The 113,690-nt window shown below is 65.6% G+C and carries 103 protein-coding genes, 1 tRNA gene and 1 pseudogene (1 of these 105 running past the window's edge); 53 read left to right on the forward strand and 52 right to left on the reverse strand.

What is annotated here, in order from left to right; genetic code table 11:
- Both QX135_RS13175 and QX135_RS13180 read right to left on the reverse strand, forming a co-directional pair.
- Window positions 1–488, reverse strand: the 5' portion of a protein-coding gene (locus QX135_RS13175) for a hypothetical protein (RefSeq protein ID WP_316234113.1). 97 nt of this gene lie to the left of the window's left edge; the window shows 488 of its 585 coding nt (coding positions 1–488); its start codon is at window positions 486–488; the stop codon falls past the left edge of the window.
- Between the two features lie 20 nt (window positions 489–508).
- On the reverse strand, window positions 509–1,417 hold the full coding sequence (locus QX135_RS13180; RefSeq protein ID WP_316181823.1) for a LysR family transcriptional regulator: 909 nt from the start codon (window positions 1,415–1,417) through the stop codon (window positions 509–511).
- A gap of 128 nt (window positions 1,418–1,545) precedes the next feature.
- Between QX135_RS13180 and QX135_RS13185 the strand changes: the two genes are divergently transcribed.
- The 3 genes from QX135_RS13185 (at window position 1,546) to QX135_RS13195 (ending at window position 3,146) form a co-directional block, all read left to right on the forward strand.
- Complete coding sequence (locus QX135_RS13185) at window positions 1,546–2,244, forward strand: pirin family protein (RefSeq protein ID WP_316181825.1); 699 nt, start codon at window positions 1,546–1,548, stop codon at window positions 2,242–2,244.
- A 75-nt stretch (window positions 2,245–2,319) separates the two neighbouring features.
- A complete protein-coding gene (gene wrbA / locus QX135_RS13190; protein ID WP_316181827.1) occupies window positions 2,320–2,919 on the forward strand; it encodes an NAD(P)H:quinone oxidoreductase in 600 nt (199 codons plus the stop codon).
- A 77-nt stretch (window positions 2,920–2,996) separates the two neighbouring features.
- Complete coding sequence (locus QX135_RS13195; RefSeq protein ID WP_315736529.1) at window positions 2,997–3,146, forward strand: hypothetical protein; 150 nt, start codon at window positions 2,997–2,999, stop codon at window positions 3,144–3,146.
- Here QX135_RS13195 and QX135_RS13200 read toward each other — a convergent pair.
- The 10 genes from QX135_RS13200 to QX135_RS13245 form a co-directional block, all read right to left on the reverse strand.
- Complete coding sequence (locus tag QX135_RS13200) at window positions 3,133–3,726, reverse strand: DUF1080 domain-containing protein (RefSeq protein WP_316181828.1); 594 nt, start codon at window positions 3,724–3,726, stop codon at window positions 3,133–3,135. The genes QX135_RS13195 and QX135_RS13200 overlap by 14 nt on opposite strands.
- 103 nt (window positions 3,727–3,829) lie before the next feature.
- Window positions 3,830–4,690, reverse strand: a complete 861-nt coding sequence (locus QX135_RS13205; RefSeq protein WP_315736527.1) for a D-amino-acid transaminase — start codon at window positions 4,688–4,690, stop codon at window positions 3,830–3,832.
- 67 nt (window positions 4,691–4,757) lie between these two features.
- On the reverse strand, window positions 4,758–5,489 hold the full coding sequence (locus QX135_RS13210) for an amino acid ABC transporter ATP-binding protein (RefSeq protein ID WP_315736526.1): 732 nt from the start codon (window positions 5,487–5,489) through the stop codon (window positions 4,758–4,760).
- 9 nt (window positions 5,490–5,498) lie between these two features.
- Window positions 5,499–6,191 carry an amino acid ABC transporter permease gene (locus QX135_RS13215; RefSeq protein WP_316181831.1) on the reverse strand — a complete coding sequence of 231 codons (693 nt, stop codon included), beginning with the start codon at window positions 6,189–6,191 and terminating at the stop codon, window positions 5,499–5,501.
- A gap of 1 nt (window position 6,192) precedes the next feature.
- Entirely contained in the window at window positions 6,193–6,924 is a 732-nt protein-coding gene (locus tag QX135_RS13220) for an amino acid ABC transporter permease (RefSeq protein ID WP_315754611.1), read from the reverse strand.
- A gap of 203 nt (window positions 6,925–7,127) precedes the next feature.
- Window positions 7,128–8,042: an amino acid ABC transporter substrate-binding protein gene (locus tag QX135_RS13225; protein WP_315777932.1), complete on the reverse strand. Its 915-nt coding sequence runs from the start codon at window positions 8,040–8,042 to the stop codon at window positions 7,128–7,130.
- Window positions 8,043–8,463: 421 nt separating this feature from the next.
- Window positions 8,464–9,846, reverse strand: a complete 1,383-nt coding sequence (locus tag QX135_RS13230; RefSeq protein WP_316181834.1) for a M20 family metallopeptidase — start codon at window positions 9,844–9,846, stop codon at window positions 8,464–8,466.
- A 247-nt stretch (window positions 9,847–10,093) separates the two neighbouring features.
- Window positions 10,094–11,758, reverse strand: coding sequence for a thiamine pyrophosphate-binding protein (locus QX135_RS13235; RefSeq protein ID WP_316181836.1), 1,665 nt, complete (start codon window positions 11,756–11,758; stop codon window positions 10,094–10,096).
- A gap of 260 nt (window positions 11,759–12,018) precedes the next feature.
- Entirely contained in the window at window positions 12,019–12,498 is a 480-nt protein-coding gene (locus tag QX135_RS13240) for a GFA family protein (RefSeq protein ID WP_315810731.1), read from the reverse strand.
- A gap of 102 nt (window positions 12,499–12,600) precedes the next feature.
- Window positions 12,601–13,725: an alkene reductase gene (locus tag QX135_RS13245; RefSeq protein WP_316181837.1), complete on the reverse strand. Its 1,125-nt coding sequence runs from the start codon at window positions 13,723–13,725 to the stop codon at window positions 12,601–12,603.
- A gap of 100 nt (window positions 13,726–13,825) precedes the next feature.
- Here QX135_RS13245 and QX135_RS13250 point away from each other — a divergent pair, with 100 nt between their 5' ends.
- From QX135_RS13250 to QX135_RS13260, 3 genes are all read left to right on the forward strand, one after another.
- On the forward strand, window positions 13,826–14,215 hold the full coding sequence (locus QX135_RS13250) for a winged helix-turn-helix domain-containing protein (protein ID WP_316181839.1): 390 nt from the start codon (window positions 13,826–13,828) through the stop codon (window positions 14,213–14,215).
- A gap of 151 nt (window positions 14,216–14,366) precedes the next feature.
- Entirely contained in the window at window positions 14,367–15,218 is an 852-nt protein-coding gene (locus QX135_RS13255; RefSeq protein WP_316181841.1) for an SDR family NAD(P)-dependent oxidoreductase, read from the forward strand.
- A gap of 410 nt (window positions 15,219–15,628) precedes the next feature.
- Entirely contained in the window at window positions 15,629–17,227 is a 1,599-nt protein-coding gene (locus QX135_RS13260) for a hypothetical protein (protein ID WP_316234114.1), read from the forward strand.
- Here the strand turns inward: QX135_RS13260 and QX135_RS13265 are convergent.
- The 4 genes from QX135_RS13265 to QX135_RS13280 form a co-directional block, all read right to left on the reverse strand.
- Window positions 17,154–18,428, reverse strand: a complete 1,275-nt coding sequence (locus QX135_RS13265) for a hypothetical protein (protein WP_316181845.1) — start codon at window positions 18,426–18,428, stop codon at window positions 17,154–17,156. The genes QX135_RS13260 and QX135_RS13265 overlap by 74 nt on opposite strands.
- Window positions 18,425–19,429 carry a hypothetical protein gene (locus tag QX135_RS13270; protein WP_316181846.1) on the reverse strand — a complete coding sequence of 335 codons (1,005 nt, stop codon included), beginning with the start codon at window positions 19,427–19,429 and terminating at the stop codon, window positions 18,425–18,427. Before QX135_RS13270 ends, QX135_RS13265 begins: the two co-directional genes overlap by 4 nt.
- Window positions 19,430–19,691: 262 nt before the next feature.
- On the reverse strand, window positions 19,692–19,967 hold the full coding sequence (locus QX135_RS13275; protein WP_315716622.1) for a YiaA/YiaB family inner membrane protein: 276 nt from the start codon (window positions 19,965–19,967) through the stop codon (window positions 19,692–19,694).
- A 60-nt stretch (window positions 19,968–20,027) separates the two neighbouring features.
- On the reverse strand, window positions 20,028–20,726 hold the full coding sequence (locus QX135_RS13280) for a PspA/IM30 family protein (RefSeq protein ID WP_315754589.1): 699 nt from the start codon (window positions 20,724–20,726) through the stop codon (window positions 20,028–20,030).
- 103 nt (window positions 20,727–20,829) lie between these two features.
- Here QX135_RS13280 and QX135_RS13285 point away from each other — a divergent pair, with 103 nt between their 5' ends.
- The 4 genes from QX135_RS13285 to QX135_RS13300 all read left to right on the forward strand — a co-directional run bounded on the left by QX135_RS13285 (window position 20,830) and on the right by QX135_RS13300 (window position 25,704).
- Window positions 20,830–21,447 (forward strand): TetR/AcrR family transcriptional regulator, encoded by a 618-nt coding sequence (locus QX135_RS13285; RefSeq protein WP_315813627.1) that lies wholly within the window; start codon window positions 20,830–20,832, stop codon window positions 21,445–21,447.
- A gap of 856 nt (window positions 21,448–22,303) precedes the next feature.
- Complete coding sequence (locus QX135_RS13290) at window positions 22,304–23,467, forward strand: ABC transporter substrate-binding protein (protein WP_315813628.1); 1,164 nt, start codon at window positions 22,304–22,306, stop codon at window positions 23,465–23,467.
- A gap of 256 nt (window positions 23,468–23,723) precedes the next feature.
- Complete coding sequence (gene trpS, locus QX135_RS13295) at window positions 23,724–24,743, forward strand: tryptophan--tRNA ligase (protein WP_315736511.1); 1,020 nt, start codon at window positions 23,724–23,726, stop codon at window positions 24,741–24,743.
- A gap of 211 nt (window positions 24,744–24,954) precedes the next feature.
- Window positions 24,955–25,704, forward strand: a complete 750-nt coding sequence (locus QX135_RS13300; RefSeq protein WP_315736510.1) for a Crp/Fnr family transcriptional regulator — start codon at window positions 24,955–24,957, stop codon at window positions 25,702–25,704.
- Window positions 25,705–25,772: 68 nt separating this feature from the next.
- On the opposite strand, the gene QX135_RS13305 is transcribed toward QX135_RS13300, so the two are convergent.
- On the reverse strand, window positions 25,773–26,036 hold the full coding sequence (locus QX135_RS13305) for a helix-turn-helix domain-containing protein (RefSeq protein ID WP_315813629.1): 264 nt from the start codon (window positions 26,034–26,036) through the stop codon (window positions 25,773–25,775).
- A gap of 487 nt (window positions 26,037–26,523) precedes the next feature.
- Here QX135_RS13305 and QX135_RS13310 point away from each other — a divergent pair, with 487 nt between their 5' ends.
- Together QX135_RS13310 and QX135_RS13315 are read left to right on the forward strand one after the other, a co-directional pair.
- A complete protein-coding gene (locus tag QX135_RS13310; protein ID WP_316181850.1) occupies window positions 26,524–27,798 on the forward strand; it encodes a sensor histidine kinase in 1,275 nt (424 codons plus the stop codon).
- 214 nt (window positions 27,799–28,012) lie between these two features.
- Window positions 28,013–28,306: a hypothetical protein gene (locus QX135_RS13315; protein WP_315736507.1), complete on the forward strand. Its 294-nt coding sequence runs from the start codon at window positions 28,013–28,015 to the stop codon at window positions 28,304–28,306.
- Window positions 28,307–28,389: 83 nt separating this feature from the next.
- Here the strand turns inward: QX135_RS13315 and QX135_RS13320 are convergent.
- Window positions 28,390–28,670, reverse strand: a pseudogene (locus QX135_RS13320) (NAD-dependent epimerase/dehydratase family protein); the annotation flags it as partial.
- A gap of 584 nt (window positions 28,671–29,254) precedes the next feature.
- Between QX135_RS13320 and QX135_RS13325 the strand changes: the two are divergent.
- Entirely contained in the window at window positions 29,255–30,388 is a 1,134-nt protein-coding gene (locus tag QX135_RS13325) for an HlyD family secretion protein (RefSeq protein WP_316181852.1), read from the forward strand.
- The gene (locus tag QX135_RS13330; protein WP_316181854.1) at window positions 30,375–32,000 is read left to right on the forward strand and encodes an MFS transporter; all 1,626 of its coding nucleotides are present in this window, start codon (window positions 30,375–30,377) and stop codon (window positions 31,998–32,000) included. Before QX135_RS13325 ends, QX135_RS13330 begins: the two co-directional genes overlap by 14 nt.
- A 258-nt stretch (window positions 32,001–32,258) precedes the next feature.
- On the opposite strand, the gene QX135_RS13335 is transcribed toward QX135_RS13330, so the two are convergent.
- Window positions 32,259–33,734, reverse strand: coding sequence for a M81 family metallopeptidase (locus QX135_RS13335; protein WP_316181856.1), 1,476 nt, complete (start codon window positions 33,732–33,734; stop codon window positions 32,259–32,261).
- Window positions 33,735–33,852: 118 nt separating this feature from the next.
- Window positions 33,853–34,467, reverse strand: a complete 615-nt coding sequence (locus QX135_RS13340) for a TetR/AcrR family transcriptional regulator (protein WP_316181858.1) — start codon at window positions 34,465–34,467, stop codon at window positions 33,853–33,855.
- Between the two features lie 190 nt (window positions 34,468–34,657).
- Between QX135_RS13340 and QX135_RS13345 the strand changes: the two genes are divergently transcribed.
- From QX135_RS13345 to QX135_RS13375, 7 genes are all read left to right on the forward strand, one after another.
- Complete coding sequence (locus tag QX135_RS13345; protein ID WP_316181860.1) at window positions 34,658–35,896, forward strand: efflux RND transporter periplasmic adaptor subunit; 1,239 nt, start codon at window positions 34,658–34,660, stop codon at window positions 35,894–35,896.
- 245 nt (window positions 35,897–36,141) lie between these two features.
- Complete coding sequence (locus QX135_RS13350) at window positions 36,142–39,324, forward strand: multidrug efflux RND transporter permease subunit (protein WP_316181863.1); 3,183 nt, start codon at window positions 36,142–36,144, stop codon at window positions 39,322–39,324.
- Between the two features lie 250 nt (window positions 39,325–39,574).
- Complete coding sequence (locus QX135_RS13355; RefSeq protein ID WP_315736500.1) at window positions 39,575–39,796, forward strand: hypothetical protein; 222 nt, start codon at window positions 39,575–39,577, stop codon at window positions 39,794–39,796.
- A 212-nt stretch (window positions 39,797–40,008) separates the two neighbouring features.
- A complete protein-coding gene (locus tag QX135_RS13360; protein WP_315795983.1) occupies window positions 40,009–41,124 on the forward strand; it encodes an ABC transporter substrate-binding protein in 1,116 nt (371 codons plus the stop codon).
- 105 nt (window positions 41,125–41,229) lie between these two features.
- On the forward strand, window positions 41,230–42,327 hold the full coding sequence (locus QX135_RS13365) for an ABC transporter ATP-binding protein (protein WP_316181866.1): 1,098 nt from the start codon (window positions 41,230–41,232) through the stop codon (window positions 42,325–42,327).
- Window positions 42,328–42,362: 35 nt separating this feature from the next.
- Window positions 42,363–43,475, forward strand: coding sequence for an ABC transporter permease (locus tag QX135_RS13370; protein ID WP_315737055.1), 1,113 nt, complete (start codon window positions 42,363–42,365; stop codon window positions 43,473–43,475).
- Window positions 43,472–44,251 carry an ABC transporter permease gene (locus QX135_RS13375; protein WP_315736497.1) on the forward strand — a complete coding sequence of 260 codons (780 nt, stop codon included), beginning with the start codon at window positions 43,472–43,474 and terminating at the stop codon, window positions 44,249–44,251. Before QX135_RS13370 ends, QX135_RS13375 begins: the two co-directional genes overlap by 4 nt.
- Window positions 44,252–44,418: 167 nt before the next feature.
- On the opposite strand, the gene QX135_RS13380 is transcribed toward QX135_RS13375, so the two are convergent.
- The gene (locus QX135_RS13380) at window positions 44,419–45,318 is read right to left on the reverse strand and encodes an NAD(P)-dependent oxidoreductase (RefSeq protein WP_315777910.1); all 900 of its coding nucleotides are present in this window, start codon (window positions 45,316–45,318) and stop codon (window positions 44,419–44,421) included.
- Between the two features lie 393 nt (window positions 45,319–45,711).
- Window positions 45,712–46,203 carry a hypothetical protein gene (locus QX135_RS13385; protein ID WP_410052093.1) on the reverse strand — a complete coding sequence of 164 codons (492 nt, stop codon included), beginning with the start codon at window positions 46,201–46,203 and terminating at the stop codon, window positions 45,712–45,714.
- Between the two features lie 153 nt (window positions 46,204–46,356).
- Here QX135_RS13385 and QX135_RS13390 point away from each other — a divergent pair, with 153 nt between their 5' ends.
- The 4 genes from QX135_RS13390 to QX135_RS13405 all read left to right on the forward strand — a co-directional run bounded on the left by QX135_RS13390 (window position 46,357) and on the right by QX135_RS13405 (window position 48,665).
- On the forward strand, window positions 46,357–46,749 hold the full coding sequence (locus QX135_RS13390; RefSeq protein WP_316181869.1) for a BA14K family protein: 393 nt from the start codon (window positions 46,357–46,359) through the stop codon (window positions 46,747–46,749).
- Window positions 46,750–47,420: 671 nt separating this feature from the next.
- Entirely contained in the window at window positions 47,421–47,939 is a 519-nt protein-coding gene (locus QX135_RS13395) for an Hsp20/alpha crystallin family protein (protein WP_315795972.1), read from the forward strand.
- A 168-nt stretch (window positions 47,940–48,107) separates the two neighbouring features.
- Window positions 48,108–48,341: a hypothetical protein gene (locus tag QX135_RS13400; RefSeq protein WP_315771217.1), complete on the forward strand. Its 234-nt coding sequence runs from the start codon at window positions 48,108–48,110 to the stop codon at window positions 48,339–48,341.
- Window positions 48,342–48,371: 30 nt separating this feature from the next.
- Window positions 48,372–48,665, forward strand: a complete 294-nt coding sequence (locus QX135_RS13405; RefSeq protein WP_315736492.1) for a hypothetical protein — start codon at window positions 48,372–48,374, stop codon at window positions 48,663–48,665.
- Between the two features lie 92 nt (window positions 48,666–48,757).
- On the opposite strand, the gene QX135_RS13410 is transcribed toward QX135_RS13405, so the two are convergent.
- Entirely contained in the window at window positions 48,758–48,982 is a 225-nt protein-coding gene (locus QX135_RS13410) for a hypothetical protein (RefSeq protein ID WP_315795969.1), read from the reverse strand.
- 65 nt (window positions 48,983–49,047) lie between these two features.
- Here QX135_RS13410 and QX135_RS13415 point away from each other — a divergent pair, with 65 nt between their 5' ends.
- The 3 genes from QX135_RS13415 to QX135_RS13425 all read left to right on the forward strand — a co-directional run bounded on the left by QX135_RS13415 (window position 49,048) and on the right by QX135_RS13425 (window position 53,219).
- The gene (locus tag QX135_RS13415) at window positions 49,048–50,319 is read left to right on the forward strand and encodes an efflux RND transporter periplasmic adaptor subunit (protein WP_315771215.1); all 1,272 of its coding nucleotides are present in this window, start codon (window positions 49,048–49,050) and stop codon (window positions 50,317–50,319) included.
- A gap of 28 nt (window positions 50,320–50,347) precedes the next feature.
- Window positions 50,348–52,450 (forward strand): ABC transporter permease, encoded by a 2,103-nt coding sequence (locus QX135_RS13420; RefSeq protein ID WP_315779135.1) that lies wholly within the window; start codon window positions 50,348–50,350, stop codon window positions 52,448–52,450.
- Between the two features lie 559 nt (window positions 52,451–53,009).
- Window positions 53,010–53,219: a hypothetical protein gene (locus QX135_RS13425; protein ID WP_315795967.1), complete on the forward strand. Its 210-nt coding sequence runs from the start codon at window positions 53,010–53,012 to the stop codon at window positions 53,217–53,219.
- An 89-nt stretch (window positions 53,220–53,308) separates the two neighbouring features.
- On the opposite strand, the gene QX135_RS13430 is transcribed toward QX135_RS13425, so the two are convergent.
- Complete coding sequence (locus QX135_RS13430; RefSeq protein ID WP_315795965.1) at window positions 53,309–54,166, reverse strand: LysR family transcriptional regulator; 858 nt, start codon at window positions 54,164–54,166, stop codon at window positions 53,309–53,311.
- A 165-nt stretch (window positions 54,167–54,331) separates the two neighbouring features.
- On the opposite strand from QX135_RS13430, the gene QX135_RS13435 reads away from it, so the two are divergent.
- Both QX135_RS13435 and QX135_RS13440 read left to right on the forward strand, forming a co-directional pair.
- The gene (locus QX135_RS13435; protein ID WP_315795963.1) at window positions 54,332–55,849 is read left to right on the forward strand and encodes an MFS transporter; all 1,518 of its coding nucleotides are present in this window, start codon (window positions 54,332–54,334) and stop codon (window positions 55,847–55,849) included.
- A 14-nt stretch (window positions 55,850–55,863) separates the two neighbouring features.
- Entirely contained in the window at window positions 55,864–56,250 is a 387-nt protein-coding gene (locus QX135_RS13440; protein WP_315795961.1) for a hypothetical protein, read from the forward strand.
- A gap of 527 nt (window positions 56,251–56,777) precedes the next feature.
- Here the strand turns inward: QX135_RS13440 and QX135_RS13445 are convergent.
- Window positions 56,778–56,852: transfer RNA gene (locus tag QX135_RS13445), tRNA-Val, on the reverse strand.
- 118 nt (window positions 56,853–56,970) lie between these two features.
- The gene (gene cpdR / locus QX135_RS13450) at window positions 56,971–57,330 is read right to left on the reverse strand and encodes a cell cycle two-component system response regulator CpdR (protein WP_006610087.1); all 360 of its coding nucleotides are present in this window, start codon (window positions 57,328–57,330) and stop codon (window positions 56,971–56,973) included.
- A 344-nt stretch (window positions 57,331–57,674) separates the two neighbouring features.
- On the opposite strand from cpdR, the gene QX135_RS13455 reads away from it, so the two are divergent.
- On the forward strand, window positions 57,675–58,559 hold the full coding sequence (locus tag QX135_RS13455) for an N-formylglutamate amidohydrolase (RefSeq protein ID WP_315736485.1): 885 nt from the start codon (window positions 57,675–57,677) through the stop codon (window positions 58,557–58,559).
- Between the two features lie 484 nt (window positions 58,560–59,043).
- Complete coding sequence (gene hisN, locus QX135_RS13460) at window positions 59,044–59,829, forward strand: histidinol-phosphatase (protein ID WP_315736484.1); 786 nt, start codon at window positions 59,044–59,046, stop codon at window positions 59,827–59,829.
- Window positions 59,830–59,895: 66 nt separating this feature from the next.
- Here hisN and QX135_RS13465 read toward each other — a convergent pair whose 3' ends face one another.
- The gene (locus QX135_RS13465; protein WP_315737053.1) at window positions 59,896–60,786 is read right to left on the reverse strand and encodes a LysR substrate-binding domain-containing protein; all 891 of its coding nucleotides are present in this window, start codon (window positions 60,784–60,786) and stop codon (window positions 59,896–59,898) included.
- Between the two features lie 85 nt (window positions 60,787–60,871).
- Here QX135_RS13465 and QX135_RS13470 point away from each other — a divergent pair, with 85 nt between their 5' ends.
- Window positions 60,872–61,624, forward strand: coding sequence for a sulfite exporter TauE/SafE family protein (locus QX135_RS13470; RefSeq protein ID WP_316182454.1), 753 nt, complete (start codon window positions 60,872–60,874; stop codon window positions 61,622–61,624).
- A gap of 1 nt (window position 61,625) precedes the next feature.
- Here QX135_RS13470 and QX135_RS13475 read toward each other — a convergent pair whose 3' ends face one another.
- Entirely contained in the window at window positions 61,626–62,267 is a 642-nt protein-coding gene (locus tag QX135_RS13475; RefSeq protein ID WP_316182456.1) for a LysE family translocator, read from the reverse strand.
- A 174-nt stretch (window positions 62,268–62,441) separates the two neighbouring features.
- Here QX135_RS13475 and QX135_RS13480 point away from each other — a divergent pair, with 174 nt between their 5' ends.
- The 3 genes from QX135_RS13480 (at window position 62,442) to QX135_RS13490 (ending at window position 69,073) form a co-directional block, all read left to right on the forward strand.
- Window positions 62,442–64,187 (forward strand): adenylate/guanylate cyclase domain-containing protein, encoded by a 1,746-nt coding sequence (locus tag QX135_RS13480; RefSeq protein WP_315777898.1) that lies wholly within the window; start codon window positions 62,442–62,444, stop codon window positions 64,185–64,187.
- 114 nt (window positions 64,188–64,301) lie between these two features.
- Entirely contained in the window at window positions 64,302–66,095 is a 1,794-nt protein-coding gene (locus tag QX135_RS13485) for an adenylate/guanylate cyclase domain-containing protein (RefSeq protein WP_315777897.1), read from the forward strand.
- Window positions 66,096–66,268: 173 nt separating this feature from the next.
- Window positions 66,269–69,073, forward strand: a complete 2,805-nt coding sequence (locus QX135_RS13490; protein ID WP_316182459.1) for a di-heme-cytochrome C peroxidase — start codon at window positions 66,269–66,271, stop codon at window positions 69,071–69,073.
- 273 nt (window positions 69,074–69,346) lie between these two features.
- Here QX135_RS13490 and QX135_RS13495 read toward each other — a convergent pair whose 3' ends face one another.
- Both QX135_RS13495 and QX135_RS13500 read right to left on the reverse strand, forming a co-directional pair.
- The gene (locus QX135_RS13495; RefSeq protein WP_315759439.1) at window positions 69,347–69,496 is read right to left on the reverse strand and encodes a hypothetical protein; all 150 of its coding nucleotides are present in this window, start codon (window positions 69,494–69,496) and stop codon (window positions 69,347–69,349) included.
- Window positions 69,497–69,964: 468 nt separating this feature from the next.
- Window positions 69,965–70,639 carry a GntR family transcriptional regulator gene (locus QX135_RS13500; protein ID WP_315777895.1) on the reverse strand — a complete coding sequence of 225 codons (675 nt, stop codon included), beginning with the start codon at window positions 70,637–70,639 and terminating at the stop codon, window positions 69,965–69,967.
- 151 nt (window positions 70,640–70,790) lie between these two features.
- Between QX135_RS13500 and QX135_RS13505 the strand changes: the two genes are divergently transcribed.
- Both QX135_RS13505 and QX135_RS13510 read left to right on the forward strand, forming a co-directional pair.
- On the forward strand, window positions 70,791–71,993 hold the full coding sequence (locus QX135_RS13505; protein ID WP_316182461.1) for an ABC transporter substrate-binding protein: 1,203 nt from the start codon (window positions 70,791–70,793) through the stop codon (window positions 71,991–71,993).
- 76 nt (window positions 71,994–72,069) lie between these two features.
- Window positions 72,070–72,780, forward strand: coding sequence for a hypothetical protein (locus QX135_RS13510; protein WP_315777893.1), 711 nt, complete (start codon window positions 72,070–72,072; stop codon window positions 72,778–72,780).
- Here the strand turns inward: QX135_RS13510 and QX135_RS13515 are convergent.
- Entirely contained in the window at window positions 72,770–73,618 is an 849-nt protein-coding gene (locus QX135_RS13515; RefSeq protein WP_316182463.1) for a tetratricopeptide repeat protein, read from the reverse strand. The genes QX135_RS13510 and QX135_RS13515 overlap by 11 nt on opposite strands.
- 73 nt (window positions 73,619–73,691) lie before the next feature.
- Window positions 73,692–74,639, reverse strand: a complete 948-nt coding sequence (locus QX135_RS13520) for an alpha/beta hydrolase (protein WP_315736473.1) — start codon at window positions 74,637–74,639, stop codon at window positions 73,692–73,694.
- Window positions 74,640–74,832: 193 nt separating this feature from the next.
- On the opposite strand from QX135_RS13520, the gene QX135_RS13525 reads away from it, so the two are divergent.
- Window positions 74,833–75,309 carry an Hsp20 family protein gene (locus QX135_RS13525; protein ID WP_315759446.1) on the forward strand — a complete coding sequence of 159 codons (477 nt, stop codon included), beginning with the start codon at window positions 74,833–74,835 and terminating at the stop codon, window positions 75,307–75,309.
- 164 nt (window positions 75,310–75,473) lie between these two features.
- On the forward strand, window positions 75,474–76,238 hold the full coding sequence (locus QX135_RS13530) for an alpha/beta hydrolase (protein ID WP_316182466.1): 765 nt from the start codon (window positions 75,474–75,476) through the stop codon (window positions 76,236–76,238).
- A gap of 185 nt (window positions 76,239–76,423) precedes the next feature.
- On the opposite strand, the gene QX135_RS13535 is transcribed toward QX135_RS13530, so the two are convergent.
- The gene (locus tag QX135_RS13535; protein WP_316182468.1) at window positions 76,424–77,401 is read right to left on the reverse strand and encodes a hypothetical protein; all 978 of its coding nucleotides are present in this window, start codon (window positions 77,399–77,401) and stop codon (window positions 76,424–76,426) included.
- A 550-nt stretch (window positions 77,402–77,951) separates the two neighbouring features.
- On the opposite strand from QX135_RS13535, the gene gltB reads away from it, so the two are divergent.
- Together gltB and QX135_RS13545 are read left to right on the forward strand one after the other, a co-directional pair.
- Window positions 77,952–82,688, forward strand: coding sequence for a glutamate synthase large subunit (gltB, locus tag QX135_RS13540; protein ID WP_315779163.1), 4,737 nt, complete (start codon window positions 77,952–77,954; stop codon window positions 82,686–82,688).
- A 316-nt stretch (window positions 82,689–83,004) separates the two neighbouring features.
- Window positions 83,005–84,453, forward strand: a complete 1,449-nt coding sequence (locus QX135_RS13545) for a glutamate synthase subunit beta (protein ID WP_316182470.1) — start codon at window positions 83,005–83,007, stop codon at window positions 84,451–84,453.
- A gap of 912 nt (window positions 84,454–85,365) precedes the next feature.
- On the opposite strand, the gene QX135_RS13550 is transcribed toward QX135_RS13545, so the two are convergent.
- The 3 genes from QX135_RS13550 to QX135_RS13560 form a co-directional block, all read right to left on the reverse strand.
- Window positions 85,366–86,181 carry an arylamine N-acetyltransferase family protein gene (locus QX135_RS13550; protein WP_315779165.1) on the reverse strand — a complete coding sequence of 272 codons (816 nt, stop codon included), beginning with the start codon at window positions 86,179–86,181 and terminating at the stop codon, window positions 85,366–85,368.
- A gap of 14 nt (window positions 86,182–86,195) precedes the next feature.
- Window positions 86,196–87,011: an arylamine N-acetyltransferase gene (locus tag QX135_RS13555; protein WP_315779167.1), complete on the reverse strand. Its 816-nt coding sequence runs from the start codon at window positions 87,009–87,011 to the stop codon at window positions 86,196–86,198.
- Between the two features lie 87 nt (window positions 87,012–87,098).
- Entirely contained in the window at window positions 87,099–87,368 is a 270-nt protein-coding gene (locus QX135_RS13560) for a winged helix-turn-helix transcriptional regulator (protein ID WP_315716709.1), read from the reverse strand.
- A 142-nt stretch (window positions 87,369–87,510) separates the two neighbouring features.
- Here QX135_RS13560 and QX135_RS13565 point away from each other — a divergent pair, with 142 nt between their 5' ends.
- A complete protein-coding gene (locus QX135_RS13565) occupies window positions 87,511–88,053 on the forward strand; it encodes a carboxymuconolactone decarboxylase family protein (protein ID WP_315736465.1) in 543 nt (180 codons plus the stop codon).
- Between the two features lie 51 nt (window positions 88,054–88,104).
- Here the strand turns inward: QX135_RS13565 and QX135_RS13570 are convergent, their stop codons facing one another.
- Complete coding sequence (locus tag QX135_RS13570; RefSeq protein WP_315736464.1) at window positions 88,105–89,106, reverse strand: KpsF/GutQ family sugar-phosphate isomerase; 1,002 nt, start codon at window positions 89,104–89,106, stop codon at window positions 88,105–88,107.
- Window positions 89,107–89,276: 170 nt separating this feature from the next.
- Between QX135_RS13570 and QX135_RS13575 the strand changes: the two genes are divergently transcribed.
- On the forward strand, window positions 89,277–90,995 hold the full coding sequence (locus QX135_RS13575; protein ID WP_410052056.1) for an outer membrane beta-barrel protein: 1,719 nt from the start codon (window positions 89,277–89,279) through the stop codon (window positions 90,993–90,995).
- A 138-nt stretch (window positions 90,996–91,133) separates the two neighbouring features.
- Here QX135_RS13575 and QX135_RS13580 read toward each other — a convergent pair whose 3' ends face one another.
- From QX135_RS13580 to hemH, 3 genes are all read right to left on the reverse strand, one after another.
- A complete protein-coding gene (locus QX135_RS13580; RefSeq protein ID WP_316160609.1) occupies window positions 91,134–91,580 on the reverse strand; it encodes an NfeD family protein in 447 nt (148 codons plus the stop codon).
- Window positions 91,581–91,596: 16 nt separating this feature from the next.
- Window positions 91,597–92,601, reverse strand: a complete 1,005-nt coding sequence (locus QX135_RS13585; protein ID WP_315716547.1) for an SPFH domain-containing protein — start codon at window positions 92,599–92,601, stop codon at window positions 91,597–91,599.
- Window positions 92,602–92,804: 203 nt separating this feature from the next.
- The gene (hemH, locus tag QX135_RS13590; protein WP_316234115.1) at window positions 92,805–93,857 is read right to left on the reverse strand and encodes a ferrochelatase; all 1,053 of its coding nucleotides are present in this window, start codon (window positions 93,855–93,857) and stop codon (window positions 92,805–92,807) included.
- A gap of 95 nt (window positions 93,858–93,952) precedes the next feature.
- Here hemH and QX135_RS13595 point away from each other — a divergent pair, with 95 nt between their 5' ends.
- Window positions 93,953–94,360 carry an MAPEG family protein gene (locus QX135_RS13595; RefSeq protein ID WP_315736460.1) on the forward strand — a complete coding sequence of 136 codons (408 nt, stop codon included), beginning with the start codon at window positions 93,953–93,955 and terminating at the stop codon, window positions 94,358–94,360.
- Between the two features lie 213 nt (window positions 94,361–94,573).
- Window positions 94,574–96,667 carry a squalene--hopene cyclase gene (gene shc / locus QX135_RS13600; protein ID WP_316234116.1) on the forward strand — a complete coding sequence of 698 codons (2,094 nt, stop codon included), beginning with the start codon at window positions 94,574–94,576 and terminating at the stop codon, window positions 96,665–96,667.
- Here the strand turns inward: shc and QX135_RS13605 are convergent.
- Window positions 96,636–97,010, reverse strand: a complete 375-nt coding sequence (locus tag QX135_RS13605) for an MBL fold metallo-hydrolase (protein ID WP_316234117.1) — start codon at window positions 97,008–97,010, stop codon at window positions 96,636–96,638. The genes shc and QX135_RS13605 overlap by 32 nt on opposite strands.
- Window positions 97,007–98,080, reverse strand: coding sequence for an NAD-dependent epimerase/dehydratase family protein (locus QX135_RS13610; protein ID WP_316234118.1), 1,074 nt, complete (start codon window positions 98,078–98,080; stop codon window positions 97,007–97,009). Before QX135_RS13610 ends, QX135_RS13605 begins: the two co-directional genes overlap by 4 nt.
- Before the next feature lie 138 nt (window positions 98,081–98,218).
- On the opposite strand from QX135_RS13610, the gene QX135_RS13615 reads away from it, so the two are divergent.
- Window positions 98,219–98,839, forward strand: coding sequence for a TetR/AcrR family transcriptional regulator (locus QX135_RS13615; RefSeq protein WP_315736456.1), 621 nt, complete (start codon window positions 98,219–98,221; stop codon window positions 98,837–98,839).
- Window positions 98,840–99,138: 299 nt separating this feature from the next.
- Here QX135_RS13615 and QX135_RS13620 read toward each other — a convergent pair whose 3' ends face one another.
- The 3 genes from QX135_RS13620 to QX135_RS13630 are packed head-to-tail and all read right to left on the reverse strand — an operon-like array spanning window position 99,139 to window position 103,038.
- The gene (locus QX135_RS13620; protein WP_316234119.1) at window positions 99,139–100,314 is read right to left on the reverse strand and encodes a nickel/cobalt transporter; all 1,176 of its coding nucleotides are present in this window, start codon (window positions 100,312–100,314) and stop codon (window positions 99,139–99,141) included.
- The gene (locus QX135_RS13625) at window positions 100,311–100,946 is read right to left on the reverse strand and encodes a DUF1007 family protein (protein ID WP_315779180.1); all 636 of its coding nucleotides are present in this window, start codon (window positions 100,944–100,946) and stop codon (window positions 100,311–100,313) included. Before QX135_RS13625 ends, QX135_RS13620 begins: the two co-directional genes overlap by 4 nt.
- A 10-nt stretch (window positions 100,947–100,956) precedes the next feature.
- The gene (locus QX135_RS13630) at window positions 100,957–103,038 is read right to left on the reverse strand and encodes a M3 family metallopeptidase (RefSeq protein ID WP_316234120.1); all 2,082 of its coding nucleotides are present in this window, start codon (window positions 103,036–103,038) and stop codon (window positions 100,957–100,959) included.
- A gap of 132 nt (window positions 103,039–103,170) precedes the next feature.
- On the opposite strand from QX135_RS13630, the gene QX135_RS13635 reads away from it, so the two are divergent.
- From QX135_RS13635 to QX135_RS13660, 6 genes are all read left to right on the forward strand, one after another.
- Complete coding sequence (locus QX135_RS13635) at window positions 103,171–103,431, forward strand: hypothetical protein (protein WP_315716541.1); 261 nt, start codon at window positions 103,171–103,173, stop codon at window positions 103,429–103,431.
- Between the two features lie 674 nt (window positions 103,432–104,105).
- A complete protein-coding gene (locus tag QX135_RS13640) occupies window positions 104,106–105,248 on the forward strand; it encodes a type III PLP-dependent enzyme (protein ID WP_315777663.1) in 1,143 nt (380 codons plus the stop codon).
- Window positions 105,249–105,427: 179 nt separating this feature from the next.
- Window positions 105,428–106,021 (forward strand): N-acetyltransferase, encoded by a 594-nt coding sequence (locus tag QX135_RS13645; protein ID WP_316234121.1) that lies wholly within the window; start codon window positions 105,428–105,430, stop codon window positions 106,019–106,021.
- Window positions 106,009–106,170 carry a hypothetical protein gene (locus QX135_RS13650; protein WP_316234122.1) on the forward strand — a complete coding sequence of 54 codons (162 nt, stop codon included), beginning with the start codon at window positions 106,009–106,011 and terminating at the stop codon, window positions 106,168–106,170. Before QX135_RS13645 ends, QX135_RS13650 begins: the two co-directional genes overlap by 13 nt.
- A 99-nt stretch (window positions 106,171–106,269) precedes the next feature.
- The gene (locus tag QX135_RS13655) at window positions 106,270–106,662 is read left to right on the forward strand and encodes a RidA family protein (protein WP_316234128.1); all 393 of its coding nucleotides are present in this window, start codon (window positions 106,270–106,272) and stop codon (window positions 106,660–106,662) included.
- Window positions 106,663–106,730: 68 nt separating this feature from the next.
- Window positions 106,731–108,155 (forward strand): homospermidine synthase, encoded by a 1,425-nt coding sequence (locus QX135_RS13660; RefSeq protein ID WP_316234123.1) that lies wholly within the window; start codon window positions 106,731–106,733, stop codon window positions 108,153–108,155.
- A 191-nt stretch (window positions 108,156–108,346) separates the two neighbouring features.
- Here QX135_RS13660 and QX135_RS13665 read toward each other — a convergent pair whose 3' ends face one another.
- The 7 genes from QX135_RS13665 to QX135_RS13695 all read right to left on the reverse strand — a co-directional run bounded on the left by QX135_RS13665 (window position 108,347) and on the right by QX135_RS13695 (window position 113,591).
- Complete coding sequence (locus tag QX135_RS13665) at window positions 108,347–108,667, reverse strand: hypothetical protein (protein WP_315795915.1); 321 nt, start codon at window positions 108,665–108,667, stop codon at window positions 108,347–108,349.
- An 84-nt stretch (window positions 108,668–108,751) separates the two neighbouring features.
- A complete protein-coding gene (locus tag QX135_RS13670; protein ID WP_316234124.1) occupies window positions 108,752–109,771 on the reverse strand; it encodes a WD40 repeat domain-containing protein in 1,020 nt (339 codons plus the stop codon).
- Entirely contained in the window at window positions 109,771–110,808 is a 1,038-nt protein-coding gene (locus QX135_RS13675) for a CobW family GTP-binding protein (RefSeq protein WP_410053223.1), read from the reverse strand. The genes QX135_RS13670 and QX135_RS13675 overlap by 1 nt, the downstream gene beginning before the upstream one ends.
- A 71-nt stretch (window positions 110,809–110,879) precedes the next feature.
- Complete coding sequence (locus tag QX135_RS13680) at window positions 110,880–111,755, reverse strand: metal ABC transporter substrate-binding protein (protein ID WP_316181198.1); 876 nt, start codon at window positions 111,753–111,755, stop codon at window positions 110,880–110,882.
- An 11-nt stretch (window positions 111,756–111,766) separates the two neighbouring features.
- A complete protein-coding gene (locus QX135_RS13685; RefSeq protein ID WP_410052055.1) occupies window positions 111,767–112,639 on the reverse strand; it encodes a metal ABC transporter permease in 873 nt (290 codons plus the stop codon).
- Window positions 112,636–113,397 carry an ABC transporter ATP-binding protein gene (locus QX135_RS13690; RefSeq protein ID WP_315777668.1) on the reverse strand — a complete coding sequence of 254 codons (762 nt, stop codon included), beginning with the start codon at window positions 113,395–113,397 and terminating at the stop codon, window positions 112,636–112,638. Before QX135_RS13690 ends, QX135_RS13685 begins: the two co-directional genes overlap by 4 nt.
- Window positions 113,397–113,591, reverse strand: a complete 195-nt coding sequence (locus QX135_RS13695; RefSeq protein ID WP_315736441.1) for a hypothetical protein — start codon at window positions 113,589–113,591, stop codon at window positions 113,397–113,399. Before QX135_RS13695 ends, QX135_RS13690 begins: the two co-directional genes overlap by 1 nt.
- Window positions 113,592–113,690: the final 99 nt, after the last annotated feature.

The raw sequence follows: 113,690 nt of genomic DNA on the forward strand, positions 1-113,690 counted from the left end.
GGATGCCAGAGCGGCACCGCCAGCAGTCCGAACCATCCGAAAGCGATTTCCGGCACTCGAGCGTTGCGCTCATAGCTCCGGGACGCGGGCATGAGTCCACCATTTGCGTCGTTGAAGGTGCAGGGTCCACGCCGGGCGGTCTCGACGCCGTCTTGTGTGTAGACGATCAACGCACGTGCACGCACGGAGCAGATCAGCACATCTCCCGCGTCACTGACACCGATATCGAAGGCGCCGCCTTGCGAACCGACGTAAAAACCTCGCTCGAAGCCCTGGGGACCATAGCGCTGCACTCTCCCCAACGGCTCGCTCGCAACAAACACGCGTCCATTTGGAGCTGCAACCCGGGCCGAGCCAAGCGCGTTTGGAAGCTCGATCGCATTCAGCCAATCGTCCGGAAACACCCCCAATCCGAGCGGTAGCAAAAACCCAATGATTCCGAGAGCGACGGCGCACCTTGCAACGGCGCTCGGCAGCTGCTTCCACATGGAAACCACTCCCCCGAACGTCACTTGCGCTTCCCTTTCGCCAGCTCCTTGACCAGGAACTCCGCCAGCACCTCGACCCGGGCGGGGCGCGGGCCGCCGGGCGGCATCACCAGATGCATCGCCCCTTCGGGCTGGCTCCAGCCCTTCAGGATCACCTCGACCTCGCCCGAGGCGATCGCGTCGGCAACGATGAAGTCCGGCAGGTCGGCGATGCCGAGGCCGGCGATGACCGCCGGCAGCACCGCCTCGCCATTGTTGACGCGCAGCTGTCCGGCTGGCCGCACGCTGGCCTGCTCGCCGGCTGCATTGGTGTAGTGCCAGACGCCAGCGGTGGAGAGATAAGCGTAACCGAAGCATTTGTGCTCGGCAAGATGCATCGGATGCGTCGGCCGTCCGTGCCGCTTCAGATAGGACGGCGCCGCCACCGTGTAGCGCGGCATCGCGCAGAGGCGGCGCGCCACCAGTGATGAGTCCGGCAGCCGCGCGATGCGCAGCGCGAGATCGAACCCCTCGCCGATGAGATCGACGGTCGCATCGCTCATGTGCAGATCGATCGACACTTCCGGATATTGTTCGAGAAAGACCGGCAGCAGCGGTGCGATCTTCTTCACACCGAAGGTCATCGGCACCGCGAAGCGCACCAGCCCGCGCGGCGTCAGCGATTGCGCCAACGCCTCGGTCTCCGCCGCCTCGCCATCCGTGAGCAGTTGCGCGGCCCTCTCTGACAGCCGCTGCCCGGCATCGGTCAGCGCCAGACGGCGCGAGGTGCGGTTGAACAGCCGCGTGCCCAGGCGTTCTTCCAGCCGGCTCACGGCCTTCGACACTGACGCCTTGGACAGGCTCAGCTCCTGCGCCGCGCCGGCGAAGGAGCGCAGCTCGACGACCTTGGCGAAGATCGCCATCGCCTCGAAATCCGGAAGTCGCGCCATTGGCGGCAATCTCACTTTTGGAAACAATGGGTTTCAATAGTTTCTATTTCTATACTCGGATCGTCAGCCTATTCCAGTGCCCAACGGCACGGCGGCTCGCGGCCGACGTGCAACAACGGAGCAAACCCATGATCGAATTGAAGCCTTTTGCGGCGCTGGGCGGCGCCGACCACGGCTGGCTGAAGGCCAAGCACCATTTCTCGTTCGCGAACTATTACGACCCCAGCAACATGGGCCACGGCGCCCTGCGGGTCTGGAACGACGACGAGATCGCCCCGAACACTGGCTTCCCTGCACATCCGCACCGGAACATGGAGATCATCACCTATGTCCGCGAAGGCGCGATCACGCATCAGGACAGCCTCGGCAACAAGGGCCGCACTGAGGCCGGCGACGTCCAGGTGATGAGCGCGGGCAGCGGCATCCGCCACTCCGAGTACAATCTGGAGCCGACCACGACGCGGATCTTCCAGATCTGGATCGAGCCGACCACCGATGGCGGCCAGCCGACCTGGGGCGCCAAGCCGTTCCCGAAGTCCGACCGCTCCGGCAAGCTGGTCACACTGGCGAGCGGCTTCGCAGATGACGGCGACGCGTTGCCGATCCGCGCCAAGGCGCGCGTACTCGGCACCACGCTGAAGGCAGGCGAGACCGCCGAGTACAGCGCCGACAATTCCCGGCACATCTATCTGGTGCCCGCGGCCGGCAGCGTCGAAGTGAACGGCGTCCGAGTCAACGCCCGCGACGGCGCCGCCATCCGCGACGAGGCCCCGCTGAAGATCATCGCGCTCGAAGATTCCGAGCTGGTGCTCGTCGACGCCGCCTAACCGTCTCACGCGATCCCGGCCGGGCATCCGGCCGGGACGCTCTTCCCGATCATCCTCGTCCCCACGGAGACTGCCATGACCAAGGTTCTCGTTCTCTACTACTCCGCCTACGGCCACATCGAAGCGATGGCCAACGCGGTGGCCGAAGGCGCCCGCGAGGCCGGCGCCACCGTCGACGTCAAGCGCGTGCCCGAGCTGGTGCCGGCCGACGTTGCCAAGGCCTCCTACTACAAGCTCGACCAGGCTGCCCCGATCGCCAAGGTCGAGGAGCTCGCCGATTACGACGCGATCATCGTCGGCACCGGCACCCGCTTCGGCCGCATGGCCTCGCAGATGGCCAACTTCCTCGATCAGGCCGGCGGCCTGTGGGCCAAGGGCGTGCTCCACGGCAAGGTCGGCGGCGCCTTCACCTCGACCGCGACCCAGCACGGCGGCCAGGAAACCACCCTGTTCTCGATCATCACCAACCTGCTGCACTTCGGCATGACCATCGTCGGCCTCAACTACGGCTTCGCCGGCCAGATGAAGCTCGACGAGGTCACCGGCGGCTCGCCCTATGGCGCCACCACCATCACCGGCGGTGACGGCAGCCGGCAGCCGAGCGCGAACGAGCTGGCGGGGGCGCGCTATCAGGGCCGCGTCATCGCCGAGACCGCAAAGAAGCTGCATGGCTGATGCGACTGGGGCGGCACTTCCGCAAACGAAGTGCCGCCCCATTTCACAAGAGTTGGAAAGTAGGAGAGGAGTCCGCAATGCCCGCCATGCTCGAACTGGTGACGCTGGCCCGGTTGGCCCGCCATCCCCTGCAGATGATGGCGCGCCGCTGGTACTGCAAGAGCCTCTACCGCGCCAGCCGCGGCCAGCGCCGCTGCCCGGAATGCACGGCCGCTACAGCGGCTTGATCTGCACCTTCCTGAACTTCACGACGCCCGAGCCGTACTGCAGGGCGATCGGTCCCGCCGCGTGCTTGCTGTCGTCAACATCGGCGGTCTTCTCGCCGTTGAGGATCACGGTCAGCCGCGTGCCCTTGGCGGTGATCTCGTAGGTATTCCACTTGCCGCCGGCCTTCGGCATCGGATCGACCTTGGACACGTCGACGATCGCGCCGGTGCCGTATTTCGGATCGGGCCGCTTGTCGAAGATGTTGACCTCGTAGCAGATGTTGGAGTCGATCTTCGCCGACTGGTCGCAGCGGATGAAGATGCCGCTGTTGGCGGCGTCATCGACCCAGAACTCGGCCTTGATCTGGAAGTCCTTGTAGCTCACCTTGGTCACCAGATACGATGGATCCTTGCCGTCGAGCTTGTCGGCCGACAGCGCGCCGTCCTTCATCTCCCAATTGGCCTTGCCGACCTCGCTGAAGTCGGCCTTGGTCGTGGAGTCGACCAGGGTCACCCAGCCGTCATCGGCCAATGCCGCTCCCGTCATGCCTGCGCCCGCAATCAATAGTCCGGCCGCGAGCCCACTCAAGCGATACCGCATCGAAACTCCTCCCTGATTTCTGTTTCGTTCGTCGCCACGATAGCAAAGCGCCGGACAATTCAAACGGGTTTCGATGCTGCACCTGCTCTATCGTCTCCTCCAACTACACCGCCGTGGCGCGCGCAAAATCGACATAGATCTCGCGCAGCCGCGCCGCCACCGGTCCCGGCTTGCCGTCGCCGACGGGCTTGCCGTCGATCGTGACCACCGGCTGCACGAACGAGCTCGCGCTGGTGATGAAGGCTTCCTTCGCCGCGAGCGCCTCCTCCACCGTGAACAGCCGCTCCTCGACCTTGAGCTGGCGCTCCTCGGCGAGCTTCACCACGGCCTTGCGGGTGCAGCCCGGCAGGATCGCGTTCGAGTTCGGCCGCGTCACGATGACGTCGTCCTTGGTCAGGATGAAGGCCGAGGACGAGCCGCCCTCGGTGACATGACCGTCCTCGACCATCCACGCCTCGCCGGCCCCGGCCGCGGCGGCCGCCTGCTTCGCGAGCACCTGCGCCAGTAGCGCCACGCTCTTGATGTCGCGGCGCGCCCAGCGGATGTCGGGCACGGTGATGACGCCAATTCCCGTCTTCGCCGAGGGCGCATTGATGATATCCTTGGCGGTGACGAACATCACCAAGGTCGGCTTGACGTCGCCCTTGGGAAACGGGAAGTCGCGGCCCTTGTCGGCGCCGCGCGTCACCTGCAGATAGACCATGCCCTGGTCGAGCCGGTTGCGTGCGACCAGCTCCTTCTGCAGCTCCTCGATCCGCGCCAGGCTCTCCGGCAGCGCCAGCCCGATCTCGCCGACCGAGCGCTCCAGGCGGGCAAGATGCGGGGCACTGTCGACCAGCTTGCCATCGAGCACCGCCGCCACTTCGTAGATGCCGTCGGCAAACAGGAAGCCGCGATCGAGGACCGAGACCTTGGCCTCGGACAGGGGCACGAAGGCGCCGTTGACGTAAGCGATCGGGTCCAAATTCATATTCTCCAACTTCGAGATTCAGGGTTCGCGCGTTCCGCGCGCCCCGGAACGACGGTAAGTGCTAATGCGACAGGATCTTCGACAAGAACTGCTGCGCCCGCTCGCTGCGCGGCTGGCCGAAGAAATCCTCCTTCTTGGCGTCCTCGACGATCTCGCCGCGGTCCATGAAGATGACGCGGTGGGCGACCTTCCTGGCGAAGCCCATCTCGTGGGTCACGACCATCATGGTCATGCCCTCGCGGGCGAGATCGACCATGACGTCGAGCACCTCGCTGATCATCTCCGGATCGAGCGCCGAGGTCGGCTCGTCGAACAGCATCGCGATCGGATCCATGGCGAGCGCACGTGCGATCGCCACGCGCTGCTGCTGGCCGCCGGAGAGCTGCGCCGGAAACTTCTGCGCCTGCTCCTTGAGGCCGACGCGATCCAGGAGTTTCATGCCCTTCGCGGTCGCTTCCTCATGGCCACGACCCAGCACCTTCTGCTGGGCGAGGCAGAGATTGTCGATGATCTTGAGATGCGGAAACAGCTCGAAGTGCTGGAACACCATGCCGACCCGCGAGCGCAGCTTCGGCAGGTTGGTCTTGGAATCATTGACCTTGAGGCCGTCGATCGTGATCACGCCGTCCTGGAACGGCTCCAGCGCGTTGACACATTTGATCAGGGTCGACTTGCCGGAGCCGGAGGGGCCGCAGACCACCACCACCTCGCCCTTGGCGACCGAGGTCGTGCAGTCCTTCAGCACCTGGAAGCTCGGGCTGTACCATTTGTTGACGTGGCTGATTTCGATCATGGGAGCCGACTATCTGATGATGGAGATGCGCGACTGCAGGCGGCGGACGCCGTAGGACGCGACACAGGAGATGGTGAAGTAGACCAGGGCCGCGAACAGGTACATCTCGACCAGACGGCCGTCGCGCTGGGCGACTTTCGAAGCAGCGCCGAGGAAGTCCGGAATCGAGAGCACGTAGACCAGCGACGTGTCCTGGAACAGCACGATGGTCTGCGTCAGCAGCACCGGCAGCATGTTGCGGAACGCCTGCGGCAGCACGACGTAGCGCATGGTATGCGCATAGGTCAGGCCGAGCGCCGAGGCCGCGGCCGGCTGGCCGCGCGAGATCGACTGGATGCCGGCGCGCATGATCTCGGAGAAATAGGCCGCCTCGAACAGGATGAAGGTGATCAGGGAGGACGCGAACGCGCCGACCTTGATCGGCCGCGACGAGCCGGTGATCCACTGCCCGATATAGGGCACCAGGAAGTAGAACCAGAAGATCACCAGAACCAGCGGCAGCGAGCGCATGAAGTCGACATAGAGCCCGGCGATAAAGCCCATCACCCGATAGCCGGACAGCCGCATCAGCGCGATCAGGGTGCCGAACACAAGACCGCCCGTCGCCGACAGCGCCGTCAAGGTCAGCGTGAAGGTCATGCCGTCGATGAAAAGATAGCTCAGCGAGCGGCGGATGACGTCGAAATCGAAATTGGCCAGCATCTCATTTGCCCGTGATGTAGCCAGGGACCGCCACCGCGCGCTCCAGGAGCCGCATGCCGATCACGACGATGACGTTGATGACGAGATACATCAAGGTGGCGGCGCTGAAGGCCTCGAACACCTGGAACGAGAATTCCTGCATGGCGCGCGCAGCGCCCGTCAGCTCGATCAGACCGATCGTGATTGCGACGGCGCTGTTCTTGACCGTGTTGAGAAATTCGGACGTCAGCGGCGGCAGGATGATGCGGAAAGCCATCGGCAGCAGCACGTAGCGGTAGGCCTGCAAGGTGGTGAGGCCGAGCGCGGTCGCCGCCAGCTTCTGGCCGCGCGGCAGCGAGCCGATGCCGGCCGCCAATTGCACGGCGACACGCGCCGACATGAACAGGCCGATGCCGACGGCCGCCGTATAGAATGGCGCATTGGGCATCTGCTTCAGCCACAGGCCGATCGTGGGCGGCAACAGCTCCGGCAGCACGAAGAACCACAGGAACAGCTGCACCAAAAGCGGCATGTTGCGGAAGAACTCGACATAGGCGAAGGCGATCCAGGTCGCCAGCTTGGACGGCAAGCTGCGCAGGATGCCGACGATCGTGCCGCAGATCAGCGCGATCACCCAGGCCGACAGCGAGGTCACGATCGTGACCTTCAACCCCGACAGCAGCATGTCGAAATAGGTGCCGGCCCCGGTCGGGTTCGGCTCCAGGAAGATGTGCCAGTTCCAGGTGTAGTTCACGGGGACATCCTGAGAGGGAATTAGCTTGCAAGTCGCATTACACAGTCTTTGCCAAAAACTCGCTGCGCTCCCTCCCCCCTTGCGGGGGAGGGTCGGGGTGGGGGGTCCACACGGGCAGTCTTTCCTGAGACCCCCACCCCCGACCCCTCCCCGCAAGGGGGAGGGGGGCGCATCGAATTCGGCGCGAGAGCTGCGACCTCACCTTACGGCTTGTACGAATCCGGATCCGGCGAGTCCGACGGCTTGGCGAACTCGGCCTTCAGTTCGGCCGACATCGGGGTGTTCAGGTTCAGGCCCTTCGGCGGGACCTTCTGCATGAACCACTTGTCATACAGCTTGGCGCCCTCGCCGCTGGTGTAGATCTTGGCGGTCGCGGCATCGACGACCTTCTTGAACTGCGGGTCGTCCTTGCGCAGCATGATGCCGTAGGGCTCAGGCTTCGAGAACGCGTCCTTGGAAACGACGTAGGCGGCCGGATCCTTGGAGCCGGCGACGAGGCTCGCCAGAAGAATGTCGTCCATCACGAAGGCGACGGCGCGATCGGTCTCCACCATCAGGAAGGCCTCGGCATGATCCTTGGCCGGGATGATGTTGATGCCGAGGTTGCGCGCCGCGTTGGCTTCGGTGAGCTGCTTGATGTTGGTGGTGCCGGCGGTCGACACGACCGATTTACCCTTCAGATCGTCGATCGCGTTGATCTTGCTCGCCTTCTTCGAGACGTAGCGGCTCGCCGTCAGGAAGTGGGTGTTGGTGAAGGAGATCTGCTTCTGGCGCTCGGCATTGTTGGTGGTCGAGCCGCATTCCAGATCGATGGTGCCGTTGGCGAGCAGCGGGATGCGGGTCGATGACGTCACCGGGTTGAGCTTCACGTCGAGCTTGTCGAGCTTGAGCTCCTTCTTCACGGCATCGACGATGCCCATGCAGATGTCGATGGCAAAGCCGATCGGCTTCTGATTGTCGTCGAGATAGGAGAACGGGATCGAGGAGTCGCGGACGCCGAGCGTAATGGTGCCGGTCTCCTTGATGTTCTTCAGGGTCCCCGTCAGGTCCTCGGCCTGCACCTGGCCGGCGCAGAGCGCGGCGGCGACGGCAAGACCGAATAGGCGAAGCTGCTTCATAACTGATCTCCTCAATCCGGCTGATCGCCGGATGCTTGCATAAACCACAGCGAACTCAAAATGGCCCCCGCCCCCGGACGATCCCCGGCCGGACGAGCGCGGGCACCATAGACCGCCCCGCGGCGGGACGTCCTCGGACGATTGCGACAAATTGCCTGTCCCGCGTCCCCTTCGACAAGACGTCCGGGCTGAAACGGCAGCGCCGAACGTCGGGATGGTAAACTACGAGGGGCTCGCAGGCCCCGCGACCAGACGAAAGTTGCAGGCGGGCGGTTCCCGCGCGCGGCAATGCAACCGCACGGCACACGGGCCTCATGGTTCGAGACGCGCCGCGCGCAGCAACCCCGCCTTCCGTCTTCCTGGCCGGCGCGGCGCTCCTCACCAGACGCCAGGCGATGTGTGCTCATGCCTCCTTCTCGGCTCACAGCGGCTTCCGCAATTCACCAAGATCCCAGAACAGCCCGGCCATCAGGCCGAGCGCCTCGTCCGTGACATCCAGCAGGATGTGCTCATCCGGCGCGTGCTGCGAGCAGCCCGGATAGGAATGCGGCACCCACATGGTCGGCATCTTCAGCACGTCGGCAAACACGTCATTGGGCAGCGAGCCGCCGAAGTTCGGCAGCACGGCGGGCGCTCTGCCGGTGCTCATCTTGATGGAATCCGCGGCCCATTTGATCCAGGGGCTGTCGATGTCGGCGCGCGAGGCCATAAAGCTCTGCGCCATGCTGACTTCGATCATCGGGAAGCCATGCGCGGCGAGATGGTTCTTCACGTCGGCCACGATGCTGTCGACCTTGGTGCCGACGACGAAACGCAGCTGCAGCACGGCGCGGGCGCGGCCGGGGATCGCATTCGCCGGCTTGTCGATATGGCCGGAGGAGATCGCGAGCACCTCGAGCGTATTCCAGGCATAGAGCCGCTCCGCCGGCGTCAGCCCCTCCTCGCCCCAATTGTCCGACAGCGCCGGCTCGTCGGCGGTCGGCTCCACCTTCACGTCGGCGAGGATGGCGCGGATCGCATTGGTGAGACGCGGCGGCTTCAGCGACTCCAGCTTGATGCGGCCATGGCCGTCGACCAGCGTGGCGATCGCGTTCGCCAGAATGGTCGCCGGATTGGCGAGCACGCCGCCCCAATTGCCGGAGTGATTGCCGCCCTCGCGCAGATTGACGTCGAGATGCAACCGGATGCCGCCGCGGCAGCCGAGAAAGATGGTGGGGCGCGCGGTCGACAGCCGCGGGCCGTCCGAGCCGATGAAGACGTCGGCCTTCAAGGCGTCGCGATGCAGATCGGCCACCTTGGCGAGATCGGGCGAGCCGATCTCCTCGCCCATCTCGATGATGAACTTGGCATTGAAGCCGAGCTTGCCGCCACGCGCCTCGCGCACCGCGCGCAGCGCCGCCATGTTGACGCTGTGCTGGCCCTTGTTGTCGGCGGTGCCGCGGCCATAGAGACGATTGCCCGCCGGCGTCACCGCCCAGGGATCGCGGCCGTCGCGCCATTCACCAGCCATGCCGTCGACGGTGTCGCCGTGGCCATAGCTGAGCATCGTCGGGGCGCTGTCGCTCTCGTGGTAGGTCGCGATCAGGAACGGCGACTTGCCGCTCGGCGAGGGCACGATCTCGGAGGAAAAGCCGAGCGCTGCAAAGGACGGCGTCAGCTCGTTGGTCAGATACGCCGCGAGGTCGTCCTTGCGCTCGGGATTGAGGCTCTCGGTGCGATAGGCGACCCGGCGGCCGAGCTCGGCCAAGAAGTCACCGCTCGTCAGGCTCTGACGGGCACGGGCGATTGCATCAATCCTGGTCATGGCGCTTTTCCAGTCACAACGAAGGCGGCGTCATATCGGGATCGCGCGACGAGCGGAAGGGGCTGGGTTTGAATTCAATGCTGACATCAAGCAAGTCTCGGATTTCGGAACCGCGTAGCCTACCATCAAACTCGGTGGTTGGATCGCGCTGCGGCTTGCTCGGTACTCCTCGCCCCGCCCGTGTAGCGCCAGCCCCCTCCTCGTCCCGGACAAAAGTGGTCAACTGACAATCCAGAGGCGCAGTCTCTCAATTCACCGCGTGGCTGACCACCACCTCGATCAGCTTGGCGCCGGGCCTGCGGAACGCGTCCGACAAGCTCGGCTTCAGCTCGCGCGGATCACTGATGCGCATCGCCTCGCAGCCGAACGACCGTGCCAGCCCTGCGAAATCCACCGGCGGGTCGACAAAATCCATGCCGATATAGTTGTCGTCACCGTGGAACGACAGCAGCCGCTGCTTGATGATGCGATAGCCGCCATTGTTGACGATGACCACCGACAGCGGCAGCTTGTGATGCGCTGCGGTCCACAGCGCCTGGATCGAATACATCGCGCTGCCGTCGCCGGAGTAGCAGACCACGGGGCGATCGGGATTGGCGAGGCTGACGCCGACCGAGGCCGGCAGGCCCCAGCCGATGCCCCCCGAGGCGAGCGCGTGATAGTTGTAGCGGTCGCGATACGGCCACAGCGCCGTCATGTAGCGCGCCGAGGTCAGGCCTTCGTCGACCAGGATGCCGTGCTCCGGCATGGCCTCGGCGACCTGCAGCGCCAGGTAGTCCGGATCGATCGGCGTCCGCTCGCGCGCCGCTTCGATCTGCGCGGCCAGCTTGCGGCGCCGCGCGCTCCAGTTCTTCGAGGACAATTCGGCCAGGCGTTCCTGCGCACGCGCCTGCAGGGCCGCGCCGCCGAGCTCGCGCAAGAGCGGCGTGAGCTGAAGCAGCGTCTCGCGAACGTCGGACTTGAGCGCGATCTCGGCACCGAAATTCTTTCCCAGCTCCCAATCGACGAGGCCGATCTGCACGATCGGCAAGCCCTCGGGCAGGGGCTCGATGTCGCTATGCACGGACATCCGCAAGGGATCGGCGCCGAGCACGATGAGAAGATCGTGTGGCGCGAGCAGGTCGCGGACCTGCTGCTGCGCGCGCGACAATGAGCCGATGTAGCAGGGATGCTCGGACAGGAAATGCGCGCCATAGGGCGCGGACTGCTGATGCACGGGAGCGCCGATCGCCGACGCGAACTCGGCCGCCTGCCGCAGCGCATCGCTCTTGACGATCTCGTCGCCGGTGATGATCACCGGCCGCTGCGCCCTGAGAATGCGCTGCGCCAGCGCCTGCAACGCGTCCGCGGCCGGCAACACGCGCGCATCGACCCGGGTGGAACGGCCGAGCTCGATGCCGGCTTCGGCATTGAGGATATCGCCGGGCAGCGAGATGAAGACGGGACCGGTCGGCGGCGTGGTCGCCACCTTGGCGGCGCGCCTGATGATGCGCGGCAGGTCCTCCAGCCTCGTCACCTCGACCGCCCATTTCACCAGCGGCTCGGCCATCCGCACCAGCGGGCCGTAGAGCAGCGGCTCCATCAGGCCGTGGCCCTGCTCCTGCTGGCCGGCGGTGAGGATCATCGGCGTTCCGGTGAACTGCGCATTGTAGAGCGCGCCCATGGCGTTGCCGAGACCCGGCGCGACGTGGACGTTGCAGGCGACGAGGCGTCCCGAGGCGCGGCTGAAGCCGTCGGCGATCGCCACCACCAGACTCTCCTGCATCGCCATGACGTAGGTGAGATCGGGATGATCCTTCAGGGCATGCATGATCGGCAATTCGGTGGTGCCGGGATTGCCGAACAGATGGGTGATGCCCTCGTCCTTGAGCAGCGCGAGGAAGGCCGAGCGTCCGGTGGTGCGGTTCTTCATGGTGGCGTTTTCCTCTGGGTCGTGGCCTTGTTCGTTCTCGGCAAGCTCTCACTCCGTCATTGCGAGCGAAGCAAAGCAATCCAGCGTCTGTCATAGAGGCAGTCTGGATTGCTTCGGAGCTGACGCTCCTCGCAATGACGGCGGAGGGGCCGTTGGTCCGGCTTCTCATCGATGGCTCCGGCTAAGATCATGTCACGACCTTGCCAATCAGTACGGCTCCTTGAGTGCGCTCATTGTGACGATACCAAGCTGCCCGCGGATCAGAACATCCCTTCGCGCGAGCCGCGCTTCTTGCGCTGCGCGCGCTGCCAGACCACGCCGGGAAAACCCTTCAGCGGCACCAGGGGCGCGCCGGTGTAGGCCCAATCCGGCGCCTCCTCGATGGCAACGTGATAGAGCGGCTCGCGACCGGTTCGTGCTGCAAATAGCGCGCGCGGGATGTTCACCATGTGCGGCGAGCGGGCGCGCTCGTAGAACACAGGCGAGCCGCAGCTGCTGCAGAAGCTGCGCGTGGCTTTCGCGGCGGCGTCCTCGTAGCAGGTGATCGCATCCGCACCCGAGGTGATGCGAAGGCGCTTGCGCCAGCTTCCGACATAGGTGGCGTAGGCCGCGCCATGGGCGCGGCGGCTGGGCGATGAATGATCATGCCAGGCCCAGCGCGCCGGGACGTCGATCTCGAAGGCGACGCGGCCGCACAGGCATTGGCCGGAGGCGATGCCGGCGGGAGCGGATCTGGGCATGACAAGCATCCATCCACGGCGTCATTCCGGGGCAAGGCCACCGGCCTTGAACCCGGAATGACAATGAAAACGCGACTGCTCGGCTCTCGTGACGCGGTCGAGCTAAGCGGGCGCCATCTCGTCATAGGCCGGATAGTCGGTATAGCCCCTGGCGTCGCCGCCATAAAAGGTGGGACGGTGATACGGCGTCAGCGGCCAGCCGTGCTGCAGCCGGGCGGGCAGGTCCGGGTTGGAGATGAAGGTGCGGCCGAAGGCGATGGCGTCGGCGTGGCCGGCCTGGATCGCGGCTTCCGCCGGCTCGCCGGTGAAGCCGCCGGCGCCGATCAGGACGCCCTTCCACACCGGCCGGAACAGAGCGATGGCCGACGGCACGTTCTGCCAGTTGACGTCGGCGCGGCCGGCGCCGGAGGAGCGCGGCTCGATCAGGTGCAGATAGGCGATGCCGAGCTTGTTGAGCGCCTCGATCGCATGGGTATAGAGCGGCATCGGGTCGGCTTCGCCGGAGCCGTTGGCGATGCCATAGGGCGACAGCCGCACGCCGACCTTGTCGGCACCGCAGGCGGCGATCACGGCCTCGGTCACCTCGAGCAGGAAGCGGCAGCGTTTCGCGATGGAGCCGCCGTAGCGGTCGGTGCGCTGGTTGCTGCGGGTCTGCAGGAACTGCTCGATCAGGTAACCGTTCGCACCGTGCACCTCGACGCCGTCGAAGCCGGCGGCCATCGCATTGCGCGCGGCTTGGCCATAGGCGGCGACAAGCGCGGGGATCTCGTCGGTGTCGAGCGCGCGCGGCGTCTCGTAAGCTGCGCCTTTGCCTTCCGCCGTCATCGCCTTGAGATCGTCGCCGATCGCGATCGCCGACGGCGCCACCGGCAGCGCACCGCCCGGCTGGAACGAGGAATGCGAGACGCGGCCGACGTGCCAGAGCTGAAGGAAGATGACTCCGCCCTTGGCATGCACCGCGTCGACGACCTGCTTCCAGCCGGCGACCTGCGCCGCGCTGTAGATGCCCGGCACGTTCGGGCTGCCGGTGCCGGTCGGCAGCACCGGCGAGGCCTCGGCGATGATCAGCCCGCCCGGCGTCGCGCGCTGCGCATAATACTCAACGTTGAGCGGCCGCGGCGCGAGGGTCTCCCTTGCGGCGCGCATGCGGGTCAACGGCGCCATCACGACGCGATGCTTGAGGTGATAAGGACCGATCGTGAGCGGTGAAAACAGCGCAGGCAGCATTTCGTCCCCAGATGTCGTTGCGATTGTCGATTGGGATCATCTTGTTCGCAAAACATGATGGTGGCAATGTCCGCCCCACGTCAGTACGAGCAGACACTCCATGCCGAAAGCGAACGCCCTGCCCTCGCTCAGCCTGCGCATCGATCTCGATGACGGCAGCCGGATCGGGCCGGGCAAGATCGCGCTCCTGGAGAACATCGCGCGACACGGCTCGATCTCTGCGGCCGGGCGCGCGATGGACATGTCCTACAAGCGGGCCTGGGACCTCGTCGACGAGATCAACCGGGTGTGCCGGCAGCCCGCGGTCGCGCGGCAGACCGGCGGCCGCAATGGCGGTGGCGCAGCGCTGACGGCGTTCGGCGCGCAGTTGGTCGAACGTTATCGGCGCATCGAGCGCGATGCGGCTGACGCCGTGAAGAAGGATCTCGCCGCGCTGCGCAGCGACATCGAGAAGCCGAGGAAGACGCGCGGGGCCAAGGCCGCGTCGTAAGCCGGTTCCAGACGACGCGATGCATCTGCGACCGGACTGGTGCCCTCGCGTTGCAGCCGCAAAAAACCCGTCTTGCCGTCAGCCGGATGATCTTGCGGCCGCGCCAGGACGTCATACACCAGCATCTCATCGTCATGCCGGAGAACCTGCCGTGTCTCACCCCGCCTTGTCCGCCGACCACACCGCCGTCGTCACCGGAGGCGCCTCCGGCATCGGGCTCGCCGCCGCCATGCGCTTCGCAGAGCGCGGCATGAACGTCTGCATCGCCGATGTCGACGAGGCCCGGCTGCGCGACGCCGCCGCCAGGCTCGCGGCCGCGGCCAAGCGTGGCGAGGCTGCGGTCATGACCGCCACGGTCGATGTGAGCAACCGGGACAGCGTGGTCGCGCTCGAAACGGCGGTGCGCGCACGCTTCGGCGCGATCGACGTGCTGATGAACAATGCCGGCATCCAGCCGGGCAGCAAGATGCTTGCCGACGACAATTGGCAGCGCATCCTCGGGGTCAATCTGTGGGGCGTCATCCACGGCTCGCAGGTGTTCGCAGCCAACATGATCGCCCAGAGCAAGCCGGCGTTGATCATCAATACCGGCTCCAAGCAGGGCATCACCACGCCGCCCGGCGATCCCGCCTACAACGTCTCGAAGGCCGGCGTGAAGGCGTTCACCGAGGCGCTGCAGCACGAGCTGCGCAACACGCCCGGCTGCCAGGTGACGGCGCATCTGTTCATTCCGGGCTTCGTGTTCACGCCGCTCACCGCGAATGGCCGCGTCGAGAAGCCGGCCGCCGCGTGGACGCCGGAGCAGACGGTCGACTTCATGCTGGAGCGGGTTACGGCCGGCGACTTCTACGTGCTGTGCCCCGACAACGACGTGCCGCGCGCGCTGGACAAGCGGCGCATCCTGTGGGCGGCCGGCGACATCGTCGAGAACCGGCCGCCGCTGTCGCGCTGGCATGCCGACTACGCCGACGCATTCGCGGCGTTCGCAAAGATATCGCCATGATCCGACCACATCGGAGCGGCGGCGCATAGCTGCTCCCGGTCTCAGCACAAGCTCCCAGACGCGTCGGATCGTCGCAAGGCGGTCCGCGTGCGTTCGGGACGTCTACCCATCGACCGAATCGCTACGGTCGAACGCTCTTGCAACTCACTGATTTGCCGCGGGCGCGACATCGCCGCTGGTCACCGGCTCTTGAAGCGCCCCTCGACCGTCAAGCGGTGAGATGTCGCAGCTCTGCGGGAGCGCCATCCGTACGCCGCACGACAATCTGACGCAGACGCATTCCACAATCCCTGCGCGAAGCAGCCACGAAGCAGGCAGCAGATAGCCCTCATCATCCGCACCCGCGTCAGCCGCGCCCCGTTGCTTCGGCTCATCCGCAGTGGTGCGCAGCTTTGAGGAGTACGTTGGACATGTCGCGCCATCACCGTCACCATCACGACAGTCACCACGGTCACCATCATCACAACGACCACCACCACCATCATCATCACAATCATCACTGCCAGCCGGCGCCTGCGCCAATGCCTCCGACGCCGCCCACGCCGACACCGCCCACGCCGCCGACGCCCGCGCTCGGCTTTGCCGATCTCGGCGTCGTCTTCAACGACGCGACGCGCTTTCTCGAAGGCGGACTGTGGCGCAACGTGGTCGAGGAAGGCGGCCAGGGGCTTGGCAGCGTCTACAACTACACTGGCGATCTCACCGTGATTCAGGATGGTCTGAAGGCGATGGTTGCCGCCGGCCAGTTCACCGGTCAGACGCTCACCAACATCAACAAGATCCTCGCCGACATCACGGTCGCGCAAGATGCCGCGATGGCTTCGGTGACCGGCGGCGGCGCGTTCGGCAGCATCGCCGCCGCGGAGACCGCGCTGCGCAACGCGCATCTCGACATCCTCAACGTCGTCAACAACGATCCGAACCTTGCGGGTAATGCGACCAACGCCGACGGCGTCACCGGCTTCCTGCAGGCGCCGGCGCTGCTGCCCGAAGGCGTGACGGCCGCAACCGCCGCCAAGGGCACGCTGGCCGAGCTCGGCCTGATCTTCAACGATGCCGCCAGCCGGCTGATCGGCGGCGTGAACGAAAGCAATGTCGACGTCATCCAGGACGATGTCGACGCGCTGATCGCCGGCCTCAATGCGCTGGTCGCCGCCAATCCGCTGCAGTTCGGCGGCCTGACCGGCGTGCACGCGCTCGCCATCATCGACCAGCTCGCGCTCGTCAACACCCACATCAACGGTGCGGCCGGCAATGTCGACATCGGCCGCGCGCTGAACGACGACTTCCTCGACATCATCGACATCGTCGCCGGCGACACCAATCTCGCCAACATGGCGCAGCAGAACGGCCTGAACGGCTGGAGCGGCTTCGGCGACTTCCTCAACCCGACGCCGGCCTATCAGGACAACCAGGCGCAGACCGATTTCTGGGCCATGTTCATCGCCCAGTCGAACGCGCTCGGCAAGGCGGCGATATCAGCCGTCAATTCCGGCGACGCCGCCGCGATGGCCAAGGTCACCGCCGACCTGATAACCTTCAAGAAGGACGTCACCGATTTCGACGCGGCGCAGGGCGGCATCTTCCAGGCCCGCTTCGACAACGAGCTGCTCGGCGACCAGAGCACGCTCGGCGCCGAGATCGCCAAGATCCTCGAGGGCTTCCAGGCCGGCAACAAGGCGCTGGTCGCCGCGGCCGCCGACCAGATGCACCAGAACGCAGCCGATGTCGGCGGCAACAACATCCCGGTCAATGGCGGCGCCTACAATGTCGACGGCACCACGATCGGCCAGGTGCTGGCGACCACCGGCGGCGGCAACAGTGCCGACGCCGCCGCGCTGCTGGCCGCGGTCACCAGCGCGCCGGCCTCGAACGTGATCATGCTTCCCAGCGCCGCGCCAGCAGCACACGCCGGCGCCGCTCCGGCAACCCTGGTCATGGACGGTCCGATGATGGAGGGGCCGATGATGGAGATGTCACAGCATCAGCATCATCACATGTGGGCGTGATCACCTGTCGCTCGGGCGCCTGCACCAGCAGGCGCCTGACGAGCGCGAGCGCGGTTTCCGTGGCCGGATCGGCCGAGATCACGGAGACCGCGAGCACGATGAGATCGACCGGCTGGTGCGACAGCACGATCACATGCGTCGCATGCCGCGCATCCATCAGCGCCACCATGCGCTCGACGGCGGGGTCGGTGACCGCCCGCCGCCACGGCGCATCGGCCCGGCGCAGCACACGGCTTGACGCGAGAAAGTCGCGCAGCAGCGGCGGATCATAGGCGGTCAGCTCATCCTCGCGACAGCGGCGTGCGCTTTCGAAGACCGGCTGGCGCGTGAGCTCGGCGATCAGATCGTCGCGCGTCGCCGCGATCGAGGCCCCGATCGAGTCGAGCACGCCCGGCTCGCGGGCTTGCAGCATCGCGCGCAAGGCATCGCCGATCAGCCCGATCGTGAGCACGCCGGCCACCGCGACCGCGCAGAAACGCATCAATTGCGCCGCATCGACGTCCGGCGACAGCGCGGCCGCGGCGGCGCCGAGCAGGGCGGCGCCGAGGATTCGCAACAATGTCAGCAGCCCGCCCTGACGCTGCGTCTCCGCGCTGGCGCCGGCGATCAGGATCGCGGTCACCGCCAGCAGCGCGCCCAATGCGCCGAGCCGCACCGGCATGCTCGGCGCCAGCACGCGGAAATCGGTGATGATGAAGGGAATGACCATGACGGCGCCGAACGCGACGCGATCGATGACGCGGTTCTCCCAGGCCAGCAGGCTCGCGCGGTCGCGGCGAAGCAGCAGCCAGGCGCAGGTCGCAAAGCCTGCGAGCTGAAAGGCTGACAGCACGACCGTGTGGTGGCTTTCGAACTCGGCCGGACCGAGCGCGCCGGCGAGCGCGAGCACCACGCCGCCGGCCAGCGCGATCGCCTTGAGCGCGCGATGCGCGTGTCGGCGCAGCAGACCTTCCGTCACCACCAGCGCGCCGAGCGGGATCAGCGCCGCCGGAATCAGCGAGACGCGGTCGAGGAAAGCATTGTCCGTCCACCAGGCGACGCCGCGCAACAGGAACAGCGAGGCGACGGTCCCGAGCAGAACGACCAGCCGTGCCGTCAGCGGTCCCCTGGAATCGCGCCGGTGCAGCATGGCGGCGGCAACCGCGAGGCCGATCGCGCCGCAGAGGTTGACGACGGAGTCCGCAACGATGCCGGCCGTCATGGCGCGGGCTCGCCGGACTGCAGGCGCGGACGGAGCGTGCCGAACGTCCTGGTGTCGTCGAGCCAATGCACCAGCGGCAGGATCATCCGCTGCAGCGCCAGCACGGCCGAGGTCGCCAGCAGCGCCGGCAGCGAGCCGGAGGGGATCTCGCGCAGCAGATAGCGCCGGGCGGCGGCGAGATCGATTCGGCCGAGCTGCAGCAGATCGTCGCCCCTGGTGTAGTCCAGCTCGCGCGCGCAGAAGCCGTTGTAGATGGCGTCGCGATGCTTGGGCGCATCGTCATACGTCTTCTTCAGCGCATCGGAGCCGCCGGTATAGGCGTTGGTGATGACGAAGCGCGCCTCGTCGAACCCGGCCTCGCCGCCGACACCGAACACCGCGCGATGCGCCCGCATGATGCCGCGCGCGAGCTGAAGATGCGCAAAGCTCTGTCGGGCCTGCGGCAGCGGCGACGGATAGACGTCGGAGAAGGTCTCGCAGACCATGCCGGCCACCGCCGGCACCTGCGTGACGTTGGAGATCCATTTCGGCCGCAGGCCGTCACGGATGAACAGCAGCAGCGTCGTGAGGCCGTAAAGCACGCCGGAAAGGCCTTTGCCGCGCGCTTCCGGGTCGACCATCACCAATCCGAGATGGATCACCTGCTGGGTGTCGCCGTCGCGCTCGACCTGCATCACCGCGAGCGCATTGAAGGCGATCGGCCGGCCGCCCGCCTCCTCCGACACCACCGTGATGATGGCGCGCGCGAGCGGGTCGCGCTCGCCTGAGAAGATGCCATAGGTGAGCTCGCCGGCGGGCAGCGTCTTACCGGCGACGGTGCGGAGATCGGCGACGAGCGCCGCCAGCGCCGCGTCGTCCAGGGTCGTGCCCGGGCTCTCGACGATGCGCGTGCGAAACTCCGCATGGGTTCGTAGCGACAGGTCCATCGCCTCCTGCCCCAGCGCCGTCAGCCAGAAGCCGACATTGTCGTGGATACGCCTGGCCGTTGCGACGACGTTCATTGTCCTCATCCACCTGCCCGATCAGAAACGTCTCGCCGAAGCCGTGCCTAGAGTTCACGATATACGCTCCGCGCCGTTAATTCATGATCATGACGCAGGACGGAGCGTCAGTGACGGTAAACGCAGGTTGAACGACCGCAAGCGGTGGACGCCATCGCATCCACCGCTTCCCGGCACGCGCGGAGTGTCCTCCTCACCGGATTGCATCTTCGATGCAATCCGGCCTCTACCCGCAGGCGGGGAGAGGCGAGGAAACCGCTGCTCACGCCGCCTTCGACACCTCCATCAGCAGGCGCTCGGCGCGGGCGTCCTCGATGCGGTTGACGAGCTTGCCGCTCTCGTGGCGGTCACGCAGGGTCTTGGTCAGGGTGACGCAAGTCTGCACCAGCATGACGATGCCCATCGTCAGATAGCCCTTCATCCAGAGATCGATCGGCATGAAGAACACGCCGAGGGCGACGAGGAAAGCGGAGGCGGCGAACGAGGCGTAGGAGAAGGTGATGAAGGCGCTGCTGTGGGGCTGGGTGTTCTGGTTCATGGTCGGCTCCTATGATGACAATCAGGTTGGCTGATGCGTTTCGATCGGTGGTCACGAAATTCAGTTGGCCGGTGCAGTGCGGCCGGCTTTCAGCCGCGCCAGCACGTCGTCGGCGGTGGTCTTGATGCGCGGGCCAAAGCCCTGCTCGGCGAGCTTCTCGGCGGTGGTGATCGGCCCCGTCGCGGCATCGAGCTCCATCAGCGCCTCGTCGGCCGCCTGAGCCTCGATCTGCCGCTCGCGCAGCCGTTTCAGCGTCGCCTCCGCCTCGGGCAGCGTGCATTCGTAGGGACGCGCCGCCTCGATGCCGCCGCGGCGCAGATTGCGCACGGCCTCGGAGGCCCGCGCAATCCGCCGGCCGCGATCAAGCTCGGCAATGCGCGCCTCGGCGTTGGCGACATGCTTCTTCAGCCTGGTGATCTCGGTCGCGAACAGCGCCCGCGCCGTCCTAGCAGCGTCACGCTCGGCCTCGAGGCCAGCGATCGCCTGCGCCGCCTCGCGGGCCAGATCCTCGCGGCCGCCGTCGAGCGCTGCGGTGGCGCGCACCTCGAGATCGGTGATCCGCGCCAGGGTCGCCTCGAGCCGCTTGCCCTCCTGCTGGTCCTGCGCGATGGCCAGCGCGAGCGCGCGCTTGCTGCGATCGACGGCGGCAGCGGCGTCACGCAGCTGCTGATCCAGGATCACCAGTGCGGTACGGTCCTGCAGCTCCTCCTCCGCGACGGCCACGGTGCCCCGAAACAGCGTCAGAACAGTCTTGAACATTGTGAACTCCCTGTTATGAGCATTGCTCATATAGTTTCTTCTAGCGCAGCCATGAGCGACGCTCAAGGAATATTTTGAGCATCGCTCAATATTTTGGTTAACAATGTCCAAGACACTGGAAAGACGTGCAAAACAGCGCGAAGCCCTGATCGAGGCCGCCGAGCGGATGATCCGCACGCGGGGTCTCGTCGGTCTGAAGACGCGCGATCTCGCCCAGGAGATCGGCGTCGCCAATGGCGCGGTCTACAATCTCGTCGCCGATGTCGACGAGCTGGTGCTGATGGTTGGATCACGCACCCTGGCGCGGCTCGACGCGGAATTGTCGGCGGCCGAAAGCGCCGGGCCGCCGGGCCCAGAGGCTGCGCTGGTGCGCATCGCGATCGCCTATTGCGACTTCGCCGCCCACAATCTCGAGCTCTGGCGCGCGCTGTTCGAGCATCGCATGGCGCCCGAGAAGCCGTTGCCCGACTGGGCCATCGCCGACCAGATGCACCTGTTCCGTCACATCCACCAGCCGCTGGCGGCGTTGTTTCCGCAGCGCTCGTTCGACGACATCAGCGTCACCGCGCGCAGCCTGTTCTCGGCGGTCCACGGCATGGTCGCGCTCGGCTTGGAGCAGAAGCTGATCGCTGTGCCGCTCGCGGCCTTGCGCGCGCAGATCGCGACCATGGTGAAGGCGATGGTGACGGGACTGGTGGCGGAGGAGACGGCCGGCCGGTGACGCGGAGCTCGGCGTCGCGCGCAGCGTCATCGGATGCTGATGCCAACAACAAGTACGGCTGCTTCACGGCACTTCTCTCCTGCCTGCTGCGATAGCTAGTTGCTGCCCCGGCGGCGCGGCTCCCGCCTTGTTCAGCCGGAATTGACGGCGAGAACAAACAACCGCCCCATTGCTTCGCAGTATCATGCCGACGTTCGGACTTGTTCCAGACAACATGTCTGGAACTGCCGTTCCACCGACGCTCGACGACGAGTGTTAGTTCGTGTGACATGTGCAGATCTCGGCGCATGGCCACGCTCATCCGGCCGGCAGAACCTGCAGCGTATGCCGCGCGATCCAGAAAAAACTCCAACGAGTCCATGACGCGCGAGCCAAGGGGAAAATCGTGAGACATCTGCGTGCGCCCAATGACGACCGCGATCCGCCATTCCCGTCCGGCTACGACGACGGCCGGCGTCCGCTGTATGAACAACCGTGGCGCGACGAGCACGATCGGCCTACCCCTGCTGAATTCGCGTCCCGTTATGGCGTGCAGGAGGTTCCTCGGCCGCCACGGGAACGGCGTCTCCTCGGCGCGTTGAGCATGATGGGGCTCGTGGCTGTCGCCGCAGGCGTGGCCGGCTTTGCAGCGACGAAACTTCCGACGCGGTGGAGTGCTGGGCTCTCCGCCAACGGCCGTGCGGAGGTTGCAGCCACGGCAACGGTGCCGTCATCGCCGGCCCGAGCCGCGCAGACCGTTGCACCGGTCCAAGATGCTCTCCCAACTGGAGCGATTGCGAGCGCCGTCCCCGTCGTCACGCCGGATCAGAGCCTGCCGCTGAGGGAGGAGGACCGCGCGCCGAAGTTCGATACACGGATGGCCAATGCCGCGTCGGCGCAGCCGACCAGCGCGCGGCCCCCGGTCCAGGGCGTGACGGATACCGAAATCAGCTTCGGAATGGCGGCGCCGTTCTCTGGTCCGGCCAGGGAGATGGGCCATCAGCTCAAGCTCGGCATCGACCTCGCCTTCGCGCAGGCCAACGAGGAAGGCGGCGTGCATGGCCGGCAGCTCAAGCTCTACACGGCCGATGATGCCTATGAGCCGACGCGGACGCTGAACGCGATGAAGGAACTCTACGAGCAGCACAGGGTGTTCGGCTTCGTCGAGAACTACGGCAGTCCGACGGCCCTGATCTCGGTGCCGTACGCGCTCGAGCATCATGCGCTCTATTTCGGCGCCTTCACCGGCGCTCCTTCGCTCCGCCACGATCCGCCGGATCGCTACGTCTTCAACTACCGTGCCGGCTACGCCGAGGAAGCCCATGCGCTCGTGAACTATCTCGTCAAGAGCCGCAAGCTGCGTCCGCAGGAGATCGGAGTTCTCACCCAGCAGGATGCCTACGGCGACGCGGGGTGGGAGGGTGTCAGCAAGGCGATGCACGGGCTGCGCGGCGGCGTGGGCGACGCCTTCCGCATGAGCTACAGCCGCAACACCGTCAATGTCGACGAGGCCATCGCGCAACTGCGCCGGCAGAAGCATGCGATCAAGGCGGTGGTGCTGGTCGCCACCTTTCGCGCCGCGGCCAAGTTCATCGAGAAGACCCGCGACCTGTATCCGGACATGATCTACGCGACGATTTCGGGTGTCGGCAGCACCGGCCTCGCCAGTGAGCTGATGGTGCTCGGCCCGCGCTATGCGGACGGCGTCATCTGCACCCAGGTCACGCCGGCGGTCGACGGCTACGCGTCCGTTACCCTGAACTACAAGAAGGCGCTCGACAGATATTTCCCGGGAGAGCCGGCGGACTACTCGTCCCTGGAAGCCTATCTCACCGCCAACATCCTGATCGAAGGACTGCGTCGCGCCGGTCCCGCTGTCGACACCGAGTCGCTGGTCGATGTCCTCGAATCGATGCGGAATTACGAGCTGGGCGTTGGATCAAGGGTGAGCTTCGGCCCGTCCGACCACCAGGCGCTGCACAAGGTCTGGGGCACGCAGCTCGACAAGACCGGCCAGTATCACGCAATAGATCTCGAATAGGCTGAATGGCCTGGGCTCGCCGCTCCGTGCAGCGTGCATGAGCGGGTTGCTTTCATCGGCGCTTTCGGCCATATCGATCGCATGATCAAGACTGAGACCTTGCACGCGAACACGTGGTGGCGCTCCATCTAGGAGCGGCACGGCCTCGTCATTCATTCGCCCGTCGCCGCCGTTCATCGGCCTGCGACGCGGTTCTTGTCATCAACAGCATCGAAGAGCTCGATCGAGCGGCGGTTCTCACTTCTGGAGAACCACGATGCCTCTCTCAATGCCAGAACGTCCCGTCATCCTGACCGGCGACAGGACCACCGGCCCCCTGCACCTCGGCCACTATGTCGGCTCGCTGCAGAACCGCGTCGCGCTGCAATCGACGCATCGGCAATTCCTGCTGCTGGCCGATGCCCAGGCGCTGACGGACAACGCCCACGATCCGGGCAAGGTGAGCCGGAACATCCTGGAGATCGCGACCGACTATCTCGCCGTCGGCATCGACCCGGAGATGACGACCATCTGCCTGCAATCGCACCTGCCGGCGCTGGCCGATCTCACGCTGCTCTACATGAACTTCGTCACGGTGGCGCGGCTCGAGCGCAACCCGACCATCAAGGACGAGATCCAGACACGCGGCTTCGGCCGCGATATACCGGCCGGCTTCCTGTGCTATCCCGTCGCGCAGGCCGCGGACATCACCGCCTTCAGGGCGACCATCGTGCCGGTCGGCGAGGACCAGGCGCCGCTGATCGAGCAGACCAACGAGATCGTCCGCCGCATCAACCGCCAAGCGGGCACGGAGGTGCTCCCCGAGGCACGCGCGCTGATCCCGAGCGTCGGACGCCTGCCTGGCGTGGACGGCAAGGCCAAGATGAGCAAATCACAGGGCAACACGATTCCACTCTCCGCCACCGCGGACCAGATTCGCGATGCCGTCCGCCGCATGTTCACCGATCCCGGCCACGTCAGGGCCGCCGATCCGGGGCGTGTCGAAGGCAATGTCGTTTTTACCTATCTCGACGCGTTCGACGACGATCACGCGGCGGTCGCGGACCTGAAGGCGCGCTACGTCCGCGGCGGCCTCGGAGACAGCGTCGTGAAGCAGCGACTTGATGACGTGCTGCAGGCCGTGGTCGCGCCGATCCGCGACCGGCGGGCAGCGTTTGCGCGTGATCCCGACCATGTTCTCGAGATCGTCAGGCACGGCACCGAACTGGCGCGCACCGTCACCGATGCGACCTTGCGCGACGTACGCGAGGCGCTGGGTCTGTTTGCGCTGCATTAGCGGTGCGATGCTAATGTCTGATAACATGAATTAACTAATTCCCGCTCCGCTGCGTCACTGGAACACGAAACGGCTGCGCGTGTCCCGTCGAAATAGGCGCTGCGCTGTCAAGCGGCCGCGAAAGGCGCTATGCTGCGTTCGCGCCTGCCCAACTGTGATGCCGAGATCCGGTTTCGAAGTATTCAGCACTCGCGTTTCACCCGGAGAACACATGGCGAAGCGACCCATCGTAAAGCCGCCGACGGCCGCAAAGCCGCAGCCAAAGAAGCAGGCTTTCGATCCGGCGGTGTTCCTGAAGACCGAAGGCCCAGGCCGGACGATCGGGAAATACCGAAAGGACCAGCAGATCTTTTCCCAGGGCGGCCTCGCCGATGTGCTGTTCTATATCATCACGGGCACGGTCAAGATCGTCGTCCATTCCGAGCAGGGCAAGGAGGCGGTCATCGCGCTGCTCGGTCAGGACGATTTTTTCGGCGAGGGGTGCCTGGCCGGCCAGTCTCATCGGCTGTCGGCGGCGTCGGCCATCACGGACAGCGAAATCCTGCGGATCACCAAATCGGCCGCGATCAGCACCCTGCGCGAGCAGCCGGCGTTCTCCGAGGTGTTCGTTTCGCACATCCTCGCCCGCACGATCCGCGTCGAGGCCGATCTCATCGATCAGTTGTTCAATTCGAGCGAGAAGCGCCTTGCGCGGGCGCTACTGCTGCTGGCCAATTTCGGCAATGACGGCAAGCCGCAGCGGGTCATCGCGAAGGTCAGCCAGGAGATGCTGGCCGACATGATCGGCACCACCCGCTCGCGGGTCAGTCACTTCATGAACAAGTTCCGCAAGCTGGGCTTCATCGACTACAACGGCCATCTCGTGATCCACAACTCCCTGCTGAACGTGGTTCTGCACGATCAGCCGCATATCGCAGGCGTGAAGTCGGTTGAAGGCAAGGCGCCCCTCAAGAGCCTATGACCGTGCATCTCGAGTGACCGTGCATCTCGAGATCGAGCTGGCCCTGCTCGATCCACGCCACCATCAAATCAATGCTGGCTGCGCACCGCCGTCGTGGGCGGCTGGAGAAATGCATCGAACCGCTGCTTGACGATGGCGTAACATTCGCACGAGGCTTTCTCGAGTCCGGGCCGGTCGAGCACCTGAATGGTGCCGCGACGATAGCTGATCAGGCCGGCCGCCTGCATGGATTGCGCGGCAAGCGTCACCGACTTGCGATTGGCGCCGAGGATCTGCGACAGGAATTCATGCGTGTACGGAAGCACCGCCCCTTCGGCCCGGTCGTGCATCATCAGCAGCGCATCGGCAGATGCGCTCTTCGGGATCCATCTGTCACACGCCCCACGACTCGCTGTCGGTGGGCCACACCACCGAGCGGAAAGAATTGCCGCCGAATGAGCGGAGCTGGCCGACGCGCCAACCCGGCCTGCCGCCTGGCTCGCATAGGGCGGTCTCCGATGATGAGGGTGCTGCCCCGCCCACTGAAAGGCTGGCATGAGCACGCCTCTCGCCACGGCATCAGTGCCCGCTCTCCGTGGAAGGTCCTCTGGATGAGCGCGCGGGGGGCACAGCGAGCGTCAGGTGCTACTGCCCGCGCCGGGGAGCCATTCTCCTCGATTCGGCTCCCGACGAATTGCGCTGCGGCAAACTGGACCCATGTTCGCTTTTGCTCAGACTCCGACCGGGAACGGCAACACAATAGTCTCATAATATCAAATTGTAAGGAAGAGAGCAGCGGGGAATTTGTAGTCGGAGTGCGTCCTGTTTTGGAGAATTCGCGTGTTGAGACATCAGAGCCAAGATACCGCTTTTCCGATCTTTCTCGAGCGGGCAGGCGTCCGGAATGACATACGCAGCTACAGGCTCATCCAACAATCTGTGCTCGCCGAATTCAGTCGTGCTGCATTGCAGACCCGCGATATCAACAGCGTTCTTCAGCGCGCCACCGCGCTCTGCGCCAAGGGCCTCAATGCACCGTTCACGATGGCGATGGAATTCGTGGCGGATGGCAAGAGACTGCTGGTCCGCGCGGGTTACGGATGGCCGAGCCCGGTCGAGCAATCATCGTTCGTCGTGGACAGCGCCTCGCCTGCTGGCCGCGCCTTCCAGACAGGTCAAGCCATCATCACCAGTCGCGGCCCCCCTGATGGTCGCTTCGAGACACCGGGACTTCTTCCAGTAGACCGCGGCATCAAGACGTCGATCAGCGTCCGGATCGATCGCGGCGGACAAGGCGGCGGCTATTTCGGCGTGCTCCAGGTCGACAGTCCGGCCCCCCGCCGCTTCGACGAGGCAGACGTTGCCTTCCTCACTGCATTCGCCGACATCGTCGGGATTGCAATCGAGCGCCTGCATGAGGAGACGCGGCTCCGGGAAGCCTTGGACCATCAAGCCATGCTGACGCGCGAAATGGGCCACCGCGTCAAGAACAGCCTCGCATCCGTCGTGGCCATGCTCCGCGTCCAGTCGTTCGGGTCGCATTCGGCTGAAGCCAAGCGCGCCCTCGAAGACGCAGGATCGCGCGTGGCGGCCATTGCCCAGGTTCATGATCATCTCTCGCGGGCCTCGCAGATCGGCTTGATCGACGTCGACGTCTTCCTCAATGACTTCTGCAGCCGGCTGCAACGCGTCGCGGGAACGAATGTGCTGCGCTGCGACTCCGACCCGATACGGCTTTCGGCCGATCATGCCGTTCCTCTCGGCCTGCTGATCAATGAGCTGGTCAGCAACGCCGTGAAACATGCCTACCCCGGCCGGGACGGGACGATCGACATCTCCGCCCGTGACATCGACGGCTGGCTACACCTCAGCGTGTCCGATCATGGTGTCGGTCTGCCGGCCGGTTTCGACATCGATCAACCGCGCGCGAGCCTGGGGTTCCGGATGATCAAGGGGATGGTCGAGCAGCTCCGCGGCCGCCTCTCCGTCAGCGCCAACCAGTCAACCGGCACGCGTGTCCTGGTCGAACTGCCGATGATCCCCCGCAATGAAGGGATTGCACCCGCGGCAGCACTCGTCACCGCAGAGCGACCGGTGCTGGAGAAGACCCGGTGATCCCTTGGGCGATCATCATTCGCCAGCACGGCCGATGACGTGATCCTCGATGCGCCGCTGACAAGGCCGGCCGCTTTCTCGAACGGCAGCTCTTTGTCAATGCTCCTCGTCCACGTGCCGCTGGTGGCGACGAGCGCGCTACACGCTTCATGGTGAGACCACACCGCAAATCCGAACATGCGCGAGCCCGGCGGCATTTACCGGGCGGAAACCGTTGCTGGCGTTCAATGCGAGCATGGCACAGTTGCGCATGGAAGTTCGCGATTCGACCGGCACCATCCTGCCGGGCTATGGCGACGCATTCTTCGACCTCAGGCTCCCCGGCGATCACCGCCGCGTGGCGCGGACCCTGCTCCAGATCATTCGCGGCGACGATGTCCGCTCACCGGTGCACAGCGTCCACTTCTTCCGGGGCGCTTCCGAGATCGGCTGCTGGTCGGTCGACGACGAGCGCGCGGAGATGAGCTTCGTGGACCAGTTCGCGCACACGCCGCCCGCCGCGGCGTAACAGCTTCCCCGACGAGCTCAAGGCACGCGGCATCGGCCTCACGCGATCCGCGGGTGCGCGGTCTGGTGTCAGGTCCAGGCCGAGCGGATGATCGTGCCGTCATAGTCGGTGCCGAAAATCGCGAAGTCCGGCACATGGCCGAGGATCGCCGTCAGCGCCCGCGGGATCAGGTGCGTCTCGGGATCGCGCAGCTCACCGATCAGGCCTGACGCGTCGGCACCGCCGGCGTTGAAGTGCGGCGATGGCCGGTGGACAGATTGTCGTAGCAGACCGGCGCGTAGCCGGCCTCGGCGACAGCCTTGCAGCAATGAGCCCCGATGTAGCCGGCGCCGCCGGCAACCAGGATCGCTCCCTTGTGATCCATGCATGAAGGCCTTCTGATCAGCAAACGGCTGGATCGAGTCGCGGATGCGAAATGTGACCCAGCGAGCCGACCGCTGCAACCGGGCAGCGCGCGCCGGCTGGCGTCACCGACAACCGCTTGGCGGCAGGCCGCTCCGCGCTGTTAACGCTCTCGCACCCGGCCGGTCGTCCGATTGCGGTCAGGTGACGCCGAATAGCTGATGTCACGCGATGACAGCACGACATCTAGCCGTGAACAGACCTCGTACCGGGCCGCGCCGCTGATTCGGACGCGGTTCGTTCAAGCCACGTTCTGAACGTTAACGTGAGCGCGCACGACGTCGCATTCTGGGACATCATGCGCAGGCTGGCCGTGGCAGCGAGTCCAGCGCTGATGTCGTTGGCGCGATCCCGGCGCGGCGAGGTCGGCGCGGCTCCAGGTGTAGGCCGTGCCTGCGCGCCCGCCCGGCACGCCGATCCGTTCGGCGCGCAGATGTCCATGCCCCCAGGTGCATGGCTCACAATCCAGAGTCCAGGTGGCACGCGGCGCAGAATGGGGTACGAGTCGTCGGACTGATCAGCGTCGGCCGATGCGGGAGACGTCCCTTGAGCGAAACACCGAGCAACGTCGACGCGGCGGCGCGCGCTGCAGCGACGCCACCGCCCTCGTCCGCCGCGGCGCCCGGGCTCTCGGCGCGTCTCGGCATTCCGCTGCTTGCGGTGATCGCAGCGCTCGCCTTCGTGGCGCTCGCGACCACGCGCTGGAACGCCTGGACCGGCAACGCAACGACCCAATCGACCAACGATGCCTATGTGCGCGCCGACCTGACGCAGCTCTCGAGCCGCGTGGCCGGCGAGGTGACGAAGGTTGCGGTCAGCGATTTCCAGCAGGTCAAGGCCGGCGACCTGCTGGTCCAGATCGATCCGGCCGACTACGAGGCACAGGTGTCGCAGGCCGAGGCCAATGTCGAGGCGGCACAGGCGGCGCTCGACAACCTCAGCAATCAGGTCGAGCTGCAATACGCAACCATCGCGCAGGCCGAAGCGCAGCAGGTCTCGGCCGGCGCGGCCGAGGTGCAGGCCAGGCAGGAGGAAGAGCGCCAGCAGTCGCTGTCGCAGAGCGAGGCAGGTACCAAGCAGCGGCTGGAACAGGCAACGGCCGCCTATGCCAAGGCGCAGGCGGACGTGCGCGCGAGCCGCGCGGTGATCGCCGCGCAGCGCCACCAGCTCGAGGTGCTCACCGGCACCAAGAAGCAGCGCGGCGCCGATCTCGCCGGCGCCAAGGCCGCGCTGGCCGCGGCGCGGCTCAAGCTCGGCTACACCAGGATCACCGCGCCGTTCGACGGCGTCGTCGGGCAGCGCCAGGTCCAGGTCGGCGACTACGTCAATATCGGCAGCAGCCTGATCGCGGTGGTGCCGCTGCCGCACGTCTTCGTCATCGCCAACTACAAGGAAACGCAGCTCACCCATGTCGCGCCCGGCCAGCCGGTCGAGGTCACCGTGGACTCGTTCCCCGGCGAAAGCCTGCACGGCCGCGTCGAGCGGATCGCGCCGGCCTCCGGCTCGCAATTCGCGCTGCTGCCGCCCGACAATGCCACCGGCAACTTCACCAAGGTCGTACAGCGCATTCCGGTCCGCATCGCCCTCGACGGCGACCAGCCGCTGCTCGCGCGACTGCTGCCGGGCATGTCGGTCGTGACCCACATCCGCACCGCCGGCCAGGCCGATGGCGCCAAGTGAGACCGAGCGCGGACCGCTGTCGCGCGGCGGCCAGGCGGCGCATCCGCTGTTTGCCGTCGGCGCCGTCCTGCTCGGCTCGTTCCTGGCGAATTTCGACAGCCGGCTGACCTCGGTCGGCCTGCCCGATCTGCGCGGCGCCTTCTCGCTCGGTTTCGACCAGGGCGCCTGGCTGTCCACCGCGGCGATCGGCTCGCAGATCGTGATCGCGCCGGCCGTGGCGTGGCTCGCGACCGTGTTCGGTCTGCGCCGCGTGCTCGGCATTCCCAGCCTGATCTATGCCGTGCTGTCCCTGATCATTCCGTTCGTGCGCGACTATCCGACCTTGATCGCGCTCGCGATCCTGCACGGCATGCTGCTCGGCACCTTCGTGCCGGCCACGCTCATGATCATCTTCCGCAACCTGCCGATCCGCTGGTGGCTGCCGGCGATCTCGATCTATGCGATCCGGGTCGGCTTCGCGCTGGATACCTCGACCTCGCTGGTCGGCTTCTACGTCGAGCATCTCGGCTGGCAGTGGCTGTACTGGCAGGGCGTCGTGCTGGCGCCGCTGATGGCGCTGATGGTCTATCTCGGCACCCCGGCCGAGCCCGTCAACCGCGCGCTGCTCGAGAACGCCGACTGGGGCGGGATGCTGCTGCTCGGCAGCGCCGTGTCGATGATCTATGCCGGGCTCGACCAGGGCAACCGGCTCGACTGGCTGCAATCTGGCACGGTGATGGCGCTGCTAGGCGGCGGCGCCGTGCTGTTCGTCCTGTTCCTCGTCAACGAGGCGCTCGCCCCGCAGCCATGGGCGCATTTCAACGTGCTGTTCTCGCGCAACATCGGGCTGTCGCTGGTCGTGATCCTGCTGTACACGCTGACCAGCCTCTCGAACGCGTCGCTGGTGCCGAACTTCCTCGCCACGATCACGCGGTTGCGGCCGGAGCAGAGCGGCTCGCTGCTGTTGTTCTACGGGGCGCTGCCGATGATCGTGCTGGTGCCGCTGTCGATCACGCTGCTTCGCCATCTCGATCCCCGCATCGTCGTCGTGCTCGGTCTCAGCGCCTTCGCCGCGGCCAATCTGCTCGGCACCCAGATCACCCATGCCTGGGCGCGCGAGGATTTCATCGTCATCGTCGTGCTGCAGTCGATCGGACAGGCCCTGACCTTGCTTCCGATCATCATCCTCGCGCTGTCGAATTCCGATCCGGCCCGCGCGACGTCCTTTGCGGCCTATATCCAGGTGATGCGGCTCGGCGGCGCCGAAATCGGCGTCGCCCTGATGGGAACGTGGCTGCGGGTGCGCGAGCAGGTGCATTCGGCCTATCTCGGCCTCAACATCCGGAGCGGCGATCTCGACGTCGCACGCGCATTGCAGCGGTTGACCGGCTATTTCGCCGCGCATGGCGCAGGCGAGGCCAAGGCCCGCGCCGTCGGGACCTTGGCCGCGCAGGTGCAGCGCGAGGCCAACGTGCTAGCTTATCTCGACGCGTTCTGGCTGTGCTTCTGGCTCGCGATCGCCGCGCTCCTGCTGGTCGCCCTGATCACGCGCGCGCCGCCGGGGCCATTCGCGCCGACACCGATCGGTGTGAGGGCGGCGTGGATGCGACGGTTCGGATCGTCGACGATTTGAGCGAGCCCGACCCCGCATGCGGGGTCGTAGCTTCCTCTCCAACAACGCCGGCGCGCCTCTGCGCCTTTAACCTTCTGGCGAAAGCCGAGCCGCGCGATCAGAATCGCTGGCGCTGCATGTTGCGCGCTATATCTGAGAGCTACGACATCTAGCCGTGAACAGATCTCAAACCGTGATTCGCAAGCGATTCGGACGCGGTTCGTTCCAGCCGCGTTCCGAACCTTAACAGCGGCACGGTGAGCGTCGCATTCTGGGACATCATGCGCGCGATGGTTGCGGCAGCTCATCGAGCGGCCATTTCGGACGCTTGATCTTCCTGTAGGGCAACGTCGTCACGTCGCGCGCGACCACGCCGGGCGCATCGACCATGATGATGTCAGCCGCGATCGGCGCAAATGCCGCGCGGAAATGCTGGGCGGATTTCACCACCACGAGCTTGCGCGTGGCAGGATCGCAGCCGAGCTGCGTGAAGAAGTCGGTGCCGAACGCCTGGCAACGGAACGTCGTGATCACGACCTCGACGCCATTGCTCACGATCAACGCGCAATCGCCGAGCTTGGCGGGCGTGCCGGCAAGGCCCGTCATCACCATGTTCTCCTTCAGCGCCTTGATCTCCCAGGTCGCATCGACCGGATCACCCGACAGCGGCCCGATCTTGCCGCCGATCCGCAGCGGCAGCTTGGCGCCAACGCCGGCATCGAAGGCGATGCGCACCGCGATCGGATCCCAGAGTGGACCGAGGCAGGCATTGCCGATGTTGCGGTCGAGCAGCCGGCGCAGGATGAACGTGGAATCGCCGGGCGCACCGCCGCCGGGATTATCGCTGGCATCGCCGAGCACGATGGTGCCGTCTGTCGCCAATGCCTGGTCGAGGGCGGCATCGACGTCGGGCATGCGCTCGGTCACCGCCTCGCGCATGCCGATCAGTTCGTCCGCAAGGCGGCGGGCCAGCGCCTTCGCCCTGACACCATCCGGATCGACGGCGGCATCGCTATAGACCAGCACCTTGGTGCCCATGTCAGGCGTGTCGCCCCAGCCGAAGCCGTGCACGATCGAGACCGACACGATGCCGTCCTTGCCTTCGAGCGCGGTGATGCGGTCGACGAAGCTGCGCACCGGCTCGCGTGTGGTGTGCAGGGTGACGATCATGTCGGTGTCGACCAGGGCCTTCTGCAGCTTCAGCCGCTTCTCGGCGATCTCGGTGCAATGCTTCACCAGATCCTGCGCGCGCTCGAGGATGTCGGTGTGCGGATATTCCTTCCAGCAGATCAGCAGATCGGCGCTTCTGAGCATCAGCTCGCTCATGTGAACGTGGGGGTCGAGCGTCGCGCCGATGACCACATCGGGCCCGACGATCTCGCGGATGCGCGCGAGCAGCTCGCCCTCGCAATCATCATAGCCGTCGGCGATCATCGCGCCGTGCAGGCCGATCAACGCCATGTCGATCGGCAGTGCAGCCTTGAGATCGGCGAGGATCTGATCGCGCAGGGTCTCGAACGCGGCGCGGGTGACCAGCCCGTTGGGCACGGCCGCGGCCACCAGCCCTTCGATCAACGTCCAGCCCTTGGACGGCCCGACCTGGCGCGCAGCCCATAGCGGCCCGCCATGCATCTGCATCTTGTCCGGATGCTGGCCGGCCGGGAAGTAGGCGCGCTCATGGAAGGTCGCGAGCCCCGTGGGCATCGGCGCGAAGGTGTTGGTCTCGGTGGCAAGGGCGGCGGAGAAGACACGCATGGAGGGGAGGCTCTTGGTTCGCGCGAGGGACGAGGATGCGGCGCAGGGGACCGCATCGCGTCCATCAGCACAAGCCGGCAGGAAGGAAGAGCGCCCGTCGCCCAGCGCATGAGCGGCGTCAGACCGCGCTCTCAACCGCGACCGACTGATCCTCGATCGCCTTGATCGCGACCAGCGCGACCTGCGTCAGCGCCTCGCGGTCGGCGCCTGACGACGCCATCACGCTCATGCCGGTGATGACGGCCGAGACATAGCGGGCGAGCGCCGCAGGGTCGGCGGTGGCAGCCAGATCGCCTTCGCCCTTTGCGCGATCGAAACGCTGCCGGAGCTGCGCCTCGGTCTGCGCACGGCGGGCCGCGAGCTCGAACGGCACATTGGCCGAGCCGGAGCCGCAGGCGAGACCGCCCTGCACCAGCAGGCAGCCGGGCGGATTGGACGGATCGGTCTGTTTCTCGGCGACGCCCATCAGCATCCGCGCGGTGACCTCGCGCGCGGTCGGCGCGCTCAAGACCTCGTCCATCCAGGCCTCCCGTCGCGCCGTGTAGCGGTCGAGCGCGGCCCTGAGCAGGGCCTCCTTGCTGCCGAACGCGGCATAGAGGCTGGGCGGGTTGATGCCCATGGCGTCGGTGAGCTGGGCGATGGTGGCGCCCTCATAGCCATGGCGCCAAAACACCTCCATCGCCTGGTCCAGCGCGGTGTCGCGATCGAAAGTCCGGGGCCGTCCGATGCCCATGTGCAAAACTCCTGTTCCGTCTCCGCCCCGTCCGATTTCTTATCTAGTTGTTATTGAACGCGATTTCTTTGATATGGCGCAGTCGCCGAAAGTCGGGCTACTATTTTCGTAGCATCCGTTACATAAGTCTCTTGCGAACCGGTTGCCAGCGCCACATTTGTAGCGAGCACTACAAAACTGGAGCGCGCCAATGCCTTCGCCCGAAATTCGTTCCTCCGGCCGCCTGAAGCGGTGGCTGAGCACCGTCGCCGCCGCTGGCTTGGTGATTGCTGCCGGATCCTATGCCGGCTCCCATTATTTCAGCTTCAGTTCCGCGCCGAATGCAGCCCGCGCTGCGGCCCCCGAACAGGCCGTCGCCGTTACGGTTGCCGTGGTCGAGCCGCGAAAGGCGAGCCTGTGGGACGAGTTCTCCGGCCGGCTCGAAGCCGTCGAGCGGGTCGAGATCCGGCCGCGGGTGGCCGGTGCCATTCTCGGCACCAATTTCACCGAGGGTTCGCTGGTCAAAGCTGGCGACGTCCTCTTCAAGATCGACCCGGCGCCCTACGCAGCCGAGGTCGACCGGGCGCAGGCGCAGCTGGAAGCGGCGCGCGCCCGCGCCGCCTTCGCTGCCAACGAACTGGAGCGCGGCGCGCAGCTGGTCGGCAATTCGATCGTGACCAAGCGCGATTACGACCAGCGCGACAACGGCAATCGCGAGGCGATCGCCAACGTCAAGGCCGCCGAGGCGACCTTGCAGACGGCCAAACTCAACCTCGACTACACACAGGTGCGGGCGCCGGTCGACGGCCGGGTCGGCCGGATCGAGGTCACCGTCGGCAACCTCGTCGCCGCCGGCTCGGCCTCGCCGGTGCTGACCTCGCTGGTGTCCGTCAATCCGATCTATGCGAGCTTCGATGCCACCGAAGAGCTGGTGTTGCGCGCACTGTCGGCGATCGCCGATGGCTCGGGCAAGCGCGGCAATCTCGACCGCATCCCGGTCGAGATGACGACCTCGGGCGGCATCGCGGCATCCGGCCACATCCAGTTGATCGACAATCAAGTCAACGGGCAGAGCGGCACGATCCGCGTCCGCGCCGTGTTCAAGAACGAGGACGGCCGGCTGATCCCCGGCCAGTTCGCGCGCGTGCGCATGGGCCAGCCGCAGCAGCAATCGCTGGTGCTGCTCGACGAGCGCGCCATCGGCACCGACCAGGACAAGAAATTCGTGATGGTGGTCGGTGACGACGAGCGCGCTGTCTATCGCCCGGTCAGCCTCGGCGGCAGCGTCAACGGCCTGCGCATCATCTCCGCCGGTCTCAAGCCTGGCGAGCGCGTCGTGGTCAACGGCCTGCAGCGGGTGCGGCCGGGTGCGTTGTTGAAGACGCAGGTGGCCGCGATGGGCGCACGCGATGGGGCGGCGTCAGACAACAAGCAACTGGCGCAGCGCTGATCGTCATTGAGGCCCGGCTGTCCCCGACCACCACAACTGTCGTCCCCGCGAAAGCGGGGATCCATAACCACCGGCCCTGCTTGTCGACCAAGGAAGATGACCCGCAGTCTTTTTCACCAATTGGCCGTCCGCGGTATGGGTCCCGGCGTTCGCCGGGACGACACCGGATGTGAGGCGGCAGCGAGCCAAACAGGCCAAGCGAAATCCACACTACACGCTGACATCTCCCGACCACGGGGCCTCCCATGAACCTCTCCAAATTCTTCATCGACCGGCCAATCTTCGCAGGCGTGCTGTCGACGCTGATCTTCCTCGGCGGCTTGATCGCGCTGTTCTCCATGCCGATCTCCGAATACCCCGACGTCGTGCCGCCCTCCGTCGTGGTGCGCGCGACCTATCCCGGCGCCAATCCGAAGGTAATCGCCGAGACGGTGGCGACGCCCATCGAGGAGCAGATCAACGGCGTCGAGAACATGCTCTATATGAGCAGCCAGGCGACCACCGACGGCGCGATGACGCTCACGGTCACCTTCAAGCTCGGCACCGATCCGGACAAGGCCACGCAGTTGGTGCAGAACCGCGTGCAGCAGGCCGAGCCGCGGCTGCCCAACGTCGTGCGCCAGCTCGGCGTCATCACCAAGAAGAGCTCGCCCGACCTCACCATGGTCGTGCATCTGATCTCGCCGAACGGCCGCTACGATACGACGTACCTGCGCAACTACGCGGTGATCAACGTCAAGGACCGGCTGGCGCGCATCGACGGCGTCGGCGACGTGCAGCTGTTCGGCGCCGGCGACTATTCGATGCGGGTCTGGGTCGATCCGCAGAAAGCGGCCGAGCACGGCCTGTCGGCGTCCGACATCGTCAAGGCGATCCAGGCGCAGAACGTCGAAGCCGCGGCCGGCGTGGTCGGCGCATCGCCCAGCGTCAAGGGGCTCGACCTGCAGCTCTCGGTCAATGCCGAGGGCCGGCTGTCGAACGAGGACCAGTTCGCCGACATCGTCGTGAAGACCGGCGCCCATGGCGAGATCACGCGGCTGCGCGACGTCGCGCGCATCGAGCTCGGCGCCTCGGAATATGGACTGCGCTCGCTGCTCGACAACAAGCAGGCGGTGGCGATCCCGATCTTCCAGGCGCCCGGCTCCAACGCGCTGCAGATCTCGGACAACGTCCGCGCCACCATGGCCGAGATCAAGAAGACGATGCCGGAGGGCGTCGAGTATCACATCGTCTACGATCCGACCCAGTTCGTGCGATCCTCGATCGAGGCCGTCGTGCACACGCTGTTCGAGGCCATCGTGCTGGTCGTGATCGTGGTCATCCTGTTCCTGCAGACCTGGCGCGCCTCGATCATCCCGCTGCTGGCGGTGCCCGTCTCGATCGTCGGCACCTTCGCGGTGATGCACCTGTTCGGCTTCTCGATCAACGCGCTCAGCCTGTTCGGCCTGGTGCTCGCCATCGGCATCGTCGTCGACGACGCCATCGTCGTGGTCGAGAACGTCGAGCGCAACATCGAGAGCGGCCTGTCGCCCCGCGACGCCACCTACCAGGCGATGCGGGAGGTGTCGGGACCGATCATCGCGATCGCGCTGGTGCTGGTCGCCGTGTTCGTGCCGCTCGCCTTCATCTCCGGCCTCACGGGACAGTTCTACAAGCAGTTCGCGCTGACGATCGCGATCTCGACCGTGATCTCCGCCGTCAACTCGCTGACCCTGTCGCCGGCGCTGTCGGCGCTGCTGCTCAAGGGCCACCACGAGCCGAAGGACCGCCTCACCCGCATCCTCGACAAGAGCCTCGGCTGGTTCTTCCGCGGCTTCAACCGCGCCTTCGTCCGCGCCTCCGACAATTACAGCGGCAGCGTGTCGAAGGTGATCACCGGCAAGGCCGCGGTGATGATCCTCTACGTCCTCCTGGTCGGCGCCACAGCCGTGCTGTTCAAGCAGGTGCCGGGCGGCTTCGTGCCCGGCCAGGACAAGCAGTATCTGGTCGGCTTCGCCCGACTGCCCGATGGCGCCACGCTCGACCGCTCCGAGGAGGTCATCCGCAAGATGAGCGACATCGCGCTGACCCAGCCCGGTGTCGAGAGCTCGGTCGCCTTCCCCGGCCTGTCGATCTCCGGCTTCACCAACTCCTCCAATGCCGGCATCGTGTTCTCGACCTTGAAGCCGTTCGACGAGCGCAAGGATCCGTCGCTGTCCGGCGGCGCGCTGGCGATGGAGCTCAACAAGAAATATGCGGGCATTCAAGACGCCTTCATCGCGATGTTCCCGCCGCCGCCGGTCAACGGCCTCGGCACCATCGGCGGCTTCAAGCTGCAGATCGAGGACCGCGCCGGGCTCGGCTATGAGGCGCTCAACGACGTCACCAAGGCGTTCATGGCGGGCCTGCAAAAGTCGCCGGAGATCGCCGGCGTGTTCTCGAGCTTCCAGGTCAACGTGCCGCAACTGTTCGCCGACATCGACCGCACCAAGGCGCTGCAGCTCGGCGTGCCCGTGACCGAGGTGTTCAACACCCTGCAGATCTACCTCGGCTCGTACTACGTGAACGACTTCAACAAGTTCGGCCGCACCTATTCGGTGCGCGTGCAGGCCGACGCGCCGTTCCGCGCCCGCGCCGACGACATCCGCCAGCTCAAGGTGCGCTCCGCCTCCGGCGACATGGTGCCGCTGTCGGCGCTGCTCAACGTGCGACAGAGCGCAGGTCCCGAACGCGCCATCCGCTACAACGGCTTCCTGTCGTCGGACATCAACGCGGCAGCGGCGCCCGGCTTCTCCTCGGGCCAGGCGCAGGCGGCGGCGGAGCGGGTCGCGGCCGAGGTGCTGCCGCCGGGCTTCGCCTTCGAATGGACCGACCTGACCTATCAGGAGTTCATCGCCGGCAATTCGGGCCTGTGGGTGTTTCCGCTCGCGATCCTGCTGGTGTTCCTGGTGCTGGCCGCGCTGTACGAGAGCCTCACCTTGCCGCTCGCGATCCTGATGATCGTGCCGATGGCGCTGCTGGCGGCGATGTTCGGCGTCTACCTCTCGAAGGGCGACAACAACATCTTCACCCAGATCGGCCTGATCGTGCTCGTCGGCCTCTCGGCCAAGAACGCGATCCTGATCGTCGAATTCGCGCGCGAGCTCGAATTCGCCGGGCGGACGCCGCTGCGCGCGGCGATCGAGGCCAGTCGCCTGCGGCTGCGGCCGATCCTGATGACGTCGATGGCGTTCATCATGGGCGTGCTGCCGCTGGTGCTATCGACCGGTGCAGGCTCGGAGATGCGGCGGGCGATGGGGGTCGCGGTGTTCTCCGGCATGATCGGCGTCACCGTGTTCGGCCTGTTCCTGACGCCCGTGTTCTACGTGCTGCTGCGAACGCTGACCGGCATGAAGCCGCTGACCCAGCACGGCGGCCACGGCACGGTGGCAGCGCAGCCTGCGGAGTAAACGGCATGTGAACAAGCGTGATGTCGGACGCGGAGAAACGCAATCGTCTCTTGTTTCGTAGAGGCAAGTGACAGTCGGCGTCCTCATCACGCTTCCCCGATGATCCGGGGCACGATCAATTCTCAGCGACTGTGAACTGGATCACAGACCAGCGCAGCGGAATGGAGGACGCCAACTCCAGCACGTTGCGCCGACCCGGCGGCCTGTCCCGCACCAGGCCGCCGGGTCATTCGACCGAAGGAGTTGCAACATGGATTTTTTGAATCATCTCGTCGCCGCCAGGCTGAAGAAGACGGCAAAGGGTTTTGAACGCATCGGCGCACACGGTGCAGCGCGGCGGCTGCCGGCTCCGACCCGTGCACGGGCGACGAGCAGACCGGCGCTCGGCCTCGTCGTCGACAATTCGGCGGAGAGCGAACCGGTGCCGGCGCTTGCCTGCCCGGACGATCAAGGCTGCAGCGCCGGATTGTAGGGCCGCAAGCCCCCAACGCGTCCCCAGGCGTGAACCCGGCCGGACCAGGCCAGGCGCCGGCAGCGGACGATCTCAACACGCCCTGCCGCGGCGCGGCCGAGCCGCCGCTAGCGCCAAAATGGCATCATCTCACGATCAAAACTCGCGCTTGCCACGGCTGGGAACAGCCGATAGCTTTTTTGAACCTTTCAAAGCGCGACGGATCATCGAGCATGTTTTCACGGCGGACCAGCCCCACGGGTGTGAAGGTGTCGAACGGAACGGGTCGGGCGACGCCACGCGCGGCCCTCACCGTCTCGAAGACGGTGCTGGTGGCTGCGGCAGCCGTGCTGAGCCTCGCCGCGGCGGCGCAGGCGCGCGATCTCACGGTGGTGTCGTGGGGCGGCAACTATCAGGACGCGCAGCGCAAGATCTACTTCCAGCCGTTCGCCGCCAAGCTCGGCGCCACCGTGCTCGACGAGAGCTGGGACGGCGGCTACGGCGTGCTGCAGGCCAAGGTGAAGGCCGGGGTGCCGAACTGGGATGCGGTGCAGGTCGAGGCCGAGGAGCTCGAGCTCGGCTGCAGCGACGGCATCTATGAGAAGATCGACTGGAGCAAGATCGGCGACAAGAAAGGCTTCATCCCGGCCGGCGTGAGCGATTGCGGCGTCGGCGCCATCGTCTGGTCGACGGGCATGTCCTATGACGGCGACAAGATCAAGGACGCGCCGAAGACGTGGGCGGACTTCTGGGACACGGCGAAGTTTCCCGGCAAGCGCGGCCTGCGCAAGGGCGCCAAATACACGCTCGAATTCGCGCTGATGGCCGACGGCGTGCCGGCGGCCGACGTCTACAAGATGCTGAAGACCAAGGAGGGCGTCGAGCGCGCCTTCAAGAAGCTCGACGCGCTGAAGGCCGACATCGTCTGGTGGGAGGCCGGTGCGCAGCCGTTGCAGCTCTTGTCGTCCGGCCAGGTCGCGATGACCTCGGTCTATAACGGCCGCATCAGCGCCATCAACCGCACGGAGGGCAAGCATTTCGGTTTCGTGTTTCCGGGCAGCATCTACGCGGTCGATAGCTGGGTGGTGCTGAAGGGCTCGCCAAACAAGGATGCCGCGATGAACTTCATCGCGTTTGCGAGCCAGGCCGAGAACCAGGCCAAGCTGCCCGAATACATCGCCTACGGCCTGCCGAACATCGCCGCCGCCAAGCTGGTGCCGGAAAAATTCGCCGCCGAGTTGCCGACGACCCCCGATAATCTCAAGCAGGCGATCGCGCTCGACGTCGGCTTCTGGACCGACAATTCGGAAGAGCTGTCGAAGCGCTTCAACGCCTGGCTGGCGCGCTGAGGCTCGCCGCTTCAGCAAACCGGGCGCGCGATGATCGTCGTCGCGACGCGCGCCTGCCCTCCTCGTGCATGAGTCCCGGCGAGGTCCGCGCCGAAAGCCTCCGTCATGGATACCCCCTTCATCTCGTTCCGGCAGGTGGTCAAGCGCTTCGCTGCGCTGACCGTGGTCGACGATCTCGATCTCGATATCGCCCGCGGTGAGTTCGTCGCCCTGCTCGGGCCCTCCGGCTCCGGCAAGACCACGCTCTTGATGATGCTCGCCGGCTTCGAGCAGCCGACCAGCGGCACGATCGAGGTCGGCGGCGCCAGGGTCGACGGGCTGCCGCCGCACAAGCGCAACATGGGTGTGGTGTTCCAGAACTACGCGCTGTTCCCGCATATGAGCGTGCGCGACAACATCGCCTTTCCGCTCAAGATGCGCGGCACGTCCAAGCCCGAGATCGCGCAGCGCGTCGCCCGCGTGCTCGACATGGTCAAGCTGTCGACCATGGCCGAGCGCAAGCCGGCGCAGCTGTCCGGCGGCCAGCAGCAGCGCGTCGCGCTTGCCCGCGCCCTGGTGTTCGAGCCGCAGGTGGTGCTGATGGACGAGCCGCTCGGCGCGCTCGACAAGAAGCTGCGTGAGCAGATGCAGCTCGACATCCGCGACCTGCACCGCCGGCTCGGCCTCACCATCGTGTTCGTCACCCACGATCAGGACGAGGCGCTGACGATGTCGGACCGCATCGCCGTGTTCAACCACGGCAGGATCGAGCAGATCGGCACGCCGCGCGAGATCTACGAGCTGCCGCGCACGCCCTTCGTCGCCGAGTTCATCGGCGAGACCAACCTGCTGGCGTGCAAGGTCGACGAGCACGCGGGCGAGGCGGTGCGGCTGACGACGGACTCGGGCCTCGCGCTGGCGGCGCATGCCGGGGCCGGCCGCATTGATGGCGGCAGGGTGCAGGTCTCGATCCGTCCCGAGGCCATCCGGATCAACGATCATGCAGCGGCGACCGCGAACCGCCTGACCGCGCGCATCCTGGATGCGGTGTATTTCGGCGATCACATGCGTCTGGTCGCCACGGTCGGCGCGCAGCGGCTGATCATCAAGGGCGATCGTGCCGGTGGTCAGGCTGCGGAGGTCGGCCGCGACGTGGCGCTGTCATTCGCGGCGTCGGATGTCTGGGTGGTGGGATCATGCGACCAGACCTCGCCCAGCGCCTGAAGGCGGCCCTGCTGCTCGCGCCGCTTCTGGCGTTCATGCTGTCGTTCTTCGTCGTGCCGCTGGTGACGATGATGAAGTCGGCGGTATCGGATCCGGTCGCGACCGAGTCCCTGCCCCGCACCCACAAGGCGCTGGCGCGCTGGGACCGCATAAGCGTGCCTCCTGCAACCGCACAGGCCGCGTTCGTCGACGACATCCGCAAGCTGGCCAATGACGAGCAGTTCGGCGATCTCGTTCGCCGCCTGAACAGCGCGCAGTCCGGCTTCCGCAGCCTGCTCGGCAAGACCCGCCGCGCGCTCGACAGCTCCGGCGCGGTCGACCTCGCCGCGATCGACTCGCGCTGGAGCGAGACCTCCTATTGGACGACCATCGCCGAGGCCGTGGCCTCGCCCTGGACCGACAAGAACCTGCTCGCCGCCGTCGACCTCGAGCGCAACGCCGCCGGCAATATCGCTGCGATGCCGGAGGGCGCCTCGGCCAACCGCCTGATCATGATCCGGACCTTCGTGACCTCGGCGCTGGTGACGCTGGCCTGCATCCTCATCGGCCTGCCGTTCGCGATGGTGGCCGCCTCGGTCGAGGGCTGGCGCCGGCAGATCCTGCTCGGCGCGGTGCTGCTGCCGCTGTGGACCTCGCTCCTGGTGCGCACCGCGGCCTGGTATGTCGTGCTGCAGGACAACGGCCTGATCAATGCCACGCTCAGGGGATTGGGCCTTACTTCAGCGCCGGTGCCGCTGATGTTCAACCGGCTCGGCGTCGTCATCGCGATGACGCATGTGCTGCTGCCGTTCATGGTGCTGCCGATCTTCAGCGTGCTGATCGCGATTCCGCGCAACCTGATGCCGGCGGCGGCCTCGCTCGGCGCGCATCCGCTGCGCGCCTTCGTCCACGTGCTGCTGCCGCTTTCGATGCGCGGCGTCGTCTCCGGCGCGCTGCTCGTGTTCATGGCCGCGCTGGGCTACTACATCACGCCCGCTTTGATCGGCGGCGCCAACGACCAGATGATCAGCTCGGTGATCGCCTACTACGCCACGGGGGCGGCGAACTGGGGCATGGCCGGCGCGCTCGGTCTCGTCCTGCTGGCGATGACGATCCTGCTCTATGCCGTCTACATCCGGCTGACCTCGGCCGAGGAGCAGCGCGCATGAAATGGCTGCCGCTCATCAAGCTGCTGTTCGCGATCGCCGTCGTCGTGTTCCTGCTCGGGCCGTTGATCGCGGTGCTGCCGTTGTCGCTCACCGACAGCGTATTCCTGAACTATCCCATTCCCGGCTATTCGACGCGCTGGTTTCGCGAGCTGGTCACCGCCGAATCCTGGCGGCTGTCCATCGTCAACAGCCTGCTGATCGGCTCGGGGACCACAGCCCTTGCAACGTTGCTCGGCACGCTCGCCGCGCTCGGCCTGCGCGGCAGGCGCGCCTCGCTGCTGATCTCGACCTTGCGCACCGTGTTCCTGCTGCCGATGGTCGTGCCGGCGGTCGTGCTCGGCGTCGGCATGCAGCTGATGTTTTCGCGCTACGGGCTCACCAACACCTATCTCGGCGTCATCATCGCGCACACCGTCGTCGCCGTTCCGTTCGTGCTGGTCAACGTCTCCTCAGCCTTGCAGGGCGTCGATATCCAGCTCGAGCGGGCCGCCGCGAGCCTCGGCGCCTCGCCCGCCATGGTGCTGCGCTCGGTGACCTTTCCCATCGCGCTGCCCGGCATCATCTCCGGCGCATTGTTCGCTTTCGCGACGTCGCTGGACGAGGTGGTGCTGACGCTGTTCGTCGCCGGCCCCAATCAGCGCACCCTGGCGCGGCAGATGTTCGCCACCATCCGCGAGAACATCAGCCCGGCGATCGTCTCGGCGGCGGCCGTGTTCATCGTCGGCACGATCGCGCTGTCGCTGGCGATGCTCGCGATCCGGCGGCGGATGTCGTGAAGGCCCGACGCGCACGCCTGCCCGTCGAGTTACTCTTCATGCCCGGGCTTGACCTGGGCATCCACGTCCTTTCCTCCACGCATGAAGACGCGGATGGCTGGGACGATCCCGGCCATGACGTCGTGGAGAGAGCCGGGCTACAACCCTGATCGTCAAGTCAGATCGCCCTACCCCGCCTTCACGTACTTCCGCCAATTGTGCGCTTCCTTGAACCCGAGCACCTCGCGCGCCTTGCGGTTCGACAGCGGCGCTTCGCGCTCGCCGAGCTCACGGGTGATCGGGACGTTGGGACAGTAGCGGCGCAGCAGCTCGCGCGTCGGGATATCAGCCGTCACCGTGTCGTTGACGGCGTTGAAGACCTGGAAGCCGAGCCCGTCCTTCTGGATCGCCAGATGCACGATCTCGCCGAGGTCGCGGGCGTCGATATAGGACCACGCATTGCGCTTGCGCGACGGGGGATCGGCGAGAAAGCCGGGAAACCTGTCGTATTCATGCGGCTCGATGACGTTGCCGATGCGCAAGCAATAGATGTCGATGCCGTAGCGCATTGCAAACGCCCGCGCCGTCTTTTCGTTCACGACCTTGGACAGCCCATAGGAGTCCATCGGGTCGGTGTCGTAGTCCTCCTCGAGCGGAAAGCTCCTGAAGTCCTTGTCGCCCTCCGCGAAGCATACGCCATAGGTGGTCTCGCTGGAGGCGATGATGATCTTGCGCACGCCGAGCTTCGCCGCGGCCTCGATGACGTTGTAGGTGCTGATCGTGTTCACGCGAAAGGTCTCATTGTCGGGCTCGATGAGCACCCGCGGGATCGCGGCGAAATGCACCACCGCATCCGGCGCCCGTGGCGGCCGTCCGGCGTTGAAGCCGCCGAAGCCATGATGCGTGGTCAGCGCGTTGAAGGCCTGGCCGCTGTCCGTCAGATCGGCGATCAGGGTGTTGATCCCGGGGTGATCGAACGGCTTGAGGTCGACGTTGAGGAGCTCGTAGCCCTTGTCCTGCAGATGCGGCAGCACATGCCTGCCCGCCTTGCCTGTTCCCCCGGTGAACACCACGCGTTTGGCTGTCATTGTTCTGTCCTCGTGAATGCGTCGGTTCTAGCAGCTTCCGCCGCGCCCGCTCCATAGGAACTTCCAACCGGCCGTGGCCCGCTGTCCCTCGACGTCGAACCGTGTTGCCGCGCCGCATGGGCTGACGAACGCGCCGGCCGGCAGGCGATCCATTTCAAGCTGCTCCTTGTAGATGAAACATTCCAAGCACGATGCCAACAATCCGAATTCGGCCAATGTCCCGACGGGCCAAACCCAAGCAACTCATTCGCGTCTGATCCATCACGGCGCCGGCAACAGCGGCCGCTGAGAATCTTTCTCGCCATCAGCAGCCAAGTTCCCGCACTCGTGATAGGTAACTAATTGCCGTTACGTAGATGCACTGGGCGGCTGGTCCGTCCCGGAAAGGAGTTGTCACGCGATTGTCGTCTCGCGTCGTGGCGCCGTCATTCGTTGCAGTATTGGCGACGATCCTGCTATGCGGCCCGTCCGTCTCGCAACCCGCAAAAGGCTCCGCCTCCACTGCTCCTGTTTCGAAATATCAAGGTAGTACTTGAGCAGCGTGATACCCGAACGCTCGATCATTGCCTCGAATGCCGGCACGGTCTCGAGGAATTCCTCGGTTTCCTCCTTGGTGCAGAAGCCCATGATGCTCTCAACTCCAGCCCGTTTATATAAACTGCGATTGAACAGCACGATCTCTCCTGCCGCGAGCAAGTGCGAAACGTGACGCTGGAAGTACCATGAACACTGTTCCCGATTGCTTGGCGCTACGACGCGGGTATCACGCGGGCTTAGAGGTTCGACGATCGACTTGATCGTGCCATCCTTGCCGGCGGCGTCGCGACCTTCGATGATGACGAGGATGCGCTGACCGCGCTCAATCACGCAGCGCTGCAGCTTCACGAGCTCTCCGATGAGACAAGATCAGATTTGTCCAATCGATGCACGCTGACGTTGCGCTAGATCAATTCATACAGGCCTTCTCGGATCATTGTCGTTTTTGAGACACCGGATGCGGGTAGCTGCGCTCCCCGAAAATGATCTTGGAGATGCCCTATGAACAAGTCGTCCAAAACCGTGCTGGCTGCACTCATCATCGCCACCACACCACTTCTCGTTGCCCCTGTCATTGCCGCTCCGGTAACCTCCCCGCTGATGCTGCGCAGCGCCGTGGCGCCATCGGTCGAGACCGTGCGATATCGCCATGGCTGGCACGGCGGCGCGGGTGTCGGAATTGGTGCAGGCATCGCTGGCGCGCTGATCGGCGGAGCGATCATTGGGGCAACGCAACCCTACGGATACTACGGCTACGGTCCCGGGCCGGTCTACGTCGCTCCGGCTCCCTATGTGGGCGACGCGGTCAGCTATTGTGCGCAACGCTTCAGGTCTTATGACCCGTATTCCGGCACGTATCCTGGTTACGACGGCTTACGACATCCGTGCCCGTGAGAGTAACCGGAGTCTCCGCCTGTCTGTTGTGATTCAAGCCTGTGATCTATTCAGATCAACCGCTCGAAATAGAACAAATCCGCTATAGCTGGACGCCTCATTGGCGGGCTCCGTTCCTCCTTGTCCACTCATGAAAATGAGTGGACATTATTGGACTCCGTGCTCCCCTTCAGAGGCTGCTCCAGTCTCGCCGGGCGCTGTTCTTCTGAAACAAGGGCCTCCTCGTCCGGCGTGACGGAGGTCGACTGCTGACGCTATCGTGGCCGCTACTACCGCGCAATCGGTTCTGGGATCCCTGGCGCCGAAGCTGGAGTCGCTACCTACGGACCCGGCCATTTCGCGCCGGGCTACTACGCACCAGGCCAATACGGTTGTCCCTACCGCTATCGTCGCCGCCACGTGCCATGCTGAGGGCACGATTAATCCAAGATATACAGAAGAGACGCGGTAGCGCTCATCTGCGTTTGGGAATGTCACGGCTAAACATGCGCCGCGCAGCGGCGCCAAAGCTTGTTGCTGTGATTATGTCAACTCCGTTGACGCGTTCACCTTTATCGTCATGCCGGCCTTTCCGCCTCGAAATTACCCCCGCGGTTTTGCGCTACATCAAGGTCGCCATGACCGCGAGGAGCAGGCTGTTTTTCTCTTTCTTCAACCTGCGGAGAAACCAGATGAGCCTTCCGAGATTGTGGACTACCAGCCAGGAGCCTGCATTCGACCCATTCAGGGCCATGCGGCGTGAAATGGAGAACGCGCTTCGCGTTTTCGATCAGGGTTTGCCTTCTCCCAGCATTGGTGCCGGGGCGCCAGCAGTCAGTGTGGCGGAGACCAAGGATGCTTTCGAAGTGACCGCCGAACTTCCCGGCGTGGACGACAAAGATATCAAGGTCAGCCTGGACGGCAACCAGCTGGTTATCTCCGGCGAGAAGAAGGCGGAGAGCACGAAAGACGAAAAGGACTGGCACGTCGAGGAGCGCAGCTACGGCTCATTCTATCGATCGATGTCTCTCCCATTCGAGCCGGAAGAGGGAGCCGTCGAAGCTCACTTCGACAAAGGCGTGCTGCATCTCGCAATCAAGAAGCCGGCCAAGGCGGTGAAGACCACCAAGACGATCGATATCAAGACAGGTGCTCCACCGAGCGCAAGCCCCGCACCGAACAAGGCCGCCGCACCTGGCAAGGCCGCTTAGTTCTGCGCGGCAGAAAGCCGGAGACCAGACCGAGGTAAGCCGGTCGCGGTCTCCGGATTTGGTCATTCGCCTTCTCCGGTGCCGCGATCGAATGAGACTTCGTAGCTTGATCGGCTTCTTGGTCTCAGCGAGCCTCCGTCACGCCTCTGCGATAGAATGAGAGCTCCGATGAAGAAGTCAGTTCGCTCAATTGAGGAGTCTGAGCAGAAGGTGCCACGTGCCGACCGGCCGCCGTCGGAAGGATTTGTGGTCATTGTCGACGGGCACTTCAAGTCGGCGTTTGAGACGGCCGAAGCGGCCGAAGCATCAGGTCGTAAACTGAAGTCGACTTATCCGATGCTCAAAATCGAAATCTATGACGCCGCTACAAGGGGCAGAACCTTGTTAACCCAAGACACATAGCTATCGCATCGTCCTCGTCGGGAGCGGACAATGGCCTTCCTAAAAAGGGAACTGTATCGCCAGGTAAAAGGCCCCGATATCACACGCGAGGATCGCTGTTTCCTTGTCTTCGATACAGACACCAAGAACTTGTATGTCGAGCGGGAGGTGGCGCGTTTGGAGACTGGCATTGGGGGCACGATCGAATACCAAACGGCGACAATGGATATTTCGGACTATCTGACGCAGGGCGGTCAAACAGCTGGTCACCGCGAACTTTGGCGTTTGCTGAGAGCGCTCTTCAACGAGGACCGCGACGGTGCCGGCCCCTCGCGTGAGGTCTAACTTCGCCGCACCTTTTCACCGCCATCATCTGATGAACTCCGCACCCCAAGCCGACTGATCCGGCGCCGCGCGCACGACGACCTGCGGCGACGTCATGTTGGGCTTTGCTTCTCTTTTACAATTTGCGCCAACAGTCTGCGCACTCGCTCATCGTGAAATGTCATTCCGAAAAGGGCCAGAACGACCTGGCCGGGCGGAAGTTCCTCGTCGCCCTTTGCCTGTCGAATGAACATTTCCATCTCGCCATTTTCACGAACAACGATAGCCGCGTCGTTGGCCTTGGCCGGCACCGGGCCGTATACCTTGATCCCAATCAACAATTCGGCCTAGCCGTAGCCTATGGTGGCAATGACCATCATCCCAGGCCCGGAGCCAAAGCGAGATGAACACGCAGCTCGGCACTGGTGCTGCGGCCGAAAGCAGGGAAGCTCTGCCCTATGTGCCGCGTCCATCGACTGGACGCCCGGTCAGCGAGCCGGCCGTACAGCCACGATTTGCGACGAGGCGCTGGGTTCTCGTTGGGATCGCGGCACTGCTTCTTGCTGCATCCCTGGGCATCTGGTGGTCGTTCAGCGGCGACGCTTCAGTTCGATATGAGACAGCATCTGTTGCGATCGGCGACATCGCGCGCGACATCAACGCCACGGGGTCGGTCAATCCGGAATTGACGATCATTGTCGGGACCTATGTCTCCGGCGTGATCCAGGAATTGAGTTGCGATTACAACACGCAGGTCAAACGCGGACAAAGCTGCGCCAAGATTGATCCCCGCCCCTATCAGAGCATCGTCGATCAGGCGAAAGCCAGTCTCGCCATCGCGAAAGCGCAACTGGAGAAGGACAAGGCATCGCTCACCTATGCCAAGGCCAACCTGGAACGCCTCGCCACGCTCGTCAGGACAAGCGCCGTGTCGGAGGACGCCTACGACAATGCGAAAAACGTGTACGATCAGGCTCTGGCGCAAATTGCGTTTGACGGGGCCACCATCCAGCAGCGCGAAGCCGTGCTCGCCGCGGCACAGGTCAATCTCGACTATACCAACATCATCTCGCCGGTCGATGGCACGGTCGTTTCGCGCGCCGTCACCATGGGACAAACTGTGGCGGCGAGTTTCCAGACTCCCACCTTGTTTCTGATCGCGACCGACCTCACCAGGATGCAGGTGGACGCCAATGTCAGCGAGAGCGACATCGGCGGCATCAAGAATGGCGACAAGGCGACGTTCACGGTCGACGCATATCCGAAACGTCTGTTCGAGGGAACGGTGACCCAGGTCCGCCAGTCCCCGCAAACCGTGCAGAATGTCATCACTTACGATGTCGTCGTGAGCGTCAACAACCCTGATCTGGCGCTCAAGCCGGGCCTGACGGCGGCGACAAGGATCATCGTCGATCGGCGCAGCGGCGTGCTCCGAGTTCCGAACCGGGCGTTGCGTTATGTCCCGACCGGGACCGCCCTTGGCGACACGAAACAAGCGCGCGTTTGGGTGCTGCGGGACGGATCGCCGGTGCCGGTTCAGGTCATGGTCGGGCTCGACGACGACGAGTTTACGGAGATCGTGCAGGGCGACCTGAAGATCGACGACCGGGTGATCGTCGCGGAGCAACGGAATTCAGCGAAAGCACGTTCCAGCGTGCCGCGGCCCCGCCTCTGATCGCATCGGCTACAACGATTGAAGGCACATGGCGGAGCCGGTTATCAGGATTGAGGGAGTGTCGCGGACATATCATGTCGGCGACATCGACGTTCGCGCGCTTTCGGACGTCAGCCTGATCGTCGAACATGGCGAGTTCATCGCCATCATGGGCGCGTCCGGATCGGGCAAGTCGACGCTGATGTCGATCCTCGGTTGCCTCGATCGGCCTACCGCCGGTCATTACTGGTTCGACGGCATCGACGTCGCGCAGCTTGCAGAGCCGGATCTCGCCGGCCTTCGCAGCGAGCGGCTTGGGTTCGTATTCCAGAGCTTCAATCTATTGCCGCGCACCAGCGCCATCGACAACGTCGCCTTGCCGCTTCTGTACGCGATGTCCGGCCAGAGCCATGCGAGCGCGCGCTTCGAGCGGGCTCGCGCGGTTCTGGACAAGCTCGGGCTGCGCGACCGGGAACGCAACACGCCGGGCCAGTTGTCGGGCGGGCAGCAGCAGCGGGTGGCAATCGCGCGGGCCCTGATCAATCAGCCGAGCCTGCTGTTGGCGGATGAGCCGACCGGCAATCTCGATACCCGCAACTCCAACGAGATCATGCAGACGCTCAGCTCGCTCAATCGCGAACAGGGCGTCACCATCATCGTGGTGACCCACGAGCCGGATGTCGCGGCCTTTGCCGATCGCGTGCTGACCATGCGCGACGGCCAGATCATCACGGATGTGAAGAAGACAAAGCCCGCCAAGGCGCCGCAGCCGGCGAGCGGGACGGCGGACAAATTGGTCCAGCCCAGGGAGCGGTCGGCCTACGTCGCAATGTCGGTCGCATCATGGCCCTTTGCCTGGATGGTGATGACGGCGGCCGCCGAGGCGATCTGGCGCAACAAGATGCGTTCAGCGCTGACAATGCTTGGAGTCTTCATCGGCGTCGCCGCATTGATTGTCATGGTGTCCGTCGGCCAGGGGGCGAACGAGGCGGTCCGAAAGGAGATCGCAAGGCTCGGGACCAACCTCGTGGTCATCCTGCCGGGCGCCGCCACAAGCGGGGGCGCTCGGGGGGGCTCCGGAAGCGCTTCGACGCTGACCGTTGCCGACGTCCGGGCGATCCGGCAGGAGGCACCCGCCGCCGGGGCGGTGAGCTACCTCATCCGCCAGCCGGGGCTGATCCGCTTTGCGAACCAGAACTGGACCACCGGCATTCAGGGCGTAAGCGCCAATTATCCTCCGATGACGAACTGGCAGATCGCCGCAGGGCGGGCGATCACTCCGGAGGACGAGCGAAGCTCGGCGCTGGTCGCGGTCCTCGGCGAGACCGTGCGCCGGCAACTCTTCGGCACCTCTCAGAATCCGATCGGGGCGACGGTGCAGGCCAAGGGTGTGTCGTTGCGGGTGGTCGGAATTCTTGAAACCAAGGGACAGACATCTTTTGGGCAGGACCAGGACGATCTGATCATGGTTCCGTTCACCACCGCCGAGCGCAAGATTATCGGCGTTGCCGCCCCAAGCCAGCAGCAAACGGCGATCAACTGGATTTATCCGACGCCGCCGAATCCGTATGGGCTTCAACCGCGCATGACCGGGTATGTGAATCAGATTTACGTGCAGGCGGTGGATCAGGCCGGGATCCAGGCGGCGATCGATCAAGCTACTGAAATCCTGGCGCGGCGTCACCGCATCCGCCCAGGCACCATCAACGATTTTTCCGTGCGCAACCTCAGTCAGATTGCGCAGACCGCGGAGGGAAGCAGCCGCATCATGGCGCTCCTCTTGGCCGCGGTGGCGTCCATCTCGCTTGTGGTCGGCGGCATCGGCATCATGAACATCCTGCTCGTCTCGGTGACGGAGCGAACGCGGGAGATCGGACTACGGATGGCGATTGGCGCGCGGAGATTGCACGTCCTGCTACAATTTCTTGCCGAGGCGATCTTCATCAGCGTCAGCGGCGGCATCGTGGGAATTGTCATCGGCGCGGCGTTGTCCGTCGCCATCTCCATCCTCACAGGCTGGCCGGCGCCGATATCCCTGGCCGCGATTGCCGGCGGGTTCCTGTTCTCGGCAGCCGTTGGCATATTCTTCGGCTACTACCCCGCGCGAAAGGCCGCTCGGCTCGATCCCATCGAAGCGCTGCGCTACGAGTAAGCAATACGTTGACCAGACGGCCCGACGTTGACGGGCTCGGGAAACTTGCGCATCATAACTCCTTCACGAAATTTCGAAAGACTTCGCTCGTATGGACTGAACGAACCAGGCCAGGACGCAGAAGCCTAATCGACGGAAGCCGCCGCCCCATCAGCAACGCCGTCGAGTTTCGCCAGGCGCTTCGGTCGCGGGCCCGAACTCGCCGTATTCCGGACTGCCTCGGTCAGCATCTCACGGAGCTCGGCCTTCGTCTTATGCGGTTGCCGCGTGCTCGATTTCTGCCATTTTGCCATCTACCTAATATGGGGATGCCCGCGCAAAATGCCACTTTTTGGTTCCAGGCATGGGTCTTCGGCGGCGACGAGAGGCGGAACGCCCAGGAGCTCATACGCACGATCGACGATGTGTCCAAAGATATCGTCTGCGAACATGACGCGGGCTTCAGCGAGCAATTGTCCACGAGTGGACATGTTAGCTCGATTCATGTCCACCCGACGAGGCAAACGTCATCCCGCTGTTGCTCGGATGGGATTGGCTGACGCCGGCTCAGCAGGCTGATGTGGCCGCGTTCGTGCCGAAGGCGCTCGACGCGCTGCTCCTGGACGGCGGACGCTTCACCTGGGCCGCCGGGCCGCTGACCAAGGGCTCGAACCTCGGCCATGGCACCGGCGGTCTGGCTCGACCGCGCGCGGCGGTTCGCCTGGGATTGCATCACGGACGACGCCCGGCTTCCCACCATCGATGTGGTCTGACGTCAGCGGTCTGCTGAACGGCTTCCAGTCATCCGCACGCTGGGGCAAAGCGCCGATGTCGGCCTGGGCGCCTCGACGGGGAGTGATCGACGACGACAAGCGATATTTACGCCGAGGGTGGACGGTGCTCGCGAAACGCAGTCGCGAGGGTTCTAAGCGCTTCGCGGGATTTGGCGTCCGAGAGTGTCGAGAGAAGAATGATTTCGGACGAGGGAAGCGAGGGCAGTCCGAACCGCCGGCTAACCTCGACCGTGCCGGCCGGCGCGAGCCGGCAAGAGAATACGGCGGTGGCCAAGCCGGCCGAGACTGCGTCGGACACGACGGAGGAACCGCCGCCGAGGAAAACCTCCGTCCAGGCTATTCCCGCAGCGTCGAGCGCGCGGGTGGCGATGTCACGGACTCCGCAGGACGGCGACAACGCGGCCAAACGCAGCGGCTCGCCTGCTCGATGCACGAAGTCCGGAGATGCAAACCAGCCGAAGTGTTCCGGCGCAAGCACCTCGCCGTCGCGCCGGTCGTCCTCCCTGCGGATAATCGCCGCATCGATTTCGCCACAGTCGAAAGCGTCCAGCAGGTTGCGCGAATTGTCGAGCCGCACTTCGATGGTGAGCGCCGGGTCGTGTGCGTTCAACCGCGCAAGGAGTGTCGGAATCTCCGATCCAGCCACATGGCTGGCAATGCCGAGCGCAAACCGGCGACGAGTCGAGGATAGCCCCGCGACGGCGCGGTCATGGGCGGCAAGAAAGTCGCGCGCCGATTCAAGGAACACCGCGCCCTGCGCCGACAGCCGGACCAACCGCGGCGTCCGTTCGATCAGTTTCTGGCCGAGCCGGTCTTCAAGCCGTTTCAGCTTTACACTGATCGCGCCTTGGGTGGTGCCAAGCACCTCCGCCGCCCGTGTGAAGCTCTGCTGATCGGCGATCGTCACGAAGGCCTGGACGGCATCCACGTCCAGTATGGTCATCCCATCTATCCAAATTTGCTGTCTTTGAAATATCCAACCATCCAGTTCTGGAATGGTCAAGTCCCGGCTATGTTGCGTCCCACCGCGACACGCGAACCGAGTTGCGGCTCCTCTCATCACCGCTGGATTTCACCATTGCCGACCACAACGTCGGAAGGCCGAATCATGACCCCTGCACTGACACGCCGAAGTACAATCGCCTTGGCCGCCGCCTGCCTCTCGTCCCTCATGTTCGGCCTGGAGATTTCCAGCATCCCCGCAATCCTGCCGACGCTGGAGCAGGTGCTGCGCGCCGATTTCAAGCAACTCCAATGGATCATGAACGCCTATACGATCGCGGTGACGACCGTTCTGATGGCGACCGGGACGCTGGCCGACCGCTATGGGCGCAAGCGCATCTTCATGGTCTCTATCGCCGCGTTCGGCGTGACGTCGCTTGTCTGCGGCGTGACCGAGAACGTCTCGGTGCTGATCGGCGCCCGATTTCTCCAGGGCCTCAGCGGCGGCGCGATGCTGATCTGTCAGATCGCCATCCTTTCTCATCAATTCCAGGAAGGACGGCAGCGCGCCATCGCCTTCGGCTGGTGGGGGATCATCTTCGGCATTGGTCTCGGCTTCGGTCCGATCATCGGCGGCGCGATCGTCGCGGTCTCGAGCTGGGAGTGGGTGTTCTTCGTCCATGTCGCGTTTGCGATCCTGACACTGATGCTCACCCTCAGCGGCGTTCAGGAATCGAAGGACTCCGAGGCCGGCAGTCTCGACGTTGCGGGCATCATCACACTGTCGTTGTCGGTCTTCTGTCTCGCTTTCTTCATCACGCAGGGACCGGATCTTGGCTTCACCAGCCCGACCGCCCTGGGAGTCATTGGCGTTGCGATCGCGAGCTTCATCGCTTTCATCATCGCCGAAAAGTTCAGCCCGCGACCGATGTTCGACTTCTCGGTATTCCGCATCCGCGCTTTTTCCGGCGCAATCATCGGCTCGGCCGCGATGAACTTCAGCTTCTGGCCCTTCATGATCTATTTGCCGATCTGGTTTCAGGCGGGCCTCGGCTACGACAGTGTCTCTGCTGGTCTCGCATTGCTTGCCTACACCCTTCCGACGCTCGTCGTGCCGCCGCTGGCGGAGCGGCTTTCGCTACGCTATCAGCCCGGTTTCGTCATTCCCGTTGGCCTGTTCATGATCGGTCTGGGCTTCATTCTGATGAAATTTGGTAGCGCCGCCGCGCAGGCAAGCTGGCTGACGATGCTGCCCGGGTCGCTGTTCGCCGGGATCGGCCTCGGCCTGACCAACACCCCTGTTACCAATACGACAACGGGTGCGGTTTCGAGCGATCGTGCCGGTATGGCGTCCGGCATCGACATGAGCGCCCGGATGATCTCACTGGCGATCAATATCGCGGTGATGGGTTTCATCTTGATCAGCGGCGTGCTGGCACACCTCAAAAATGCGCTGCCGGATTCATTGGACGCCGCGCATCTGCGCTTCTTCGCCGAGAGGATCGCCGCAGGAAGTCTGGTTTCCGTTCCAGAGCTGTCGGAGTCGCTCGTCCATCAGGCGCTTGTCCAAGGCTTTGGATGGGTGATGCTTTACGGTGGGGTCGGCGTTTGGGGACTCGCTCTCGTCAGCCTGCTCGCTTTTCGGCCTCGGGACCATCGATCGATGAAATCGCCGATGGTTTGAAGGCAGCGCGGTGAATGGTCCGTTCGGCCGTCGGCCGGTCTCTTCAAACTCACGACCCGCCGGCGAAAGATCGAGTGGCCCGGCCCGCCGGGCAAATCGCTGCTGCACAAGCAGCCTGTACAAGGCGCGATGTGCCGGCTCATCCCCGCGGGCTCGAGGTCGATTGCGGCCCCAACCGCATGCGCCGAAAAACTCATTTCGCGCGCCGGTTCAAACACATCGCCCTCGCCGGCCATTCGAGCAAGAAGATTTCTGTTTCTTTTTTCCAGAAATCGTGTTTTCCTCTCGTCCGTCCCGTCTCACAAGAGGGGCGCTTCGCGGTCGTCACGAACGTCGAGGCGGGATGCGGTGGGCGTGTCGATGTTGCAGCGTGGCTGAGCCGCGCCGACGAACGACGTTGATGCGCACGGTCAAGTCGCGTGGTCCTGGCATCCCGATGCTGATGTCCAGCGCAACGTGCGCAAGCACGTTGTGCGATACGGTGGCCAGAAAGCCCGGCGCACCGGGGAGATCGCGAAGCAGCCGTCAAAACCATCGCGCGGGGAATGCCGGGTGTTCTCGGCTGAACCTGTGGTGACTGCCGCCTGCTTTTTTTCTGCAGGCGGGCCATGGGTGCGGCCAGCGCCCGGCATTCCCCGCGCCCTCTAATTTGAGAGGGCGATCGATCAGCAAGCCTCGGACGCGACAGCGCGCCGCGAGACAGCGAAGCCATGTCCTTTGATCATGTCGACAACGTCAAGTTCGCCAAATCGGCCAGCACCGGACCGTCCATCGGCATGCCGCTCTGCAGGCCTCGCGTTCGGCGCAGGTGCGCCTCCGTGCACCGGAAAATCGCACGCGCCGACAATGTCAGCGCCTGGATCTCGGTGCCTGGTTCTTCGAAGGTCGGAGAATGGACCGAGGTTGGGTCACCGGCCGGATCGGCCGATGGTGGGCACGACAGGGATCGAACCTGTGACCCCTACCATGTCAAGGTAGTGCTCTCCCGCTGAGCTACGTGCCCTAGTCCAGAAGTCCGTTCGGGTGGGCGTCCCTATATCGGCTCCCACGCAGGCAGGCAAGGACGCAAAATGCCGAAATTGGGAATAATCCGCCAGTTCCGGACGTCCGTCCCCGGCGGCTCAGGCCGCCAGCATCTTGTTGACCTCGCTGACGAGCTCGCGGAGGTGCACCGGCTTGGACAGCACCTTGGCGTTCTTGGGCGCCTCCGAATCGGAGTTCAGCGCGACCGCGGCGAAGCCGGTGATGAACATGATCTTGATGTCCGGATCGAGCTCGGAGGCGCGGCGCGCCAGCTCGATGCCGTCCATCTCCGGCATCACGATGTCGGTGAGCAGCATCTCGAACGGCTCCTCGCGCAGCCGCTGGTAGGCCGACATGCCATTGTCGTGGGGCGAGACCTGGAACCCGGCATTTTCCAATGCCTTGACCAGGAAGCGGCGCATGTCGTTGTCGTCTTCGGCGAGCAGGATTTTGTGCATGGCGAGGGGTTGTCTGGTCCGGGTGAGAGGCGGAGCGTTGCCGCCACTAAGCCTGACGGGCGGTAAATTTCGGGTGAAAGATTGCGCCTTTTGATCCGACATCGGCAAGGCAATTTGAGGGCTGAAGGTGCGGTCTTCGACCGAAACAGCACGCCAGCTCAGAGTTGTTCCAAACGGCGGGTGAACTTTTTCATTGCTTTTCGCTTGGCAGAACGGCTCGGATTATCGAAGATGTGCGTTGGCAAGAGCAGTGCCTGCGTTGTCCAGCGCGAATCGGCCGGAGGATACCGGCGCATCAACGGACGTGACATCGACGCACGTGACCAAGGGGACGGCGCCCAGAGATGACGGACTTTGATGGCGAATTGCCGCCGTTCGAGATCATGGAGCCGACCGAATGGCGCGCGCCCATCATCTTCAATTCCCCTCACTCCGGATCGGCCTACCCCGACGATTTCCTCCAGGCCTCGCGCATTGATCTGCCGTCGCTCAGGCGCTCCGAAGATTCGTTCATGGACGAATTGATCGGCGACCTCCTGTCGCGCGGGTTTCCGGTGGTCCGGGTGCATTTCCCGCGCTGCTATGTCGACGTCAATCGCGAGCCCTATGAGCTCGATCCGCGGATGTTCACCGGGCGGCTGCCGAGCTTTGCCAACACCCGCTCGATGCGGGTGGCCGGCGGCCTCGGCACGATCCCGCGCGTGGTCGGCGACGGCCAGGAGATCTATCGCGACCGGCTGAGCGTCGACGAGGCGCTGCACCGCATCGAGACGCTGTACAAGCCGTATCACCGCGCGCTGCGCCGGCTGATCAACCGCGTGCACCAGCAGTTCGGCACGGTCGTCCTGGTCGACTGTCATTCGATGCCGTCGGTCGGCGTCTCGCGCGACGAGCCGCGCCGGCCCGACATGGTGATTGGCGACCGCTACGGCACGAGCTGCGCGTCGCTGCTGCCGGACCTGGTCGAGGACGTGCTCGGCCGGCTCGGCTATTCCGTCGGCCGCAACAAGCCCTATGCCGGCGGCTTCATCACCGAGCATTACGGCAATCCGGCCACGGGCTTGCATGCGATCCAGATCGAGCTCAATCGCGCGGTCTACATGGACGAGCGCCGCAGGGAGCGCGGACCGCGGTTCGCGCAGGTCGCTTCCGATCTCGCCGTGCTCGCCGAGGTGCTGGCGACGGTGCCGCTCGGCGACCTCGGGCCGTTCCAGGCGGCGGCGGAATAGAGCGGCTGCGCTTTCGGTACGAGGGATTTCGGCTGGTGGCGTCGGCACAAAAAAAAGGGCCGCTTGAATGACAAGCGGCCCAAGTCTAGGGAGGAAACGCCCAAGGAGGGCAGCGATAACGCGAAGCGCTACCGCACCGCAACAATATGCAATCGCGCTGCACAAAGCGCAAGGGTTTTTCCGCCCTTCTCCATGCAAAAAAACATAGGCCGGGTTGCGTTCAGCGCGACCCAGCCCTCTCCTTTTCATCATAGATGTCAATGGCTTGATTGGAGATTCCAAACGACCCGAGAGGGACCGCGGGTTTCGCTTTCACTTTCACATGAGAGGCCAGCGACGGATCAATCGCGCCCGGCCAGCGGGCCGGACACCAAACGGTATCCAAGATGCCACGCCAGCGTTCCATATCCGGATGCACGCCGGACCGCTTTGAGCTAGGCATAGCCGCTCATTGCCACCCGATTCCCTCACCCAAGGACGCGTTGTGACGGTCATCGATTTCTCCGCCTTCATCGGTCGTCTGGCGACCGCGTCGGGCGAAACCATCCTGCCGTTCTTCCGGACCTCGCTGCTGGTCGACAACAAGAGCAGCAGGCACGATTTCGATCCGGTGACGGAGGCCGACCGCGCCGCCGAGGCGGTGATGCGCCGCCTGATCAAGGCGAACTTTCCTCAGCACGGCATCGTCGGCGAGGAGTTCGGCAATGAGCGCGCGGACGCCGATTACGTCTGGGTGCTCGATCCGATCGACGGCACGAAGTCCTTCATCGCCGGTTTTCCGACCTGGGGCACGCTGATCGCGTTGCTGCACAAGGGCACGCCGGTGTTCGGCATGATGCACCAGCCTTTCATCGGCGAGCGCTTCGCCGGCGACAACGGCTCCGCCAACTACAAGAACGGCGGCGGCGAGCGCCGGCTCTCGGTCCGGCGCTGCGAGCGTCTCGCGGACGCGGTGTGCTATACGACGAGCCCATTGTTGATGAACGAGGCCGATCGCGCCACCTTTGGCCGGGTCGAGGCCGAGACCCGGCTGTCGCGCTATGGCGGCGACTGCTACTCCTATTGCATGCTGGCCGCCGGCCATCTCGATCTCGTCATCGAGACCGAGCTCAAGCCCTATGACATCGCCGCCCTGATCCCGATCATCAACGGCGCCGGCGGCATCGTCACCGATTGGGAAGGCGGCCCGGCGCAGAACGGCGGCCGGATCGTCGCCGCCGGCGACAAGCGCGTCCACGAAGCGGCGCTGAAGCGGCTGGCAGCGGGCTGAGCCCGCCTCCACCGGCCTGGCTCCTCCTCGAACTGAACGGAGACGTCCGGCCTGTCGCCGGACGTCTCATGCAGCGGCCCGGCGCAAATGCTCGACGAGCAGCTTCGCGGGACGCGGCAGCGCCTTGAAGCTGCGAGCGCAGATCACGAGCCGGCGATCGGCCCAGGCGTCGCGCAGCGCGACGAGGCTGATCGGCATCGACCGCGCGCAACGCCGCGCCGCCGCTTCCGGCACGACGGCAATGCCGATCCCGGCCGCCACCATCTGGCAGATCGCGTCGAAATCGCGCAGCCTGGCCCGCACGTGCTGGCGGATGCCGAGCCGCGCGGCGTGCCGGCCGATATGGACGTTGAGCGCCGTCCCCTGCGTGAGGCCGATGAAATCCTCCCCCGCGGTCTCGCTGAAGTCGATCTGCCGGCGGGCTGCGAACGGGCTGCGCCGCCCGGCGACCAGGATCAGCCGGTCCTCGCCGAAGGCGAAGCGCTCGATCGTCTCGGGCAACGCATGCTCCGCCGCAAAGCCGAGATCCGCTCTGCCGGACGCGATCGCCTCGGCGATCTCGGTGCTTTCGCGCTCCTCGACGTCGACGTTGATGTCGGGATGCTCGCGCAGGAAGGCGGCCAGCGCCTTGGGCAGATGCTCGGCGAGGCCGACCGTGTTGGCGAGCAGCTGCACATTGGCGCGGCGGCCGGACGCGAAGCCCGAAAGCTCGCCTTGCATGGCCTCGACATTGGCCATGATGATGCGGGCGTGATCGAGCAGGCTCTCGCCCGCCGCGGTCAGATCCACGCCACGCCGGCCGCGCTTGAACAGCTCGACGCCGAACGCGTCCTCCAGACCCTTGATCCGCGCGCTCGCCGAGGCCAACGCCAGATGCGCCCGGTCGGCGCCGCCGGTGATGCTGCGGGCCTCGGCCACGGCAATGAAAAGCCTGAGATCGACCAGATCGAAACGCATGGTCATCCTGCCTCAGTCCTGGACGAAGGCTTGCTCCGTAACCTCCACATTGTGCCGCCAGCGCGGTCTGGTCAATGTGACGACCATGATCGACCCCATCCTCATCTTCATCGCCCTCGCGCTCACCTTGGCCGGCTTCGTCAAGGGCGCGCTCGGCCTCGGCCTGCCGACCATCTCGGTCGGGCTGCTCGCGGTCGCCATGCCGCCCGGCCGGGCGCTCGCCATCGTCATCGTGCCGGCAGTGATCACCAACATCTGGCAGACCTTCGCCGGCCCTTATCTGCGCGATATCGCCAGGCGCCTCTGGCCGCTGATGCTGGGCACCGCGATCGGTATCTGCCTCAACGCCGGCGCGCTCAGCCATGCCTCGACGCGCTGGGGCAACGTCGCGCTCGGCGTGCTGCTGATGCTCTATGCCCTGCTCGGCCTCACCAAGTTCGCCTTCAAGGTCGCGCCCCCGCACGAGAAATGGGTCGGCGGCATCGTCGGCCTCGTCACCGGGCTGATCTCGGCCGCCACCGGCGTGCAGGTCGTGCCCTCGGTGCCGTACATGCAGGCGATCGGGCTCGAGAAGGACGAGCTGGTCCAGGCGCTAGGCGTGTTCTTCACGGTCGCCACCGTCACGTTGGCGTTCAACCTGACGAGCTCCGGCCTGCTCAGCACGGCCACCGCCCTGCCCGGCGCGGTCGCCATGGCCTGCGCCTTTCTCGGCATGTTCGCGGGCCAGGCGGCGCGATCCCGACTGCCGGCCGAGGCGTTCCGCCGTGTGTTCCTGATCGCCATGATCCTGCTCGGCCTGTATCTCGCCGGCACGGCGGTCGTCGAGTTGCTCTGGTAGGTCAGCGCGCCTCGAGCATCGCGATCCGGATGCCGAGATAGATCAGCAGCCCGCCGATCGCGCGGTTGAGCCAGAGCAGCGCGGCGGACGAGCCGCGCACGCGGCGCGCAGCCCGGGCCGCGACGACGGCGACGCCGAGGCACCAGATCGTGCTGTTGACGATGAAGATCGTGCCGAGCAGCAGGAAGGCGAGCGCCTTGTGCGGCGCATCGGCTGCGACGAATTGCGGCAGGAAGGCGAGAAAGAACATCGCAACCTTCGGATTGAGAATGTTGGTGAGCGCGCCCTGCCAGAACACCTGGCGGAGCGTCACCGCCGGCATCGACGTCACATCACTGGCCCTGGCGGCGTCCGGCCGCCGCGCCAGAAGCTGCGTGATGCCGAGATAGACCAGATAGGCCGCACCGGCCCATTTCACCGCCGCGAAGGCCGCGGCGGAGGCCGTGAGCAGCGCCGACAGCCCGATCGCGCTTCCGAACACGTGAACGAGGCACCCCGTGCTGATGCCGAAAGCGGCAGCGGCCCCGCCGCGCCAGCCGATCTGCGCGCTGCGGCCAACGATGTAGGCGGTGTCGGGACCCGGCGTGACGTTGAGCAGCAGCCCGGAGACGAGAAACAAAGGCAGATCGTGAATGCCGAGCATGATTGAACATTTCCTAACGATACCGGTCTAATCATCTACCTGGCCTCGGCATTGCTGTCTCGCACCGCAGAGGCCGGCGCGGGGCCGCATGGCAAAGGTGCCGCGATAGGGTCCGGAAAAGCGTTGGATTCGGCCGCCTCGGTCGTGGTATGCGCGAGGCGGGAGCACGATGTGATGGAAAGACGCCTCGCTGCCATCCTTTGCGCCGACGTCGCCGGCTATTCACGCATGATGGGAATCGACGAAGACGGCACGCACGCCGCCTTCAAGGCTCATCGCGGCGCCATCCACCCGATCATTCTCAATCACGCCGGCCGCATCGTCAAACACACCGGCGATGGCTTTTTGCTGGAATTCGCCAACGCCGCCAGCGCCATCCAGTTCGGGGTCGAGATGCAGTCCCTGATGGCGGAGCGCAACGCCGATCTGCCGGCCGACCGCAACATGCGCTTCCGGCTCGGAATTCATAAGGGTGAGTTCACGATCGACGACGGCGAGGCCTTCGGCGACGGCATCAATGTCGCCGTCAATCTCGAATCGATCGCCGTCCCGGGCGGTGTTGCTGTCTCGGCCAAGGCTTATGAGGAGGCCGGCCCGCAACTCCCCATCGAGCTGACCAGCGCCGGAAGCTTCCAGTTCAAGAACCTGCAGGAGCCGGTGCAGGCGTGGACATGGGAGCCCGGCAGCGAGGCGGCGATCCGGGCCGGGACGAGCGTCACCGGCCTGCCGCCACAATATCGCACGGCGATCGTCGGCGTGCTGCCATTCGTCAACCTCTCCGACGGCGCCGACGAGTATCTCGCCGACGGGCTCGCGGACGACCTGATCCATGCGCTGTCGCTGCAATCGTTCTTCCGTGTCCTGAGCCGCACCTCGACGTTTCGCTTCAGGGACCGCGGCCTCAATCCCCGCCTGGTCGCACGCGAGATCGATGCGACCTACCTGATTCAGGGAACGGTACGGCGCTCTGGTCACAAGCTCCGCGTGACGGCGGAACTGATCGCGCCCGAGACCGGCGCTCAATTGTGGACCGGTCGCTATGACGGCGACGTCGGTGATCTGTTCGCGATGCAGGACGAGATCACCACCAGCCTGTGCGCGGCGCTGATGCCGGAGATCTATCGTGTCGAAGCCTCGATTCCGGTCCGTGCGCCGGCGACCGACCCGACCGCCTGGGACCGCTTCCTGCGCGGTCTGTCGCACTACTACCGACCGACCAAGGCCGACTACGAGATCTCCATCTCGCTGTTTCGGCAAGCCATTGCGCTCGATCCCACGCTCGGCCTCGCGCACGCTTATCTCGCAACCATTCTGATGCAGGGCATCAATTTCGGCTGGATCAAGGGCTCGCGCGAGCTCTGGGACGAGGCGAAGAACCTGGCGCTGGACAGCGTGCGGCTCGACGCGCGCTCCTCCTTCGCCTATGCGATCCTGGCCTTCGTGCAGGCCATGCAGGGCGCCCATGAGGACGGCATGAAGGCGGCGCGCAAGGCGACCGAGCTCAATGCCTACGACATGGGGGCGCGCGGCGTGCTCGGGCTCTGCCATATGGTCAACGGCGAGCACCAGCAGGCCATCGATCTGTTCTCGATCGCGGCCCAGCGCGGCAACAGCGATCCGCGCTATCAATGGCCGGCGCTGAACGCCTACAGCCACTACCTGCTCGGCCGTTATGAGGCCGCGTTATCGTGGGCCCGCGAGGAGCTGTTTCTCTACCCGAACCATCTGCAGGCGCTGACGATCCGCGCGGCAACCCTGGCGCAACTTGGTGCGACGGACCAGGCGAGCGACGCCGTCGACGCGCTGCGCGCGCAATATCCCTGGCTCACGCTGGATCGCCACATCAAGAACATCCGGTGGAAACGCCGGGACGACATCGACCACTACCGCGACGGACTGATCAGGGCCGGGCTGACGTGAGCCAATCGGACCGCATGTCGCCGGCCCGCCACATGGCCTACACATTGCTTCCGCAAATTGATTGGATTCGACTGCTGTTGCCGTGGTATCGCCCTGAGTAGGAGCAAAGACGGAATGGAGAGACGGCTGGCCGCGATTGTCTGTGCCGATGTGGTCGGTTACTCGCGGATGATGGGCGCCGACGAGGCGGGAACCCATGCCGCGTTCAAGGCGCATCGCGGCGCCATCCACCCGATCATCCTCAATCACGGCGGCCGCATCGTGAAGTACACAGGGGACGGATTTCTCCTGGAATTTCCGAGCGTCGTCGGCGCCATCGCGGCCTCGGTCGAGGTGCAGAAGCTGATGGCCGAGCGCAATGCTCATTTGCCGGCCGACCGGGTGATGCAGTTTCGCCTCGGCCTCAACATGGGCGACGTCATCTTCGACGAGGACGAGGTATTCGGCGACGGCGTCAACACTGCTGTGCGACTTGAAGCCGCAGCACCGCCCGGCGGAATTGCCGTCTCCCACAAGGCCTACCAAGAAGCCAGCAAGCACCTCACGGTCACCTTCGTCGACCGCGGGCCGTTCCGCTTCAAGAACATCGAAGACACCATCAACGTCTGGACCTGGGATCCGTCCTCGCCGGAGAAGAGCCGCGAGCAGCGGTCCGCCACGACCCTGCCGGCGCAATACCGGACCGCGATCGTCGGTGTGCTGCCGTTCGCCAATCTCAGCGGCGAGACCGACGAATATTTCTCGGACGGCCTGGCGGAAGACCTCATCCACGCGCTGTCGCTGCAGTCCTTCTTCCGCGTGCTCAGCCGCAACTCCACCTTCGCCTTCAAGCATGCCGGCATGAGCGCCCGCCTGATCGCGCGCGAGATCGATGCGACCTATCTGATCCAGGGCTCGGTGCGGCGCTCCGGCGACAAGATCAGGGTGACCGCCGAGCTGGTCGCGCCGGAGAACGGCGAGCAGCTGTGGGCCGGCCGCTACGACCGCGACATCGGCGACCTGTTCGCCGTGCAGGACGACATTACCGCCAATCTGTGCACCGCGCTGATCCCCGAGATCTACCGTGCCGAGGCGGCGGTGCCGGTGCGGTCCAAGACCACCGACCTCACGGCGTGGGACCGCTTCCTGCGCGGGCTGTCGCACTACTACCAGCCGACCAAGGCCGACTACGAGAGTTCGATCGCGCTGTTCCGCGAGGCGATCAGGATCGACCCCGGTCTCGCCATCGCCCACACCTATCTCGGCACCATCCTGCTGCAGGGCATTCATTTCGGCTGGATCAGGAATTCGCGGGAGCTGTGGGACGAGGCAATGGCGCTCGCCGAGGCCGGCGTCCGGCTCGATTCCCGCTCGTCCTTCTCCTATTCGCTGCTGGCCTATGTCCACGCCATGCAGGGTCGGGTGGAAGCCGGGATGGAAGCGGCACGCAAGTCGCTGCAGCTCAATCCCTACGACATGGGTGCGCGCGGCGTGCTCGGCGTCTGCCATCTCGTCGCCGGCGAGCACCGCCAGGCGATCGAGCTGTTCTCGGTCGCGGCCCAGCGCGGCAACAGCGATCCGCGCTATCAATGGTCGGTGCTGAGCGCGTTCAGCCACTACATGCTCGGCCAGTACGACGCCTCGCTGTCCTGGGCGCGGGAGTCGCACTACCAGAACCCGAACCATCTGCAGTGCCTTGCCATCCGCGCCGCCGCGCTGGCGCAGCTCGGACGCTCGGTCGAAGCCGGCGAGGCCGTCGCGGCGCTTTTGAGCCAGCATCCGTGGATGACGATCGAGCGCCTCCTGAGCAACATCCGCTGGCGCAATCCGGCCGACATCGCGCATTATCGCGACGGCCTCACCAAGGCCGGCGTGCCGCTGACCAAGCTCACCCTGGTGGACACCAAGGCGAAATTCGCGGGCGAATAGCGCGATCGCGACTTGAGGTTGACACTTGGGCGGGTTACGCCAATCATTGACGATTGCATTGTAACGTTCAGATGGCGGGGCTCCGCCCGTTCCTCGGCGCAATTCGGCGCCGCCCTCGTTTGTTGGCGTGATTTCGTTTTCATCACTCAGGTGCTTTCCAAGGATGTTCTTCGATGCAAGAAGACAGCGCCCGCGTCCGTGACGCCCTGCCCGGACAGCTTCCGGTCTCGTCCGATAACCCGTGTCCCTTCCTGCGCGCGCTCGTCGCCGGCGGCTTCGTCGACGGCCACAGCGTCCCCTTGAAAACCATCGGCGACCGGGTCGAGGCGGCGAGCGGCGAGACCGGCTTCAAGAAACGGCTTGTCGGCATCGAGACCTTCGGCGTTGCCCTGATCGCGAACGGCCTGTCGCCGCTGCGGCTCCTGAAGAGCCTGTGGTCCGGCGCCGATCTCGACCAGTTGCGCAACGGTCCGCTCGACAAGCATGGCGGCGGATCGCGCATCCTCGACGCCGAGGCCAAGGTCCATCCCGAGGAGATCGACCGGTTCGCGAGCTTCGGCAGCGACTATCCCGATCCCAATGGCGGCACCGAGCGCGGCCTCAACGAGGCGCAGATCCAGACCTTCATGAAGGCCAATCTGACGCGCAACGGCGATCGGGCGCGCTGGTACTTCCCCATTCTGATGCAGGGCGAATGGCCAGTGCTGCTGAACATCCTCGGCAAGGGCGAGGGCGACGGCCGCTATCTGTCCGTTGCCGAGGTCCGCACGCTGTTCGTCGACCGCCGCCTGCCGCAGCGTATCGCCGCACGGCTGACAGCCAAGCCCAAGCCCGCGAACATCGTCTGGCGCATCGGCAAGGCACTCGTCGGCACGGCAGTGCTGGCCGGCGCCGCCGTGTTGCTCGCCTGGGTGGCCGCGCCCGACGCCGTCAGCGACAAGCTCGGCAAGGTTCTGCCGAAGAAGGCCGCGGCGTTCATTCCGCCCGCTTTGCCCGAGACCGAGCCGACCAGGGCGGCCTATTGGCTCGATCAGGGCTGGACCACGCAGGACCGGCACTGGTTTCACCACGTGACGCAGGGCACCGCGACCTTTCCGATTCCCTACGCCTGGTTCATGGCGATGGAGCAGCCTTATCTGACGCCGTTCGGCTCGCCCGGCCTGATCTCCGACAGCGCCTATCTCGAACGTTTCGGCTTCATCCCGAGCCCGAAGAGCGTCGACGGCGACCCCAACGCGCTCCGGCCGTTCGGCTACGCCGCCACGGCTGCCAAGACCGAGCCGGCAGCGCCGCTGCCGTCCGGCCTGAAGCCGACCCCGGCCGGCAACGAAGGCGGCCTGCCGGTCGGCTTTGCCCGGCTCACTGGCGCGACCGATCCTGCCACCGGCGCCGCGCAGTCCGACAAGATCGGCCTGACCTGCGCGGCCTGTCACGCCGGCAGCATCCACTACAAGGGCGTCAGCGTGCGCTTCGACGGCGGCCCCGGGATGGCCGACCTGCGCAAGCTGGAAGAAGCCATGGGCTTTGCGATGATCTTCACGCAATACGTGCCCGGCCGCTTCTCCCGCTTTGCCGATCGCGTGCTCGGGCCGAACGCCTCCGACGCCGATCGCGCGAGCCTGAAGAAGGGCCTGAAGGCCGCGATCGATTTCGCGCTCAACATGCAGGCCAACAACTACAAGACCACGATCGAGGCCAAGGGCCAGACCGAAACGGAGGAAGGCTTCGGCCGGCTCGACGCGCTGAACCGCATCGGCAACCAGGTGTTCTATCTCGACATGGCATCGAGCGGGCTGCCGAACATGCTCGGCAACCAGGAGGCCATCGACGCGCCGGTGTCCTATCCGCCGATCTGGACCGTGCCGTGGTTCTCCTGGGCGCAATATGACGGCTCGATCGCACAGCCCCTGATCCGCAATGCCGGCGAGGCGCTCGGCGTCTCCGCACAGATCAACTTCTCGCCGGAGACCGCGAGCGACAGGCTGTGGCGGTCGTCGATGGCGATCGACAACCTGCTCTACATCGAGAACATGCTGCGCGGTCCCGATCCGTTCGCGACGACGACGCCCGCGTTCGGCGGGCTGACCTCGCCGAAATGGCCGGAGAAGCTGTTCGCCGGCGACGACGCCTGGAAGATCGATCCGGCACGCGTTGAACGCGGCCGGAAGCTCTATGCCGCTGTTTGCGTCGAGTGCCATCTCGGGCCGGTCGCCGACCCCGTGTTCGACAAGACCTATCCGGACAAGAGCTTCTGGAAGATCAAGCCCGCCGAGGATTGGGAGAGCAAGGGCTGGAATGCCAAGGGTCCGATCCTCGACCTCGTGCAGAAGCCGGTCGACGCGATGCAGACCGACTCCGGACAGGCGAGCATTCTCGCCAACCGCAAGGTCAAGGTGGCAGGATTCCTCGAGGTCGATCCGGCCAAGGATCTGAAGGGCTGCAACCTGCCGCAGGGCTCGACCACGGAGATGCCCTATGCGCTGGCGCTGATGGCCGTCGTGCAGAAGGCCAGCGACAAGTGGATGGAGGACCGCAATCTCGGTGAGGCCGAGCGCGCCGCGCTGTGGGGCGACCGCAAGAACTGTCCCAACCCGGCCGGCAAGTCCTATCGCGCCCGCCCGCTCAACGGCGTCTGGTCGACTGCGCCCTATCTGCACAACGGCTCAGTACCGTCGCTGTACTGGCTGCTGACGCCGGCCGCCGAGCGGCCGACCTCGTTCTGCCAGGGCGCGCGCGACTATGACCCGAAGCCGGTCGGCTTCGCCGTGCCGAGGGGCGGCGAGAGCGCGTGCAAGGTCGGACAGACGCTGTTCATGACCAAGGATTCCAGCGGCAAGCCGATCAAGGGCAACAGCACGCTCGGTCATTCCTTCGAAGGTCCGACGAAGCCCAACAAGGACTATCCGAACGGCATCATTGGCGGTGCGTTCTCGGAGGACGAGCGCTGGGACCTCATCGAATATCTGAAGACGCTGTGAGGATGTGAGGCTGCGCACCTTCGTCACGACGAAGCCACGGGCCTCGTGGGACTGATCTCTTGCGGCGAGAGCGGTCCCTCCCCTCCCGGTTGCGGGCAGGGGTTGGGACGGAGGTCCATGAGCTCCGGTCCCTACAACTCACTGAGCGCGACAGCGACGTCCGTGCGCCGACCCGGGACCCATACTCCCGGGCGGCGATGGGGCGCAGGCTGGCGCCATAGCGTGCCTTACGCGGGCAGAGGTGGATGGAGCGAGCTACGTTCTTCTGCCCGATCAGAACATCGCGGGCGGGCTGACATTCACTCCGTGCTGGACCAGCACGAGAGAAGCGACCACGCCCGTCAACGAGAACATGGTCACCAAACCGAATCCGGAATTGAGCGCATGGGGACCAACCAGCTTCCGGGCAATCATCATAATCATCAATGCCTCCTCCTGAATGTCGTTAGTGGACGTCACTAGAGGGACGGTGCGTTACCGGGGCGTTTCCAAACTTGGAGAGATCGGCGCGTGGTGAATGCATCCTTGAATGCACAGCAAGCCCGGCATGAAGCCCGCTTAACACTGATGGCCGATCTGGATCTGCATCGAGGTGAGGAGAGCGCCGGCGCTCGAAAAAGTTGAATCTTCCTAACGGCTCGCGCTGAACGGATCACGATGTCGACGACAAGGGTGGACCGCTACACGCGTGGGGCACGATGGTTGTGTCGCCAGAGCGATCTCGTGTACGCGCGGCGAGAGAACGAGATTCGGTGTTTCCCAGCGAAAGTATATCGACACCTCGAATGACGTGGCCGTAGCCGCCAGGCCATATCCCGTCATCCGGTTGATGACGTCCGGCTCGGGACATATCGCGTCGAAGACGTTCGCGGTCGGCGTCCTGACTCGATCCTATCTCGCCTCATTCATCGCCGTCGCTGCGAGCAGCGCCGCCTCGATCGTGTCCCGGGTCTTGTCGAGATGCGCAGTCATGAGCGTCACCGCGCGCTCGGTGTCGCGCGCCAGCACCGCCTCCATCAGTTCGCGATGCTCGCGCGCGGCATCGCGGTTACCACGATCGGTCTTGCGGGCGAGATCGAGATAGCGCTCGTTATGCGCAAACAGGAGATCACGCACCCGCATCATCCAGGCGCTGCCGCAGGCCTGGGCCAACGCGGCATGGAAATCGGCATGCGCCAGCATCCAGGCCGGCGAGAAGCTGCCGTCATGGGCCGCGATCGGCGTCGCGGCCAGACGGTGATGCGCGGCAACGACCGTGGTCTCCCAGGCGAGATCACCGTTGGCGATGGCGTGGCGCAGGCACTTGGTCTCGATCTCGACGCGCATGTCGGTCAGGTCGCGCAGATCGGCCACCGAGACCGGCGCCACACGGAAGCCGCGCTGCGGCGTCGCCGTCACCAGCCCTTCCGCCGTGAGCCGCGCCAACGCCTCGCGGATCGCCCCGGTGCTGACCGAGAAGGCTGATCCGAGCTCGCTGATCTTCAGCTTCTCCTCCGGACGATAGAGGCCGGCGAGCAGGCTGGCACGCAACTGCTCGTAGACGGTCTGGGTGGCGCTGCCGGACATCGACTCACTTTCGCGGGACAATCAATTCACACTAGCAGAGCCTAAAAGTATATTTTCATCAAAAAATATATTTTAATTGCACAGCCTCCGCCATCCCCCTATGCTCAACGCCAAAACGCCGCCGGCAGCGCGGCCCATCAGGGAGGTATCCATGCGAAGCGCCATCGCAGCGGCAGGATTGTTCGTCGTCGCGTCCGTCCTCGCCGTCCCCGCTCGGGCGGAGGATCAGCCGGGCATCACCGCCAGCGAGATCCGCATTGGACAGACCATGCCCTATAGCGGGCCGGTGTCCGCCTTCGGCATCCTCGGCAAAGGCGAGGTGGCCTATTTCAAGATGGTCAACGACCGCGGCGGCATCAACGGCCGGAAGGTCAACCTGATCTCGCTGGACGACAGCTACGTGCCGCCCAAGACCGTGGAGCAGACGCGACGGCTGGTCGAGAGCGACGAGGTGTCGTTCATCTTCTCGACCATGGGCACCGCGCACAACACCGCGATCGCCAGGTACCTACAGGGCAAGAAGGTGCCGCAGCTGTTCGTCGCCTCGGGCGCCTCGAAGTTCGGCGACCCCGCGCAGTTTCCGCAGGCCGTGATGGGCGTGATGGCGCCGTTCCGCAACGAGGCGCGGATGTATGCGCGCTACGCGCTGCAGCAGAAGCCGGGTGCGACGTTTGCGATCCTGGCGCAGAACGACGATTTCGGCCGCGACTATCTCGCCGGGCTGAAGGACGTGCTCGGCGAGCGCTTCGACACGGCCGTGACCGTCGCGAGCTACGAGGCCACTGAACCGACCATCGACTCGCAGATCGTGAAATTGAAATCCAGCGGCCCCGACGCGCTGATCATTGCCGCGACGCCGAAATTCGCCGCACAGGCGATCCGCAAGACCTTCGAGATCAACTGGCGGCCGATGACCTTCCTGACCAACGTGTCGGTGTGGATGTCCTCGGTGATGGAGCCGGCGGGCCTCGAGGCCGGCAAAGGCATCATCTCGACCGCCTATGTGAAGGATCCGCTGGATCCGGCCTGGGCCGACGATCCCGGCGTCAAGGGCTGGCGCGACTACATGGCGAAATACGTGCCCGACGGCGACATCCGCGATTCCAACTACGTCAACGGCTACAACAACGGCATGGTGCTGGAGCACGTGCTGAAGGCGGCCGGCAACGATCTGTCGCGCGAGAACATTTTGCGGCAGGCGCTGTCGATCAAGGATCTCGAGCTGCCGATGCTGCTGCCGGGCATCAAGGTCAGCACCAGCGACAGCGACCATCTGCCGGTCGAGCAGGTGCAGTTCATGCGCTTCACCGGCAAGCAGTGGGAGCGGTTCGGCGAGGTGCTGTCGACCAAGTAGCGGCGGCTGCCCTGTTGGACTTTCGGCGGCGAAGGCGTAGACCTCTGCCGTCGTCCACAGGAGAGCCGCGGCGCCGATGTCCGAGACTGAACCGCTCACGCTGAAATTCCGCTGTCCGAAGGAGCTCGAACGCCTCATTCCGCAACCGGTGCCGGCGCCGATGGGCGTTCCCGACTGGGTCAAGACGATGCCGGCCACCGCGTTCAGCGCGCTCAACCAGGCCGAGGAGCAGACCGTCAAGCGCTGCCCGCCCTTCATCGACGCGATGACGACGGGCTTCCTCATTCCGCTGATCTGCGACCTCAAGGTCGAGGATAGCGGGATCAGTTGGGACAACGAGCTGCCGCCGGGCGGCGCGATCGATTTTCCGCGCTCGCCGATCAGCTTCCACGACGTCGCGCAGGTCACGGGCTCGCCGCTGTTCGAGACCGACCGCTTCCTGCTCAAGTTTCACAATCTCTGGACGATCGAGGCGCCGGAGGGCTGGGCATTGCTGTTCACACATCCCGTCAACCGCTTCGACCTGCCCTTCACCACCGTGACCGGACTGGTCGACAGCGACCGCTTTCACGACTCGTTCGTGCACTTCCCGGCGCACTGGCATGACACGGCATTTCGCGGCGTGATCCCGAGGGGTACGCCGGTCGCGCAATGCATTCCGGTGAAGCGGCAGACGTGGGCGATGCAGACCTCGGCCTTCACTGAAGAGGAAATCGCCGAGATCCACGAGGTGCGCGATGCGCTGAAGCGCGAGACCGGCGTCTATCGCAAGCGGTTCAGGGCTTAGCTGTCGCAGCGCCGTCGATCTGCAGGAATCTGGCGGCATCGCTCGGACGGAAGAAGAAGCGGCCGTGCGAGGTGACCGCGAGCGTGTAGGCCGCGCGCGTCAGCAGATGCGGCCGGCCACGCACCACCGTGCGCAGCGCCGCCTGAGCGCCATCGCGATCCCCCATCTCGGCGAGGCACATCGCGAGATTGGCGCGGGTCTGGGTGTCGTCGGGCCGCAGGCCTAGCGCATGGCGGTAGGTACCGGCGGCCTCGGGATAGTCGCCGTCGAGGAACTGCACCCAGGCGAGCTCGATCAGGATGTCGGGCCGCCCCGGCGCCGCCTCGCGCGCTGCCAGCAGGTGCGTGCGGGCACGGACGCGGTCATTGGCCTGGAGACGGAGGCGTCCGAGATCGAGCTGGAGGTCGACGCTGTCGGGTGACAGCGTCAGGGCCTCCTCGATCACGGCGATGGCTTCACCGAGCTGTCCCGACTTTGCAAGCCGCCCCGCCAGCTCCTGGAACGCCGGCAGAAAAGGCGGCCGCCGCGCCGCGGTCTTGCGCAGCTGCGCGATGCCATCGGCGGCACGTCTGGATTCGCACAAGGCGGCGCCGAGCAGCGTCTCGAGCTCCGGATCGCTGCCGCGGAGCGTCGCCTTCTCCAGCGGCGCAATCGCCTCGCTCGCGCGCTGCTGGCCGAGCAGCGCATGGGCGTGGACGAGCAGCGCGGCGCGATCAGTCCTGGCTGTGCGCAGGATCGAGGCGGCGATCTGCTCGGCGCGCGCGAACTGCCGCGCGCGCAGCGCGTGGATCGCTTCCTGCAGCGCCTGCGCCTGCTGATTTTTCCGCCGTTCACTCACGTCTGCAGCCAAGCTCCGAGGAAGGGGTCGAGCCTAGCTAGCTCGCCGGCCCCAGGAGTGTCCAGCAGCACGCTCACCCGAACAGCGGCGTGCCCGGCACGAAGGCGTCGAACGCAGCCCAGAACTGCGAGCGGTAGCGGTCCTGCTCCTGCAGGATCTCGTGCTTGGCCCCGGCGATGACGAGATGCGAGCCGGCGCGCAGATGATAGGCGAACTCCTCGATCGCCGCGGTCGACACCACGGTGTCGCTGGACGCCGCCAGCATCAGGATCGGCTGCCGGATCTGGGAGGGATAGGTCATGCCGCGGAAGGTCATCATCGCCGAGAAGGCGGAATCGGCCCAGGCCACCGTCGGCGAGGCGATGCCGAGCGTCGGATCCTCCTCGAGGATCGCGGCGTTGCGGGCATAGCGGACGGGATCAGAGGTCAGCGGATTGTTGACGAACGGCGCCAGCCCGCTGATCTCGTCGTTGCCGCCCGGCACGTAGCGGCCGCCCTGCCCGGCGATGCGCATGGCCCGCAGCAGCAGCCGCGCCGGCAGCGCGGTGCGGCTGTCCGGCAGATCGATCATCGGCGCCGACAGTACGACGCGATCGAACCAGCGCTTGCCGGCATGCGCGAGCCGCAGCAGCACGGTGCCGCCCATCGAATGCGCCAGCGCGAAATAAGGCGGCGGACAATCCGGCAGCACGACCTGGGTGACGAAGGTCTCGACGTCGAGTTCGTAGTCGGAGAACGAGCGCACATAGCCCTTGCGGGAATCGCGCAGGCGCCGCGACGAATGGCCCTGGCCGCGCCAGTCGATGATCGCGACCGCAAAGCCGCGGTCGCGCAGGTCGCGCACCGTCTCGAAATACTTCTCGATCATCTCGCTGCGGCCGGTGAACACGCACACCGTGCCCTTGCGCCCGGCCGGCGGGGCCCAGCGCGCAAAGCGCAGCTCGGCGCCATCGGGAGTCTTGATGGTGCCGGCGGTGGCGTTTTCGGGGACGGGATTGGCGGGAATCGAGACGAGCGTCATGAGGCGCCCATCGAATAGGTGAAAGGCAGTGGGAATCAAGGGGTGGAACGGCAAAAAGAGCAGGTCTCGGACGCCCTTGAACGTCGAAACGTCCGACCCATATCGAGGCCGTGCAGGCCGCGTCAGGCTGCACGACAGCCCGGCCCGATGGCGGGCGGGTTAGCCAACAGTCGCTCAATGGAGGACTTTGACCATGCGTACCTACGACCTCACCCCCTTCTATCGTTCCACCGTCGGTTTCGACCGTCTGTTCTCGCTGCTCGACCAGGCCACCAGCGATCCCACCCCCGGCTATCCGCCCTACAATATCGAGCGCACCGGTGAGAACGCCTACCGCATCACCGTCGCCGTCTCCGGCTTTGGCAAGGATGAGCTCTCCCTCGTCGCGAAGGAAAACACGCTGACGATCAAGGGCGAGAAGGCCGCCAACGAGAACGGCAAGAAGAGCGAGTTGCTGTATCGTGGCATCGCCGCCCGGGCCTTCGAGCGCTCGTTCCAGCTCGCCGACCACGTGGTGGTGAAGAACGCCAGCCTCGAGAACGGCCTGCTCCACGTCGACCTCGTGCGCGAGATCCCCGAGGCCAAGAAGCCGCGGTCGATCCCGATCTCGACGAACGCGCAAGCTGAGCAGCCGGCGATCGAGGGTTCGGCCGAGAAGGCCGCCGCGTAACCGGCACACATACTCAGGAATGCGAACGCCCCGGGCAGCCGGGGCGTTTTTTTGTGTGGTGCTGCAGTGCAATCAAACGACCGTGACTGACGGTAACGGTCTGCGCCCCGCCCGCGAAGACCCCAGTGATCACCGCGCCAACCCGAGCCACTGGAGCCGTTAACATGAACGTCGTTCGTACCCTCACCCTCATCGCCGCCCTGTCGGCTTTTGCCGGCCCCGCTCTGGCGCAGCCGGCGCCGCCGCCCAAGGTCCACAACGTCGTGCTGGTGCACGGCGCCTGGGCCGACGGCTCGAGCTGGGCCAAGGTCATCCCCTATCTGCAGGCCGCTGGCCTCAAGGTCACCGCCGTGCAGAATCCGCTGACGTCGCTGGCGGACTCCGCGGCTGCCACCCGCCGCGCACTGGCCGAGCAGGACGGACCGGCCGTGCTGGTCGGCCATTCCTGGGGCGGCACGGTCGTGAGCGAGGTCGGCACCAACCCGAAGGTCAGCGCGCTGGTCTATGTCGCGGCGCGTGCGCCCGACGCGGGCGAGGATTTCGTCAAGCTCGCCGGTCAATATCCGACACCGCCGGCCCGCGCCGGCATCGTCGACCATGACGGCGACACCAAGCTCAACGAGGACGCCTTCCTGAAGTATTTCGCCAATGGCGTCGATGCGACGACGGCCAAGGAGCTCTATGCGGTGCAATGGCCGACCGCGGCGACGATCTTCGGCAACCGCACCACCCAGGCGGCATGGCACGACAAGCCGTCCTTCTATGCGGTGTCGAAGCAGGACAAGACGATCGATCCGGATTTCGAGCGCTTCCTGGCCAGCCGCATGAAGGCGACCACGATCGAGCTCGACGCCGGGCACCTGTCGCTGGTCTCACATCCGAAGGAGATCGCTGATCTGATCCTGAAGGCCGCCGGTCAGCACGAGTAGTCCGATTGATGGTGCGGGACTCGTCCCAGCGGCAACAAGCAACGCTGTCATGCCCGCGAAGGCGGACATTCAGCACGCCGCGGCAGTCACGAGCAACCGAGATGCTGGTGGTGACTGGATCGCCCGGTCACGCCGGGCGATGACAGTTGTGATGGCTCGCGGCCGGGCAGACCGCTCAATCGCCTCTAATCCAGCCCCTGCACCGGAGGCATCTTTGCCGTCGGCTGGATCTGCGGTGTCGGCTTGGCCGCGGCCGCCGGCGCTACGGAGCCGGTGGTCTGAGGCGGCGCGGCTGCCGACTGCACCGGCTTGGCATCAGACGGCTTCGCCTCGGATGACTTGGCCTCGGACGGCTTGGCCTCGCCCGTCTTCGGCTCGTCGGCCTTGGCTTCGACCGGCGCAGGCTTGACGTCGGCGGGTTTGGCTTCGGCCGGCTTGATGTCCGCAGGCCTGGGCGGAAGGGCTTTGGGAGCCTCCGTCGGCTTCGGGTTGAGCGCCGCGGTCTGCGGCGACGGCGCTGCCGGTCGGGCTGCTGGCGTCGGCACCTTCGGCTGAACCGGCACCGCGGTGGCAACGCGCGGCGCAGCCGGCATCGGCGGCACCAGGCGCGGATCGGCCCGGATCACGCTCGGCGGCGGCAGACGGTCGAGGGCGCCGCGCGGGGCCGGCTCGTAGCGCATCCGCTCGTACTCCTCGCCCCATTGGAACGCCGGCACGAAGCGGATGATGCGGCCGGAGCGGGCATCGACCACGAGCTTGCCGTCCTCGCCCTCGCGATCGAGCACCGCCACGACATAGACATTGCCGCGCTGACGCGGCACGCCGAGCGGCGAGAAGCCGTTGTCGCGCAAAATCGCATAGACCTCATGCACCGGCAGGAACGCCGGCGCATAGCCATAATCCTGCTGGTAGCCGTCCTGACGGTAGACCGGCGCCGGCGGCACATAGCGCTCGTCGCGGTAGCCGTAGTCAGGGCCCGGCCGGTAGCCGTAACGCGGCGGCGGTGCGGGCACGACGGCCGGCGGCGGCAGATCCGGATAGGGCGCATCGAAATCGGAGACCGCCGTGTAGGGCGCACGGACGCCCGATGGCGGCAACGGCTCGGCCTGCGCGGCAAACGGCGCGATCAACGCGGCTGAGACGACTCCAACTAGCAACTTCATGGCTCAAAGCTCCTGCATGCCCCCGCACGTGAAGCTGTTCGCTTCTTCTCAAGTGCCGCGGAAGTTCTGCCGTGATTCCGGCGGTCCTGGGTCGGCGAGGGGGCGGGATCGGGGCGTCAGGTTTCAAAATCGAGCGCAGCGCGTGATCGCCCGGCCCGGTCGGGTCGTTCGGTCAGCGGCTGAAACGGAAGATTTGCCGGGGAATGGGCGCGTTGCTGCGCCCGGACCTCAGGACTCCGCGATGCTTGTGTGATAGGTTAAAGTTTGGCATCTTGCGGTTTAGGACAGAAATGCTGTCTAAAATTTCGTTGCAAAGGTGACCGAGACTTTGCAATGATGTTACGGCGCCTGAGGGCGCTGCGACATGAACAGGCCGCGGTCGTCCAGCGGGGACATGGTCCCCCGGCGGCTGGCCTGAACTCTGCAAATGCGGCTCGCTGACAAGGACGAGCGTTGGCTCCGGAGAGGGGCCGCGCAGCGCCCGGGGTGCGCCGGACGGACTGTACCGGACTGTGGTGAAGGCCCTGACCAATAATTTATGGGGACGGATATGAGCGGATCGAAGGTCGAGCACGGAAAGTTGGGCGGCGCGGTGCTGGCTGTGGATTCGCGTGAAAAACCGGCCGAGATCACGCGCGAGCTGCATACGTGGCGCCCGGAAGCCGAAGGTCTGTATGACCCGAGCCAGGAGAAGGATTCCTGCGGCGTCGGCTTCATCGCCAACATCAAGGGCCAGAAGTCGCATCAGATCGTCGCCGACGCGCTGAGCATCCTCTGCAATCTCGAGCACCGCGGCGCCGTCGGCGCCGACCCGCGCTTCGGCGACGGTGCCGGCATCCTGGTGCAGATCCCGCATGCCTTCTTCTCGCGCAAGGCAAAGGAGCTCGGCTTCACCTTGCCCGCCCCCGGCGAATACGCCATCGGCGCGCTGTTCATGCCGCGCGACGAGGCGTGGCGGAACGTCATCAAGAGCATCATCGCCGACCAGATCGAGGACGAAGGACTGGTGCTGCTCGGCTGGCGCGACGTGCCGACCGACAACTCCTCGCTGGGCGTGACGGTCAAGCCGACCGAGCCGCGCAGCATGCAGGTGTTCATCGGCCGCAACGGCGCCGCCAAGACCGAGGACGAGTTCGAGCGCAAGCTCTACATCCTCAGGAAGTCGATCTCGCAGGCGATCTATCAGCGCCGCGACCGCGGCATGTCGGGCTATTACCCGTGCTCGATGTCGTGCCGGACCGTGATCTACAAGGGCATGTTCCTGGCCGACCAGCTCGGCAAGTACTACGCCGACCTGCACGAGCCGGACTTCGAGAGCGCGCTGGCGCTGGTGCACCAGCGCTTCTCGACCAACACCTTCCCGACCTGGTCGCTGGCGCATCCGTATCGGATGATCGCGCACAATGGCGAGATCAACACCCTGCGCGGCAACGTCAACTGGATGGCGGCGCGGCAGGCCTCGGTGTCATCGGAGCTGTTCGGCAAGGACATCAGCCGGCTCTGGCCGATCTCGTATGAAGGCCAGTCCGATACCGCCTGCTTCGACAACGCGCTCGAATTCTTGGTGCAGGGCGGCTACTCGCTGCCGCACGCGGTCATGATGATGATCCCCGAGGCGTGGGCCGGCAATCCCTTGATGAGCGAGGAGCGCCGGTCGTTCTACGAATATCACGCCGCGCTGATGGAGCCGTGGGACGGCCCCGCCGCGATCGCCTTCACCGACGGCCGCCAGATCGGCGCCACGCTCGACCGCAACGGCCTGCGGCCGGCGCGCTATCTCGTCACCAAGGACGACCGCATCGTGATGGCGTCCGAAATGGGCGTGCTCAAGATTCCAGAGGACCAGATCGTCACCAAGTGGCGGCTGCAGCCGGGCAAGATGCTGCTGGTCGACCTCGAGCAGGGCCGCCTGATCCCGGACGATGAGATCAAGGCGCAGCTCGCCGCCAGCCATCCCTACCAGGAATGGCTCACGCGCACGCAGATCCAGGTCGAGAAGCTGCCGGATGCGCCGACCACGGGCGCGCGCACCAACCTGCCGCTCTTGGACCGGCAGCAGGCATTCGGCTACAGCCAGGAAGACATCGCGATCCTGATGACGCCGATGGCGGCGACCGGCGAGGAGGCCACGGGCTCGATGGGCAACGACACGCCGATCTCGGCGCTGTCGGACAAGCCGAAGCTGCTGTTCACCTACTTCAAGCAGAACTTCGCCCAGGTCACCAATCCGCCGATCGACCCGATCCGCGAGGAGCTGGTGATGAGCCTGGTCTCGATCATCGGCCCGCGGCCCAACCTGTTCGACCTCGAAGGCGTCGCCTCGACCAAGCGGCTCGAGGTGCATCAGCCGATCCTGACCGATGCGGACCTCGAGAAGATCCGCTCGATCTCGGAGGTCTCCGACAGCCACTTCGTCTCGCGCACGCTCGACACCACCTTCGATGCGAGCCTGGGCGCCGCCGGCTTCGAGCAGATGCTCGACGATCTCTGCGGCCGCGCCGAAGCCGCGGTGCGCGAGGGCGTCAACATCATCATCCTGTCCGACCGCATGGTCTCGGCCGACCGGATTCCGATCCCGTCGCTGCTCGCCTGCGCCGCCGTGCATCATCACCTGATCCGCACCGGCCTGCGCACGTCGGTGGGTCTCGTGGTGGAGTCGGGCGAGCCGCGCGAGGTGCATCACTTCGCCTGTCTGGCCGGCTACGGCGCCGAGGCGATCAATCCTTATCTCGCCTTCGAGACCATCATCGCGCTCAAGGACAAGCTGCCGGGCGCGCTGAGCGACTACGAGGTCGTCAAGCGCTACATCAAGTCGATCGGCAAGGGCCTGCTCAAGGTCATGTCGAAGATGGGCATCTCGACCTACCAGTCCTATTGCGGCGCGCAGATCTTCGACGCGGTCGGACTGAAGGCCGAGTTCGTGCAGAAGTTCTTCTACGGCACCCACACCCGCATCGAAGGCGTCGGCCTGCCGGAGATCGCCGAGGAGACCACGCGCCGTCATCGCGACGCGTTCGGTGACGCGCTGGTCTACAAGACCGCGCTCGACGTCGGCGGCGAATATGCCTTCCGCACCCGCGGCGAGGACCACGCCTGGACCGCGGAGTCGGTCGCGACGCTGCAGCATGCGGTGCGCGGCAATTCGAGGGAGCGCTACCAGGCGTTCGCCAGGCTGCTCAACGAGCAGTCCGAGCGGCTGCTGACCCTGCGCGGCCTGTTCCGGATCAAGTCGGCCGAGGACGACAGGCGCAAGCCGGTGCCGCTCGACGAGGTCGAGCCAGCCAAAGAGATCGTAAAGCGTTTCGCCACGGGTGCCATGTCGTTCGGCTCGATCTCGCGCGAGGCCCACACCACGCTCGCGATCGCCATGAACCGGATCGGCGGCAAGTCGAACACCGGCGAAGGCGGCGAGGAAGCCGACCGCTTCAAGCCGCTGCCCAACGGCGATTCCATGCGCTCGGCGATCAAGCAGGTCGCCTCGGGCCGGTTCGGCGTGACGACGGAATATCTCGTCAACTCCGACATGATGCAGATCAAGATGGCGCAGGGTGCCAAGCCGGGCGAAGGTGGCCAGTTGCCCGGCCACAAGGTCGACGCGACCATCGCCAAGGTGCGCCACTCGACGCCGGGGGTCGGCCTGATCTCGCCGCCGCCGCATCACGACATCTACTCGATCGAGGATCTCGCGCAGCTGATCTACGACCTGAAGAACGTCAACCCCGACGGCCAGGTCTCGGTCAAGCTGGTGTCGGAAGTCGGCGTCGGCACCGTCGCCGCCGGCGTCGCCAAGGCGCGCGCCGACCATGTGACGATCGCGGGCTTCGAGGGCGGCACCGGTGCATCTCCCCTCACCTCGATCAAGCATGCCGGCTCGCCGTGGGAGATCGGCCTTGCCGAAACCCACCAGACTTTGGTGCGCGAGCGGCTGCGCAGCCGCATCGTGGTCCAGGTCGACGGCGGCTTCCGCACCGGACGTGACGTCGTCATCGGCGCCCTGTTAGGGGCCGACGAGTTCGGCTTCGCCACCGCGCCGCTGATCGCGGCCGGCTGCATCATGATGCGCAAGTGCCACCTCAACACCTGCCCGGTCGGCGTCGCCACCCAGGACCCGGTGCTGCGCAAGCGCTTCACCGGTCAGCCCGAGCACGTGATCAACTTCTTCTTCTTCGTCGCTGAGGAAGTCCGTGAGATCATGGCCGCGCTCGGCTACCGCTCGTTCAACGAGATGGTCGGCCAGACCCAGATGCTCGACCAGTCCAGGCTGGTGGCGCATTGGAAGGCCAAGGGCCTCGACTTCTCCAAGCTGTTCGTCAAGCAGAAGGAGGCGCCGGGCCAGAAGATCCATCACGCCGAGGCGCAGGACCATCACCTCGAGGCCGTGCTCGACCGCAAGCTGATCGAGCAGGCCAAGCCCGCGCTCGACCGTGGCGCGCCGGTCAAGATCGAGGCCGAGATCAACAACACCGACCGTTCAGCGGGCGCGATGCTCTCGGGCGCGGTGGCGAAGATCTACGGCCATGCCGGCCTGCCGCAGGACACCATCCATGTCAGCCTGAAGGGCACCGCAGGCCAAGCCTTCGGCGCCTGGCTCGCCCAAGGCGTCACCTTCGAGCTCGAAGGCGAAGGCAACGACTACGTCGGCAAGGGCCTGTCGGGCGGCCGCATCATCGTCAAGCCGCCGCGCAACTCGGGCATCGTGCCGGAGGAGTCGATCATCGTCGGCAACACCGTGATGTACGGCGCGATCTCCGGCGAGTGCTTCTTCCGCGGCATCGCCGGCGAGCGCTTCGCGGTTCGCAACTCCGGCGCGGTCGCCGTGGTCGAGGGCGCGGGTGATCATTGCTGCGAATACATGACCGGCGGCATCGTCGTCGTGCTCGGCAAGACCGGGCGCAACTTCGCGGCCGGCATGTCGGGCGGCGTCGCCTACGTGCTCGACGAGGCCGGCGACTTCGACAAGCACTGCAACATGGCGATGGTCGAGCTGGAGCCGGTGCTGTCGGAGGAGATGATCGCCGAAGACACCTATCACCAGATGGGCGACCTCGAGGCGCATGGCCGGGTCGACGTGTTCAAGAACCTGCTGGCGTCCGACGTGGAGCGGCTGCACGTCCTGATCTCGCGCCATGCCAAGGCGACGGGCTCCAAGCGCGCCGCCGACATCCTGGCGAACTGGAAGGACTACGCGCCGAAGTTCCGCAAGGTCATGCCGGTGGAATATCGCCGTGCCCTGAAGGAGCTCGCGGCCAACGCCGACGCCGAGCCGAAGATCGCGATCGGGGCTTGATGTCGCTCCTCATGGTGAGGAGGCGCGTAGCGCCGTCTCGAACCATGAGGCCAACAGCGGGGCCTCGCCCTTCGAGACGCGGCGCAAGCGCCGCTCTCAGGGTGAGGAGAAGCGGGAAGCAAATTCCTCATGGTGAGGAGGTGCGAAGCACCGTCTCGAACCATGAGGCCGAGGTCGAGGCCTCACCCTTCGAGACGCGGCGAAGGCGCCGCTCCTCAGGGTGAGGGGAAGCACAGAGGAAATTCCTCACGGTGAGGAGGTGCGAAAGCAACCGTCTCGAACCATGAGGCCCGAGCAGTCAGGGACGTCGTAGGTCATGGGCAAGGTCACAGGTTTTCTCGAAATCGAGCGGCACGATCGCAAGTACGCGCCGGTTGCCGAGCGGCTGAAGCATTTCCAGGAATTCGTGGTGCCGCTCTCCGAGAAGGAGCTGCGCGACCAGGCGGCGCGCTGCATGAACTGCGGCATTCCCTATTGCCACGGCACCGGCTCGGCCGCGCCGGGCACCACGGGCTGTCCGGTCAACAACCAGATCCCGGACTGGAATGACCTGATCTACAACGGCAATTGGGAAGAGGCCGCGCGCAACCTGCACTCGACCAACAACTTCCCGGAGTTCACGGGCCGGATCTGCCCGGCTCCGTGCGAGGCGTCGTGCACGCTGAACATCGACGACAATCCGGTGACCATCAAGACGATCGAATGCGCCATCGTCGACAAGGCCTTCGAGCAGGGCTGGATCAAGCCCGAGCCGGCCGCCGTGAAGACCGGCAAGAAGGTCGCGATCGTCGGCGCCGGTCCCGCTGGTCTCGCCTGTGCGCAGCAGCTCGCCCGCGCCGGTCACGACGTCCACGTCTATGAGAAGAACGCCAAGGCCGGCGGCCTGCTGCGCTACGGCATTCCCGACTTCAAGATGGAGAAGGGCATCATCGATCGCCGCATCGGACAGATGGAAGGCGAAGGCGTCACCTTCCACTATGGCGTCAATGTCGGTGGCAAGGATGGCCTCGATGCCAAGACGCTCTTGAAGGACTATGACGCCGTCGCGCTGACCGGCGGCGCAGAAGCTCCGCGCGACCTGCCGATCCCCGGCCGCGACCTCGCCGGCATCCACTACGCGATGGACTTCCTGCCGCAGCAGAACCGCCGCGTCGGCAACGAGAAGGTCGAAGGCGACGACATCCTCGCCGCCGGCAAGCATGTCGTCGTGATCGGCGGCGGCGACACCGGCAGCGACTGCATCGGCACCTCGCTGCGCCAGGGCGCGCTTTCCGTCACCCAGCTCGAGATCATGCCCGCGCCGCCGGAGCGTGAGAACAAGGCGCTGACCTGGCCGAACTGGCCGCTGAAGATGCGGACGTCGTCGAGCCAGGCCGAAGGCGCGGTGCGCGAGTTCGCCGTGCTGACGCAGAAGTTCGAAGGCGAGAACGGCGCGGTCAAGAAGCTGCATTGCGTGCGCGTCGATGCGCAGTTCAAGCCGATCCCGGGCACCGAGTTCGTGCTCGATGCGGAGCTCGTCCTGCTCGCGATGGGCTTCGTGCATCCGGTGCACGAGGGCCTGCTCAAGAGCCTCGGCGTCGACCTCGACCCGCGCGGCAACGTCAAGGCCAACCTGACCGACTACCAGACCTCGCTGCCGAAGGTCTTCTCCGCCGGCGACATGCGCCGCGGCCAGTCGCTGGTGGTGTGGGCGATCCGCGAGGGCCGCCTGTGTGCGCAGGCGGTCGACAAGTTCCTGATGGGCAAGACCGAGCTGCCGCGCTAGCGGCGGCCGATCAAGCGCGTTAGTTGGATGCGACCTGCTTAGTTGGACTCATCTGCCGCCGCACCGTCGGTGCGCTCCCCTCCCCTTGCGGGGAGGGGTCGGGGGTGGGGGTCTCCAGACGCCGAATTTCGTTGCGTTCACCAGCGCGTCAAATGCGCTTGATGCGGTTGCAGCTCTCGCCGGACGCTCTTCGTCCACCCCCCTCCCGTCATTGCGAGGAGCGAAGCGACGCAGCAATCCAGGACCTAGGAAATGACTCTGGATTTCTTGGCTCGCAATAACGCGGTGGCACCCGCCCGCGGACCTATCGCTCAGCTTTCATATAGAGCGCGACTCGCGGACCCCCACCCCCTCCCCGCAAGGGGGAGGGGAGTTCACCGCCTTCGGTGTGAGTAGCAGACTCCAACTCGCTAACAGAAAAAGGGGTGGGGGCTTCGTCGACATGAGTCGCCGCTCGGCCTGAAGTGGCAGGTCAGGCCGTGGCCGCATGATCGATCGGATGAGCGTCGAAGCGTCAGGGTCGACGTTTCAACCGTGAAGCCCCCACCCGTCCTGGCCGTCAGGCCAGCTCGGATGAGCCGCGTCGCGCGGCTCTGATGTCAGGAAGGGTGAGGCCGCGTGCGGCGGTGACAGTCCTGCTCCGACGTCCGCGGCAGGATTAATCGCGTCGCGTGCATCACGATGTCAGTCATGCTGGGCGATCCCCCTTGTTCGACGGCCGGACGCCGCGAGCCCCCTTGGGTTCCCGCAACCTAAGGGTGCGACTCTTAAGATAAGCCCAATGCGGACGCCGGCATTCCCTTCAAATGCCGCGCAACACGCGGAAAAGTTTCGTATCGACTGTTGCCAGCTCGATCGATTGCGAAGCACGTTCGAGAATCGAACATCATCCACGACACGGTCGTCCGGAGATCAGCTCGACGTCCGCGCCCAGATGTCTTCGATTGGCACGGGAGGCGTCACACGGAAGATGTCGTCGATGAGCCGGCCGAGCTCGTCGGCGCTCTCGATGATCCGCTCCTCGATCACGTCTCCGTCGCGCGCCTGCCGCTGATAGCGGCGGCTGACCAGCTTGTGACGCACGCCGGGCTCGACACGCTCCATCATCAGCGTATGCGTGGCCGGCACGTTCGGGCTGGTCGACGTATACCAGCTGCCGAGCACATAATCGGCATGGATCTGCGGCACGAGGTCGAACGCATACATCATGCGCCAGCCCGTCGGCTGCTTCGCGCTGACCGTATAGAGCCCGTCCCACGTGCCGATGCGAAACGTTCCCATCGGCGTCTGCTGCTCGGAGCCAACTTCGAGACGAATGGGCGCATCCATCATGCAGATGCCGAAGCCGACATCGACGAGATGCGGATAGCCGTCGACCTTGACCATCAGCATCATGTGCTGGCGCGGCCCGAGCGGATCGGTCGGCGCCGAGCGCCAGCGCACGCGCCCCGTCAGGCCGCTGACCTCAAAGCCGACCGCTTCCAGCACCGCCTGGAACAGCACGTTCTGCTCGAAGCAGTAGCCGCCGCGGCGGCTGAGCACGAGCTTCTGTTGCACCGACGGCAGGTCGACACGGACGGGACGGCCCATCAGCGGATCGAGCGCCTCGAACGGCAGCGCGTCGACATGCGCGGCCTGCAGCGCTGCGAGCGTCGACAGGTCGGGCGCGAGCGGCTCGCGATGGTCGATGCGGGCGAGATAGGAATCCAGTTGAAGCTCACCGGCCATCGTCATGCCTTCCGTCAGCTCTCGATGCGCTTCCAGATCACCTCGACGGGCACCGGAAGCGTGACGCCGAACACCTCCTCGATGACGCTGCGCAGCGCATCGGGCGTTTCGATGATCCGTTCGCTCCGCACCACGCCATCACGCGCCTCGATGACCAGGCGGCGATTGACCAGCTTGTAGCGCGCCTCACGCGTCAACCGCTCCAGGATCAGCATCGAGGTGAACGGCGTCAACGGGCTGGTCGAGGTGAACCAGTTGCCGAGCACGTAGTCGGCATGGATCTGCGGCACCAGATCAAACACATACATCGTGCGCCAGCCGGCGGGCTGCTTCGCCGCGAGCCAATAGAGCCCATCGGAGAGCGTCAGGCGGAACGTGCCCATCGCAGTCGGCTGCTCGACGTCGGGCACCATCTGCAACGGCGTATCGAGCAGGCAGGAGCCGAAACCGACATCGGCGAGATGAGGCCCCTCCGGCAGGTCCACCTTCAGCATCATGTGCGTGCGCGGCGTCAGCGGCGCGGCCGCATCGAGGCGCCAGCGCACCCGCGCCGAGAGCGGCGTCACCGCAAAGCCGATCGCCTCCAGCGCCGCCTTCAGCAGCGCATTCTGCTCGAAACAATAGCCGCCGCGGCGGCCGTCGACGATCTTGGCCTGGACCGAGGCGAGATCGATGTTCACGGGACGGCCGAGCAGCGGATCCAGGCCCTCGAACGCGATCGCATCGACATGCGCCGCCTGCAATCCGGCAAGCGTTTCGAGCGTCGGCGCCAGCGGCCCGCGATAGCCGATGCGCACGAGATATCTATCCAGATCGAATGCGCCCGGCATCGGCTCTGCTCCCTGTCTCGGGCGAGCCCATAGCACGACGCCGCCGTGCCCGGCCAGACCGGGACCGTGCACGTGCCCAAGCTCGGCTCATCCCGTCTGCCGGCTCCAGCGCTCGGCAAAACGATGCAGCGGCAGGAAGGTCTCCAACAGCTCGCGCCCCAATGGCGTCAGCTCGTAGCCGCTGTCGCCCAGCACGATGAAGCCCGCCTCGCGCAGCTCGTCCAGCCGCGCCTGCAACACGGTCGGCGAGGCCTCGTCACAGGCCGCGCGCAGCGCCCGGGAGGTCAGGGCGTCGTCGCGCAGCTCCCAGACGATGCGCAGGCACCAGCGCCGGCCCAACAGATCGAGCAGCGCCATGACCGGCCGGCCCGAGCGCGAGCCGCGCACCCGGCGCGGTTGAACGTCTTTCGGCACGAAAACTCTCCAACAGCTTGCCAAGCGCTACGGAAAGCGTAGCATGCTGCTACAGTAAATGTAGCGCCGCACAGGAGGAACCGCCATGCCCCGGATCGCCCCGCTGCAGCCGCCCTACCCGGCCGACATCCAGGCGCAATTCGACCAGATCATGCGCGGGGCGCCGCCCTTGATGCTGTTCCGGGTGATGGCCGGCCATGCGCGCGCCTGGACCAAATTTCGCGGCGGCAGCCTGCTCGACCGCGGCCCGCTGTCCCTGCGTCAGCGCGAAATCGTCATCGATCGGACCTGCGCGCTGAATGCGTGCGAGTACGAATGGGGGGTGCACGTCCGCATCTTCGGCTCAGACGCCGGCCTGACGGCGCAGCAGATCGACGCCACCGTGAATGCACCGGCCGACGCGGCGTGCTGGTCGGCCCCCGAACAAGCCCTGATCGCTGCGGTCGATGCCTTGCACCAGCGGTCGACCCTGAGCGAGGACGAATTCACCCGCCTCCGCCTGCATCACGATGAGGATCAGGTGCTGGAAATCATCCTGCTGTGCGGCTTCTATCGCACCGTGTCGTATGTCGCGAACGCACTGCAGCTGCCGCTGGAGGCCGATGCGGCACGATTCAACGCAGGCTGACCGGTCTTCCCAAGCGCGCGGCAGCCGGGCGCCCGGAAACGACGCTTCGAGCTAGGCCACCCCTGCCCGCAGCAGATCATGCATGTGCAGGATGCCGACCGGCTTGGCGCCGTCGGTGACGATCAGCGTGGTGATCTTGGCGGAGTTCAGGATCTCCAGCGCCTCGGAGGCCAGCGCCTCGCGGCGGACGGTGCGCGGGTTCGCGGTCATGATCTCCTCGACCGATGCGGACAACAGATCGGCACGCATCTTCCGCCGGAGGTCGCCGTCGGTGATGATGCCGGCGACGTGGCCGCGAGCATCGACGATGACGACGCAGCCGAGTCCCTTGGCCGACATCTCGGCCAGCGCATCCGGCATGCCCGTGCCCAGCGGCTTCAGCGGCACCGCGTCGCCCGAGCGCATCAGGTCCGAGATGTGCTTGAGCATGGCGCCGAGCTTGCCGCCCGGATGGAAATTGGCGAATTCGAGCGCGGTGAAGCCGCGGCCTTCCAACAGCGCGATCGCGAGCGCATCGCCGATCGCCGCCTGCATCAGCGTCGAGGTGGTCGGCGCCAGATTGTGCGGACAGGCCTCGCGCGCCTTCGGCAGCTCCAGCACGATGCGCGCCGCCTGCCCCAGCGACGATTGCGCATTGGAGGTGATCGCGATCAGCGGGATGGCGAAGCGCTTGGTGTAGTTGACCAGCGTCTTCATCTCCGGCTGCTCGCCGGACCACGACAGCGCGATGACGACGTCGTCGGAGGTGATCATGCCGAGATCGCCATGGCCGGCCTCGGCGGAATGGACGAAGAAGGCGGGCGTTCCGGTCGAGGCGAGGGTCGCGGCCATCTTGCGGGCGACGTGGCCGGACTTGCCGAGACCGGTGAGGATCGCCCGGCCCTTGGCCTGGCGGATCAGCTCGACGGCGGCGGCGAAGGCCGGCCCCAGAGGACCGCGCAGTGCAGCGGAGATCGCGGCAATGCCATTGCTGCCGGCGTCGAGCGTGCGCAGCGCCGACTGGATATCTGCGTTTGCGGGAGCGGCTTCGGGCAACGGTTTCGATCTCGGCATGCGGACTTCCAAGGCTGAACAGTCAGGCGCCGCTCTTTAGCATGGGTAAGGCAGCAAGGCGCCATCAACAGCCCATTAACCATATTTGTTTTTACTCCCTTAACGAGGCGGTTTGCCGGCGGCGCGGGTGTCCCGACGACGCAATTGATTTTGTTGGAGTATTTTTCATCGTGGGATGGAGGCCTGACAGCGGCCGCGCAGGACGCGCGATAAGGCGCGCGATGTGGCGCGGCGCCTCCGCCGCATGCCTGCTGCTCCGCGCGCTCGGCCCCGATGCGGCCCATTCCCAGACCATCGACGCGTTCCGGCCGGTGCGCGACGGCTTCCTCGCCCCGCAGGACTCCCCGCTGCGGCGGACCGTGGTCAGCGGCCTGACCGATGCCGTACCGACGCCTGGGCTGCCCGCGACGCCTGCGCCGACCAGCTCGGCCGCACGACGAAATCTGGTTCCCCTGCCCGGTGTGCCCGCGGCGAGCGGCGCTGCCGAATTCGGCTATGATTCGCTGAACCGCAATCGGAAGAAGCCGAAATACTATCCCGCCCAGGCGCGGCCCAAGCCGCCGCCGGGGCCCGGCACGCGACCTTCCGGCGAGCTGACCGGACAGTTGCGTCCGACCTTGCCGCCGTCGGCCACAGCCAACAGGCAGCCGGTCCCGGCCGCCATGGCGGGCACCGTGCCCGGCCAGCCGCCGCGCAAGCGGCTCAAGATCGACGACGACCCGTTCGGCGCAGTCGGCGATTACGCCGGCCCGTTCCTGATCAAGGGCGCGGTGGAGCTCTCGGCCGGGTATGACAGCAACCCGGCCCGCCTCGCCAGGCCGCGCGGCATGCCGGCCTGGATGATCGCGCCGGAATTTTTGGCGGTGTCGAACTGGGAGCGTCACGCCCTCGTCGCCGACCTGCGGGGCTCCTTCACCGGCTATGGTAGCACCCTGCCGGCTATCATGGATGGCGGCATCAATTCGGCGCCGACCACGCTCGACCGCCCCGACTTCACCGGCCATGTCGACGGCCGCCTCGACGTCAGCCGCGACACCTCGGTCGGCGCCCAGCTGCGGCTGCGTGCCGCGACCGACAATCCCGGCAGTCCCAGCGTGCAGGCCGGATTGGCGCGCTATCCGGTCTACACCACGCTCGGCACCACCATCGGCATCGACCAGCGCTTCAACCGGCTGCAGATTTCGGCGGGCGCCACCGCCGACCGCACCAGCTATCAGCTGAGCAAGCTGACCGACGGCACGATGACGTCGAACGACGACCGCAACTACAACCAGTTCGGCGGCATCGGCCGGGTGTCCTACGAGGTCATGCCCGGCCTGAAGCCGTTCGCGGAGGTGCAGGGCGACAGCCGCGTGCACGACCAGCGGGTCGACCGTTCCGGCTATCAGCGCGACTCCTCGGGCGGCTACGCCAAGGCCGGCACCTCGTTCGAGTTCACCCGGCTTGTGACCGGCGAGGTTTCGCTCGGCTATGCCACGCGCAGCTATGTCGACCCGCGGCTGAACCGGCTGCAGGGCTTCCTCACCACGGCCTCGCTGGTGTGGTCGGCGACGCCGCTGACCACCGCGCGCTTTCTCTCCGACACGCAGCTCGCAGAGACCACGGTGGCCGGCGCCTCCGGCGTGCTGGTGCGCACCTACACGGTGCAGGTCGACCACGACTTCCGGCGCTGGCTGACCGGCATCGGCAAGTTCAGCCTCGGCACGCTCGACTATCAGGGCTACGGCCGCAGCGACCGCACCTACTCGGCCGAAGGCAACCTCGTCTACAAGATGTCGCGGAACGTCTGGGTCAAGGGCACGCTGCGCTACGACAAGCTCGACTCCAACATCACGGGTGCTGGGTCGTCCGGCACGGTGGTGATGCTGGGCGTAAGGCTGCAGAATTGAACCCAGCTCTCGCCCCGTCATTGCGAGGAGCGCAGCGACGAAGCAATCCAGGGTTTTGGAAACGACTCTGGATTGCTTCGCTGCGCTCGCAATGACGCGGTGGGGCTGTCGCTCAAAGCGGTCAACTCGCCCGCAGGACTACGCCGCGGCCACCGTGAGCTGGGCGCCGTCGGCCTGCACGATGCGGACGCGGCTGCCGGCGGGGGTGTCGGGGCCCGCGACGCGCCACACCGTGTCGTCGATGCGGACCGTGCCGTTGCCGCCGACGATCGGCTTCTCCAAGGTGAACTCGCGGCCGACCAGGGCCGCCGAGCGGCGGTTGAGGAACGGATTGTCCTGCGACGGCGCCGCACTCGCCCGCGCGAGGCGCCGCCACAGCGGCACGGCGGCGATCGAAAACAGCGCGAACAGCAGGATCTGCAGTTGCCATCCCGGCGCAAACGCAAACGACAGCAGCCCGACCAGCAGGGCGGCGAGGCCGAGCCAGAACAGGAAGATGCCCGGCGCGAGCAGCTCCAGCGCCATCAGGATGATGCCGAAGATCAGCCAGTTCCAGGTGCCGAGCGTCACGAACATGTCGCTCATCAGTGTCCTCCCTGCGTCAAGCCTGCGGTGGCGTCGGCGGTTTCGGGGCCGTCCCCGCTGACGGCACCGAGCCGCCGCGGCGCGCGGCTGCCACGGCCGAAGCCGCGCTCTCGCCGAACGTCGCCTTGGCGATCTCACCGATGCCGGCGAGCGAGGCCAGCATGCCCGTTGCCTCCAGCGGCAGCATGATCACCTTCTGGTTCGGCGAGTCGGCGAGCTGGCCGAACGCCTTGATGTATTTGTCGGCGATGAAGTAGTTGAGCGCGGCGACGTCGCCCTTGGAGATCGCGTCCGACACCATCTGCGTCGCCTTGGCCTCGGCCTCCGCGGCGCGCTCGCGCGCCTGGGCATCGAGAAAGGCCGACTCGCGGCGCCCCTCGGCCTGCAGGATCTGGCTCTGCTTGGCGCCCTCCGCGCGCAGGATCTCGGACTGCCGCTGGCCCTCGGCCTGCAGGATGTCGGCGCGCTTGACGCGCTCGGCCTTCATCTGTCGGCCCATCGCCTCGACCAGGTCGGCCGGCGGCACGATGTCCTTGATCTCGATGCGGTTGACCTTGAGGCCCCACGGCGACACCGCGGCGTCGACGACGCGCAGCAGCCGCTCGTTGATCTCGTCGCGATGCGACAGCACCTGGTCGAGATCCATCGCGCCCATCACCGAGCGGATGTTGGTCATGGTCAGCGTGACGATCGCCTGGTTGAGGTTCGACACCTCGTAGCTCGCCTTGGCGGCGTCGAACACCTGGTAGAAGGCGACGCCGTCGACCGTCACGGTGGCGTTGTCCTTGGTGATGACCTCCTGCTCGGGGATGTCGATCACCTGCTCCATCATGTTGATCTTGCGCCCGATGCGATCGAAGAAGGGCACGATGATGTTGAGGCCCGGCGACAGGGTGCGGGTGTATTTGCCGAACCGCTCGACGGTCCAGTCGAACCCCTGTGGCACGGTCTTCACGCCGGAATACAGCGTGAAGATGACCAGCAGCACCAGCGCTATGGCGAAAATGTCGAAACCGCTCATGGATCCTCCAAGGGAGGAGACGATCGTCCCCTCACCAGCCTCTGCAGCCATCACAATCTAGGGATTACTGCATGATTTTGTCGGGGATCCGCTAGGGGCGGTTCAGGAAAGTATTTTCGAGGCGCGGACGGTCGTCCGACTTGCGCCGGCGGGCGGCTCACCTAGCGGGCCGGCAATACCGCCGACGGCTCAGAGCCAGCCCTTTACAACCAGCCCTGCAGCTCGCGCAGCACCAGCTGCCGCAGCACCTCCATGCCGGGCGCGCTGTCGTTCAGGCACGGCACGGCGGAGAATTCCTCGCCGCCATTGTGCTTGAAGGTCTCGCAATTCTCGCCGGAGATCTCCTCCAGCGTCTCCAGGCAGTCGGCGGAGAAGCCCGGCATCACCACGGCGATGCGCTTGACTCCGTCCTTGGCGAGCTTCTCGATGGTCTTGTCGGTATAAGGCTGCAGCCACTCCGAGAAGCCGAAGCGCGACTGGAAGGTCAGCAGCAGCCTGGTGTCGTCCATGCCGAGCCGCTTGCGCAGCAGCTCGGTGGTGGCGACGCACTGCTCGCGATAGGGATCGCCCTTGTCGACATATTCCTTCGGCATGCCGTGGAACGAGGCCACGATCAGCTCGGGCTTGTACGCCAGCGTCTTCAGATGATCCTCGATCGAGACCGCCAGCGCCTCGATGTAGAAGTCGTCGTTGTAATAAGGCGGCGTCACCCGCAGCGTCGGCTGCGCGCGCAGCTCGGTCAGCACGCGGAACGCCTCGTCACAGACGGTCGCCGAGGTCGCGGCCGAATATTGCGGATAGAGCGGCACCACCAGGATGCGGTCGCAGCCCTTGGCCATGAGACCATCGACGCCAGCCTTGATCGACGGATTGCCGTAGCGCATGGCCCAGTCGACGATGACGTGGCTGCGATCGGCGATGCTGGCGGCGAGCTTCTCGCTCTGCGCGCGCGTGATCGTCTTCAGCGGCGATTCGTTCTTCTCGGTGTTCCAGATCGACTGGTAGTCTTTCGCCTTCTTGCGCGGCCGGACATTGAGGATGATCCCGTTGAGGATGATCTTCCACAACAGGCCCTGGTCCTCGATGACGCGGCGGTCGGACAGGAACTCCTTCAGATACACCCGCACGCCGGCGGCGTCCGCCGTATCCGGCGTCCCGAGATTGACCAGCAGCACGCCGACACGTGACGTGCTCGCGGCCGGCAACGGCCTGACGTCGACAGGCCTGGCATTGTCCAGAGAGATGGCGGCGGTCATGATGCCCGTGACTGCTGAAGGGCGTGGCTTGGCGGCTTGTTTCGACATTGTCAAGATAAGGGCCATTTCACCGATGTCATCGGACTGGAGGAGCCATGACGATTGCCGAATTGTGCATTTTCGCCAGCGTGATGCTCTACCTCTTAACGATCCTGCCGGCGAAATGGATCAGCGTCGACGGTGCCGGGCGCTATGACAACGCCCGGCCGCGAGATCCCGCCTTCTATGCCGGCGGCATCCGCGAGCGGGCGCTGGGCGCCCATCAGAACGGCATCGAGGCGTTCCCGTTCTTTGCCGCGGCGGTGCTGCTGGCCGAGTTCCGCGGCGCGCCGCAGAACTTGATCAACGAGCTGTCGGTGCTGTTCGTGATCGTGCGCACCGCCTATGTGCTGACTTACGTCGGCAACCGGCCGTCGCTGCGCTCGATCCTGTGGGCGATCGGGTTTCTGATCACCGTCGCGATCTTCTTCCTGCCCCTGCTGCGCCAATACCTGCCGGTTTGAGTGGGCCAGTTTCCGGACGTGAGACGCGTCACATCTCCGTGTCCGCCGGGATGCTAACCACAACGGCCATGGGGGCTCCGTCTGTACGCCTTTCGTTTCCCCTTTGATCCGGTCCGCTGCGGCCAGTTGATTGGATTTGACGGCGAAATTCCCTATAGGGCGGAGTGAATTCGACTGCCGCAGCGGCACTGTGAGGCCGCCAGAGGGATCGTGATGACTTTGACCAGCTCGGCCCCCGCGCGCGCGCCGCGCGACCCGGGAAATTACCAGACCGCCCTGCAATCGACGGTGCGGGCGGCAGCGGACTGGCTGATCGCCAACCAGAAGCCCGACGGTCATTGGGTCGGCCGCGCCGAATCCAACGCCTGCATGGAGGCGCAATGGTGCCTGGCGCTGTGGTTCATGGGGCTCGAGGAGCATCCGCTGCGCAAGCGCCTGGGCCAGTCGCTGCTCGACAGCCAGCGCCCGGACGGCGCCTGGCAGGTCTATTTCGGCGCCCCCAATGGTGACATCAACGCGACCGTCGAGGCCTATGCCGCGCTGCGCTCGCTCGGCTTCCGCGACGACGAGCCGCCGGTGCGCCGCGCCCGCGAATGGATCGAGGCCAAGGGGGGCTTGCGCAACATTCGCGTGTTCACGCGCTATTGGCTGGCGCTGATCGGCGAATGGCCGTGGGAGAAGACCCCCAACATCCCGCCCGAGGTGATCTGGTTTCCGCTCTGGTTTCCGTTCTCGATCTACAATTTCGCGCAATGGGCACGCGCCACCCTGATGCCGATCGCGGTGCTGTCGGCGCGGCGGCCGAGCCGGCCGCTGCCGCCCGAGAACCGGCTGGACGCGCTGTTTCCGCATGGGCGCAGCGCGTTCGACTACGAGCTGCCGGTCAAGGCCAATGCCGGCGGCTGGGACAAGTTCTTCCGCGGCGCCGACAAGGTGCTGCATGCCCTGCAGAACCTCGGCAACAAGCTCAATCTCGGCCTGTTCCGCCCGGCGGCGACCAGCCGCGTGCTGGAATGGATGATCCGCCACCAGGATTTCGACGGCGCCTGGGGCGGCATCCAGCCGCCCTGGATCTACGGCCTGATGGCGCTCTACGCCGAGGGCTATCCGCTCAATCATCCCGTTCTCGCCAAGGGCCTCGATGCCCTGAACGATCCCGGCTGGCGAGTCGATGTCGGCGATGCCACCTACATCCAGGCGACCAACAGTCCAGTGTGGGACACGATCCTGACCCTGCTCGCCTTCGACGATGCCGGCGTGCTCGGCGATTACCCCGAGGCCGTCGACAAGGCGGTCGACTGGGTGCTCGACCGCCAGGTCCGCATGCCCGGCGACTGGTCGATGAAGCTGCCGCACGTCAAGCCGGGCGGCTGGGCGTTCGAATACGCCAACAACTATTATCCCGACACGGACGACACCGCCGTGGCGCTGATCGCGTTGGCGCCGCTGCGCCGTGATCCGAAGTGGCAGGCCAAGGGCATCGACGAGGCGATTCAGCTCGGCGTCGACTGGCTGATCGGCATGCAGAGCGAGGGGGGCGGCTGGGGCGCGTTCGACAAGGACAACAACCAGAAGATCCTGACCAAGATTCCGTTCTGCGACTATGGCGAGGCGCTCGATCCGCCGTCGGTCGACGTCACCGCCCACATCGTCGAGGCTTTCGGCAAGCTCGGCATCTCGCGCAATCATCCGGCCATGGTGCGCGCGCTCGACTACATCCGACGGGAGCAGGAGCCGAGCGGCCCGTGGTTCGGCCGCTGGGGCGTCAACTACGTCTACGGCACCGGCGCGGTGCTGCCGGCGCTGGCCGCGATCGGCGAGGACATGACGCAGCCCTATATCGGCCGCGCTTGCGATTGGCTCGTCGCGCATCAGCAGCCGGACGGCGGCTGGGGCGAAAGCTGCGCCTCCTACATGGATGTCAGCACGGTCGGCCGCGGCACCACCACGGCGTCGCAGACCGCCTGGGCGCTGATGGCGCTGCTCGCCGTCAACCGCCCTGAGGACAAGGAGGCGATCGAGCGCGGCTGCATGTGGCTGGTCGAGCGCCAGTCGGCCGGCACCTGGGACGAGCCGGAATTCACCGGCACCGGCTTCCCCGGCTACGGCGTCGGCCAGACCATCAAGCTGACCGATCCCACTTTGCAGGAGCGGCTGATGCAGGGCCCTGAGCTGTCCCGCGCCTTCATGCTCCGCTACGGCATGTACCGCCACTACTTCCCGCTGATGGCGCTGGGCCGCGCGCTGCGGCCACAGGGGCATGGCAACACTGCAGCTACGCCTTCGCCGCCGTCCCGGCCTCGTTGACGATGGAGCCTGGCATGAGCGTTACGAACGATCGTGCCAGCCCGGCGCGTCGAAGCGCTGAAGCCAATTCTCTGGGAGGTTCATCGTAACCTTCGTCGGTCAGACGAAACGTACCCCAGTGATGACCAACCGCTTGCCGCGCGCCGCACAGCCGGAACGCTTCGACCGCCTCGGCCGGGTTCATGTGTTGGTCTTTCATGAACCAGCGCGGCGCGTGGGCGCCGACGGGCAGCAATGCCAACCGCAACTGCGGATGCGCCCGGGCCACCTCTCTGAAGGTGCTTCCGTCACCGAAGCCCGTGTCGCCTACGAAGTAGGTACCCCCACCCGGCGCCTCAATCATACAGAGACGACGCTCGCGCGACGTTCGCCCCGATGGGCGGACGAACTGGCGAGCTTGGACTCAGGCTGCTGCATCGCGGCCAACCCTTCGTCCATGGTGATCCGGGGCGCATAGCCCAGCTCGGTCTGAGCCTTGCGGGTGCTGATAGTGAACGGCTTGCCGATAAGGCGTAACATCTGGCGCGTGATCGGCGGCTCGCCCTTGAGGCGCAGTGCACGCCACGCTGCCCCCATGAGGCCGGCCATCGTCCAGGCTATTCCGAAACGAACGGACTTGTCCGCAGCGACTATCCCACGAGTGGCAAGCAGAGACGAGATGAAGCTTTTCAAGGTGCTCTGCTCGGCATCGGCGATGAAATACGCTTCGCCCCCCCGGCCCCGATCTGCGGCGAGAATCAGCGCGTCGCACAAGTTATCGACATGGCAGCTCGACATGGCCTGCGTGCCTCCAGCGACCCACTGCCACCGGCCTGCGTTCACGGTCTCTACCATGTGATCGAGAGTTGGCATTTTGCCTCCCCAGATAAATGGCGGCCGCAGCGCGATGGTCTCCAGGCCGGGACGCATGCCGTTAGCTGCCAGCAACACGCGCTCGCCTTCGGCCTTCGAAGATCCGTAGGGCGAGAAGGCACGGATCTGCAGCGGCAGGCTCTCGTCGACATTCAACATCGGTTCGGGATCGCCCATGACCACGGCCGCAGCGCTCACCGCAACCAAGCGGCGCACGCTGGCCGTCGCTGCGGCCGCGTTCACGACGGCGCGCGTGCCCTCGACGTTGATCCGGTCGAAAATCTCCTGGTTGCCCCAAAGCTCGAAGTGCGCGGCGACATGAAACACGACCTCGCATCCTGTCATCGCCTTTCGCAACGCTTGTTCGTCGTTGAGTTCGCCGCGTACGGGCGTTGCTCCGAGTGTCTTGACTTGCGCCTCGCTCTCCGCGCTTCGGGCCAGCGCCCGCACCTGCCACCCCCCCACGAGGAGATGCGTAATCAGGCGGCCGCCAACAAAGCCGGAGCCACCGGTCACGAGAGCGACGCGTTGCTGGTCGGATGGCGTGGCGGGAGCAGTCATGGCGAACCTCCTTGAGCTGGATGACCCAACCTTGTGGCCGCCCCATTCAAAAGTCAACGAACATATTTCATATTATGTTCGTTTGCATGAACCGGAGAGTTCTAGTATCCTTTCCGAACGATGGAATCGAAGACATCCATGCCCGCAACCCCTTCTCCTACCGAGGAAACTTCGTTTCGGGCGCAGATCCTCGACACCGCGCGCGCCCAAGTGCGCCGCCATGGGGAGGCCAAGACCAACGTGGTCGACATCGCCCGCGCTCTCGGCACTTCGCACACGACGATCTATCGCCACTTCCGCTCCAAGGCTGACATTTTCGATGCCCTGGTCGTCGAGGCGATGCGTGATGAGGAGGAGATGGCAAGCCGCTTCGTCGAGGCGGAAGGACCTTTCGCGGAGCGTCTGGAGGGCATGGTGCTCGCGCTGCATGCCCGCAAGCGGGAGCGGTTCACTGCGGATGCCGAGGTTTACGGCCTATACCGCCGAATTGTGGAAGAGCGGCCGGAGATCATCGCCGCTTACTCACGAGCAATGACTGCTCTTATCGCCCGCATTCTGGCTGATGCAAAGAAGCGCGGCGAGATTCGAGTTGATGATATCGAGGCTGCCGCGGGCGTTGTGCGCGACGCAGTCACCGTGTTTGTCCACCCCGCTCATGTGGCAGCCGCCGTCGCGGCCAATCTGCCAAGCGAAAAAATGGCCCGCAACGTCGTGCGCACGCTTTGCGCCGGCTTCCGCGCAGGAGCCGAATTGACCTGAAGCAGACCTTCGCGCGGGGCGTGTGTCAAACAGGCGCTGGCTTCTATCGCCTTTGACAATGCCGAGGTGGGCCTCATCTGCCCTGGGGACTACCTCCAATCGCCTATCAAACCCCGCGGCGGAAGGTATGGGTCCCGAGTCGACGCCACCACCGCGCTATCGCGCGCTCGTGGCTCGCCCGGGACGACACAATTGTTGCTGCGCGATCGCGGCCAACCTTCACCGCTGTCATGCCTCGCGCAAGCGGGGCATCCAGCACGCAGTGACCAATGCGTGGCCAGGAGCGGAGCCCGCGCCGCTCAGAAGCAGGTCGTGCGTTCCGCCGCCATGTAGCCGAACAGCAGGCCCACGCCGAACAGCAGCACGAGGCCAGCCGCGCCGAACTCCAAGCCCCGCATAATCAACGCGCCGCCGCCGTCGCGGCCGGCGCTGAGGCGCCGGGCGATGTCTTTGGCGGCCACCGCAATGACCGCGATGGTGGCGACGGTGATCGCGGTGCCCATGCCCATCACGATGGTCGCGGCGACGCCGGCCCAGAACATGCCCTGCGCCAGCGCGAACACCAGCACCAGGATCGCGCCCGAGCACGGGCGGATGCCGGCGGCGAAGATTGCCTGGAAGCCGCGCTGCCAGCCGCCGGGGCCTGCGAGCTCGCTCGGCGCGGGCCCGTGGGAATGGCCGCAACCGCAATCATCGCCATGGACGTGATCGTGGTGGACGTGATCGTGAGCGGCGTGACCATGCGCCGCGGCCGCATGCGTGTGAGCATGACCGTGGTCATGATCATGTCCATGATGGTCATGACCGTGATGATCATGATGAGGCGCGCGATGCTGGTGATCATGCGCATGACCATGATCATGGGTCGACGGCGCCACCGCGGCCGCGGGCGCACCGGCCAGCGCCAATGCCGGCGCCGCCGGCTGCCAGGTGCGCAGGAACGCCGCGCCCTTGACCCAGACCAGGCGCGCGCCGAGCAGCGCGATCAGGCCGTAGCTCGCGATCTCCACCACCTTTTCGGCGCTGCACATCGTGGCCGCGGTGGCATTGAGCACCACCGCACCGATGCCGACGATGACGACCGCCACCAGCGCCTGCATCAGGCCCGAGGCGAACGACAGCACGATGCCGCGCTTGGCCGTCTCCTGGTTGGCGACGAGATAGGACGCGATCACCGCCTTGCCGTGACCGGGGCCCGCAGCATGAAAGATGCCGTAGGCAAACGAGATCGCGAGCAGCCACCACACCGCCGAGCCGTCTTGCTTGGCCGAGCGGATCGCCCCCGACATCTGGCGATAGAATTCCGACTGCTTGGCGAGCAGCCAGCCGACGATGCCGCCGACCTGTGGCTCGGCCGGTGCGCCGAACGGCGGCTTGGCGAGCAGCGCATGCGAGGCGGCGTCGGCGGCGACGAGTGCTGCGAGGATCGCAACGCAGGTCAGGAGCGGTCGAGCGGAGCTGGGGCGAGGCGTCATGGACATTCCACTGAGATCTTGTTGGCGAAGTTCATTCCGAAATTGGCGTTCGCCCCGCCGCTCAGGAATGTCTGTTCGTTCATGGTCTGCGCGACGGATCCGCCGTCGCTCGGTCTCACCAGGCCGAACTTGCAGCCCGAGGGAGCGCTGACCAGCGTGACGGGATCCTTCTCCGCCATCTGGAAATCGATGAAATAGCTGGGATCGTAGACCTCGACCTGGAGCTGCTTCGTCTTCACCGGCGCCTTCAGCGGCAGGGTGAAGTGCAGGGTCAGCTTGGTGTCCTTGTATTCGAGGTAATAGTCGACGGGGTCCTCGAGCTTCTGCTTGCGCCCGTCGGCCTTGAGGAAGGTGAAGTAGGCATATTCCTTCAGCGACTCGGCGTTGGTCTGCGCCAGCGGCGCCAGCTCCTCGCGGGTGTAGACGCCCTTCTGCTTGGTCTCGAGGCCCTGCAGCGCGTAGGTCGCGAACATGTCGTCGAAGGTCCAGGCGTGGCGCACGCCGGTCACCGAGCCATCGGCCGCATAGAGCAGCTCGCTGCTCGCGGTGACCCAGACATGCGGGTGGGCGCTCGCCGCGCTCGCGCCGAATACGAGCGTCAGCGCAGCGAAGACGAACCGGACCAGTGCCATCCTCTTCACCTCAAGCCGCCTTGGCAACGTCGAGCAGACCGCGCCGGCGCAGCAGCGCGTCGGGCTCGGGCTCGCGGCCGCGGAAGGCGATGTAGGCCGCTTCCGGATCGAGCGAGCCGCCCGAGGCGTAGACATTGTCGTGGAGCCGCTTGGCGACCGCCGGATCGAAGATGTTGCCGGCTTCCTCGAAGGCGCCGAAGGCATCCGCATCCATCACCTCCGACCACATGTAGCTGTAATAGCCCGCCGCATAATGGTCTCCCGAGAAGATATGGCCGAATTGAGTCGGCCGGTGGCGCAGCGCGATTTCGGGCGGCATGCCGATCTTCTCCATCTCGGCCCGCTCGAACGCACGCACGTCCTTCGACGCCGCCGCCGGCTGGGTGTGGAATTCGAGATCGATCAGCGCCGAGGACACGAACTCGACGGTGGCAAAGCCCTGGTTGAAGCGGCGCGCGGCCAGGAAGCGCTCGAGCAGGTCCTGCGGCAGCGGCTCGCCCGTCTGGTAGTGGCGCGCGAAGGTCTGCAGCACCTCGGGACGCTCCTGCCAGTGCTCGTAGAGCTGCGACGGCAGCTCGACGAAATCGGTGAAAACCGCAGTGCCAGATAGCGAGGGATAGGTCACGTTGGACAGGATGCCGTGCAGGCCGTGGCCGAACTCGTGGAACAAGGTGCGAGCGTCGTCCGGCGACAGCAGCGACGGCTGGCCGTCGGCGCCTTTCGCAAAATTGCAGACGTTGATGATCAAGGGCGCGGTGTCGCCGTCGAGCTTCTGCTGGTCGCGCAGCGAGGTCATCCAGGCGCCGGAGCGCTTCGACGAGCGGGCAAAGTAGTCGCCATAGAACAGCGCCTTGTGGCGGCCTCCCGCGTCCTTGATCTCCCAGACCCGGACGTCCGGATGCCAGACCGGGATGTCCTTGCGCTCGGCGAAGGTGATGCCGAACAGCCGCGTGGCGCAGTCGAAGGCGGCTGCGATCATGTTGTCGAGCGAAAGATACGGCTTGATCGCGGCGTCGTCGAAATTCGCCTTCGCCTGGCGCAGCTTCTCGGCATAATAACGCCAGTCCCAGGCCGCGAGCTTGAAGTTGCCGCCCTCCGCCGTGATCATCTCCTGCAGTTGATCGCGGTCGGCCAGCGCCTTGGCGCGCGCCGGCCTCCAGACGCGCTCCAGCAGCCCGCGCACGGCCTCCGGCGTCTTCGCCATGGAATCCTCGAGGCGATAGGCGGCGAAGTTCGGAAAGCCCATGATCTTGGCGGCCTGCTCGCGCAGGGACAGGATCTCGCCGATGACGGCGTTGTTGTCGTTGGAATTGCCATTGTCGCCGCGCGCGGTGAAGGCCTTGAACACCTTCTCGCGCAGGTCGCGGCGGGCAGAGCTCTGCAGGAACGGCTCGACTGAGGAGCGTGACAGGGTCACGATCGCCTTTCCGGGCATGCCGCGCTCGTCCGCCGCTGCCTTGGCGGCAGCCATGAAGCTCTCGGACAGTCCGGCACGGTCGTCCTCGCCGAGCTCGAGGTACCAGTCCTGCTCGTCGCCGAGCACATGGTGGCTGAAGGTGGTGCCGAGCTGGGCGAGCTTCTCGTTGATCTCGGCCATCCGCACCTTGTCGTCATCGGACAGGCCGGCGCCGGCGCGGCGGAAGCGGGTGTAGGTGCGCTCCAGCAGCCGCTGCTCCTCGCTGGTCAGCGTCAGGTTCTTGCGGTTGTCGTAGAGCAGCGCGATGCGGCCGAACAGCACGGCATTCATCATGATCGGGTTCCAGTGCCGCGCCATCCGCAGCGACACGTCCTTGTCGATCTCCAGAATCGCCGGGTTCGAATGCGCCGACACCAGATCGTAGAAGACAGCCGCGACCTTCGACAGCAGCTTTCCCGAGCGCTCCAGCGCCGTGATGGTGTTGGCGAAGTCCGGCTCGGCCGGGTCATGGGTAATGGCGGTGATTTCGGCGGCGTGGTCGGCGAAGGCGCGCTCGAAGGCCGGCAGGAAGTGCTCGGGCCTGATCGCGTCGAACGGCGGTGTCTGGTGCGGGGTCTCCCAGGCCACGAGCAGCGGATTGGTCTGGGCGTCGATCACAGCGGTGGTGTCTGACATCGGCTGGGGTCCGTCCTCTCCCGGAAGTTCGATGCGCCCCTCATACCACGGAGCCGGCCCTTTTTGGGTCATTTCCCCTTGAAGGGCCGGGCCTTTTCGGAGAGATTGCGGCCCGCAACAGGACCCTGGACCATGAACGCAGAGACCACCTCCAAAGCCGGCCGCCAGATCGCCTGGCCGACCGTGATCACCGTCATCTCGGCGGCGATCCTGATCGGTGCCGAAGTGTTCGGTGCGGCCTTCGCCGGCGGCTGGGCGCTCGCGATTCTGTTCGGGCTCGGCGATGGCGGCGCGCACATCGTTCAGGCCGTGCTGTTCGCGATCGGCGTGTTCGTGATGATCGGCTTCATCCGTGGCGCGCAGCGCATCGAGCCGTTCACCAGGCGCGCGTGAGTCACGCGAAAACACTGTCCTGCAAGGGTGAACGCGTTACGAAACTTTAAGCTCGCTTAACGTTCGTTCAGACATCTGCGCAGCATGTGTGTCGCGTAAGCACAGATTAGGGAAATCTTTCCCGGCGCCCAAAAATTCCTTGCGAACGAAATTCAAAACGCTTATTTCCGCTTCTGCCCAATTTCGCACGTGCCTGTGGTCGTGTGTCAGTCGGTAGGTATCCGGACAAGAGGCCGGACAGCCGCCAAGGGATGAGGAACCGAGGGGCCCTCGGATCGTTGCGATCAAGATCAGTTCGATCGAGATCGTCATGCTCCGAAAGCCCAGCATCTCTCTCAAGAGATGCCGCTGAAGGTCACCCCATCTTTTGCAACCGTGACTGGCAGCCGGAGGCGAACCGGCGCACCCCGCTCTCAACGGGGGACGCGACTTAAAGCAACGACGGATCGGGCTTTTTTGGTCTCTACCGGCAGTCCAAAGCCGGCGCGGGCTACTGAAAAGGCTTGTCCTTCATTGCCAGGTGTGCGGGCGGGAAATCCCCAACCAATCCACGGCAGCACAATTCGGCTACGGGTTCGAGGTTTTGTCGCCTTTCCATCGGGCGGCAACGCCAAGGCACCCGTGTCGGGATCATTTTGAACGGGTCTCGTCGCTGGGACCGTTTGGAGGGTGCTATGACCGAACGTATCCGGGAATTCCTGCGCAACCGCCGCGAGGAAGGTCTGGACCACGAGCCCTGTCTCGTGGTCGATCTCGAGATCGTGCGCGACAACTACATGAGCTTCGCCAAGGCGCTGCCGGACAGCCGCGTGTTCTATGCGGTCAAGGCCAATCCGGCGCCGGAAGTGCTGTCGCTGCTCGCCTCGCTGGGCTCGTCGTTCGACACGGCGACCGTCGCCGAGATCGAGATGGCGCTGGCCGCCGGTGCGACGCCGGACCGCATCTCCTATGGCAACACGATCAAGAAGGAGCGGGACATCGCGCGCGCCTATGCGCTCGGCATCCGCCTGTTCGCGGTCGACTGCGCCGCCGAGGTCGAGAAGATCGCGCGCGCAGCGCCCGGCGCCAAGGTGTTCTGCCGCATCCTGTACGATTGCGCCGGCGCCGAGTGGCCGCTGTCGCGCAAGTTCGGCTGTGATCCGGAGATGGCGGTCGACGTGCTGGACCTGGCCAAGCGGCTCGGCCTGGAGCCGTGCGGCATCTCGTTCCATGTCGGCTCGCAGCAGCGCAAGGTGAAAGCGTGGGACCGCGCGCTGGCGATGGCCTCGACGGTGTTCCGCGACTGCGCCGAGCGCGGCATCAACCTGACCATGGTGAACATGGGCGGGGGCTTCCCGACCAAGTACCTGAAGGACGTGCCGCCGGTCGTGCAGTACGGCCGCTCGATCTTCCGTGCGCTGCGCAAGCATTTCGGCAACCAGATCCCGGAGACGATCATCGAGCCGGGCCGCGGCATGGTCGGCAATGCCGGGATCATCGAGTCGGAAGTGGTGCTGATCTCGAAGAAGAGCGACGAGGACGAGCTGCGCTGGGTTTATCTCGACATCGGCAAGTTCGGCGGTCTCGCCGAGACCATGGACGAGTCGATCCGCTACGCCATCCGCACGCCGCACGAGGGTGCGGAGATGACCCCGTGCGTGCTCGCCGGTCCGACCTGCGATTCGGCCGACGTGATGTACGAGAAGCTGCCGTATCCGCTGCCGGTGACGCTCTCGATCGGCGACAAGGTGCTGATCGAGGGGACCGGGGCCTATACGTCGACCTACGCGTCGGTGGCCTTCAACGGCATCCCCCCGCTGAAGACCTATCACATCTGATCCGGCTTGCTTCGCCACCCGTTCGCGGGTGAGACGACGCGAAGCTTCGGGTGGGGTAGCCCCCACCCCGACCCTCCCCCGCAAGCGGGGGAGGGAGCGATAGACCGTCATCATCAACCTGACATCACGTGTTTGCGCGCGGGCGGTGGCTCGCGGCGCAGGCCGGGGACTGACGTGCCATGACCGCTTTTCGCTCCGTTACCACTGCGCCCCATCGGACTGCCGCTTCGTTCGCGATCCGCAGCGAACGAGCCTCCGACGTCGCGGCGCGCGAGACGCTGCTCGATGCCTGCTTTGGCGACAACCGCCATGAGCGCACCTGCCAGCGCCTGCGCGACGGACGCGCGCCCGCCGCAGGCCTGGCCCTGTCGGCGGTGCGCGGCGGCACGCTGGTGGGAACGCTGCGGTTGTGGCACGTCAGCGCCGGCGGACGCGACGCCCTGATGCTCGGGCCGCTGGCGGTCGCGGCGGAGGCGCGCAGCCTCGGCGTCGGCGCTGCGCTGATGAATGCCGCGCTGATGATCGCGGCGTCGCGCGGCCATGGCGCGGTCATCCTGCTCGGCGATGCGCCGTACTACGCCCGCTTCGGCTTCTCGGTGGACAAGACAAGCGAGCTGGAGCTGCCCGGCGCGTTCGAGCGCGCGCGCCTGCTCGGCCTCGAGCTGGTCGACGGCGCGCTCGACGGCGCCGCTGGCCCGATCCTCGCCACCGGTGCCCGGGAGCGGAAGGCCCGCCGCAGCCGCAAGGAGCGGATGGTATCATGCGCGGCGTAACCGCCCGCGACGGGCACGCGCCGCGGCGGCGGACATTGCTGCCGACGCTGGTGCTGATCCTGCTCGGGATCATGATCGTCCGCGACATCGTGGTCCGCTGCTGGTCCAGCGCTCCGCCTGCCGGACCCGACGTCACCCGGCTGCGTTAGGCATTCGGGCAACGGGCGCCCGGCCCGCCCCGCCAGGGGTTGCGCAGGTGCAGCAAAAGCTCTTTAACCCCGGCAAATCCCCCGACGACGAGGTGCGCCATTTCCCGCCGTTTGATCTCTACCGGATCACCGTTCGAAAAGACCGCCGGCTACAGCCGCGCGGTTGTTGATGGCGAGTTCGCCTTCGTCGCCGGCACCACCGGCTATGACTACAGCACGATGACGATGCCGGCCGATGTCACGAGCCAGTCACGCAACTGCTTCAAGACCATCGCGGCAGCCCTGCGGGAGGGCGGATTCGAGATGGCCGACATCGTCCGCGCGACCTACTACCTCACCGACGTCAACGACGCAGACGCCCATTTCGCCGTCTGCGGCGAGGTGCTCGGCGACATCCGGCCCGCCGCCACGATGGTGGTGGTCGCGGCGCTGCTCAAGCCCGAGATGAAGGTCGAGATCGAAGTCACCGCCAAGCGCCGCAGCAGCACCTGACAACGGCGCAGCGCCTGATCATCAATCCCGCACCCACGCGGACGCACTTTTCCGGAGACAAGCCCCACATGAGCTCGCAGATCCACGCCAAGATTTCCGGCCCCATCGTGATGATCGGCTTCGGCTCGATCGGCAAGGGCACCCTGCCCCTGATCGAACGCCATTTCGAGTACGACAAGAGCCGTTTCGTTATCATCGATCCGCATGACGACGGTGCGCTGGCGAAGAAGCACGGCGTGCGCTTCATCCAGCAGGGCGTGACCCGCGACAATTACCGCGAGCTGCTGGTGCCGCTGCTCACCGAAGGCGGCGGCCAGGGTTTCTGCGTCAACCTGTCGGTCGACACCTCCTCGGTCGACCTCATGACGCTGTGCCGGGAGATCGGCGCGCTCTACATCGACACCGTGGTCGAGCCGTGGGCCGGCTTCTATTTCGACAAGCAGATGGGCGTCGAGCAGCGCTCCAACTACGCGTTGCGCGAGACCCTGCTCGCCGCGCGCCGCAAGAGCCCGGGCGGCACCACCGCCGTCTCCACCTGCGGCGCCAATCCCGGCATGGTGTCCTGGTTCGTCAAGCAGGCGCTGCTCGACATCGCCCGCGACACCAAGACCGAGATCGTCGAGCCGAAGAGCCGCGAGGGCTGGGCGCAGCTGATGCACAAGCTCGGCGTCAAGGGCGTCCACATCGCCGAGCGCGACACCCAGCGCTCCAAGAATCCGAAGCCGATGGACGTGTTCGTCAACACCTGGTCGGTCGAGGGTTTTGTCTCCGAGGGCATGCAGCCGGCCGAGCTCGGCTGGGGCACGCACGAGACATGGATGCCGGAGAACGGCCGACGCCACACCGAGGGCTGCGGCGCTGCGATCTATCTGCTGCAGCCGGGCGCCAACACCCGCGTGCGCTCGTGGTGTCCGACGCCGGGCGCGCAATATGGCTTCCTGGTGACCCACAACGAATCGATCTCGATCGCCGACTACTACACCGTGCGCGACGGTGACAAGGTCGTCTATCGCCCGACCTGCCACTACGCCTATCACCCGGCCAATGACGCCGTGCTGTCGCTGCACGAGATCTTCGGCGCCACCGGCAAGATGCAGGGGAAGTGGCACATCCTCGACGAGAACGAGATCGTCGACGGCATCGACGAGCTCGGCGTGCTGCTCTACGGCCACGGCAAGAACGCCTATTGGTACGGCTCGCAGCTCTCGATCGAGGAGACCCGCCGCATCGCGCCGTATCAGAACGCGACCGGCATGCAGGTCTCGTCCGCCGTGCTCGCCGGCATGGTGTGGGCGCTGGAAAACCCGACCGCCGGCATCGTCGAAGCCGACGAGATGGACTTCCGCCGCTGCCTGGAGATCCAGTCGCCCTATCTCGGCCCGGTGAAGGGCTACTACACGGACTGGACGCCGCTGAACGACCGCCCGGGCCTGTTCCCCGAGGATATCGACACGTCGGATCCCTGGCAATTCCGCAACATCCTGGTGCGGTAAACCTCCACTGTCGTCCCGGGCAAGCCACGACGGCAACGCCGTCGTGGCGCCGACCCGGGACCCATACTCCCCGGCGGGTATGAGACGGGAGATGGAGCTAACAGCCCGCCTCGAACGACGTCCTGGGGTTATGGGTCCCGGCGTTCGCCGGGACGACAGCGGAATTTGTGGCCGCGTTTGGGCCTCTCCAGCTACTTCCGCTCCATCGTCGGCGCGATCTTCTCGGCCGGGGCTGGCGGCAGCGCAGGCTTGGCGCCTTCCTTTTGAGCTTCCACGTCAGGGCGCGCGGGCTCTGGCGCCGGCGTGGTCGGGCGGGTGCCGCCGGGCTTGGACTCGGCCGGTGTCGCTGACGGCTCAGGCGAGGCTGAGGGCGTCGCCTGCGCGATCTGGTCGAGATGATTGGCCATGATCTCGGTCAGCGAGATGATGGCCACCAGCGCGCCCAGGCCGAGCAGGCCGCCTGCCAGCAGCATGTCCCGGCGCAACGTCTGTTTGCTGTTGATCAAGGCCATGGCTTGTCATCCGCATCCTATGATGTGCGGAACAACGGTCACGCGCCTGCGAGGTTCCATCGGAGCCTGCGCCCCAGTGGCCCATCAGAGCCGCAGCAGTCCCGCCTCGCCGCTCTCGTCCGAGAATGCGAGCCACGTTCCCGCAGCATTCCAGCCCAGCGCCACGATCGGCGGCGTCTCGTTCCGCCGCACCAGGATCTCGGCGCCGTCCTGCATCCGCACCATCAGCACGGTGCCGTCCTCGTAGCCGCAGGCGAGGATGTCCTGCTTGGGATGGCAAGCGACAGCGGTGACCTTGGCCTTCATCGGCGCCAGCATCGCCGGCTCCTTGCCCATCGGGCCGTCCTTGCCGACGAACGGCCAGAGGATGACCATGTCGGCCCCCGAGGTCGCCAGGAAACGGCCGCCGCTGCCCCAGGACATCGACTTCACCCGCGAGGGGTAGCCGGTCATCCGCATGTGCCTGCTATCCGCGAGCCGCCAGCCATGCAGCGCCGGCTCATGCATCGCGGTGACCAGGAACTTGTTGTCCGGGCTGAAAGTGACGGCGTGATGCGAGCCGGCCCAGCCGAGGAATTCCGGCTCGCCCGCCATGTTGGGAAACCACAAGGTCGCGCCGTTGTAATGCGCGATCGCGAGCCGGAGGCCCTTCGGCGCAAACGCAAGTCCACCCGCGGTCGACGGCACCTCGAGCGACTTCTCCTCGCCCTTGGGCTGACGCACGAACGCGGTCTTGCCGACCGACCAGGCGATCGCACCGTCCGGATGAAGGGCGACGTTGTCGATCCAGCGCCGCTTCGGATCGGTCACGAGCACGCTGACGCTGCCCGCCTTGTCGAGCGAGGAAACCTTGCCGTCATCGCCGCCGATCACGATGCGCGATCCGTCCGACACTGCCGACAGGATGCCGCCGCCAGACACGACGACCTTGCTGATCTCACCCTCGCCGTCGACGATTGCGACGCTCTCCTCGGTGCCGACGAAGGCGGCACGATCGCCGAGATAGTGCACGGCCGTGACGGCCATGCCGAGCGAGACCGGCTTCACCTTGTCGGTGACGGACACGATGGATGCGGCCTCGCCGCCCTGGTCAAACGACGTCATCAGGTCACGATGCAGCGTTCGAAACCTTCGCGGATGGCGTCTTCCGGCAGCTCGCGGCCGATGAAGACGACGCGGCTCTCGCGCGCCTCGTCGGGCTTCCACTTCCGCTGGTGATCGCCTTCGAGCATCATGTGCACGCCCTGGAAGACGTAGCGGTCGTCATCGTCCTGAAACGACAGGATGCCCTTGGAGCGCAGGATCTTGCCACCCTCGGTCTGCACCAGGTTCTGCAGCCACGGCATGAACTTCGACGGATCGAGCGGCTTGTCGGAGCGCAGCGACAGCGATTGCATCTCCTCGTCGTGATAGTGCTTCAGGCCGTGATCGTGGTGATGGTGATCATGGCCGTGGTCGTGATCATGGTGATGATGATCGTGATCGTCGCCGGCGTTCAAAAATTCCGGCTCGATCTCCAGAATGCGGTCGAGATCGAACGCGCCGCGCTCCAGCACATCCGAGATCGCGATCTGGCAGCGCTCGGTGCGATGCAGCTTTGCGTAGGGGTTGATGGCGCGGATGCGCGCCTCGACCTCGGCGAGCTCCGGCTTGGTAACGAGATCGGTCTTGTTGAGCACGATGACGTCGGCAAACGCGATCTGGTTCTTCGCCTCCGGCGCATCCTTGAGCCGGTCCGAGAGCCACTTCGCGTCGGCCACCGTCACGACCGCGTCGAGCCGCGCGTTCTTCTGCACGTCCTCGTCGACGAAGAAGGTCTGCGCCACCGGCGCCGGATCGGCCAGCCCCGTGGTCTCGACGATGATGGCGTCGAACTTGCCCTTGCGCCGCATCAGGCCGGAGATGATGCGCACGAGATCGCCGCGCACGGTGCAGCAGATGCAGCCGTTGTTCATCTCGAACACTTCCTCGTCGGCGCCGACGATGAGGTCGTTGTCGATGCCGATCTCGCCGAATTCGTTGACGATGACGGCGTATTTCTTGCCGTGGTCTTCCGAGAGGATGCGGTTCAGAAGCGTGGTCTTGCCGGCCCCGAGATAGCCGGTCAGGACCGTCACTGGTGTCTTGCTCGCGTCGGACATGCTCACTCCGAAAACCTCAGATCGCGTCGAAAATGGCTCAAAAAGCGCGCCGCCGCGAGGGCTCGAAAACCCTAACGGACCAGCGCGCTCGTCAGGGCCCTTATATTGTGCCTGACCATGGCAATGTAAGTGGGAACGGGGCCCTTTTCATCGCTCAGGGCGTCGGAATACAGCGTCCCGCCGATCTTCGCGCCGGTCTCGGCGGCGATCCGGCCGACCAGCCGGTCGTCGTTGAAATTCTCCAGGAAGACGGCCGGAATCCCCGCTTTTTTCACTTGGCGGATGATCTCGGCGACGTCGCGGGCCGACGGCTCGGTCTCGGTGGAGACGCCGAGCGGGGCGATGAAGGCGACGCCATAGGCATCGGCGAAATAACCGAAGGCGTCATGGGTCGAGATCACCTTGCGCCGCTCGGCCGGGATCTTGTCGATCTCGGCGCGGACCTCGCGGTCGAGTGCATCGAGCTCGCCGAGATAGCGCTCCGCATTGGCCTTGAAGACCTCCGCGTCTGCGGGGTCGGCCGCGACCAGCGCATCGCGGATGTTCTTCACATAGACCTTGGCGTTGCCGACCGACTGCCAGGCATGCGGATCGGCATCCGAGCCGCGCTTGCGCGGGGTGATGCCCCGGGTGGCGACGACGATCGGCGCCTTGCTGCCGGAAGCCTGCTGCAGCCGTGGCAGCCAGCCCTCCAGCCCGAGGCCGTTGACGATCAGGAGCTGCGCGGCGCCGACATCCTTCGCATCATGCGGCGTCGGCGTGTAGACGTGCACGTCGCTGTCCGGCCCGACCAGCGAGGCGACATTGACCTTGTCGCCGCCGACCTGGCGGACGAAATCGGCGAGGATCGAGAAGCTGGTGACGACGTTCAGCCGGGTCTCGGCCGATGCGGGGACAATCAGAACAAGGCCGAAGAGCAGGCTCAGCGCGGACAGCAGGCGTTTCATGGGCATCGACTTCAAGCTTCGAGATGGCGTCCCGGAAACAGTTGCGGAAGCACGCCGCCCACGCGTCCGAACAGTACCGAGCCGAGATAGAGCAAGGACGCGACCAGGATGATCGCAGGCCCCGAGGGAATGCGGGTCTGGAACGACAGCACCAGACCGACATAGCCGGAGACGATCGCAGAGGCGACCGCGATGCAGATCATCGGCGTGACGTCGCGCGACCAGAACCGGGCGATCCCCGCCGGCAGGATCATCAGGCCGACCGCGAGCAAGGTGCCCAGCGCCTGGAATCCATTGACCAGATTGACGACGATCAGGGCGAGGAAGATCAGATGCGCCGGCGCACCGGCCCGGCTCACCGTGCGCAGGAACGAGGGATCGACGCTCTCCACCACCAGCGGGCGGTAGATCACGGCGAGCACGACGAGCGTGATGGTGGCGTTGGTCGCGACCATCAGCAGGGTCGGGTCGTCCATCGCCAGGATGTTGCCGAACAGCACGTGCAAGAGATCGACGTTGGTGCCCTTGACCGAGACGATGGTGACGCCGATCGCGAGTGACGCCAGATAGAAGGTCGCGAGCGACGCGTCCTCCTTCAGCCCGGTCGAGCGCGACACGAGGCCCGATAGCAGCGCCACGGCGAAGCCGGCGATCAGGCCGCCGGTCGTCATCGCGAACAAATTGAGCCCCGACAGCAGGAAACCGATCGCCGCGCCGGGAAGAATCGCATGTGCCATGGCGTCGCCGACCAGGCTCATGCGCCTGAGCATCAGGAATACGCCGATCGGTCCGGAGCCGAGCGATAGCGCGATGACCGCGGCGAGCGCGCGGCGCATGAACTCGAAATCCGAGAACGGAGCGAACAGCACCTCGCGCAGCATCATGCCGCCTTGGAGGCTTGCGCGGGCACGCAGGGCGCGGCGGCATCGTCGAACGCCTCGCACATCCGACGCGCCTGTGACAGGTTATCGGCGGTCAGCACCTCCGCCGTCGGTCCCCAGGCCACGGCCTCGCGCGCCAGCAGCAGGGTCTGCGGGAAATGCGCGCGCACCATCTCCATGTCGTGCAGCGCCGCCAGCACGGTGCGCCGCTCGCCATGCCAGTGCTCGATCAGTTGCAACAGGTCGGCCGAGGTCTTCGTATCCATCGCATTGAACGGCTCGTCGAGCACGATCACCCGGGCATCCTGCAGCAGCACGCGCGCGAACAGCATGCGCTGCATCTGGCCGCCCGACAACGTGCCGATTCCGCGGCCCTCGAATCCGGTGAGGCCGACGGCCGCGATCGCCTGCGCGATCTTCTCGCGCGCGGCCGCGCCGATGCCGCCGAACATGCCGGTGCTGCGCCACAGTCCGGTGCTGACGAAATCGAACACCGAGATCGGGAAGGAGCGGTCGATATCGGCGATCTGCGGCAGATAAGCGATTTCGCGCGGCTTCAGGCCGGCCGCGGCGATGGTGCCGGCGAGCGGCTTCAACAGGCCGACGATGCCGCGGAACAGGGTCGACTTGCCGGCGCCGTTGGGGCCGACCACGGCGAGCAGCGCGCCCGTCGCGACCTCACCGGTGAGGTGATGCACGGCGGGGTGGCGGTCGTAGCCCAGAGTCACGTCGCGGAATTGCAGCTGGACCATGGCCGTCATCACCGCATCGCCAGCCAGACGATCAGCCAGAGCACCGCGCTCGCCGCCAGCGCCGCGCCGAGCCGGGTGGTCACCGGCATGCGCAGGATCGACCACGGCGCCGGCTGCGCCGGATGCGGCGCCGCGGGACCGTGGCTATGGCCATGGCTGTGGGCATGGGAATGGCCGTGGCTATGGAGGGCAGGCTGCGTCATCGTCATGATGTTACATTATAACATCACCCCTGTCCACCGGCCGGCTGGGCGGTGTTTCTGAGGCCGGAGGTCTTCGCCCCATCCGTCATTGCGAGCGCA

Source organism: Bradyrhizobium sp. SZCCHNR1098 (assembly GCF_032489375.1).
In the GTDB taxonomy this organism is placed as follows: domain Bacteria; phylum Pseudomonadota; class Alphaproteobacteria; order Rhizobiales; family Xanthobacteraceae; genus Bradyrhizobium.

Coding starts and splice junctions, on each gene's coding strand:
- QX135_RS13480 (WP_315777898.1), top strand. CDS start 62,442: ATGGAAAGACGCCTCGCTGCCATCCTTTGCGCCGACGTCGCCGGCTAT.
- QX135_RS13365 (WP_316181866.1), top strand. CDS start 41,230: ATGGATACCCCCTTCATCTCGTTCCGGCAGGTGGTCAAGCGCTTCGCT.
- QX135_RS13375 (WP_315736497.1), top strand. CDS start 43,472: ATGAAATGGCTGCCGCTCATCAAGCTGCTGTTCGCGATCGCCGTCGTC.
- hemH (WP_316234115.1), bottom strand. CDS start 93,857: ATGACCGCCGCCATCTCTCTGGACAATGCCAGGCCTGTCGACGTCAGG.
- QX135_RS13225 (WP_315777932.1), bottom strand. CDS start 8,042: ATGAAGCAGCTTCGCCTATTCGGTCTTGCCGTCGCCGCCGCGCTCTGC.
- QX135_RS13330 (WP_316181854.1), top strand. CDS start 30,375: ATGGCGCCAAGTGAGACCGAGCGCGGACCGCTGTCGCGCGGCGGCCAG.
- QX135_RS13670 (WP_316234124.1), bottom strand. CDS start 109,771: ATGACGTCGTTTGACCAGGGCGGCGAGGCCGCATCCATCGTGTCCGTC.
- QX135_RS13185 (WP_316181825.1), top strand. CDS start 1,546: ATGATCGAATTGAAGCCTTTTGCGGCGCTGGGCGGCGCCGACCACGGC.
- shc (WP_316234116.1), top strand. CDS start 94,574: ATGACTTTGACCAGCTCGGCCCCCGCGCGCGCGCCGCGCGACCCGGGA.
- wrbA (WP_316181827.1), top strand. CDS start 2,320: ATGACCAAGGTTCTCGTTCTCTACTACTCCGCCTACGGCCACATCGAA.
- QX135_RS13565 (WP_315736465.1), top strand. CDS start 87,511: ATGCCCCGGATCGCCCCGCTGCAGCCGCCCTACCCGGCCGACATCCAG.
- QX135_RS13620 (WP_316234119.1), bottom strand. CDS start 100,314: ATGACGCCTCGCCCCAGCTCCGCTCGACCGCTCCTGACCTGCGTTGCG.
- QX135_RS13585 (WP_315716547.1), bottom strand. CDS start 92,601: ATGAGCGGTTTCGACATTTTCGCCATAGCGCTGGTGCTGCTGGTCATC.
- QX135_RS13550 (WP_315779165.1), bottom strand. CDS start 86,181: ATGGCCGGTGAGCTTCAACTGGATTCCTATCTCGCCCGCATCGACCAT.
- QX135_RS13305 (WP_315813629.1), bottom strand. CDS start 26,036: ATGATGCACGACCGGGCCGAAGGGGCGGTGCTTCCGTACACGCATGAA.
- QX135_RS13625 (WP_315779180.1), bottom strand. CDS start 100,946: ATGGCACTGGTCCGGTTCGTCTTCGCTGCGCTGACGCTCGTATTCGGC.
- QX135_RS13440 (WP_315795961.1), top strand. CDS start 55,864: ATGGTCCGTTCGGCCGTCGGCCGGTCTCTTCAAACTCACGACCCGCCG.
- QX135_RS13595 (WP_315736460.1), top strand. CDS start 93,953: ATGACGATTGCCGAATTGTGCATTTTCGCCAGCGTGATGCTCTACCTC.
- cpdR (WP_006610087.1), bottom strand. CDS start 57,330: ATGCACAAAATCCTGCTCGCCGAAGACGACAACGACATGCGCCGCTTC.
- QX135_RS13275 (WP_315716622.1), bottom strand. CDS start 19,967: ATGAACCAGAACACCCAGCCCCACAGCAGCGCCTTCATCACCTTCTCC.
- QX135_RS13405 (WP_315736492.1), top strand. CDS start 48,372: ATGGCCTTCCTAAAAAGGGAACTGTATCGCCAGGTAAAAGGCCCCGAT.
- QX135_RS13485 (WP_315777897.1), top strand. CDS start 64,302: ATGGAGAGACGGCTGGCCGCGATTGTCTGTGCCGATGTGGTCGGTTAC.
- QX135_RS13525 (WP_315759446.1), top strand. CDS start 74,833: ATGCGTACCTACGACCTCACCCCCTTCTATCGTTCCACCGTCGGTTTC.
- QX135_RS13240 (WP_315810731.1), bottom strand. CDS start 12,498: ATGCCCAGATCCGCTCCCGCCGGCATCGCCTCCGGCCAATGCCTGTGC.
- QX135_RS13290 (WP_315813628.1), top strand. CDS start 22,304: ATGGCCAATGCCGCGTCGGCGCAGCCGACCAGCGCGCGGCCCCCGGTC.
- QX135_RS13390 (WP_316181869.1), top strand. CDS start 46,357: ATGAACAAGTCGTCCAAAACCGTGCTGGCTGCACTCATCATCGCCACC.
- QX135_RS13340 (WP_316181858.1), bottom strand. CDS start 34,467: ATGGGCATCGGACGGCCCCGGACTTTCGATCGCGACACCGCGCTGGAC.
- QX135_RS13345 (WP_316181860.1), top strand. CDS start 34,658: ATGCCTTCGCCCGAAATTCGTTCCTCCGGCCGCCTGAAGCGGTGGCTG.
- QX135_RS13465 (WP_315737053.1), bottom strand. CDS start 60,786: ATGCGTTTCGATCTGGTCGATCTCAGGCTTTTCATTGCCGTGGCCGAG.
- QX135_RS13300 (WP_315736510.1), top strand. CDS start 24,955: ATGGCGAAGCGACCCATCGTAAAGCCGCCGACGGCCGCAAAGCCGCAG.
- QX135_RS13250 (WP_316181839.1), top strand. CDS start 13,826: ATGCCGAAAGCGAACGCCCTGCCCTCGCTCAGCCTGCGCATCGATCTC.
- QX135_RS13615 (WP_315736456.1), top strand. CDS start 98,219: ATGCCCGCAACCCCTTCTCCTACCGAGGAAACTTCGTTTCGGGCGCAG.
- QX135_RS13660 (WP_316234123.1), top strand. CDS start 106,731: ATGAGCTCGCAGATCCACGCCAAGATTTCCGGCCCCATCGTGATGATC.
- QX135_RS13200 (WP_316181828.1), bottom strand. CDS start 3,726: ATGCGGTATCGCTTGAGTGGGCTCGCGGCCGGACTATTGATTGCGGGC.
- QX135_RS13335 (WP_316181856.1), bottom strand. CDS start 33,734: ATGCGTGTCTTCTCCGCCGCCCTTGCCACCGAGACCAACACCTTCGCG.
- QX135_RS13580 (WP_316160609.1), bottom strand. CDS start 91,580: ATGAGCGACATGTTCGTGACGCTCGGCACCTGGAACTGGCTGATCTTC.
- QX135_RS13630 (WP_316234120.1), bottom strand. CDS start 103,038: ATGTCAGACACCACCGCTGTGATCGACGCCCAGACCAATCCGCTGCTC.
- QX135_RS13285 (WP_315813627.1), top strand. CDS start 20,830: ATGTCCAAGACACTGGAAAGACGTGCAAAACAGCGCGAAGCCCTGATC.
- QX135_RS13195 (WP_315736529.1), top strand. CDS start 2,997: ATGCCCGCCATGCTCGAACTGGTGACGCTGGCCCGGTTGGCCCGCCAT.
- QX135_RS13350 (WP_316181863.1), top strand. CDS start 36,142: ATGAACCTCTCCAAATTCTTCATCGACCGGCCAATCTTCGCAGGCGTG.
- QX135_RS13505 (WP_316182461.1), top strand. CDS start 70,791: ATGCGAAGCGCCATCGCAGCGGCAGGATTGTTCGTCGTCGCGTCCGTC.
- QX135_RS13215 (WP_316181831.1), bottom strand. CDS start 6,191: ATGCTGGCCAATTTCGATTTCGACGTCATCCGCCGCTCGCTGAGCTAT.
- QX135_RS13355 (WP_315736500.1), top strand. CDS start 39,575: ATGGATTTTTTGAATCATCTCGTCGCCGCCAGGCTGAAGAAGACGGCA.
- QX135_RS13560 (WP_315716709.1), bottom strand. CDS start 87,368: ATGGCGCTGCTCGATCTGTTGGGCCGGCGCTGGTGCCTGCGCATCGTC.
- QX135_RS13230 (WP_316181834.1), bottom strand. CDS start 9,846: ATGACCAGGATTGATGCAATCGCCCGTGCCCGTCAGAGCCTGACGAGC.
- QX135_RS13360 (WP_315795983.1), top strand. CDS start 40,009: ATGTTTTCACGGCGGACCAGCCCCACGGGTGTGAAGGTGTCGAACGGA.
- QX135_RS13635 (WP_315716541.1), top strand. CDS start 103,171: ATGAACGCAGAGACCACCTCCAAAGCCGGCCGCCAGATCGCCTGGCCG.
- QX135_RS13370 (WP_315737055.1), top strand. CDS start 42,363: ATGCTGTCGTTCTTCGTCGTGCCGCTGGTGACGATGATGAAGTCGGCG.
- QX135_RS13210 (WP_315736526.1), bottom strand. CDS start 5,489: ATGATCGAAATCAGCCACGTCAACAAATGGTACAGCCCGAGCTTCCAG.
- QX135_RS13645 (WP_316234121.1), top strand. CDS start 105,428: ATGACCGCTTTTCGCTCCGTTACCACTGCGCCCCATCGGACTGCCGCT.
- QX135_RS13180 (WP_316181823.1), bottom strand. CDS start 1,417: ATGGCGCGACTTCCGGATTTCGAGGCGATGGCGATCTTCGCCAAGGTC.
- QX135_RS13520 (WP_315736473.1), bottom strand. CDS start 74,639: ATGACGCTCGTCTCGATTCCCGCCAATCCCGTCCCCGAAAACGCCACC.
- QX135_RS13455 (WP_315736485.1), top strand. CDS start 57,675: ATGACGGACTTTGATGGCGAATTGCCGCCGTTCGAGATCATGGAGCCG.
- QX135_RS13265 (WP_316181845.1), bottom strand. CDS start 18,428: ATGACGGCCGGCATCGTTGCGGACTCCGTCGTCAACCTCTGCGGCGCG.
- QX135_RS13610 (WP_316234118.1), bottom strand. CDS start 98,080: ATGACTGCTCCCGCCACGCCATCCGACCAGCAACGCGTCGCTCTCGTG.
- QX135_RS13380 (WP_315777910.1), bottom strand. CDS start 45,318: ATGACAGCCAAACGCGTGGTGTTCACCGGGGGAACAGGCAAGGCGGGC.
- QX135_RS13260 (WP_316234114.1), top strand. CDS start 15,629: ATGTCGCGCCATCACCGTCACCATCACGACAGTCACCACGGTCACCAT.
- QX135_RS13500 (WP_315777895.1), bottom strand. CDS start 70,639: ATGTCCGGCAGCGCCACCCAGACCGTCTACGAGCAGTTGCGTGCCAGC.
- QX135_RS13470 (WP_316182454.1), top strand. CDS start 60,872: ATGATCGACCCCATCCTCATCTTCATCGCCCTCGCGCTCACCTTGGCC.
- trpS (WP_315736511.1), top strand. CDS start 23,724: ATGCCTCTCTCAATGCCAGAACGTCCCGTCATCCTGACCGGCGACAGG.
- QX135_RS13430 (WP_315795965.1), bottom strand. CDS start 54,166: ATGACCATACTGGACGTGGATGCCGTCCAGGCCTTCGTGACGATCGCC.
- QX135_RS13675 (WP_410053223.1), bottom strand. CDS start 110,808: ATGTCCGACGCGAGCAAGACACCAGTGACGGTCCTGACCGGCTATCTC.
- QX135_RS13535 (WP_316182468.1), bottom strand. CDS start 77,401: ATGAAGTTGCTAGTTGGAGTCGTCTCAGCCGCGTTGATCGCGCCGTTT.
- QX135_RS13415 (WP_315771215.1), top strand. CDS start 49,048: ATGAACACGCAGCTCGGCACTGGTGCTGCGGCCGAAAGCAGGGAAGCT.
- QX135_RS13270 (WP_316181846.1), bottom strand. CDS start 19,429: ATGAACGTCGTCGCAACGGCCAGGCGTATCCACGACAATGTCGGCTTC.
- QX135_RS13490 (WP_316182459.1), top strand. CDS start 66,269: ATGCAAGAAGACAGCGCCCGCGTCCGTGACGCCCTGCCCGGACAGCTT.
- QX135_RS13685 (WP_410052055.1), bottom strand. CDS start 112,639: ATGATGCTGCGCGAGGTGCTGTTCGCTCCGTTCTCGGATTTCGAGTTC.
- QX135_RS13510 (WP_315777893.1), top strand. CDS start 72,070: ATGTCCGAGACTGAACCGCTCACGCTGAAATTCCGCTGTCCGAAGGAG.
- QX135_RS13640 (WP_315777663.1), top strand. CDS start 104,106: ATGACCGAACGTATCCGGGAATTCCTGCGCAACCGCCGCGAGGAAGGT.
- QX135_RS13280 (WP_315754589.1), bottom strand. CDS start 20,726: ATGTTCAAGACTGTTCTGACGCTGTTTCGGGGCACCGTGGCCGTCGCG.
- QX135_RS13555 (WP_315779167.1), bottom strand. CDS start 87,011: ATGCCGGGCGCATTCGATCTGGATAGATATCTCGTGCGCATCGGCTAT.
- QX135_RS13570 (WP_315736464.1), bottom strand. CDS start 89,106: ATGCCGAGATCGAAACCGTTGCCCGAAGCCGCTCCCGCAAACGCAGAT.
- QX135_RS13690 (WP_315777668.1), bottom strand. CDS start 113,397: ATGACGGCCATGGTCCAGCTGCAATTCCGCGACGTGACTCTGGGCTAC.
- QX135_RS13420 (WP_315779135.1), top strand. CDS start 50,348: ATGGCGGAGCCGGTTATCAGGATTGAGGGAGTGTCGCGGACATATCAT.
- QX135_RS13495 (WP_315759439.1), bottom strand. CDS start 69,496: ATGATTATGATGATTGCCCGGAAGCTGGTTGGTCCCCATGCGCTCAAT.
- QX135_RS13665 (WP_315795915.1), bottom strand. CDS start 108,667: ATGGCCTTGATCAACAGCAAACAGACGTTGCGCCGGGACATGCTGCTG.
- QX135_RS13245 (WP_316181837.1), bottom strand. CDS start 13,725: ATGCTGCCTGCGCTGTTTTCACCGCTCACGATCGGTCCTTATCACCTC.
- QX135_RS13400 (WP_315771217.1), top strand. CDS start 48,108: ATGAAGAAGTCAGTTCGCTCAATTGAGGAGTCTGAGCAGAAGGTGCCA.
- QX135_RS13395 (WP_315795972.1), top strand. CDS start 47,421: ATGAGCCTTCCGAGATTGTGGACTACCAGCCAGGAGCCTGCATTCGAC.
- QX135_RS13235 (WP_316181836.1), bottom strand. CDS start 11,758: ATGAAGAACCGCACCACCGGACGCTCGGCCTTCCTCGCGCTGCTCAAG.
- QX135_RS13435 (WP_315795963.1), top strand. CDS start 54,332: ATGACCCCTGCACTGACACGCCGAAGTACAATCGCCTTGGCCGCCGCC.
- QX135_RS13650 (WP_316234122.1), top strand. CDS start 106,009: ATGCGCGGCGTAACCGCCCGCGACGGGCACGCGCCGCGGCGGCGGACA.
- QX135_RS13530 (WP_316182466.1), top strand. CDS start 75,474: ATGAACGTCGTTCGTACCCTCACCCTCATCGCCGCCCTGTCGGCTTTT.
- QX135_RS13475 (WP_316182456.1), bottom strand. CDS start 62,267: ATGCTCGGCATTCACGATCTGCCTTTGTTTCTCGTCTCCGGGCTGCTG.
- gltB (WP_315779163.1), top strand. CDS start 77,952: ATGAGCGGATCGAAGGTCGAGCACGGAAAGTTGGGCGGCGCGGTGCTG.
- QX135_RS13695 (WP_315736441.1), bottom strand. CDS start 113,591: ATGACGCAGCCTGCCCTCCATAGCCACGGCCATTCCCATGCCCACAGC.
- QX135_RS13545 (WP_316182470.1), top strand. CDS start 83,005: ATGGGCAAGGTCACAGGTTTTCTCGAAATCGAGCGGCACGATCGCAAG.
- QX135_RS13680 (WP_316181198.1), bottom strand. CDS start 111,755: ATGAAACGCCTGCTGTCCGCGCTGAGCCTGCTCTTCGGCCTTGTTCTG.
- QX135_RS13605 (WP_316234117.1), bottom strand. CDS start 97,010: ATGATTGAGGCGCCGGGTGGGGGTACCTACTTCGTAGGCGACACGGGC.